Source organism: Enterobacter sp. BWH52 (assembly GCF_001037565.1).
GTDB lineage: Bacteria > Pseudomonadota > Gammaproteobacteria > Enterobacterales > Enterobacteriaceae > Enterobacter > Enterobacter hormaechei_C.
In genome coordinates this window covers 545023-660365 of record NZ_KQ089854.1, presented here as the reverse complement: position 1 = coordinate 660365, position 115343 = coordinate 545023, and the positions used below count along the sequence as shown (strand labels likewise).

Below are 115343 nucleotides of genomic sequence, written 5' to 3'. Positions count from 1 at the left end.
TACGTTTAAACCATGCGAGATCGGCAGGCAGGTTCCACGGCATGGCGTTTTCCATGCCGATAACGCGGTCTACCGCCAGCGCTGCAATCAGACTGATCATTGAAAATTTCCCGGATGCAAAAAATTGCCGCCACTATACGGAAAGCTTAATCTTTCGTCGACTGGCGGCAGGGTAAAGAATTAGAAATTTTTTAATATTGCTGGCAACTCCACTTCACGCAGAGGGTTTACTCTCCGGTTCATCCTCAGGATCACCGGTATGCTTGCCCTCTTCCGTTCCTTGCCAGCCGTGGCGCTGAACCAGCGACAGGTGATTACGATCCTCGTTGATGATCTCCGTCAGCATGGTGCTGGTGCGTTTAAACACCGCAGCGCGTTCGGTTGCCGTACTGCTCGCCATCGCCACCATCTCTTCCACCATCTCATGGTTAAAACGGCGGAATAAATCGGCACGCTCACGCGCTTCATACGCGCCAAGTCCCAGGCTTTCCAGCGCCATGCGGCCAGATTTGAGCGCCCCTTCGAAGGTTTCACGTTCAGGGGCTGCCACACCCGCCTGACGGAGCTGGATGTAATGATCCACATCGCGCGCACGAGAGATAATGGTCAGATGCGGAAAATGCTCTTTGACCAGCTCAACCATCTGCATACTGGTCTCTGGATCGTCGATGGCGTTAATCAGCACCTCGGCCTTCGCCGCGCCGGCGGATTCCAGCAGATCAACCCGGGTCGCATCACCGTAAAATACTTTCATATCGAATTTACGCAGCGTATCCACATGGTCAGGATCGTGATCGAGGATAACCATTTTGACTCCGCTGGAGAGCAGTAAACGGCCGGTAATCTGCCCGAAGCGGCCAAATCCGGCGATGATCACCCGCGGCTGCTCCTCGTCGATCTCATCGGCTTCTCGTTCCTGTTCGCTTCCCGTTTTTTCCAGACGCGTCAGCAACACCAGCAGGATCGGCGTTGCGGCCATCGACAGCGCAACCGCCAGCGTCAGCGCTTTTGCCCATTCCGGATCGAGTACATTTGCCATCTGCGCTGCGCCAAAGACCACGAAAGCAAACTCACTCCCCTGCCCCAGCAGCACGGCAAACCAGCGGCGCTGCGGTTTTGGCACGTTTAACGGGCGGGCGATCAGCCACAGCATCGCCATTTTAATGACCAGGAAACCTACCAGCAGAATGATGATGCGCAGCGGATGGGTCACCAGCGTCCCGAAGTCGATAGACATCCCGACGCCGATGAAAAACAGCCCCAGCAGCAATCCTTTAAACGGCTCGATATCGCTTTCCAGCGCGTGACGGTATTCGGAGCTAGCCAGTAAGACCCCCGCGAGGAAGGCGCCCATTGCCATCGACAGCCCGGCCTCTTCAAGCAGCAATCCAAAACCAAACACCAGGAATAACGCAACGGCGCTGAATACTTCGCGCAGGCCAGAGCGAGCAACAAAGCGCAGCAGCGGACGCGTTACGTAGCGACCAAGCAGAACAACCAGCGCCAGCGCACCAACAACCTTCAGCGCTGATAAGGCAAATGCCCCCAGCGTCGTTGATGCGCCGCTGGTTGCCAGCAGCGGGATCATCGCCACCAGCGGGATGGCGGCAATATCCTGGAACAACAGTACGGAGAAGGTGCTGCGCCCCATTTGCGACACCGTCAGGTTACGCTCGTTCATAGCCTGCATGGCAATAGCCGTCGAGGAGAGCGCCAGCGTCATGCCGATCAACTCCGCGACTTTCCACTCCATCCCGAGCAGAATGCAGAACCCGCCCAACAGCAGACCGCAGGCCAGCATTTGCAGAGCACCTCCGCCAAACACCGAGGCGCGCAGTTTCCACAGCCGCTGCGGATCCAACTCCAGGCCAATCACGAACAGCATAAGCACCACGCCGATCTCCGCAAAATGCAGGATCGACTCGGCATCCGTCACCAGCCGAAAACCCCAGGGGCCAATTACACACCCGGCAATCAGATAGCCGAGCACCGAGCCCAGCCCCAGACGAACCGCCACGGGCACAATTAATGCCGCCGCGCCAAGATAAATCAGCGCCTGTATCAGCGTATGGCTATCCATTGTGCGTCTCCTGCCACTCAAGTAAGCGTTGTTTGTAGTGACGAGCCTGCGCCTGCAAGGTTTCATCGTCGCAGACAAAGGTACAGTGCATCGCAAAAGGCGGAAGCCAGTTTAGACCGCAGTAAAGGGCAGTAGCCTGGAGCGGCTGCGCCAGCACGTCAAATCCGGGGAAGGCGCCAATCTCAAAATGGCTTTCCCCCCCGCCGGTGGTAACAGCCCACATCAGGCTTTTGCCATGAAGCGCGTTGCCGTTGTGTCCGTATGCCCAACCGTGGGAGAAAACTTTGTCGATCCACAATTTCAGCAGCGGAGGGGTGCTGTACCACTGCATCGGATGCTGCCAGACGATCAGATCGGCACGAGAGAGCGCCTCCTGTTCGGCGGCGACATCGATATTAAAATCAGGATAGAGTTGATAGAGGGAACGTATCTCTACGTTTTCGAGCGTCCTTGCCTGCTCAAGCATCCGCTTATTCGCATGCGAATGCTGCGGATAGGGGTGCGCATAAATTATCAGAACCATGAATATGCCTGTCTTCTGCTTTTCTTGTAGCAATGAGTGTAGACAGTTCCCCCCCCAACTGAAAGAGGCTAACGACCGCTTCAAAGTAAATCGCAAGGATTGGCAACCTTTGTCGCCATACAAACGCGACTGACGCGAAAGAAGGAGCACCACGCTAGCGACGAATTAACCCTGCAAAATGATTATGCAGACTCATATTTTTAACGAATATTTTTAGATTATCTTAAGTCATATTTTAATAAATCAACCTGTACATAACTCATTGAAAAAATAATAATTTTATGCTTTTTTGTTTTGAGCTCAACCTTAAAGATAGTCAATATACGTTTTACACACGTTATCTGATGTTCCTTCTCACTCAAATGGATGTGTACATGAGCAAAAAATTCTTCAAATTAAATAATACAACCAAAACTCTAGGGAAGATATTTCCTGCTTTGTTGATATGCACCCCCGCGGTTGCATTTTCTGCAATCATTGATCAATCAACCTCAGTCCCTCAAGATTTTTCAGCCGATGCTGAATATGTTATTAATAAAGACGTGACGATATCCTCCGCGGGTAGTGAAGCGGCGGTGTCTGTCACTGGGTTTACTACCACTACTACCACTAATTATGGCAATATTTCTGGCATGGGAAATGGCCTGGATATTAATACTGGTGAACAGCGCATTTTAATTAATAACGACATCGGTGCAACCATTTCCTCCACCACCGCGAATGCTGTTAATATTCAGTCAATGCTCGGTGATTTTAATAACAGTGGAAATATTATCGGTGCGGAAAATGGCATGTTTGTCGGCGAAAACTCTTCCGCAGTAAACATTATCAATACCAGCACCGGAATGATAAAAGGAAAAACGGGTCTAAGTACTCGGTATGGTATTGGCATTAATAACAGTGGCGCAATTATCGGTACAAATGGTGATGCTATTACGGCAACTAATGGCAACACCAAGCTTACTAACAGTGCCCTTGTGCAGGGAACCGAGAACGGTATCAATGTAAAAGATACTGCAAAATTGGATATCAAGAATAGCGGAACGATTAGTGGTAATACAGCCGCTATTATTTTTGCCAGCAATAAAAATAACACGCTGGTGCTTGATACGGGTTCCGTCCTTGTCGGTGACGTTATTTCCACCAATTCCACGGGAAACACCCTCACTCTGATCGGCACCGGTACAGAAGACAGCAATTTTGTGGGTCTGAATGAAGGGGACGGTTTTGCCAGCGTCACAATGAACGGCGAAAACTGGGCGCTGTCGGGCGATATTGACATTATTGGCTCTGGCGACTCCTTGCTGATAGACAAGGGCGCGTTAACCCTGGCGGGCGAAGTATCCAACACCGGTAATACGCGGGTGGCCAAAGACGCCTCGCTGCAACTGGGCGATGGCGAAAAAACTGCGATGCTCAGCGGTGGGATCACCAACAACGGTACCGTCATTTTCAATCAGGGTAGCGATTTCACTTTCGCCACCGACATGACCGGTAGCGGTAACGTCGAAAAAGTAGACTCCAACACCCTGACCCTGACGGGCAAAAATAGCTACACAGGGGATACGGTTCTGCACGGCGGCACCACGCTGGTCTCCACCGGCGCAACGCTCGGCGTCAAGGGCAGTAACGCCACTGTTACCGTTGAAAATGGCGCGACCTTTGCCACCGCAGGCGAAGTGAACAACAACATCGCAGTTCTTAGCGGCGGTACGCTGGCGGCATGGAATGCCGTCCAGGGTAACTCCACGCTCAGCGCTTCCGACGTCGATACCATCAACGGTAACGTGACTAATGGTGGTACGCTGTTACTCAGTGCGGCTGATAATAGCGTTGGCAATAATTTTACGATTAATGGCGACTACACCGGCTCTGACGGTAGCCAGATTGTGATGAACAGCACCCTGGGTGAAGATAATTCACCAACTGACCACCTCACTATTACGGGCAGCAGCTTCGGTCAGTCCGGCGTCAGCATTACCAACATTGGCGGCGCAGGCGCGCAAACCATTAACGGTATGGAAATTGTCAGCATCGGCGGCAGTTCCGAAGCCCAACTGACGCTGGCAAAACCGGTCGTCGCAGGCGCCTGGGAATATAACCTCTACCAGCACAGTGACGGCAACTGGTATCTGGAATCAAAGGCGACGCCTTCTGATGATCCTTCTGACGACACCGATGACGGTGGCAATACCGATGATGGCGGCAACACCGATAACGGCGGCAACACCGATAACGGCGGTAACACCGATAACGGCGGTAACACCGATAACGGCGGTAACACTGACAACGGCGGCAACACCGATAACGGCGGTAACACCGACAACGGTGGTAACACCGACAACGGTGGTAACACCGACAACGGCGGTAACACTGACAACGGCGGCAACACCGACAACGGCGGTAGCACTGACAACGGCGGTAACAATGCGCCGGAAGTCATGGCGCCTGAAGTGGGTGCTTACTTAGGCAACTACCTTGCCGCACAGGGCATGTTCCTGCATAAACGTGACGATCGCGACCAGATCACCTTCCGCAATGAAGACGACCTGAACACCTGGATGTACGTTAAGGGTCGCTATCACGAGAACGATGCGGGTGGCGATAAAGTCAGCTATGACACCACCACGACCGTACTGCAAGTCGGCAGCGATTTCATGAGCAAGCCAATGGATAACGGTATCCTGCGTGCTGGCGGGATGTTCGGTGCAGGCCAGGCGAAGACCCACTCTGATGCGAAGCATAACGTGCGTGACGCTCAGGGTAAGGTTGATGGTTTCAATGTTGGGCTTTACGCCACCTGGCAGGAAGATCAGAAATTACGTCTGGGCAGCTACGTTGATACCTGGGCCGCATACAGCTGGTACAACAACAAAGTCACCAGCAACCGCAACGACGAAGACTACGATAGCGAAGGTTTCGCCGCGTCTGTTGAAGTCGGCCACGCGTGGGTTATCCAGTCAGAAAATGAACGTACCTGGAAGATCGAGCCGCAGGCGCAGGTGATCTACAGCTATCTCGATCAGGAAAATCATACCGATCGCGACGGCGTACGCGTCACTACCCTGGACAACGACAGCGTCTTTGGTCGTCTCGGCGTTAAAGCAAGCTACTTCCAGCAGAAGGACGTCAAGGCCTGGCAGCCGTACGTCGCGGTTAACTGGTTGAAAGGTGCTGGTCAAAACGATCTGGCATTCAACGACGAGACCGTCAGCAACGATACGCCGGAAGATCGTGGTCAGTTAGAGCTGGGCGTAACCGGCAACCTGAACGAAACCACGACAATCTCCCTGCGAGCCAGCGGCGAATGGGGTGAAAACAGCTATGCCGCATACGGCGGTCATATTTTGTTAAACCATCGGTGGTAATCGATCATTCTGAAGCAAAAAAGCAGTGGCATGTGCCACTGCTTTTTTTTAGTTATCCAGCTCACCCATTGATTTAACCTGGTCGCGGTTAATCTGTTCAGTTTGACCGGTTTCGGCGTTTTTGTACGATACCAGACCGGTATCGTCATCCACCTGCGGTTTCCCGTCAGTAACAATCGTTTTGCCATCGGTGGTTTTTACGGCCTGATTGGACGAACAGCCCGCCACGGTGAACATTGCGGTGGCAGCCAGAACGGAAGCGATCAGTAATTTATTTTGCATGGTGTATTCCCCTGCTCTCAGTTGAATTTTCGTTATCGACCTAACTATTTTAGGCTAACTGACTGAAAGCGGATGAAAAACCAGAAGGTTCTTAAGATGGGAAAATTGCCCGGTAACCGAACGGTACCGGGCAATGGGGGTTACTTGCTAATCTGCGCGTGCATTTCCTGCACCGAAATCACCTTCTCGGTGGCATCCGCATTCAGCGCCATCGCTGTTGCGAAACCGCCGTTCAGGGTGGTGTCGTAGTGCACTTTGTATTGCAGCGCGCTGCGGCGAATCAGCTTGGAGTCTTCAATCGCCTGGCGTCCTGCGGTGGTGTTGATGATGTAGGTATATTCGCCATTCTTGATACGATCCTGAATGTGCGGACGACCTTCATGCACTTTGTTCACCAGACGCGGGTTGATACCCGCTTCACCCAACACAATCGCCGTACCGTGAGTGGCGTCCAGCTCGAAGCCCTGTTTCAGCAGCTTGGCGGCCAGGTCAACCACGCGCTCTTTATCGCCTTCGCGAACGGAGAGCAGCGCACGGCCAGATTTTCTCATGGTGGAGCTACTGCCCAGCTGCGCTTTCGCAAACGCTTCTGCGAAGGTGCGGCCCACGCCCATTACTTCCCCGGTAGAGCGCATCTCTGGCCCTAACAGCGGGTCAACGCCCGGGAATTTGTTGAACGGCAGCACCACCTCTTTCACCGAGTAGTACGGCGGGATGATTTCTTTCGTGACGCCCTGCTGAGCCAGCGTCTGGCCAGCCATCACGCGCGCCGCCACTTTCGCCAGCGGAATACCGGTCGCTTTAGAGACAAACGGTACGGTACGCGCCGCACGCGGGTTGACTTCAATCAGATAGACTTCGTTGTCTTTTACCGCGAACTGAACGTTCATCAGGCCGCGAACCTGAAGCTCGAAGGCCAGCTTCTGCACCTGCTGGCGCATCACGTCCTGAATCTCCTGGCTCAGGGTATACGCTGGCAGAGAACAGGCGGAGTCACCCGAGTGCACGCCCGCCTGCTCGATGTGCTCCATGATGCCGCCAATCAGCACCATTTCGCCGTCGCAGATGGCATCCACGTCGACTTCAACCGCGTCGTCGAGGAAGCGGTCGAGCAGCACTGGCGCATCGTTGGAAACGCTCACCGCCGTCTGGAAGTAGCGACGCAGGTCCGCTTCGTCGTAGACGATTTCCATCGCGCGGCCGCCCAGTACGTAGGATGGACGCACCACCAGCGGGTAGCCGATCTCTTTCGCTTTCTCAACGGCCATTTCAATCGCGGTCACGGTGGCGTTCGCCGGCTGTTTCAGCTTGAGACGGTCAACCGCCTGCTGGAAACGCTCGCGGTCTTCCGCACGGTCAATCGCATCCGGGCTGGTGCCGATAACCGGTACACCTGCTGCTTCCAGCGCGCGCGCCAGCTTCAGCGGAGTCTGGCCGCCGTACTGCACGATCACGCCTTTTGGCTTCTCGATGCGCACGATTTCCAGCACGTCTTCCAGGGTAACCGGCTCGAAGTAGAGGCGGTCGGAGGTGTCATAATCGGTAGAGACCGTTTCCGGGTTACAGTTGACCATAATAGTCTCGTAACCGTCTTCGCGCAGCGCCAGAGAGGCGTGTACGCAGCAGTAGTCAAACTCGATGCCCTGGCCGATACGGTTTGGACCGCCGCCCAGCACCATAATCTTGTCGCGGTCGACGGACGGGTTCGCTTCGCACTCGTCTTCATAGGTGGAGTACATGTACGCGGTATCGGTCGAGAACTCTGCCGCACAGGTGTCCACGCGCTTGTAAACCGGATGCAGGTCATACTGGTCGCGCAGCTTGCGGATCTCCGCTTCGCGCACGCCCGCCAGTTTAGCCAGACGCGCATCGGCGAAGCCTTTACGCTTCAGCATACGCAGGAAGTCAGCGTCCAGGCCGTTGATGCCCAGCTCCGCCACTTTCTCTTCCAGACGCACCAGCTCTTCAATCTGCACCAGGAACCAGCGGTCAATGTTAGTCAGGTTAAATACACCGTCGACGGACAGGCCCGCGCGGAAGGCATCGGCGATGTACCAGATACGCTCTGCGCCCGCGTCTTTCAGCTCACGGCGGATTTTGGTCAGTGCTTCCGGGTCGTCCAGGCTGACTTTCGGGTCAAAGCCGGTCGCGCCCACTTCCAGGCCACGCAGCGCTTTTTGCAGGGATTCCTGCTGCGTGCGGCCAATCGCCATGACTTCACCAACAGATTTCATCTGGGTGGTCAGACGGTCGTTGGCGCCGGCGAATTTCTCGAAGTTAAAGCGAGGAATTTTAGTCACAACGTAGTCGATGGACGGTTCGAAGGACGCAGGGGTGCGGCCACCGGTGATGTCGTTCATCAGCTCGTCAAGGGTGTAACCCACCGCCAGTTTTGCCGCCACCTTCGCAATCGGGAAGCCGGTGGCTTTGGAGGCCAGCGCGGAAGAACGGGACACGCGCGGGTTCATTTCGATAACAATCAGACGGCCGGTTTTCGGGTTCACCGAGAACTGCACGTTAGAGCCGCCGGTTTCCACGCCGATTTCACGCAGTACCGCCATCGAGGCGTTACGCATGATTTGGTACTCTTTGTCGGTCAGCGTCTGAGCTGGCGCAACGGTGATAGAGTCGCCGGTGTGGATCCCCATCGCGTCGAAGTTTTCGATGGAGCAGACGATGATGCAGTTGTCGTTTTTATCACGCACCACTTCCATCTCGTACTCTTTCCAGCCAATCAGCGATTCATCAATCAGCAGCTCTTTGGTTGGGGAGAGATCCAGGCCGCGCTCACAAATCTCTTCAAACTCTTCGCGGTTGTAGGCAATGCCGCCGCCGGTGCCGCCCATGGTGAACGATGGACGGATGATGCACGGATAGCCCACTTCAGCCGCAACGGCCAGCGCTTCTTCCATATTGTGCGCGATACCGGAACGCGCGGTATCAAGGCCAATTTTTTTCATTGCCACGTCGAAGCGGCGACGGTCTTCTGCTTTATCAATCGCGTCGGCGGTCGCACCGATCATGGTCACGCCGAACTCTTCCAGCACGCCCTGACGCTCCAGCTCCAGCGCACAGTTCAGCGCCGTCTGGCCGCCCATGGTCGGCAGCACCGCGTCCGGACGCTCTTTCTCGATAATTTTGCGTACCACTTCCCAGTGAATTGGCTCGATGTAGGTCGCATCCGCCATTTCCGGGTCGGTCATGATGGTGGCCGGGTTAGAGTTCACCAGAATGACGCGGTAACCCTCTTCACGCAGGGCTTTACACGCCTGCGCGCCAGAGTAGTCAAATTCACAGGCCTGGCCGATGACAATCGGGCCAGCGCCAAGGATCAGGATGCTTTTTATGTCTGTACGTTTTGGCATGGTCTTCTCAGCTCCTGATTATTTAGCGATCTTACGGTATTGCTCAATAAGTTCGATGAAGTGATCGAACAGCGGTGCGGCATCGTGTGGGCCCGGGCTCGCTTCCGGGTGGCCCTGGAAGCTGAACGCTGGCTTATCGGTACGATGAATCCCCTGCAGGGTGCCATCGAACAGCGACTTATGGGTCACGCGCAGGTTAGCCGGCATTGAGGCTTCATCGACGGCGAAGCCGTGGTTTTGCGCGGTGATCATCACCGTGTTGTTATCGATATCTTTCACCGGGTGGTTACCACCGTGGTGGCCGAACTTCATCTTGACGGTGTTCGCACCGCTCGCCAGCGCCAGCAGCTGATGGCCGAGGCAGATGCCGAATACCGGGATATCGGTTTCAAGGAAGGACTTGATGGCGGCGATGGCGTAATCGCACGGCGCCGGGTCGCCAGGACCGTTGGACAGGAAAATACCGTCCGGATTCATCTTCAACACGTCTTCAGCAGACGTTTGTGCAGGCACCACCGTCAGGCGGCAGCCGCGGTCAACCAGCATACGCAGGATGTTGCGCTTGGCGCCAAAATCGTAGGCCACCACGTGGAACGGCAGCTCGCTTTCCGGTTTCGCTTCCGGCAGGTCGCCTTCCAGCGTCCAGCTACCCTGCGTCCAGCTGTAGGCTTCCGCCGTGGTCACTTCTTTCGCCAGGTCCATACCGTTCAGACCCGGGAAGGCTTTCGCTTTTTCCAGCGCCAGCGTCGCATCGAGGTTATCCCCTGCGATGATACAACCGTTTTGTGCGCCCTTCTCGCGCAGCAGACGCGTCAGCTTACGGGTATCGATATCGGCAATCGCCACAATGTTATGGCGCTTCAGGTAAGAAGAGAGGTCTTCGGTGTTGCGGAAGTTGCTGGCAATCAGCGGCAGGTCGCGAATGACCAGGCCTTGCGCATGTACCTGAGAGGATTCTTCGTCAGCCGCATTGGTGCCGACATTGCCGATATGAGGATAAGTAAGAGTAACGATTTGGCGAGAATAGGAAGGATCAGTGAGGATTTCTTGATAACCGGTCATTGAAGTATTGAAAACGACTTCCCCAACCGCCGAACCCGTTGCCCCTATGGCCCGACCGATAAACTGGGTTCCGTCTTCCAGAACCAATAGCGCTGACTTAATCAAAACACCCTCCAGAGAATATTCACTCACTTTATTTGCATATTAATTCATAACCATATCATGGATCAATGCAAATGTGTTGCCAGCGGATTTTTGGCAAACGGCGGCATTCTGGGGATTTGCCATGTAAAAGTCAACTTAAAACGGGAGTTTTGTTTATTCTTTTGCAAGCCTGGCATCTGGAATGGGATTTAATGGGCAAAAAGATCAGGTAAATCATCCCGGAAAACGCTTGCGCGGCAGGTTTGTTAGAATTTTAGGGAGGCGGGTGACAAAAAGTGGACCAGATGGTCAAAATTTACATATATTTCACAGAAAAATGGCACATCAATAAGCTTTATACCGCCTAAGCATTATTTTTTATCTAAAACTGATAAAATAAGAGGGCAATAAATTATTGCCCCATGCAATCAAGTAATTACGACTGCAATAACCACATCACGATGGGTAATATCGCTTACAAATTATTGAGATCAAGCACATCTCGCATATCAAAAAGACCCTTTTCCTTCGCGTTAAGCCACAAAGCGGCGCGAACTGCACCATTCGCAAACGTCATGCGGCTTGACGCTTTGTGGGTAATCTCAACACGTTCGCCAATATCGGCGAACATCGCCGTATGTTCACCGACGATATCGCCTGCACGAACGGTTGCGAAACCAATTGTCCCGGGCACGCGTTCGCCGGTATGTCCTTCACGGGTATAGACCGCGCACTCTTTTAAATCCCTATCAAGTGCATGAGCAATCGCTTCGCCCATCGCCAGCGCCGTACCTGATGGAGCATCAACTTTATAGCGGTGGTGTGCTTCAACAATCTCAATGTCGGTATAATTGCCCATCACCTTCGCTGCCTTTTCCAGCAGTTTCAGCATGACGTTAACGCCGACGCTAAAGTTCGCAGCGAAGACAATCGCAATGTCGGTGGCTGCGTCCTGAATGGCCTGTTTACCGGCATCATCGAAACCAGTGGTACCAATCACCATCCCTTTACCGTGCTGACGGCAAAACGCCAGATGAGCCAGCGTGCCTTCCGGACGGGTAAAGTCGATGAACACATCAAAGTCTTCTTTCACTGCCTCAAGGCTGCTCTGTACGGTTACGCCTGTCTTGCCCGCGCCCGCCAGTTCGCCTGCATCGGCTCCCAGCAGGGATGAACCCTCACGCTCCAGCGCCGCGCCGAGTGCCACGCCATCCATCTGTAGTGCCGCCTGAATCAGCTGGCGACCCATACGTCCACCCGCGCCCGCAATAGCAACGCGGATCTGTGCATCATGCATAGTTATTCTCTTACGTTAAAATGATGTAAACCGTTTTCAGATTAACCAGCCTTGGCAAAGCCTGCCAACTGAAAACACCGATAATTAGAATTTAACGTGAAACCGACTTAAATATCAGTAAAAGACATGATTTTGTCGTCACGATAAAGTTTGGGGCAAAAAAAAAGCCAGCACAGGAGGTGCTGGCCTTTCATCAGATAAAGAACTATTCCACTTCTCGCGCGTCAATACGCAACTCTTTCGGCACTTCAAAGACAATGTTCTCTTCGCGGCCTTCCAGCGGCACCGCTTCGCCACCGCCCAGCTCTTGCAAGCGGGCAATGACGTTCTGCACCAGAATATCCGGCGCTGAAGCGCCTGCGGTAACACCGACGCAGACCGCGTTTTTCACCCACGCTTCCTGAATGTCCGTTGCGTCGTCGATTAAAAACGCCGCTTTCCCCATACGCTGCGCCAGTTCGGCCAGACGGTTAGAGTTAGAGGAGTTTTTCGAGCCGACCACCAGCACCACGTCCGCCTGTTCAGCCAGCGCGCGCACGGCTTCCTGACGGTTGGTGGTTGCGTAGCAGATATCATCTTTGCGCGGCCCGACGATTTTCGGGAAGCGCTGGCGCAGGGCGTCAATCACGTCTGAGGTGTCGTCCACGGAAAGCGTCGTCTGGGTCATAAACGACAGTCGGGCTTCGTTTTTCACATTCAGCGTAAAGACGTCTTCCGGTGACTCAACCAGATACATGCCCCCTTCCGGGTTGCTGTACTGGCCCATGGTGCCTTCCACTTCCGGGTGACCGGCGTGACCAATCAGAATTGACTCTTCACCGCGACGGCTGGCGCGCGCCACTTCCATATGCACTTTGGTCACCAGCGGACAGGTGGCATCGAAAACGGTCAGATCGCGGTTTTTCGCCTCGTTGCGTACCGCCTGCGAGACGCCGTGCGCGGAGAAGATGAGAATTGCGCCGTCCGGCACTTCGCTGATCTGCTCGATAAAAATCGCACCGCGCTCGCGCAGACTGTCGACCACGTAGCGGTTGTGCACCACTTCGTGACGCACGTAAATCGGCGCGCCGTAAATCTCCAGCGCGTTTTCAACAATGCTGATAGCGCGGTCTACACCGGCGCAAAAACCGCGCGGGTTAGCCAACAGGATCTGCATTTCAGGCCTCCAGTGCCGGATCGATCTCCAGCACTTCTACATCAAAATGGACAGTGCGCCCGGCAAGCGGATGGTTGAAGTCAACGGTAATCGAGTCGCCGTTGATTTCGCGGATCACGCCAGGCATTTCGCTGCCGTCCATAGCGGTAAAGAGCATAATTGCCCCGATCTCCGGTTCACCCGCGTCCATAAACTCACGACGGGAGAAGTACTGGATCAGATCCGGGCTTGGCACGCCAAACGCGGCATCCGGCTCCAGCGAAAAGGCTTTTTTCTCACCCTCTTTCAGACCGAGAAGCTGCTGCTCAAGACCTTCAGACAGGGAGGTATCGCCAAGACGAAACAGGGCTGGTTTGCCGTTGTTGCGGGTGGATTCGGCCGTAGAGCCGTCATCCAGCTTCAGCGTAAAGTGAACGAGAACCGCGCTGTTGCTCTGTACGGATTTAGACATGCAAATTGCTCGCTTGTTTTGGGTCACCTGTTGCCCGGTGGCGCTACGCTTACCGGGCCTACGGGGGCCACAAATTCTGTAGGCCGGGATCGCTACGCGTCACCCGGCTGGTTTTGTTACGCCTGCTCTTTCGCAGCCGGTTTAGGCAAGAAGCCTTCCAGCACGATTAACGCCGCACCAACGCATATTGCGCTATCGGCGAGGTTAAAGGTCGCGAAGTGCCAGTCGCCGACGTAGAAGTCGATCATATCGACCACAAAGCCGTGCCACAGGCGGTCAAACAGGTTACCCAGCGCGCCGCCAATGATCAGCGCGTAGGCGATGTTATTCAGCTTTTGCGTGGCCTTCGAGCGGTACATCAGCACCGCCAGCACGACGCAGATACCGATAGCGATACCCGCGAAGAACCAGCGCTGCCAGCCACCGCTGTCGGCAAGGAAACTAAACGCCGCACCGTAGTTGCGGGCGTAGTGCAGGTTAAGCGACGGGAACAGCGGGACCGTATCCCCCAGAGCGAAATTCTGGAGGATCAGGAACTTGCTGCCCAAATCAATAATCAGCACCACTACCACCAGCCACAGCCAGCGCAGTCCTGTTGAACAGAGAGTTTTACTCATCAGGCAAACTTACGTTTTTCGCCGTCACCGGCGACGTTGCTTACACAGCGTCCGCAGATGTCTGCGTGTTCCGCCACCTGACCGACATCGGTAGTGTAATGCCAGCAACGCGGGCATTTCTCACCGTCGGCTTTGCTCAGTGCGACCTTCAGTCCTTTGAGCAGTTCGCTCTGCTGAGCATCAGCAGACGCCTCGGCATAATCCGCAACTTTCGCACCGGAGGTCAACAGGACAAATCGTAATTCATCGCCCAGCGCGGTCAGCTTCGCGGCCAGCTCAGGCTCCGCGTACAGGGTCACCGTCGCTTCCAGAGAGCCACCGACTTTCTTGTCAGCGCGCGCCTGCTCGATAACCTTGTTCACTTCGCCACGCACTTTCAGCAGCTCGTCCCAATAGGCATCGTTCATCGCTTCGGTGCTGGAGAGATCGAACAGACCTTCATACCACTCGCCGGTGAAGACATACTTCTCACGGTCGCCCGGCAGGTAACCCCAGATTTCATCCGCGGTGAAGGACATGATCGGCGCCATCCAGCGCACCAGCGCTTCTGCGATGTGGTACAGCGCAGACTGACAGCTGCGGCGCGCCACGCTGTCCGCTTTCGCGGTGTACTGACGGTCTTTAATGATGTCGAGGTAGAACGAGCCCATCTCGATGGAGCAGAAGCGCATCAGGCGCTGCACCACTTCGTGGAAATCGTAAGACTCATACGCTTTCAGGATATCTTCCTGCGCCGCTTTCGCGCAGCCTACCGCCCAGCGATCGAGCACGACCATCTCTTCCGGCTTCACCATATCTTTTACCGGATCGAACCCGTTCAGGTTCGCCAGCAGGAAGCGCGCGGTGTTACGGATACGACGATAGCTGTCGGCAGCACGCTTCAGGATCTCGTCAGACACCGCCATTTCGCCGGTGTAGTCGGTAGAGGCTACCCACAGACGCAGGATGTCCGCGCCCAGCTTGTTCATTACGTCCTGCGGCGAAACGGTGTTACCGATGGACTTGGACATCTTACGGCCCTGACCATCCACGGTGAAGCCGTGAGTCAGTACCTGACGGTAAGGTGCTTTGCCCTTCATGGCGGTGGAGATCATCAGGGATGACATGAACCAGCCGCGGTGTTGGTCGGAGCCTTCGAGATACATGTCGGCAGCGTGACCGGCGAACTCAGGGCGCACGTCAACCACAGAGGCATGGGTTGAACCGGAGTCGAACCACACGTCCAGGGTATCCGGCACTTTCTCGTAGTTGTCCGCGTCCGCGCCCAGGATGTCGCGGGCGTCGAGATCCCACCACGCCTGAATGCCGTCAACTTCAACGCGTTTCGCCACTTCTTCCATCAGTTCCAGGGTGTTCGGATGCAGTTCCTGCGTCTCTTTGTGCACGAACAGCGACATCGGCACGCCCCAGGTTCGCTGACGGGAGATACACCAGTCAGGACGGTTAGCCACCATGGATTCGATACGCGCCTGGCCCCAGTCCGGGATCCACTGCACGCCTTTGATCTCTTTCAGAGACTGCTCGCGCAGGCCCTTCTGATCCATGCTGACGAACCACTGCGGGGTCGCACGGAAGATGATTGGCGTCTTGTGACGCCAGCAGCACGGATAGCTGTGCTGCATTTTTTCAACGTGCAGCAGCGCGCCGCTGGTGCGCAGCATGTCGACAATAATGTCGTTCGCTTTGAAGACGTTGATGCCGTCCAGCGCCGGGTAGGTGCCAGGCAGGTAAGAGCCGTCCGGCCCAACCGGGTTGGCGATTTCCAGACCGTACTTCAGGCTGATGTTGTAGTCGTCAGGGCCGTGGCCACCGGCGGTATGTACCGCACCGGTACCCGCGTCCAGCGTTACGTGGTCGCCCAGAATCGCCGGAACGTCGAAGTCCAGGAACGGGTGTTTGAAGCGCATCAGTTCCAGCGCGTCGCCTTTTACGGTGCCCAGCACGGTGTAATCGGTGATGTTCGCGCGTTTCAGTACGCTTTCGACCAGGTCTTTCGCCAGGATAACCGCACGGCCATCAATCTGCACCAGCGCATACTCAAACTCGCCAGAGAGGGAGATCGCGCGGTTAGCAGGCAGCGTCCACGGGGTGGTTGTCCAGATAACCAGCGAGACTGGACCGCTTACCCCAGGCAGACCAAATTTAGCTTTGATCGCATCCTGATCGACCGCTTCGAACGCCACGTCGATAGAAGGCGAGGTTTTGTCGTAATACTCTACTTCCGCTTCTGCCAGCGCAGAACGGCAGTCCACGCACCAGTGCACCGGCTTCGCGCCTTTGTGCAGGTGGCCGTTACCGATGATTTTGCCCAGCGCACGGATGATGTTGGCTTCGGTTTTGAAGTCCATGGTCAGGTACGGATGCGACCAGTCGCCCAGCACGCCCAGACGGATAAAGTCAGCGCGCTGACCGTCAACCTGGGTGGCTGCGTATTCGCGGCACTTCGCGCGGAATTCTGCGGCGGTGAACTTCTCACCCGGCTTACCGTACTCTTGCTCCACTTTCAGCTCGATTGGCAGACCATGGCAGTCCCAGCCCGGAACGTAAGGCGAGTCATATCCCGCGAGTCCTTTGGACTTCACGATAATGTCTTTCAGAATCTTGTTTACAGAGTGACCAATATGAATGCTGCCATTCGCATATGGAGGGCCATCATGCAGAATGAAGGTTTTTTTGCCTTTTTTGGCTGCACGAATGATGCCGTACAGGTCATCATCGGTCCAACGCGCCAGCATTCCCGGTTCACGCTTGGCGAGATCGCCGCGCATCGGGAACCCTGTTTCCGGCAAATTCAGGGTTGATTTATAGTCACTCATCAGATTCTCGGTTCCGTATTTATCACGTAGGCAGTTAAGCCGGTTCTAAAGCCCAAAAAACTCGCGGGCCGTTAATTCATCTCGCGCGATTTGCGCCTTAAGTTCATCCAGCGAAGCGAATCGCTGTTCATTGCGTATTTTTTTACGCAGTATCACATCTATATGGCGACCATACAGGTCCATTACAACGTCCAGCAGGTGTACTTCTAACTGTTGACGCACACCGGCAACCGTTGGACGTGTGCCAATGTTGGCGACGCCGTAGAAAGGCTTCTCGCCCAGTCCTGCCACTTCCACCGCATAGACCCCTTTAACCGGGGAGACCTGACGACGCAGCGGTATATTCGCCGTCGGGAAACCTATCGTGCGGCCCAGCGCATCGCCATGGACCACGCGACCTGAAATCGTGAACGGGTGACCCAGCAGCGTTTCTGCCGTGTCCAGTTCATCGTTCGCCAGCGCCTGACGTACCGCCGTGCTGCTGACGCGCACGCCGCCCTCGCAGAAGGTCATTGTACTGGTGACGTCAAACCCGTACTCCAGGCCAGCCTTCTGTAATAACAAGAAATCGCCCTGACGACCAGCGCCAAAGCGGAAATCATCGCCCACGGCGAGAAACTGCACGCCAAGCTGCCTGACCAACAGGTCGCTGACAAAATTTTGTGCGGTCAGCGCGGCAAAACGACGGTCGAACCGTACACACAGGACGTAGTCCACCCCTGACTCCGCCAGGTAGCGTAACTTCTCACGCAGACGCGTCAGCCGCGCGGGGGATTTCTCGCCTGCAAACAGCTCCAGCGGCTGAGGCTCGAAAATCATCACCACGACGGGCAGGCCTCGCGCCTCGCCTTCTTTACGCAATCCCTGCAACAGCGCCTGATGCCCACGATGCACGCCGTCGAAATTACCAATGGTCAGCACGCACCCGTGCGGGGCTTGACTGAGATTATGTATGCCGCGTATCAGCTTCATGACTGGCTCAAAACAGTGAAAATCGCCAAAGTATACCTTGTACAGCGGTTAAGGTTAACCGGCGATTGTTCACGCTAAACAGAAAGCCGTATGATTTCATCACGCTGACCTTTCACAGCAAAAAAATCTGCCCGCCAACTGCGATTTTTACGCCGAAAAGCTGTATTCACGAACGACAAGCTGGTAGAATCCTGCGCCATCACTACGTAACGTAGCGTCGCCACATTAACGGCGCTTATTTGCACAAATCCATTGACAAAAGAAGGTATAGAGGGCATATTCCTCGGCCTTTGAATTGTCCACATAGATCATATTTGGGAGTTGGACCTTGGCTAATATCAAATCAGCTAAGAAACGTGCCGTTCAGTCTGAAAAGGCTCGTAAGCACAATGCAAGCCGTCGCTCTATGATGCGTACTTTCATCAAGAAAGTATACGCAGCAATCGAAGCTGGCGACAAAGCTGCAGCGCAGAACGCATTTAACGAAATGCAACCAATCGTGGATCGTCAGGCTGCTAAAGGTCTGATCCACAAAAACAAAGCAGCGCGTCATAAAGCAAACCTGACCGCGCAGATCAACAAACTGGCTTAATCGCCACTTGTTGTTGCTTGTTTGAAAGAACCCGCTTAACGCGGGTTTTTTTATGCCTTCAGATTGCCGGCGGCGTAAACAGCGCCGAGTAGTCCCGGTTGCAGATTCGCTGCACCGCCGGATGCTGAATCATCCTTTCGGCGAATATGGCGTGATACTCTTCCATCACGTTATCCACCCTGCCAATCTCGGTAATCTTGTCGTCTGAATAGAGATCGTGCGCATACAGCGTCGGGGCAACGAAGATAGCGTTGTGCGCCTCGCCAAAGGCTTTCATCAGCGCCGCATCGTCGAACTCACCGAGAATTTCTACGTTTAGCCCCTGCGAGTTAAACCAGTTCAGCAGCTTACGTCCGAGCATGGACCGCCTCCCCGGAACCAGCAAGCGGCGCTCTTCCAGGCAAGCCGGAAACGGTTTTTCCGGCGGTGGATTGATGCACCAGAAACTGACACCGCATTCGCCAATTTTCACCGAGAACAAGCCTTCCTGCTGCGTGGAATCGATAGGACAATCCGAAATAATCATATCCAGCTTATGCTGGCTCAGCTGTTCCAGCAGCATCTCGTGAGTGGACTCAAAGCAGCGTAAATGTATCTGTTCATCTTCCACCACCGCCGCATCCAGCACACCGCTTACCAGCCGTTTGGACAACGCATCCGCCACGCCCACGTCAAAGAGCAGGTTCGACTCTTTGCGATAGTTAACGATATCCAGCATCTCCTGGCTCAGGGTGAACATCTTGTCCGCATAGCGGAATACCAGTTCACCCAGCTCGCTCGGCTCAATGCCACGCCCTTTCCGCTTAAAAAGCTTTCCCTGCAAGCGCTCTTCCAGGGCTTTGATTTGCCCGGTGATAGTCTGTGGCGTCAGGTAGAGCGCCTCTGCGGCACCCACGACCGAGCCCTGCTTGTAGACATGCCAGAAGTAATAGAGATGGTTATAGTTCAAATGAGACATCACGTTTTCACTCCCTGATAGTTTATCGGGAGAAGGCTTCCCTTCTCCCGGTTTCCTGTTATGCCTGGACAGCCTGTCCGGACAACTTCACCTTCAACAAGGTGTAACCCATAACCGCAGCCAGGAACGACCCGATAAGAATGCCGAGTTTCGCCCAGACGATAAGCTCAGGCGCGCTTGCGCCAAACGCCAGCGTCGAGATAAAGATCGACATGGTGAATCCAATACCGCACAGCACGCCAACGGCCATAATCTGGCTAAAGGTGGTTCCGTTTGGCAATGACGCCAGCTTCAGCTTCAGCGCCAGCCAGCAGAACAGGCTGATGCCCAGCGGCTTACCAATAAACAGACCGGCGATGATACCCAGCGGCAGCACAGAGGTGAGTCCGTCCAGGGTAACCCCGGCCAGGGAAACACCCGCGTTGGCAAACGCAAACAGCGGCAGGATCATAAAACCCACCCACGGATGAAGCACATGCTCCAGCTGTCTGGCAGGCGATTTGCCGTCCTGTTCCTTCAGCGGAATAAAGAAGCCAACGATGACGCCCGCCAGCGTGGCATGCACGCCAGACTTCAGCACCGCCGTCCACAGCACCATCCCCACCAGAATATAAATCCCCGTGCGTCGAACGTTGAAGACGTTCAGCAACGCCAGCACCGCAATAGCCACGGCCGCCACGCTCAGCGACAGAACGGACAGATCGCTGGTGTAGAACAGCGCGATAATCACAATAGCGCCAAGATCATCGATAATCGCCAGCGCCATCAGGAAAATTTTCAGTGCTACCGGGACGCGGCTACCGAGCAAGGCTAAGACCCCGAGCGCAAACGCGATATCCGTTGCGGCCGGGATCGCCCAGCCGTCACGAGCAACCGGATCCTGCCACGCAAATGCGAGAAAGAGCAACGCCGGAACGATCATCCCGCCAATAGCCGCGATCACCGGAAACGCCGCACGCTGACGGCTGGCAAGCGAACCGCTCACCAGCTCACGTTTAACTTCCAGGCCCACCAGCAGGAAGAACACCGCCATCAGCGCATCGTTGATCCACAGCAGCATGTTCTTATTAATTTCCAGCGCCCCGACCTTCAGCTCGACGGGCGTTTCCAGAAATGCGTGATAGAGATCGCGTGTCATGCCCATATTGGCGAGCAGCATGGCAGCCGCAGCAGCAATAATCAGGATGACGCCGCCGGATGCCTCACTGCTAAAGAAACGGTGTAGTAATTTCACGTTTAAACTCTCTTTTACAACAATACCTCGGTAAAACCATAATATCAGCGCAAACAGATCGGTAAAAACAGATTAATATTGGTTATAGATTCAGTTTAACCGAGGTATAACGCTATAAAGCAAAAAGCCCGGAATCGCTTCCGGGCTTTAAATGATAGTAACCAGCTGGCGGGTTAGCGGGTTAAATCGTCGAAGAATTTTTTGACGCCATCGAAGAAGCTTTTGGAGCGCGGGCTGTTTTTCTCACCTGTCGGGCCACCAAAGCTTTCCTGAAGCTCTTTCAGCAGCTGTTTCTGCTTATCGTTCAGGCCGACCGGCGTTTCCACGACCACGCGGCATAACAGGTCACCCTGCGCGCCACCGCGAACGGATTTAACGCCTTTGCCGCGCATGCGGAACAGTTTCCCGGTCTGGGTTTCGCCAGGGATTTTCAGGTTAACGCGACCGTCCAGCGTCGGCACTTCGATTTCGCCGCCCAGCGCCGCCATCGCAAAGTTGATCGGCACTTCACAGTACAGGTTGTTACCTTCACGCTCGAAGATGGCGTGCTGCTTCACCTGAACCTGAACGTACAGATCGCCTGCCGGTGCGCCGTGCTCGCCGGCTTCACCCTCACCTGCCAGACGGATGCGGTCGCCCGTATCGACGCCTGCCGGGATCTTAACGGACAGCGTTTTGGTTTTCTCCACGCGACCGTGACCATGACATTTGGTGCACGGATCTTTAATCAGCGTACCGCGACCATGACAGTGCGGACAGGCCTGCTGCACCGCGAAGAAGCCCTGGCGCATCTGCACCTGACCGGAACCGTGACAGGTTGGGCAGGTCTGTGGCTGAGTCCCCGCTTTCGCACCGCTGCCGTGGCAAACGTCACACTCTTCCAGCGTCGGAATACGGATCTCTTTGGTGACGCCGCGAACCGCTTCTTCCAGCGTCAGGTCCATGTTGTAGCGCAGGTCTGCGCCGCGCGCCGCGCGCTGACGGCCACGCCCGCCACCGAAGATATCGCCAAATACATCACCAAAGATATCGCTGAAATCAGCGCCGCCGCCGAAGCCGCCGCCACCAAATCCACCGCCGCCCATGCCGCCCTGTTCAAAGGCCGCGTGTCCGTACTGATCATAGGCCGCACGTTTTTGTGCATCGGTCAGGACTTCGTAGGCTTCTTTAATCTCTTTAAATTTGGCTTCAGCCTCTTTGTCACCCTGATTACGGTCAGGGTGGAATTTCATGGCCAGGCGCTTATACGCCTTTTTGATTTCACGCTCTTCCGCAGTTTTCGGAACGCCTAAAATCTCGTAATAGTCTTGCTTTGCCATTGGTTTTTTTAAGCCCCTTAACATGCGAGCACGGGCGTGGAGAATTCTCCTACGCCCGTGCCGATTACTTACCCTGCATCAGGGCGATTATTTTTTGTCTTTCACTTCTTCGAACTCAGCGTCGACAACATCGTCGTCTTTCGCGTTGTTCGCCGAAGCATCAGCGCCCGCCTGCTGCTGTGCGTGCTGCTGCTGAGCGATTTCCATCAGCTTCTGAGAAACCTGTGCCAGCTCCTGCATCTTCGCTTCGATGTCCGCTTTGTCTTCGCCTTTCAGAGACGTTTCCAGCGCGCTCAGTGCAGTTTCGATTGCAGTTTTGTCTTCCGCTGGCAGTTTATCGCCCGCTTCTTCAACCTGCTTACGGGTGCTGTGCAGCAGATGGTCACCCTGGTTACGGGTCTGAACCAGCTCTTCAAACTTACGGTCGGATTCCGCGTTAGCTTCGGCATCACGAACCATTTTTTCGATTTCCGCTTCGTTCAGGCCAGAAGATGCCTTGATGGTAATCTTCTGCTCTTTACCGCTGTTTTTGTCTTTCGCAGACACGTGCAGGATACCGTCAGCATCGATGTCGAAGGTGACTTCGATCTGTGGCATGCCGCGTGGTGCCGGGTTAATACCGTCCAGGTTGAACTGACCCAGAGATTTGTTATCCGCTGCGCGCTTACGCTCACCCTGAATCACATGGATGGTTACCGCAGACTGGTTGTCTTCAGCAGTAGAGAACACCTGGCTGTGTTTCGTCGGGATAGTGGTGTTTTTGTTGATGAGCGGAGTCATCACGCCACCCATGGTTTCGATACCCAGAGACAGCGGGGTAACGTCCAGCAGCAGTACGTCTTTCACTTCACCGGTCAGTACACCACCCTGAACCGCAGCACCGATAGCAACCGCTTCGTCCGGGTTCACGTCTTTACGTGGCTCTTTACCAAAGAATTCAGCCACTTTCTTCTGAACCATTGGCATACGAGTCTGACCACCTACCAGGATAACGTCCTGAATGTCAGACACGGACAGGCCAGCGTCCTGCAATGCAACTTTCAGTGGCTCGATAGAACGGTTCACGAGGTCTTCTACCAGGCTTTCCAGTTTCGCACGGGTCACTTTGATGTTCATGTGTTTTGGACCGGTCGCGTCTGCGGTGATGTACGGCAGGTTCACGTCGGTCTGCTGAGCGGAAGACAGCTCGATCTTCGCTTTCTCAGCGGCTTCTTTCAGGCGCTGCATAGCCAGCGGGTCGTTACGCAGGTCAATGCCCTGATCTTTCTTGAACTCGTCAACGAGGTAGTTGATCAGACGGGTATCGAAGTCTTCACCACCCAGGTGGGTATCACCGTTGGTTGCCAGAACTTCGAAGGTTTTTTCGCCGTCAACATCGTCGATTTCGATAATAGAAATATCGAAGGTACCACCACCCAGGTCGTAAACCGCGATAGTACGGTTGCCAACTTCTTTATCCAGCCCGTAAGCCAGTGCTGCTGCGGTTGGTTCGTTGATGATACGTTTTACTTCCAGGCCTGCGATACGGCCAGCATCTTTGGTTGCCTGACGCTGAGCATCGTTGAAGTAAGCAGGTACGGTGATAACAGCTTCAGTTACCGGTTCACCCAGGTAATCTTCCGCAGTTTTCTTCATTTTCTTCAGCACTTCAGCAGAGATCTGCGGAGGTGCAGTTTTGGTGCCTTTCACATCAAGCCATGCATCGCCGTTATCGGCTGCGATGATTTTGTAAGGCATGATGGAAACGTCACGCTGAACTTCTTCGTCCTGGAAGCGGCGGCCAATCAGGCGTTTGATCGCAAACAGGGTGTTTTGCGGGTTTGTCACTGCCTGACGTTTAGCCGGCTGACCAACCAGAGTTTCACCATCCTGGGTATAAGCAATGATAGAAGGCGTGGTGCGATCGCCCTCGGCGTTCTCCAGCACACGTGCAGTAGTGCCATCCATAATCGCTACACAAGAGTTGGTAGTACCCAGGTCGATACCAATAATTTTACCCATCTAAACGTCTCCACTAAAAATTCAGTCAACATGTGGTTGTGTACCTGTAATAAGGGCAGAACGTGCTTTTTCAACTGCCCAGATTTGATTTTTTTCAGGTCCACACACTGCGGTTGCTTACAAGATGGGGTCACAACGGCATCCATCAAGGGGGAAGGATAAAAAATTTTTTAATTTCACCCCGGTGAGATCATAGACGGCGTCGATGCCGCCCATTATGATGCCGCGCCCCGTCAGGGAGAACTGGCGCGGGTTTAACCATTTCACCATATTAATGATGATTTTTTGAGGACTTATGGGCAACACTAAGTTGGCTAATCCGGCTCCGCTGGGCCTGATGGGTTTTGGCATGACCACCATTCTGCTGAACCTGCACAATATCGGGATGTTCCCGATGGACGGCATTATCCTGGCGATGGGCATTTTTTACGGCGGTATCGCACAGATCTTTGCGGGCCTGCTGGAATATAAGAAAGGCAACACCTTCGGCTTAACCGCCTTTACCTCTTACGGTTCCTTCTGGCTGACTCTGGTCGCAATTCTGCTGATGCCTAAAATGGGCCTGGCAGAGGCGGCAAACGCCCATTTCCTGGGCGTGTACCTGGGACTGTGGGGCGTGTTCACCCTGTTCATGTTCTTCGGTACCCTTAAGGCGAACCGCGCACTGCAATTCGTCTTCCTGAGCCTGACCGTACTGTTCGCTCTGCTGGCCATCGGTCACCTGGCGGATAACGAAGGCATCGTTCACGTTGCCGGCTGGGTCGGTCTGGTTTGCGGCGCAAGCGCAATCTACCTGGCCATGGGTGAAGTGCTGAACGAGCAATTCAACCGCACCATTCTACCGATTGGTGAAAAACACTGATCCCTCTGTCGTGCCCGCGTCGCGGGCACGACGTCCCTCTGACTGGCGAAGCCACACCCCCAATACCAGCCCCATCAGCGATAACGCCAGCACGTACCACGCAGGTGCAAGGGGCGACAGCCCCATCAACACCGTCACCACAATCGGGGTCAGCCCGCCGAAAATGGCATACGAGACGTTATAAGAGAAAGAGATTCCGGTGAAGCGTACCTCCGGCGGGAAGGCGCGGACCATCACGTACGGTACGGCGCCAACGACGCCCACACACAGCCCGACGACACCGTACAGCAGGAACAGCTGTTCAGGATGGGTGCCCGCAAGATGATAAAATGCCCAGCTCGACGCGGCCAGCAGCAGGCTGCCGACAATAAAGGTCGCGCTGGCGCCGAAACGATCCGCCGCCAGCCCGGCGGCCAGACAGCCAAAGCAGAGCATAATTGTCGCGATACTGTTCGCCTGTAACGTCACGGCAGGCGCAAAACCGTACTGTTTTTGCAGCCAGACCGGCGACATCAAAATGACCACCACGATACCCGCAGACAGCAGCCAGGTCAGAAGCATCGACACGACTACCGCTTTTTTATGCCGCACCACCACGGTTTTCACCGGCAGTTCTTGCGCCAGCGCCTTCCGCTGCTGCATTTCCAGAAATATTGGCGTCTCCTGCAACCAGCGTCGCAGGTACATTGCCACCAGCCCGAACGCCCCGCCCAGCAGGAACGGGATACGCCAGCCCCAGTCATGAACGGCCTGTTGCGTCATGCTGGTATTGATGATGGTTGCAACCACGGAGCCAAGCAGGATCCCGATCGTCAGCCCTGCGGTCAGCGTTCCGCACGCAATGCCGATGCGGCGCACCGGGATGTGCTCAGCGACAAACACCCACGCGCCAGGCACTTCCCCGCCGATGGCCGCGCCCTGGAGAATACGCATCAGCAGCAGCAATAACGGGGCGATAATGCCCATCGACTCATAGGTAGGCAAAAGGCCAATCGCCAGCGTCGGCACGGCCATAAGCAGGATGCTGAGGGTAAACATCTTCTTGCGCCCAACCAGATCGCCAAAGTGCGCCATGACAATGCCGCCCAGCGGACGCGCCAGATAGCCGGCAGCGAAAATGCCGAAGGTTTGTACCTGACGCAGCCATTCAGGAATATCCGCCGGGAAAAACAGCGCCCCCACAACGGCGGCGAAGAAGACAAAGATGATGAAATCGTAAAACTCCAGCGCGCCGCCCAGGGCAGCGAGCGTGAGGGTTTTGTAGTCCTGTCGATTCAGAGGTCGGGTATTATGTGACATAGCGAACCATTGTGCATGTGTTGTGGATTATTTTTTACAGCAATCGTAAAGAAAAAATTACTATATCGTAAATCCATTTACACGCTACTGCGGCTGGCGCTTATGTCACATTTTAATCATTTTCAGGAGATTGTTTCGCGGCGAGCGCTTTTAGGGCGAAATGCTGCTACCACGTTGCCGTCAGTTTCCACGTACGGACCGTCAAGCAGTTGTATACAATACGGTACACTTGCAAAGATACCGTGGACGATAACGCTGCCGTCCTCGGCTTTTACCCCTTCCAGCGTCTCTTTTATCGACTTCGGCTGCCCCGGCAGGTTCAGGATCAGCGCCTGTTTGCGGATCACCCCGACCTGACGGGAAAGAATGGCCGTCGGGACAAAGTGTAGACTGATCTGGCGCATCTGTTCACCGAAGCCCGGCATTTCACGATCGGCGATAGCCAGCGTCGCGTCCGGTGTCACATCGCGGCGCGCGGGGCCGGTGCCGCCCGTCGTCAGCACAAGGTGGCAGCTCATCTCATCCACCAGCTCACACAGGGTTTGCTCGATGATCGGCTGCTCGTCCGGAATCAGGCGAGTCTGGATCTCAAACGGGGTAGTGAGCGCGCTGCCCAGCCACGCTTCCAGAGCAGGGATGCCTTTATCCTGATAAACACCGCTGGAGGCGCGGTCAGAAATCGACACTAAGCCGATGCGTAAGGTATTCATATCCATTCCATTCAAAAAGTACTGATTAAAGGGAATGATACACGCAGAGAGAAAATTCAGACAGAGGCGGGGGAAAGACGCGTGACCGGGAGCCCGGTCACGCAGAATGATTACAGCAGGTCGCCGATCATTTTTTCCAGTTTTTCCTGGTCAATAGCAAACTTACGGATACCGTCCGCCAGTTTATCTACGGCCATTGGATCCTGGTTGTGCTGCCACAGGAACTCGGACTCGGTGATGCGCTCAGGGCGCGCTTTCACTTCGCCAGTGTAAGACAGTTTACGCTCGATAGCACCTTCGCTTTCTGCCAGCTCTTTCAGCAGCGCAGGGGCGATGGTCAGGCGGTCACAGCCAGCCAGCTCGATGATTTCGCCGACGTTACGGAAGCTTGCGCCCATAACAACGGTCTCATAGCCGTGCTGTTTGTAGTATTCGTAGATTTCAGTCACAGAAATCACGCCTGGATCTTCAGACGCCGCGTACTCTTTCTTGTCGGTGTTGGCTTTGTACCAGTCCAGAATACGGCCCACGAACGGAGAAATCAGGTATACGCCAGCTTCGGCACATGCACGCGCCTGCGCGAAGGAGAACAGCAGAGTCAGGTTACAGTTGATCCCTTCTTTTTCCAGCTGCTCAGCAGCGCGGATGCCCTGCCAGGTAGAGGCCAGTTTGATCAGGATACGGTCGTTGCTGATGCCCGCATCGTTGTACAGTTTGATCAGGCGTTTTGCTTTGGCGATAGAGGCTTCGGTGTCGTAGGACAGGCGAGCATCAACTTCGGTAGAGATACGGCCAGGAACGAGCTTCAGGATTTCCAGACCGATGTTCACTGCCAGTTTGTCAGTGGCATCCACAACCTGCTGCGCGCGGTCATTGCTCTGTGCTTTTGCCCAGGTCACCGCCTCGTCGATCAGTTTGCGATACTCAGGGATCTGCGCGGCGTTAAGGATCAGAGAAGGGTTGGTTGTGGCATCCTGCGGCTGGTACAGCTTCATTGCCGCAATATCTCCGGTGTCAGCGACGACAGTGGTGAACTGACGAAGGGAGGTCAATTTATCCGTCATGATAGTGTTTCTCTTTTAACGTGCCCTGGATAATTCACACTACCGACAGCTTGCCAGCAGCGGAAAAATGACAGGTTTACTTGTTAGGGGGATGTAACCGGTCTGCCCTGATGATAACACGAGTGAGAGGCAGCGCAACCGCAGACAGTGCGCTTAGGCAGAGTATGATAAACTCAGAATATTAACAGGCTGCTAAGTAACAGCATGCACACTCAGTGGTAGCGCTTACATATTCACTTTGGCATCAACAAGAGGGACGTTAGTGCCTGATTTCTTTTTCTTTATTAACGAAGTCCTCTGGGGTTCGATCATGATATACCTGCTTTCTGGAGCAGGTATCTGGTTTACGTGGCGCAGCGGGCTGATTCAGTTTCGCTATATCCGCAAATTTGGCAGAAGTCTGAAAAACAGCGTCACCCCACAGCCGGGCGGCCTGACATCGTTTCAGGCGCTCTGTACTAGCCTTGCCGCGCGCGTCGGCAGCGGTAACCTGGCCGGTGTCGCGCTGGCGATCGGCGCGGGCGGTCCGGGCGCGGTATTCTGGATGTGGGTGACGGCGATTATCGGTATGGCCACCTCCTTTGCTGAATGCTCGCTTGCGCAACTCTACAAAGAAAAAGACGGCAAAGGTCAGTTTCGCGGCGGTCCCGCCTGGTATATGGCTCGCGGGTTGGGAATGCGCTGGATGGGCGTTCTGTTCTCGATCTTTTTGCTGATTGCCTATGGCCTTATTTTCAATACCGTTCAGGCAAATTCCGTCGCCCACGCGCTGCGCTTTGCCTTTAATTGTCCGGAGTGGCTGACGGGCGGCGCGCTTGCCCTTCTCACCCTGCTGACCATTGTGACCGGGCTCAAAGGGGTTGCCCGCCTGATGCAGTGGCTGGTTCCGCTGATGGCGCTGCTGTGGGTGTCCACCAGCGTGATGGTATGCGCGATACATATTGACGAGGTGCCGAACGTCATCGTCACCATTTTCCAAAGCGCGTTCGGCTGGCGCGAAGCGGCTTCAGGCGCGTTGGGTTACACCCTTAGCCAGGCTCTCACTGCGGGTTTTCAGCGAGGCATGTTCTCCAACGAAGCGGGAATGGGCTCCACGCCGAATGCCGCCGCAGCGGCCGCATCCTGGCCCCCGCATCCCGCCGCGCAGGGCATTGTACAGATGATTGGCGTCTTCACAGACACCATTATTATCTGCTCCGCCAGCGCGATGATCATGCTGCTGGCCGGTGCCGCTGAGCAACCGTCCGGTAGTACGGCAGGCATTCATTGGGTACAACAGGCGCTGGTCTCCCTCGTCGGCGGCTGGGGCGCCGGCCTTGTCGCACTTGTCGTGGGACTTTTTGCCTTTAGTTCCATTGCGGTGAACTATATCTATGCCGAAAACAACCTTATCTTCCTGAAAGTCAATTCGCGTCTGACCCGCAACGTCCTTCGCGCGGGTGTGCTGGGAATGGTTTTCGTCGGCTCCCTGCTCAGTATGCCGTTGGTCTGGCAAATAGCGGACGTCATTATGGCGCTGATGGCCATCACTAACCTGACGGCCATTTTGCTGCTTTCACCGGTTGTGGCGCTGATCGCGCGCGATTATCTGCGTCAGCGCAAGCTCGGCGTACAGCCCGTCTTTGACGCCTCACGCTATCCCGAAATCGAGTCACAAATTGCCCCTGGCACCTGGGATGATTTGCCGCGGCAATAACAGCTATCGATCAATTCAGGGCGATTTTTTGTTAAAGTCGCTCTAAATTTCCTGCAAGGACTGGATATGCTGATTCTGATTTCACCTGCCAAAACGCTCGACTACCAGAGCCCGCTCGCCACTGAGCGTTATACCCAGCCGGAATTGCTGGACTACTCGCAACAGTTGATCCACGAGGCGCGTAAGCTTTCGGCTCCGCAAATCGCTTCGCTGATGAGCATCAGAGATAAACTCGCCGACCTGAACGCCACCCGTTTTCATGAGTGGCAGCCTGACTTCACGCCCGCCAACGCCCGCCAGGCGCTGTTGGCCTTCAAAGGTGACGTCTACACTGGCCTGCAAGCAGAAACGTTTAGCGAAGCCGATTTCGATTTTGCCCAGCAGCATCTGCGCATGTTATCCGGCCTGTACGGGGTGCTGCGCCCGCTGGATCTGATGCAGCCGTATCGTCTGGAGATGGGTATCCGCCTGGAAAACGCTAAAGGTAAAGATCTGTACCAGTTCTGGGGCGATGTCATTACCGACAAGCTTAACGCGGCGCTGCAAGCCCAGGGGGACAACGTGGTGATCAACCTGGCCTCCGATGAGTACTTCAAATCGGTGAAACCGAAAAAGCTGGATGCGGACATTATCAAGCCGGTATTCCTCGACGAGAAAAACGGCAAATTTAAAGTGATCAGCTTCTACGCCAAAAAAGCGCGCGGTCTGATGAGCCGCTTCATCATTCAAAACCGCCTGACGAAGCCAGAGCAGCTCACCGGCTTTAACAGTGAAGGGTATTTCTTCGACGAGGCATCGTCAGGAAAAAACGAGCTGGTGTTTAAGCGTCACGAGCAATAAAAGACAACCCCGCCAGCTGGCGGGGTTTATGTTAATGGTGCTTCCGGTCCGGGCCCGGGCGGCGCTCGTCATGACGGTGGTGATCGTCACGATCGCGATGTTCATCGTGCGGACGCCAGTGGTTATCGCGCCAGTCATAGTGTGCTTTCCACCAGTCATGGTCGCGCCAGCGGCCGCCATCCCAGTAGTGCCCGTTATTATCCCGATCGCCAATTTGCAGTTTTACCGCGGGCACGAGGGTGATCTCAGCTGCCTGCACCGCCATGGGAGCGACCAGCATCAGTGAAAGCGCGATAAGTGCAGGTTTCAGGGTAGACATAGGTGACTCCTTATTCTTCTTGCCCAACGTGGGCCGATGTAAGGAGAGTACGTGATGGGAACGGGGGATGTTATTCTCTGCAATCCTAAACGCTAAGTGACCGCATTTATTGGGAATTTCTGCTTTTTTCCTGCTGTTTTTCTCCTTAATTTCTCCATAAAAAAGCCGGGTGGCGCTGCGCTTACCCGGCCTACGTTCTGAGCCGTTGTAGGCCCGGTAAGGCGTAGCCGCCACCGGGCAACAAACTTACGCTCGGGTCATCATCAGCTTACGCAGCGCGGCAAAGTCTGCGGGCAGCTCATGAGACAGCAGCGGCAGGTCGGCACGCTCGGCCAGCTCTTTTGGCAGCGGCAGCGTTTCCCCCAGGATCGCTTCCACGCTCTCTTTGAACTTGGCCGGATGGGCGGTGCCGAGGAACAGGCCATACTCACCCGGTTGAAGCTGATCGCGCAGGGCACGATAGGCAATCGCCGCGTGCGGCTCAGAGGTATAGCCCACCGCTTTCAGCTCGCGCATGGTGGCTTTCGTGGTTTCGTCCGTCACCGCTGCGTAACCCAGATCGCCCAGACGCCAGACCTTACGGCGGAACAGCTCTTCCACACGCGGCCAGTTGTTAGGCTGTGACACATCCATCGCATTGGAGAGCGTGGCCTGAGTCGCGTTCGGCGCCCATTTTCCGTCCTTCAGGAAACGCGGCACGGTGTCGTTGGCGTTGGTGGCGGCGATAAAGCGCTTCACCGGCAGGCCGAGTGATTTCGCCAGCAGGCCTGCCGTCAGGTCGCCGAAGTTCCCGCTTGGCACGGAAACCACCAGCTGATTGCGCGCGTCCTGCGGCAACTGCGCCACCGCTTCGAAGTAGTAGCAGATCTGCGCCAGCAGACGGCTGATGTTGATGGAGTTGGCAGAGTTCAGCCCCAGCGCCGCCTTCAGCTCTTCGTCATCGAAGGCTTGCTTCACCAGCGCCTGACAGGCATCGAAATCGCCGTCGATCGCCACGGTTTCAATGTTGCCCCCAAGGGTGCAGAACAGTTTTTCCTGAAGCGGGCTGATTTTGCCTTTCGGATAGAGGATCACCACGCGGACGTTTTTCAGGCCGTAGAACGCATGGGCCACCGCCGCACCGGTATCGCCTGAAGTCGCGGTCAGAATGGTCACCGGTTTGTCGCCGCTGATGTGGGTCAGCATCTGCGCCATAAAACGACCGCCGAAATCTTTGAACGCCAGCGTCGGGCCGTGGAACAGCTCCAGACAGCCAACGTCAGGCTCCACCTGCTTCACCGGCGCCGGGAAAGCAAACGCCGCACGCACGCGCTCTTCCAGCAGCTCCTGTGGGATTTCGTCGCCGATAAACGCAGACAGAATTTTGGTGCTGCGGGTGACAAAGTCCTGCTTCAGCAGTTCATCGATTTCGGTCAGCTGAAATTCCGGCAGGTCGTGGGGGAAGAACAGCCCCTGATTTTTGCCCAGCCCCTGCGTTACCGCCTGCGCAAAGCTGACCTGCTCGTTATGATCTTTAAGGTTGTAGAGTTTCATTCGTTATCCCAGTACTCGTGCGCCAGCCGTGTCCAGACGGCAAATATGAACAAAGCCTTCCTGATTTTGCAGGTAGTGTTTAGAGAGCCAGTCCGCCACGCGCTGCGCGGTGTCTGGCTTGTCGCATAAGGCGAACAGCGTCGGGCCGGAGCCGGAGATGCCGCACGCCTGTGCGCCGATATCCATGGATGCCTGTCGCGCTTCGTTAAAGCCCGGCAGCAGCTTCGTGCGATACGGCTCGGCAATAACGTCTTTCATCAGTTTCGCCGCCAGCTGCGGCTGTCGGGTGTAGCAGGCATGAATAAAGCCCGCCAGATGACGCCCGTGGGCGATACAGTCCTGACGACGATACTGCGCCGGCAGGATCGCACGCGCTTCGGCGGTAGACACTTTAATGCCCGGATAGGCCAGCACCCACAGCCACTCATCAAACCCTGGCACCTGCTGGCTGATGATGCCATTTTCTTCAATCATCAGCTGCATGCCGCCAAGGAAGCACGGCGCCACGTTATCATAATGAATGCTGCCGGAGATGCGCCCTTCCAGCTCGCCCATCAGCGCCAGCAGACGGCTGTTGTTCAGCGGCTTGCCGCAGTGCTCATTCATCGCCGCCAGTGCGGCGACCACCGAGCAGGCGCTCGAGCCCAGCCCCGAACCAATCGGCATGCTCTTTTCCAGCGTCATGGCGACCGGCACGTTTTTGCCAATCTCCTGACAGAAGCGTTCCCAGCACTGATAAACAATATTCTCGCGCGGTTCAGACGGCAGCTTACTGGCGAAACGGCCGATGTTATTCAGGCTGAAGCGCTCTGCCGCCTCAACCGTAACCGTATCGCCCAGCAGCGAACCGTCCACCGGCGTTACCGCCGCGCCCAGCACGTCAAATCCGACACTCATATTAGCGCTGGAAGCCGGGGCATATACTTTAACCATCTTAAACTCCTAACTTCCATGACAGGGTACGCAGCAGATCGGCAAACACGCCTGCCGCCGTCACATCATTCCCTGCGCCATAGCCGCGAAGCACCAGCGGCAGTGGCTGATAATAATGGCTGTAGAACGCCAGAGCGTTCTCGCCGTTTTTCACCTTGTACAGCGGATCGTTGCCATCCACTTCGGCAATCTTCACCCGGCAGACGCCGTCTTCTTCAATGTTGCCAACATAGCGCAATACCTTACCTTCATCACGGGCTTTCGCAACGCGTGCGGCAAAGGCATCGTCAAGCTGAGGTAAATTCGCCATAAAGGCGCTGACGTCACCGCTGTCATCAAATTCTGCTGGCAGCACTGGCTCAATCACGATATCAGAAAGCTCCAGCTCGCGGCCGGTCTCGCGCACCAGGATCAGCAGCTTACGCGCCACGTCCATACCGGAGAGGTCGTCCCGCGGATCCGGCTCGGTGTAACCCAGCTCGCGCGCGGCGCGGGTGGCTTCCGACAGGCTCATCCCTTCGTCCAGCTTGCCGAAGATAAACGACAGGGAGCCGGAGAGGATGCCGGAGAAACGCTGTAGTTCGTCGCCCGCGTTCAGCAGGTTTTGCAGGTTCTCGATGACCGGCAGGCCCGCGCCCACGTTGGTGTCATACAGAAACTTGCGGCGCGACTTACTCGCCGCCAGACGCAGCTGGTGATAGTAATCCATTGACGAGGTGTTGGCCTTTTTGTTCGGCGTCACCACGTGGAAACCTTCGCGCAGGAAATCCGCGTACTGATCGGCCACCGCCTGGCTGGAGGTACAGTCAACGATCACCGGGTTAAGCAGGTGATATTCTTTCACCAGGCGGATCAGGCGGCCCAGGTTAAACGGCTCTTTCGCCTCTTCCAGCTCCGCCTGCCAGTTTTCCAGGTTCAGACCGTGGACGTTAGTCAGCAACGCTTTCGAGTTCGCAATGCCGCAGACGCGCAGATCGATATGTTTCTTCTTAAGCCACTCCTGCTGACGCTTTACCTGCTCCAGCAGCGCGCCGCCGACGCCGCCGACGCCCACCAGGAACAGCTCAATCACCTGGTCGGTGTTGAACAGCATCTGATGCACCACGCGCACGCCGGTAGTGGCGTCATCGTTATCCACGACAACGGAAATGGAACGCTCGGATGAGCCCTGGGCAATCGCCACGATATTGATATTGGCCCGCGCCAGCGCGGCAAAGAATTTGGCGGAGATACCGCGCAGGGTGCGCATACCGTCGCCGACCACCGAGATAATCGCCAGACGCTCCTGAATCGAGAGCGGCTCCAGCAGCTCTTCTTTCAGCTCCAGATAGAACTCTTCTTCCAGCGCGCGACGGGCGCGCAGGCAATCGCCCTGCGGAACGCAGAAGCTGATGCTGTATTCGGAAGAAGACTGTGTGATCAGCACCACGGAGATCCCGTTGCGGGACATAGCGGCAAAGACGCGTGCCGCCATGCCGACCATGCCCTTCATCCCCGGGCCGGAGACGCTGAACATCGCCATGTTATTGAGGTTAGAAATGCCTTTCACCGGCAGGTCATCTTCATCCGCGCTGGCGCCAATCAGCGTACCCGGCGCCTGCGGATTACCGGTATTCTTAATCAGGCAAGGGATCTGGAACTGGGCAATCGGGGAGATGGTACGCGGGTGAAGAACTTTAGCGCCGAAGTAGGAAAGCTCCATCGCTTCCTGGTACGACATCGACTTCAGCAGCCTGGCGTCCGGCACCTGGCGCGGATCGCAGGTATAAACGCCGTCGACATCAGTCCAGATCTCACAGCAGTCTGCGCGTAAACAGGCGGCCAGCACGGCGGCAGAGTAATCGGATCCGTTACGCCCCAGCACCACCAGTTCGCCCTTCTCGTTACCGGCGGTAAAGCCTGCCATCAGGATCATATGGTCAGACGGGATTTTGCTCGCCGCAATACGGCGTGTCGACTCGGCAATGTCGACGGTGGATTCGAGGTAGTGGCCCACAGCCAGCAGTTTTTCAACCGGATCGATGACCGTCACGTGGTGACCGCGCGCTTCCAGCACGCCTGCCATGATGGCGATGGAGAGTTTTTCACCCCGGCAAATCAGCGCCGCGTTGATGCTGTCCGGGCACTGGCCAAGCAGGCTGATACCGTGAAGAACGTGTTTAATCTGGGCAAATTCAAGTTCAACGGTGCTTTTCAGCTGCGCCAGCGGGAAACCAGGCTGGGCGTCGGCCAGCCCCTGAAGCAGATCGGCGAAGATACGCTCGGCGTCGCTGATGTTCGGTAGTGCATCCTGACCACCGATGGTTTTTTCAATCATCGCCACCAGGTGGTTCGTGATTTTGGCCGGGGCAGAGAGCACGGTGGCAACCTGCCCCTGCCTGGCGTTGCTTTCCAGGATATCGGCAACACGCAGAAAACGTTCTGCATTTGCCACTGACGTACCGCCGAACTTCAACACTCGCATGGTTCTACCTCATTTCCTTTAGCCGAAAAAAAAGCCCGCACTGTTCAGGTGCGGGCTTTTTTCTATTTTTCCTGTACGCGTCAGCCCGCATCGTTACCTGTGGTAATGATGATGGTTGTAGTAATGGTGGTGATGCTGATGCGTTTCATGGATGTTGTGTACTCTGTCATTATTATCTGTCTGTGCTCTATTCTTTTAGGGTTAAAGGATCGAGCCCCTTAAGTCAATGAATTTTTAATTCGATCACAATTCGGGACATTCTCACGTCCCGCTGCGGGCAGATTTATTTTCATCGGAATACCCCAGTTGCAACCCCAGACATCAGCAGGATCGGCCATAATAAAAACCTATGGCACTATTTTACTCCGCTAATTTTTTTTCAATATCATGAAGCAATCGGTGCAACATTACCGTGTCACGCTGTTCAAGACGCCCCAGGCGCTGCTGTAACCAGTCCACCATTTTTTGATCGTCAGCGACGCCCAACTGCGCAAGAAGCTTATCTGCACGAACACGCAGTGCCGCCAGCTGGTTTTCATCCGAAACTGTCACCGGTGGCTGAGAAATTTGTATTAAGGATGCTAATTGATAGCAATAGACCATCACCGCCTGCCCCAGATTGAGTGACGGGTAATCCGCCACCATCGGCGCGCCCGTCAGCACGTCAGCCAGCGCCAGCTCTTCGTTAGTCAGCCCGGAATCTTCTCGCCCAAACACCAGCGCGGCTTTCTCCAGCCACTGGCTTTTCTCTTCCAGCATCGGCACCAGTTCAGCAGGCGTGGCGTAATAGTGAAACTTCGCCCGGCTGCGCGCGGTCGTCGCGACGGTAAATGAAATATCGTGGAGTGCGTCGGCGAGCGTAGCGTAAGTGGTTATATTATCGAGAATATCACCCGAACCGTGCGCCACCCAGCGCGCAGCAGGCTCCAGATGCGCCGTGCTGTCCACAATACGCAAATCGGTAAAACCCATAGTCTTCATGGCACGCGCCGCAGCGCCAATATTTTCAGCTCTTGCTGGTGCCACCAGCACAATCGACAGATGCATTTACGCTCTCTTTTTAATCAGTTAGCAGGTAAAAATGTGATTCAGTTCAACATATTACGCAGCACGAATTTACATTTTTGCAACACAAATCACCGAAATAGCGTTTCATAACAATTAAAAAAAGCTAAACTATTTTGTGGCTGAACAATCAGTTAGAATGTTAACAGAAGACCATTATCCTTATGTTTTGTAATGATAATGACCATATGAATACTCTTTTCTGATTGGATTCGTACCGTTTATCAATCAATGTCCGCAACTAGTTGGTTTATTGAAAAATTGTGACAAAGGCTAGCATTCAGCTACGATGATTTCATCAAACTGTTAACGTGCTACAATTGAACTTGATATATGTCAACGAAGCGTAGTTTTATTGGGTGTCCGGTGTCACTTAGCCTGTTATGTTGCTGTTAAAATGGTTAGGATGACAGCCGTTTTTGACACTGTCGGGTCCAAAGGGAAAGTACCCACGACCAAGCTAATGATGTTGTTGACGTTGATGGAAAGTGCATCAAGAACGCAATTACGTACTTTAGTCACGTTAAGCCGATCATGTTAATTTGCGACATGCATCAGGCAGGTCAGGGACTTTTGTACTTCCTGTTTCGATTTAGTTGGCAATTTAGGTAGCAAACATGCAGACCCCGCACATTCTTATCGTTGAAGACGAGTTGGTAACACGCAACACGTTAAAGAGCATTTTCGAAGCAGAAGGCTACGATGTCTTTGAAGCGACCGATGGCGCAGAGATGCATCAGATCCTTTCTGAAAATGATATCAACCTGGTGATTATGGATATCAACCTGCCGGGCAAAAACGGGCTTCTTCTGGCGCGCGAACTGCGTGAACAGGCGAACGTCGCGTTGATGTTCCTGACAGGCCGTGACAACGAGGTTGATAAAATTCTTGGTCTGGAAATCGGCGCGGATGACTACATCACCAAGCCGTTCAACCCTCGCGAGTTAACCATTCGTGCACGCAACCTGCTGTCCCGCACCATGAATCTGGGTACGGTCAGTGAAGAGCGTCGTAGCGTCGACAGCTACAAATTCAACGGCTGGGAACTTGATATCAATAGCCGTTCGCTGATTAGCCCGAACGGTGAGCAGTACAAACTGCCGCGCAGTGAATTCCGCGCGATGCTGCACTTCTGCGAAAACCCGGGCAAGATTCAGTCTCGTGCAGAACTGCTGAAGAAAATGACCGGTCGTGAGTTGAAGCCACACGATCGTACCGTTGACGTAACCATCCGTCGTATTCGTAAACATTTCGAATCTACGCCTGATACGCCGGAAATCATCGCCACGATCCATGGTGAAGGCTATCGTTTCTGCGGTGACCTCCAGGAGTAATCCTCACGTCACGCAGTAAAAAACGGCGCATTTGCGCCGTTTTTTTTATCAATGCCACGGCATAATCGGCACCGCGCTAATCGCGTTTTTCGGTGAGCCTTCCACGACTTTGTCCGAGTAGGCCAGATAAGCCAGGGTGTTACGCTTCGCGTCATAAAAACGGACCACCTGTAGCTTTTTGAACACCAGCGAGGTCCGTTTCTGGAATACGACATCGCCCTGTGCTTTGCCGTTTTTAATTTTGTCACTCAATTCCACCGGACCCACCTGCTGGCAGGAGATGGCCGCGTCAGACGTGTCTTCAGCCAGCCCCAGGCCGCCTTTAATCCCGCCGGTCTTCGCCCGGCTGACATAGCAGGTGACGTTTTTAACGTCCGGATCGTCAAACGCTTCCACCACAATTTTGTGGTCCGGCCCAAACATTTTAAACACGGTATCCACGGAGCCAATTTGCTCCGCCTGCGCCACGCGCCCTGCCATCAGCGCCAGTGCTGCAAAGACTAAAACCTTGTATTTCATATTGTTACCATTCATAAAAAATTACGCTGAGCGATTATTCAACAGGTTAGATAAAAATGTAGCAAGATCACAGGATTAGAATATATCCGCACATAAATCACCACAAAAAGCATTTATGCGCAAAAAAAACACTGAATGCTAAAACGTCAAAAAATGCTATTATCCGCTAACCTGTAAACAGGCACCTGCGGCAGTTTTAAGGATGAGGATAGTATATGGATCAGGCTGGAATTATTCGCGACCTGCTCACCTGGCTGGAAGGTCATCTCGACCAGCCATTGTCACTGGATAATGTGGCGGCAAAAGCAGGCTATTCCAAGTGGCATCTGCAAAGGATGTTCAAGGATGTCACCGGTCATGCTATCGGTGCCTATATTCGCGCACGTCGTTTATCAAAGTCTGCTGTTGCGTTGCGCCTGACCGCGCGACCAATCCTTGATATTGCCCTGCAATATCGTTTCGATTCACAGCAAACTTTCACCCGCGCCTTTAAAAAGCAGTTCTCGTTAACGCCAGCGCTTTATCGCCGCTCGCCGGACTGGAGCTCCTTTGGTATGCGTCCGCCGCTGCGTCTGGGCGAGTTTGCGATGCCAAAATATGAAATCATCACCCTGCCAGAAACGCACCTGGTCGGCACCACGCAGAGCTACTCCTGTTCCCTTGAGCAGATCTCCGAGTTCCGCCATCAGATGCGCGTTCAGTTCTGGCGCGAATTTTTAAGCCACGCTCCGGCGATCCCGCCGATTCTGTATGGTTTGAACGAAACGCATCCAAGCCAGGAAAAAGATGACGAGCAGGAGGTGTTCTATACCACGGCGCTGACGCCTGACATGGCGAACGGTTACATTCATGGCTCGAAACCTGTCGTGCTGGAAGGCGGCGAGTATGTGATGTTCTCATACGAAGGTTTAGGAACGGGCGTTCAGGAGTTCATCCTGACCGTTTACGGGACCTGCATGCCGATGCTGAATCTGAATCGCCGTAAAGGTCAGGACATTGAGCGCTACTATCCGGCGCAAGATGCTAAACCGGAAGAAGGCCCTATCAATCTGCGTATGGAATTCCTGATTCCGGTACGTCGTTAACGCTGCAATTCGTCCAGTGCAGGGGCATCAAGATGCGAAATGTCCCCTGCCATCTCAACCACCCACCCCGATGCCAGCCAGGCACTTTCCTGATAGTCGATACGGGAAATGGAGCAGTTGCGCAGACGCAAACGGCGTTCGGCGTAAGCCGGCAGTCCCAGAATGGTGCTCACCAGACAACCCAGCGCGATACCGTGGCTCACCAGCAGCGGTCGGCTACCTGCCGGGAGTTTCAGGCACTCGGCCAGCGCGGCATGCATGCGCACGCTCAGCTCCTGCATGGATTCACCCTCAGGGATGCGACCATCTTCAGTGCCGTTCACCAGCGTGCGGCGCCAGCCTTCTTCGGTTTCCGTCAGCGTATCGATAGGACGTTTTTCCAGCACGCCCATATCCAGCTCGCGCAGACGCGGTTCGAGGGTCACGTCGCAGCCACAGGCATCGGCGATGATGCGTGCCGTCTGCTGTGTGCGGCCTAAATCACTGGAGATGACGTGAGTGATGCCCAGCGTTCTGGCGCGCTCCGCCACCTGCCACGCTTGCTGCACACCTTTGTCGGTGAGAGGACTGTCTGACTGGCCTTGAATACGTCGCTCGGCGTTCCACTGCGTTTCACCGTGGCGAACAAGGTATACCTGTAACATGCTTTTTTTCCGTTATACTGCGATGAATTTTTTAAATCGAGCTTAATTATGCACCATGTTGTCTCTGCTACCACCAATCCTGCCAAAATTCAGGCAATTCTAAGGGCATTTGAAGAGATCTTTGGCGAAGGATCCTGCCATATTGACGCCGTCGGCGTCGAGAGCGGTGTGCCGGAACAGCCGTTTGGCAGCGAGGAAACACGCGCTGGCGCACGAAATCGCGTGGCGAATGCAAAAGCCGCCGCGCCAGACGCTGACTTCTGGGTCGCGATTGAAGCTGGTATCGACGAAGGAGCGACCTTCAGCTGGGTTGTCATCGAAAGCCGCGAGCAGCGCGGCGAAGCGCGTTCTGCCACGCTGCCGCTGCCGGAGGTCATACTGGAGAAAGTCCGCGCGGGTGAGGCGCTGGGTCCGGTAATGTCGCACTACACCGGCATTGATGAGATTGGTCGTAAAGAGGGGGCGATTGGCGTCTTTACCGCAGGCAAGCTCACCCGTTCGAGCGTTTACCACCAGGCCGTTATTCTGGCGTTAAGTCCGTTCCATAACGCGATTTATCGTTAAGTCTGTAGGCCGGATAAGGCGAAGCCGTCATCCGGCGTTTTTCAGCAATACCGCTTCCAGCCACTGACGCAGTTCAACCGGCGCCGACTTCAGGCTGTTTGAACCACGGGTAATGGTCGCGATGCCCGCGCCCAGCTCGTTTTTCAGCTCGCGCTGGCTCATTTCGCCGCGCAGCAGTTCCTCAATAATGCGTACCCGCGTGCCCAGCGCTTCGCGTTCATCGGGCGTCAGCATCAGCTGTAGCAACGGTAAGTGCAGATCTTTGTCGTAAGACTGGCGGAGCAACTCCACAAAACGAAGCCACTCCTGATGACGCTGTTCGGCCATGGCCGAGGAATACGGGGAATGCTGGGTCATGTTATGCTGCCTCTTGTACTCTTTAGCGAGTACAGCATAACACAACCCACGCCGATCAGTAACGTCTCTGCCACTCGGCATCGCTCATCAGGGTATCTTTCTGCCCCATGAAGTAGCGATAGTAGGCGTCATAGGCCAGCACGTTCTTCACATAGCCGCGCGTTTCCGAGAACGGAATGCTCTCGACAAACGCCACGGCGTCGATACGCCCTGCGCTGTTACCAAGCCATGTCCGCACGCGGCCTGGCCCGGCGTTGTACGCCGCTGACGCGAAGATACGGTTATTACCGAACTGCTGATAGACGTACTGCAAGTAGCTGGTACCGATGTTGATGTTGGTCTCCGGATCCAGCAGCTGGGACGGGCTGCTGTAGCCTGGAATATTAAACATCTTCACCGTGTGCGTCGCGGTGCCCGGCATAATCTGCATCAGGCCGCTGGCACCCACTGGTGAACGCACTTTCGGGTTCCAGGCGCTCTCCTGACGGGCAATGGCCATCGCGTAGCTTTGCGGAATATCTTTGCCGCTGGTGTAGCGATCGAACAGATCCTTATAAGCCAGCGGGAAACGCTCTTCGAGATGATCCCAGAGTTTGCCGGCGATCGTCGCCTGCACGCTCAGATCCCACCAGCGATTATCAAACGCATAGCGGGCAAGCTGCGCTTTCTCTTCAGTGGTACGGCTGGTGACCAGATTCGCCCATTCGCTGCGCGCGGTATTATCCAGATTCCAGTACATCAGCTCGCGCACGCGCGCCATTTCCGGCCCCTGCGTCAGCGCCGGGTTCGCGTTGGCTGGCGCTTTGTCGATCTTCAGGGTGTACTCCTCGCCCAGACGCTGCGCCGCCGCCATCGGGTAGAATCCGCGCTGCTGCATCAGGGAGTGGAGGATCTCTTTGGCTTCATCGTCACGACCACGTTCCAGCAGCAGGTCTGCCTGCCAGTAACGCCATTCATCTTTCTCTTTGGCATCCATCGGCAGACGCGCCAGCCAGGTATTGAGGCCACGACGATCGCCCGTTCCCAGCGCCATGCGCACGCGACGCTCCACCAGCGAGACAGAGTTTGAACGCATCACCGCATCATCACGCCAGCGCGCCTGTTCGTCGGTGACATCTGTTCCCATCAGTCGCCATGCCACGATATCGCGCAGCTCCTGAGTTTGATCGTCATTAAGCTGCTGGGCCTGCACCAGCTGCGGGATCATCAGCCTGGCGTTTTCCACATCATCACGCGCCACGCTGGCAAAGGCCACCGCCGCCATCTGGCGGGTAAAATCGGTCGCGCCGGTGGTACGCGCAAACGTCAGGACGGTGTTCGGATCGTTTGCCAGGCCGATAACGGCAGACGCAATGGTCTGATAATCCGCCGGCATTTGCCCCGCCAGCACGGTGACCAGCCGCGTGTTCCCGGCCTTCATAGCCAGGCGGATGCGTTCGAGGTAGGAGAGCGGATCCTGCTGCCCCGACGCGCGCCAGGCGCTGAAAAGCGGATCGCAGGCGTTGGGCTGACTTTTGCCCGTCAGCCACAGCTCTTTTGCGCCGGCCCACGCTTCTTCCTGCTGGCCGGTAGCCCATTTCGCGTAATAGTAATTACACTGCGCTTCCGTCGCGCCCGGCTTGTCCGGGCTGAAGGCCAGCAGGCCGCGCCAGTCTTCGCGACGGGCAAGCTCGTTCACGAACCGGGACTTCAGGGTGCGCGCAGGCGGCAGGGTCGGGTTCGCCTGAATGAAGTTGTTCACGGTGACGGTTGGTTGATTCATCAGATCGTCAGTAATCTGGCGATACTCCAGATACGGATACAGCGGATAATCCTTCAGCGTCGGCATCAGCGCCTGCACGGTATCCATCTGCCTGTTGTCCCATGCCTGCTTAATCTGGGCATAGCGGCTACGTTGTTCGTCCAGTGAATCGGCATGCACCGCCTGGCTTACCGCCATTACGCATACGCTGGCAGCCAGCAGACGCCAGACCACCCGTTTGGCTTTTTCCACAAGCTCTTCCTCATTGTTTTTCGTCAGTTGCAGCGTCTTGCCACGTCAAAGTTACATCAACTTATGCTAACCAGGCATCCCACAACGCGCCACGTCATGGACACTTTTTTACCTTTCATGCGCGTTTTAACACTCCCGACGTTCCTGGCTGGGATTAGGGCGTGAAAAAGGCTACACTTCGAGGCTGAAATTCATTCTCATCACGATAAAAGAGGCGAAGTCCAACGTGGCTCAATTCGTTTATACCATGCATCGTGTCGGCAAAGTTGTCCCGCCGAAACGTCATATTCTTAAAAATATCTCGCTGAGCTTCTTCCCGGGCGCAAAAATCGGTGTTCTGGGTCTCAACGGTGCCGGTAAGTCCACCCTGCTGCGCATCATGGCCGGCATCGATACAGACATCGAAGGTGAAGCCCGTCCGCAGCCTGGCATTAAGATCGGCTACCTGCCGCAGGAACCTCAGCTGAACCCGGAGCACACCGTGCGTGAATCCGTTGAAGAAGCGGTATCCGAGGTGGTTAACGCCCTGAAAGGTCTGGATGAAGTGTATGCCAAATACGCCGAGCCGGATGCGGACTTCGACAAACTGGCCGCTCAGCAGGGCAAATATGAGGAAATTATCCAGGCGCACGATGGTCACAACCTGAACGTGCAGCTGGAGCGCGCGGCTGATGCCCTGCGTCTGCCAGACTGGGATGCGAAAATCGCAAACCTGTCCGGTGGTGAACGCCGCCGCGTGGCGCTGTGCCGCCTGCTGCTGGAAAAACCAGACATGCTGCTGCTCGACGAACCGACCAACCACCTGGATGCCGAATCCGTGGCGTGGCTGGAGCGCTTCCTGCATGACTTCGAAGGCACCGTGGTAGCGATTACCCACGACCGTTACTTCCTCGACAACGTTGCGGGCTGGATCCTGGAGCTGGACCGCGGCGAAGGTATTCCGTGGGAAGGCAACTACTCCTCCTGGCTGGAGCAGAAAGACCAGCGTCTGGCGCAGGAAGCGTCTCAGGAAGCCGCCCGCCGTAAGTCTATTGAGAAAGAGCTGGAGTGGGTGCGTCAGGGCGCGAAAGGCCGTCAGTCTAAGGGCAAAGCCCGTCTGGCACGCTTCGAAGAGCTGAACAACACCGAATACCAGAAACGTAACGAAACCAACGAACTGTTTATTCCACCTGGAGCTCGTCTGGGGGATAAAGTGGTTGAAGTGACTAACCTGCGTAAGTCCTACGGCGACCGCGTGCTGATCGACGATCTGACCTTCTCCGTTCCGAAAGGCGCTATCGTCGGCATCATCGGTCCGAACGGCGCGGGTAAATCCACCCTGTTCCGCATGATGTCTGGTCAGGAACAGCCTGACAGCGGCTCTATCACCCTGGGTGAGACCGTGAAGCTGGCCTCCGTTGACCAGTTCCGTGACGCGATGGACAACAGCAAAACCGTGTGGGAAGAAGTCTCCGGCGGTCTGGATATCATGCGTATCGGCAACACCGAGATGCCAAGCCGCGCCTATGTTGGCCGCTTTAACTTCAAGGGCACCGACCAGGGCAAACGCGTGGGCGAACTGTCCGGCGGCGAACGCGGTCGTCTGCACCTGGCGAAACTGCTCCAGGTTGGCGGCAACGTTCTGCTGCTCGATGAACCCACCAACGACCTGGACATCGAAACCCTGCGCGCGCTGGAAAACGCCCTGCTGGAGTTCCCGGGCTGCGCGATGGTTATCTCGCACGACCGCTGGTTCCTGGACCGTATCGCGACCCACATCCTGGACTACCAGGACGAAGGTAAGGTGGAGTTCTTCGAAGGTAACTTCACCGAATACGAAGAGTACAAGAAACGCACGCTGGGCGCAGACGCGCTGGAGCCGAAGCGTATTAAGTACAAGCGTATTGCGAAATAAAAGCAAAACGGCAACTTCGGTTGCCGTTTTTTATGTTTGTTCCCTCTCCCCGTGGGAGAGGGTGAGGGCATCAGGCCGCACAAAATCACCCGCCCACGTAATACCGCTTCACCTCATCAAACTGCATCGCAAAGTCGATATAGCTCATCAGCGCAGGCGAATTGAGCTTACGACTCGGGTAGGCCAGCCAGAGATCGTTTCCCTCAACGCTCCACGCCGACAACACCTTCACCAGCGCGCCCTTTTCGATCTTATCTTCCAGCAGGAATGCGGGTAACAGCGTGATCCCCGCCCCGGCAATGGCGCATTCCCTGGCGTACACCAGGTTATCCGTCATGTGAGCGTTATCCGGCAGGTAGCGGTAATCCTCATTCTCGCTTCGCAGAAGCCACTCCGACCATGCCCGGTGCGTAATGCAGCGATGATCCACCAGCTGTCGGGGATGAATTAACGGTTCCCGGCGTGCCAGGTAGTCGGGCGAGGCCAGCATGTAGCGCGGACAGTGCCCAATCATGCGGCCAATCAGGGAAGAATCCTGCGGTTTGCCGGTGCGCAGCGCCACGTCAAAGCCAGACTCGACCAGATCCACCACGTCGTCTGAGATCGACACATCCAGTGACACGTCCGGATAGCGAAGCTGGAACTCGGCATTCATATGCGCCAGCAGCGTCGCGCCAATTCCCGCCGGACAGGTGATCCGCAGCCGCCCGCTGGGGTTTTCTCGCAGCCGCTGAATGGCATACTCCGCGCGCTCGCTGGCCGCCAGCATCTCGCGACAGTGCACCAGATAGTGCTCGCCCGCAAACGTCAGGCTTATTCTGCGCGTCGTGCGATTCAACAGACGGATCCCCACCTGCTGCTCCAGCTGGCTAATACGCTGGCTGACGCTGGATTTTGGCAGTTCCGCCTTCTGCGCCGCCGCGGTAAAGCTGCCCATCTCGGCCACCAGCGCAAACAGTGCCATATCCTGAAGCTGTTTAAACATGATTGTTCACTCTGTACGAACGCTGAGTTCTGGATTGTCCATCTTATCATGCGGCTGACCACTTAATAGACTAGCCTCAACAAAACGAATGCCATTGAGGAGCACACCATGTCAGTGAAAGCCATTGCCGTTAACCCAGAAAATCCCTCCACCTTCGTTGAAATCACCCCGCCGATGCCGCAGCCCGGCGAACACGATCTGCTGGTGGAGGTGAAAGCCGTCTCCGTAAACCCGGTGGACACCAAGGTACATGCAGGCATTGCTAAAAGCGGGCTGAAGGAGCCGCGCATTCTCGGGTGGGATGCCAGCGGGATCGTAAAAGCCGTTGGGGCTGGCGTCACCGGATTCAAACCGGGTGACGAAGTGTGGTACGCGGGGGATATCACCCGACCGGGCAGCAATACCACACATCAGCTGATCGATGCGCGCATTGTCGGGCACAAGCCTGCAAGCCTTGACTGGGCCGCCGCGGCTGCACTGCCGCTGACGGCGCTCACCGCGTGGGAAGGCCTGTTTGAACGGCTGAAGATTCAGGATGCCGACGCAGATAAAACGCTGCTGATTATTGGCGGCGCGGGCGGGGTGGGATCGCTGGCGATCCCGTTTGCGAAGCACAACAGCAAGGTAAAGGTGATCGCAACGGCGTCCCGTGAAGATTCCGCCCGGTGGTGCCGCGATCGCGGTGCAGATGTGGTGGTGAACTACCGCGATCTGAAAGGCGAACTGGCGAAGCACGGGCTGACCTTTGTGGATTACATTTTCATCCTCAACGACACCGACGGGCACTGGGATGCGGTCAGCGACCTGATTGCACCGCAGGGGCATATCTGTTCCATCGTTGAGAATGAACATCCGCTGAACCAGGACAAGCTGAAGTCCAAATCCGCCGCGCTGCACTGGGAATTCATGTACACCCGCAGCATGTATCAGACGGCGGATATGGCGCGTCAGGGAGAGATCCTGGACGAAGTCGCGAAGCTGGTGGATAACGGCGTAGTGGAAAGTTCGCTCAGCGAAACGCTGCACGGGCTAAGCGTGGAAAGCATTACCGAAGCGCACCGCAAGGTGCTGGAGGGGCATATGCGTGGGAAGGTGGTGGTTGAGTATTGATTGGACTGATTCCCTTACCCTGGCCCTCTCCTAAAGGGAGAGGGTGATTAAAGTCCCCTCTCCCTTTGGGAGAGGGTTAGGGTGAGGGGTAAATCTTTTACCCCTGCTCCCCCATCATCTCCTTCACCAGCTCGACGCAGCGCAGGAAACGGGTGTCGTAGTCCGACTCTTCCACATGGACAAACTCAACGTTGTTCTCGTTAAGCATCTCTACCAGCATGGTCTGGAACTCACGCCTGTCCACGGAGCTGCCCAGGCTGCGCATGCCGTCGGCCACCCATGGGGTGTTGTTTTCCAGCAGGATCACCAGGTCAAAGCGGTATTCGTCAATCAGCGCCTGCACAAACGGGTGCTCGCGCCCCTCGTACTTTTTGCAGAACGCCTGCGTGGTGACGAAATCGGTATCAATAAAGGCGACTTTATTGGCGTATTTCACCGCGAAATCAATGTACTGGGCATGACCGAGCGCGATTTTATCGTAGTCGGAATACTGCAACGCCATCTCGTCGCCGCCAAGGTGTGAAAAGACATAATCGCGGCCATACTCCCACGCGCTGGTGGTGTTGAAGATGTTCGCCAGCTTATTGACCAGCGTCGATTTCCCGCTCGACTCGCCGCCGAGGATCGCCACCGTACGCACGAAGAACGGCTTCACCTCGGTCGGGATGTAGTCCCAGTAACGGAACGGGTTCTCGCGAATCTGCGCCCCGCTGATGTTCATGAAGGTGCGTTTAGGATCGATCAGCACCGTCTCGATACCCAGATGCTCGCGGAACTGCGGCGCGTCGGACTCTTCAGAGGTGTAGATCCAGTTAGGCGCAATGCCCTTCTCTTCCATAAACGCTTTGATGCCGTTGCTCCACACGTCCCAGCCGTGCGGATACGGCTCCATGCCCTCTTCGTTAAAGGCATGAATACGAATATTTTTCTGATATTTAAAGGTCTGAAGCAGCCAGCGCAGGCGGTCCGGCACGGTGGGCTGCTGCGACATGGCGCTGTCTTCAAACAGCTGGCGATCGCGGGTTTCATCATAACCCATGATGATATGCAGCTCGTCGACCTGGCTACAGGCGCGCTGGATCAGATAGATATGCCCGGTATGCAGCGGGTAGAACTTACCGAACACCACGCCAATGTTCTTTTGCATCCGCGGAAATTCAAGCCCCAGAAAACGGTGCAGCGCTTCCAGCTTCTGCGCGCTGGGGCTTTTGATTTTGGCGTTCAGCAGTTGGCTCAGGTAGCCCTTGGTCATGCCGCTGGCGTCCGCCACCTGCTGCAACGTGCAGCCCTTCTGGCGGATAGCGGTCTTGATGTAGTCAAATGATGACATAAATTACGGTGCCTCCTGCAAAATCGAATACGTAATTATAAGTCGTCAAAGACATTTAACGCATCTGCGAGTTTTTTAACGCCGAAAACCTGCATCCCTTCCGGAATTTTTTTCGGCACGTTGGCGGCCGGAACAATCGCGCGGCGGAAGCCATGTTTTGCCGCTTCGGAGATACGCTCCTGACCGCTCGGCACCGGGCGGATCTCGCCGGCCAGCCCTACCTCACCAAATACCACCAGATCCTGCGGCAACGGTCTGTCGCGCAGGCTGGAGACCATTGCCAGCAGCAGCGCCAGGTCCGCGCTGGTTTCCGTAACCTTCACCCCACCAACCACGTTGACGAACACATCCTGATCCGCCATTTGCAGACCGCCGTGACGGTGCAGCACCGCCAGCAGGATCGCCAGGCGGTTCTGTTCCAGACCGACCGCCACGCGCCGCGGATTGCCCATCATCGAGTGATCCACCAGCGCCTGAATTTCAACCAGCAGCGGACGCGTTCCTTCCCACAGCACCATCACCGAACTCCCGGACGTGATCTCGTCGCCACGGCTCAGGAAGATGGCCGACGGGTTGCTGACTTCGCGAAGCCCCTGCTCGGTCATGGCAAACACGCCCAGCTCATTCACCGCGCCAAAGCGGTTTTTATGGCTGCGCAGGGTACGAAAACGGGAATCCGCATCGCCATCGAGCATCACCGAGCAGTCGATACAGTGTTCAAGCACTTTCGGTCCCGCCAGCGAGCCGTCTTTGGTCACATGACCAACCATCACAATCGCCACGCCGCGCGTTTTGGCAAAGCGCGTCAGGTAGGCCGCGGTTTCACGCACCTGCGCCACGCTTCCCGGTGACGACTGAATGTCAGCCATATGCATCACCTGAATGGAGTCGATCACCATCAGCTTCGGCTGCTCTTCTTCGGCGATCATGCAGATCTGCTCGATGCTGGTTTCCGACAGCATATTCAGATTGCCGGTCGGCAGGCCGAGGCGGTGCGCGCGCATCGCCACCTGCTGGAGTGATTCTTCCCCCGTGACGTACAGGGTTTTCATCTGTTCGGCGAGCTTGCAGAGCGTTTGCAGCAGCAGGGTCGATTTACCCGCGCCCGGGTTACCGCCGATCAGAATGGCGCTGCCCGGCACTACGCCACCGCCGAGCACGCGGTCAAATTCTTTGAATCCGGTTGAGAAGCGCGGCAGCGCCTCAAGGCTGATATCCGAAAGTTTTTGTACCTTCGACACGCCTGCATTGCCCGCATAGCCGCTCAGCCGTTCATTGCGGGCCACGCTCGGCGAAGCCGCCACACCACGCACTTCGGTGATGGTGTTCCAGGCATGACAGGCGCTGCATTGCCCCTGCCAGCGCGGATAATCCGCACCACATTCATTACAGACAAATGCGCGTTTTGGAGCTTTCGCCACGGTTTACCTCGTTATTTTTGATTAATGCTGCCGGAGAGAATACAGAACACCCCCATCAGATCAGCATGACGGATAGTGACTTCCGTCTTTTCATTCACTTTCGGTTTGGCATGGTAGGCAATACCCAGCCCGGCAACTTTGATCATCGGCAGATCGTTCGCGCCATCGCCGATGGCGACGGTCTGCTCGACCGGGATGGCATATTTCTCTGCCAGACGCGTCAGCGTATTGGCTTTGTACTGCGCATCCACGATGTCGCCGATGACCTGTCCGGTGAGTTTGCCGTCCATGATCTCCAGCTCGTTTGCCACCACGGTGGTCAGACGCAGCTTGTCACGCAGGTAGTCGGCAAAGAAGGTGAACCCGCCGGAGGCAATCGCCACTTTCCAGCCGAGCGTCTCCAGCTTGAGTACCAGCTGCGTAAGCCCAGGCATCAGGGGCAGTTCATCGCGCACCTGACGCAAAATGTTAGCATCGGCCCCCTTCAGGGTCGCCACGCGCTGTCTCAGGCTGGCGGTGAAATCCAGCTCGCCGCGCATCGCGCGCTCGGTGACTTCCGCCACCAGCTCTCCGCTGCCCGCCAGTTTAGCAATCTCGTCAATACACTCGATCTGAATGGCGGTGGAGTCCATGTCCATTACCAGCAGGCCGGGCGTTTTCAGGTGCGGAATTTTGCCGAGGGGAGCAACGTCCAGCCCGGCGTCGTGCGCCAGACGCGTGGCGCGCTGCGTCAGGGAACCCGCCAGGCGAATGACCTGATAATCTTCCACACACCAGGCCGCAACGATGACCATCGCTGCGCCCAGTTTGGTTTGATACTGGGTGAGGCGTTGCTTATCCAGGCCGCGTCCGTACAGCAGCCAGCCGCTACGGCCAGCGTGGTAATCGAGAGGCATCACCTCATCGCCACTTAAAGAGAGCGGCAATCCTGGCCATAAAGAGACATCCGTTGGCAGGTCGCACCAGGTAATGTTCGGCATTGAAGCTCCTGTAATTTCGTTCGCGCCGGAAGGTTCCAGAGGGAAAATAACGCATGAGGCTACCCTGTAACCATCACTTCTGGCAACATTAAGCCGTAAATTTTAAGCAGGTGGAATATGGCTCGCGCAAAACTGAAATTCCGGCTTCATCGCGCCGTGATTGTCCTGATCTGTCTCGCACTATTAGTGGCGCTGATGCAGGGGGCATCCTGGTTTAGCCAGAATCACCAACGACAGCGTAACCCGCAGTTTGAGGAGCTGGCCCGGACGCTGGCGCACCAGGTGACGCTCAACGTTGCGCCGTCTATGCGCACCGAAACGCCGGATGATAAGCGAATAGCCCAGGTATTGCGCCAGCTTACGGAAAACAGCCGCATTCTGGATGCGGGCGTGTACGATGAACAGGGCGACCTGATTGCCCGCGCGGGTGAGCATGTCGACGTGCGCGACAGGCTGGCGCTGGACGGCAAAAAAGCCGGTGGTTATTTCAACCAACAAATCGTCGAACCCATTCAGGGCAAGAATGGTCCGCTCGGCTATTTACGTCTGACACTCGACACCCACACCCTGCCAACCGAAGCCAAACAGGTGGATAACACCACCAATATTTTGCGCCTGATGCTGCTGCTCTCACTGGCGATTGGCGTGGTACTGGCACGTACGTTGCTCCAGGGCAAGCGCACCCGCTGGCAGCAGTCGCCGTTCCTGTTAACCGCCAGCAAGTCGGTTCCCGAAGAGGAAGAGAGCGAGAAGAAAGAATAGTGATAAAGTAGGCGGATGATTCGGAAAAGGAACTCTGCCATGTCGACGTTACGCCTGCTAATCTCTGACTCTTACGATCCCTGGTTTAACCTGGCGGTAGAAGAGTGCATCTTCCGCCAGATGCCTGCCACCCAGCGCGTCCTGTTTCTCTGGCGCAACGCTGATACGGTCGTTATTGGCCGCGCGCAAAATCCGTGGAAAGAGTGTAACACCCGCCGTATGGAAGAGGACAACGTCCGCCTGGCGCGCCGCAGCAGCGGCGGCGGTGCGGTATTCCACGATCTGGGCAATACCTGCTTTACCTTTATGGCGGGCAAGCCGGAATACGACAAAACCATCTCGACCTCCATTGTGCTTAATGCGCTCAATTCGCTCGGCGTGACGGCTGAAGCCTCGGGACGTAACGATCTGGTGGTCAAAACGCCCGATGGCGACCGCAAGGTATCCGGCTCTGCCTATCGCGAAACGATGGATCGGGGATTCCACCACGGCACATTATTGCTGAATGCCGATCTGAGCCGTCTGGCTAACTACCTTAATCCAGATAAGAAAAAGCTACAGGCTAAGGGTATTACCTCCGTGCGCGGGCGCGTGGCGAATCTGGTGGAACTGCTGCCCGGGATTACTCATGAGCAGATTTGCGATGCGATCCGTGAAGCCTTCTTCGAACATTACGGTGAGCGGGTAGAAGCTGAAGTGATCTCCCCTGACAAAACACCGGACCTGCCCAACTTCGCGGAAACCTTTGCGCGCCAGAGCAGCTGGGAGTGGAACTTCGGCCAGGCACCGGCCTTTTCACACCTGCTGGACGAACGGTTTACCTGGGGCGGCGTGGAACTGCACTTTGACGTGGAGAAGGGCCATATTACCCGCACGCAGGTCTTTACGGATAGTCTCAATCCTGCACCGCTGGAGGCGCTGGCCGCACGTTTACAGGGCTGTCTGTACCATGCAGACAGTCTGCAACAGGCGTGCGAAGCGCTGTGGGTGGATTTCCCGGACCACGAGCGGGAGCTACGGGATCTCTCCCAATGGATCGCTGGCGCGGTGCGTTAATAAAAACAAATAAGGGAAGTGAATACGCTTCCCTTATTCCTGAAAATTAACACACGTATATAAATAAACAGGGAACATACACAAAATATATATTTATAGCTTATATATTAAGGGGAATTACATTCAAAAATTAACACTCCTTAATGTAAAGTTAACTTTTCCTCTAGAATAATAGACAGCAAGAAATAGTTTTTCTATTTCTTCTCCACACGTCTGTTTCGAACGTTAAGGATTAACGATGAAAAAAATCATTATTGCAACCGCTGTTGCAATGACCCTCTCTGCGACTGCACATGCCGACTCTACTGCGGTATTAAAATTAAAAGGCGTATTAACCAACAACGCCTGTACCCCAACGCTGAGCGATGGCGCTGTCGTTGATTTCGGCACTAAATATATCAGCTCGCTCTCCGCAACGGCAGATAACCAGCTGGGTTATAAAGATATTTCTCTGACTATCAACTGCTCTGCCGCAACGAAAGTAGCGTGGTCCATTACCGATGATCACGCAGATTCAATGAAGAAAATGACCATCGATAACGCCACTTTCGCGGGCGATCAGGCATGGAGTTCAACTAACCAGTACGGCGTAGGTAAAACGGCTGGCGGCGTCAATATCGGCGCTTACTCCGTGGGTATGAATTCGAATGTAACCGTAGATGGAAACGTCAAAGCATTAGGTTATTCTGCGATAGCAGATGATCCAATGTGGTTACTTGCGAATACGGGTTCGCAGCTCGTCACTCATAGTGACGGTTCTATCCAGTATAGCGCACTAAATAGCAGTGATCGGACGTTGGTTCCCTTTATGAATGCCGTATTCCCGCTGCGCGTTGCGCTGGCGGTGCAGAAAACTGACACCCTGGCAATTACCGACGATACCCCGATCGACGGCCAGGCCACCATCACTTTGCATTATCTGTAACTGGCTCATTTCGCTTGTGAACTGAGCGTGATGGCCTGCATTTGTTAAGGAACAACAATGAAAAAGATTTTAGTTGCCACTGCCGTTGCGCTGGCCCTCTCCGCGACTGCCGCTAACGCCGCCTCTACCGCCGTACTGAAAGTGACCGGTTTACTCTCCGTTGCCGCCTGCACCCCGCAGTTAAGCGGCGGCGGCGAGGTGGATTATGGTCTTATCCACCTGGCGGATCTCTCCGCGACCAGCGTTAACCAGTTGGGTCAGAAAGATATCTCCCTGACCATCACCTGCCCGGTAGCCACTAAAGCTGGCTGGACCATCAGCGATGACCGCGCAGACACCCATCCGGGTGCTTCTGTGATCACCATTAACACCGCAGACGCGGCGGGCGGCAACGTTTCCGACACCACCCAGTCCTACGGCGTGGGCAAAACCGCGGGCGGCGTGAAAATTGGCGCTTACTCCATCTTTGCTGATGTGGCGAACGTCACCGCCGACGGCGTGAAATCAGACGTTATCTCCGGTACCGTGGACAGCCCGTCCTGGCAGAAAACCGCTACCGGTATCATCAAAAACGCCAACATGGAAATGATGACCGTGGCCGCTTCCGGCACCACTGCGCCGCTGCCTTTCACGACCGCAGTATTTCCGCTGAAAACCTCCCTGGCGATTCAGAATACCGCGGCCCTCGCGATTACCGATGATACCAACCTGGATGGTCAGGCCACGATTACCGTTAAATATCTCTGATTATCAACCCGATAAAGTGTGAACTATGCCTCCTCTTAACAGAGGAGGCATTTTGTCAGGTTAAAGGATTAATCTTGATGTCAGTTGAAACCACGATCGCTCAGTGCGCCATTGCCGCACCGTTATTATTCTCTGCTCTCTTTGCTCAGGCGTATGCCGCCGGAATGGTGCCAGAAACCACGCTGCTGGTTATTGAAGAGTCGACTCACAGCGGCACCATGAACGTAAAAAATACCGACACCTTCCCGGCCCTGATCTATACCATCATTGTCGATCTTCCTGACGATACAGGCGTGACGTTAAACGCGTGACCCTTGAGGCTATCCCGCCGAAAAACACCGATAAACATATGTGGATCGGCTTTAACCTGAGTCAGGATCTGCCCAACGGCATCAAGAACATTTCTGTCGCCCATACAGCCTTCAGGGAGCTGGATTTCAAAGTACTGAATACCCGTCGCGTAATGCTCGAAGTGAAACGTGCAGACGGCTCGTGACTGTCAAAAGGGACCAGTATCGTGGATGAGAAAAACAACTACCTGGTCAGCGCGGTGGACAGCGGGCGTGTTTTTGTCACTGATATGTCCAATAGCCCGGCACTTTATGCCGTTGACGATAATATGCAGCGCATCTGCCGCATCGATTAATCCCTGAGTGAGACTCAGGACAAAGAATCGTTTTATGAAACTGCTAAAGGAGTCTGTAAATGAAACACCTGGGTAAACATTTACTGATGACTTTTTCGCTAATGGCTACGCTTTTTACGCCTGCCTCGTGGTCCGCCGATGAGTGCCAGCTCACCCTCACCCCGGTGCTGAATGACCGCCAGTTTAATCACATAGGTGATACGGTGACGCTGGAAAGCAATTTGATGTGGGAAGTGTTGACGAAGTAAGCACCATAGGGGGCAAACCTGCCCCCCTGAAGAAAACGAAATTACTCTTGATCGCCCAGCAGAACGGATTCCAGCGCGATTTTGATCATGTCGTTGAAGGTGGTCTGACGCTCGGCAGCGGTGGTCTGCTCGTGAGTACGGATATGGTCAGACACGGTGCAAATGGTCAGCGCTTTCGCACCGAATTCAGCCGCCACGCCGTAGATACCGGCCGCTTCCATTTCCACACCCAGAATGCCGTATTTTTCCATCACGTCGAACATGTCGCCTTCTGGCGAGTAGAACAGATCGGCAGAGAACAGGTTGCCCACGCGCGCGTCAACGCCCAGCGCTTTTGCCGCGTCAACCGCGTTACGCACCATGTCAAAGTCAGCAATGGCCGCAAAGTCATGATCTTTAAAGCGAATGCGGTTGACTTTAGAGTCGGTGCACGCGCCCATGCCGATCACCACGTCACGCAGCTTAACGTCCATGCGAACCGCGCCGCAGGAGCCGACACGGATGATTTTCTTCACGCCGAAATCGGTGATCAGCTCTTTGGTGTAGATGGAGCAGGATGGGATACCCATGCCGTGACCCATCACGGAGATTTTGCGGCCTTTATAGGTACCGGTGAAGCCCAGCATGCCGCGCACGTTGTTCACTTCACGCACGTCTTCGAGGAAGGTTTCTGCAATGTGCTTCGCGCGCAGCGGGTCGCCCGGCATCAATACGACGTCAGCGAAATCACCCATTTCTGCATTAATGTGAGGAGTTGCCATCTTCAGTTCCTTTTACATTGTTGTTTTTTCCGGGTGGCGGCTGCGCCTTACCCGGCCTACATTCTGTTTTCCCTCTCCCTGTGGGAGAGGGTCGGGGTGAGGGCATCAGGCCTCACCCAATCCGTTTAGAACATAGCCTTGCCATATTCCATGTCAGACGTACCAAAGTATTTCGCAATCGTCTGGCCGATGTCCGCGAAGGTTTCACGGTGACCCAGCGAGCCCGGTTTGACTTTCGGGCCGTACACCAGCACCGGAATGTGCTCACGGGTGTGGTCGGTACCGGTCCAGGTCGGGTCACAGCCATGGTCAGCGGTCAGGATCAGAATGTCATCTTCTCCCACCAGCTCCATCAGCTCTGGCAGACGGCGGTCAAACAGCTCCAGACCCGCAGCATAACCGGCGACGTCGCGACGGTGGCCCCAGGAGGAGTCGAAGTCCACGAAGTTGGTGAAGACAATGGTCTTATCGCCCGCTTCTTTCATCTCTTTGATGGTGGCGTCGAACAGCGCATCCAGACCGGTCGCTTTGACCTTTTTGGTAATGCCGCAGTTGGCGTAAATGTCCGCGATTTTACCCACGGAAACCACGTGACCGTCTTTCTCGTCGACGAGTTTTTGCAGCACGGTCGGCGCCGGTGGCTCCACAGCCAGATCGTGACGGTTGCCGGTACGCTGGAAGTTACCCGCTTTGTCGCCGATAAACGGACGCGCGATAACGCGGCCAATGTTGTAGCCGCCTTCGGTCAGCTCTTCACGGGCGATTTCGCACAACTCGTACAGTTTATCCAGGCCAAACGTCTCTTCATGGCAGGCGATCTGGAACACGGAGTCAGCAGAGGTATAGAAAATCGGCTTGCCGGTTTTCATGTGCTCTTCGCCGAGCTGGTCCAGAATCACGGTACCGGAAGAGTGGCAGTTACCGAGGTAGCCCGGCAGGTTGGCGCGCTTCACCAGCTTATCAAGCAGCTCTTGCGGAAAGCTGTTCTCGTGATCGGAGAAGTAACCCCAGTCGAACAGCACCGGCACGCCGGCGATTTCCCAGTGGCCGGACGGAGTATCTTTACCGGAAGAGAGCTCGTGCGCCCACGCGTAGGCGCCCACCACTTCCGCGTTACCGTCCATACCGGCTGCGATCTTACCGGTAGAGCCTTCATGCGCTTTTACCAGCCCCAGACGGGTCAGGTTTGGCAGGTTCAGAGGGCCTTTACGACCGTTGTCCGCTTCGCCTTTTGCACAGGCTTCCGCGATGTGACCCAGGGTATCGGAACCCACGTCACCAAATCGTTCTGCATCTTCGGTTGCGCCGATGCCGAATGAGTCCAGCACCATAATAAATGCACGTTTCATAATTGTTCTCCGTACTTAGTGCTTCATAAAAATGCGATCAGATCAGTATACCGCTATTCAGTGATACGACGATAGACCGTCGGTGTGGTTTCCGGTGCTTTATCGTCAAGAGATATTGCCGCCTTCACCGCTTTCGCCGCGTCCTGCCAGCTGGCTTCATCTTTCGCGTGGATCACCGCCAGCGGACGTTGGCCGTCAACGCTGTCGCCCAGACGGGCCATATCGGTAAAGCCGACGCTGTAATCAATGGTGTCCGATGCCTGACGACGACCGCCGCCCATAGACACGACAGCCATGCCGAGCGCGCGGGTATCCATAGCCGAGACAAAGCCTTCGCTATCCGCATAGACCGCTTTGCTGAGCATCGCGGTGGGCAGGTATTTCGCGTAGTTTTCCACGAAGTCGGTCGGGCCTTTCTGCGCCGCCACCATCCGACCAAAGATCTCCGCCGCTTTGCCGTTGTCCAGCACCGCCTGAAGCTTCGCGCGCGCGTCAGCGTCGTCTTTGGCCAGCTTGCCGGAGATTAACATCTCAACGCACAGCGCCATGGTGACATCGAACAGGCGCGGGTTACGGTATTCGCCTGTGAGGAACTGCACAGCCTCGCGGACTTCAACCGCGTTACCGGCGCTGGAGGCCAGCACCTGGTTCATGTCCGTCAGCAGTGCGGTGGTGCGCACGCCCGCGCCGTTGGAAACGCCAACGATCGCTTCGGCCAGCGCCTCAGAGAGTTCATAGGTTGGCATAAACGCGCCGCTGCCCACTTTCACATCCATCACCAGCGCATCCAGACCTTCCGCCAGTTTTTTGGCAAGGATAGAGGCGGTGATCAGCGGGATGGAGTCTACAGTCGCGGTAATGTCACGCGTCGCGTAGAAACGCTTGTCAGCCGGAGCAAGAGAGCTGGTCTGGCCGATAATCGCCACGCCAACGTCTTTAATAATGTCGCGGAAGCGGTTGTCATCCGGGAAGATATCGAAGCCCGGAATGGCTTCCAGTTTGTCGAGCGTACCGCCGGTGTGGCCCAGGCCGCGCCCGGAAATCATCGGGATGTAACCGCCGCAGGCTGCCACCATCGGGCCAAGCATCAGGGAGGTCACGTCGCCCACGCCGCCGGTGGAGTGTTTGTCCACAATCGGGCCGTTGAGGTTGAGGCTTTTCCAGTCCAGAACGGTTCCTGAATCTCGCATCGCCATGGTCAGCGACACGCGCTCAGGCATCGACATATCGTGGAAGAAAATGGTCATCGCCAGAGCCGCAATCTGCCCTTCAGAGATGGTGTTATCACGAATGCCATTGATAAAGAAGCGGATTTCTTCGTCGCTTAATGCATGACCATCACGTTTTTTACGAATAATTTCTTGTGCGAGAAACACGGTAACCTCCATGCGGAATCGGGTGAATGGCGGCGGGTATGTTGACCCGCCCCACGATCCTGTAGGCCGGGTTAGCGTAGCGCCACCCGGCAATTCAACTTAGTAGCTGCTTGCGCTCTTACCGTCGCCGTGACCCAGCGCTTTCAGCAGGCTGGCCAGCAGGCTGGACGCGCCGAAGCGGTAGTGGCGGGAGTCCGCCCAGTCGGCGCCGAACAGCTCGTCGGCAATCGCCAGGAACTGCTGCGCGTCTTCTGCGGTACGCACGCCGCCTGCCGGTTTGAAGCCAACGGTTTTGGACACGCCCATATCACGGATGACTTCCATCATGATGCGTGCGCTTTCCGGGGTAGCGTTGACCGGCACTTTACCGGTAGAGGTTTTAATGAAATCCGCGCCCGCTTTGATGGAGATTTCAGACGCCTTACGAATCAGCGCCTCTTCTTTCAGCTCGCCGGTTTCGATGATCACTTTAAGCAGCACGTTTGCCGCCGCACACGCGTCTTTACAGGCTTTCACCAGGTCAAAACCGACCTGCTCGTTGCCGGCGATCAGCGCGCGGTACGGGAATACCACGTCAACTTCGTCTGCGCCGTACGCAATCGCTGCGCGGGTTTCTGCCAGAGCGATCTCGATATCGTCATTGCCGTGCGGGAAGTTAGTTACGGTGGCAATGCGCACTTCCGGCGTGCCCTGCTCTTTCAGCGTTTTGCGGGCAATCGGGATGAAGCGCGGATAGATACAGACGGCGGCGGTGTTACCCACTGGCGTTTTCGCCTGATGGCACAGGGCGATGACTTTTTCATTGGTGTCGTCATCGTTCAGGGTGGTCAGGTCCATCAGTTTCAACGCGCGCAGGCTGCTTGCAGTTAAATCGGTCATAACATTCTCCAACGGCAGTGCCGTATAAATTTTACCTTGCGGGTCTGTGAGTATTCTAACATTCACCCGCATCCACACTTCGACATTCATCACAGTTAATGAAAACTGTGTGCAAATTTGCATTACTGTAATGAGATCTTCTTCAAATTTTAGTGCGTTAATTGCTGACTAAATCGGCGATATCCCCTTTCTGATCAAAGCGCCACCAGGCTGGCTTCCTACAATTCGTTCACTATCCGCAGAACAACCAAGGAAGTGAACATGCCCGACGCCCTGCAACAACGTTGCCAGCACATTGTGACCAGCCCGGTGTTAACCCCGGAACAAAAACGTCATTTTCTGGCGCTGGAAGCGGAGAACAATCTGCCCTATCCCGCTCTGCCAGAGGCGGCCCGCGCCGCACTGGACGAGGGATTCATCTGCGACATGTTCGAAGGCCATGCGCCTTACAAACCGCGCTACGTGCTGCCGGACTACGCTAAATTTCTGGCTAACGGCTCAGAATGGCTGGAGCTGGAAGGGGCGAAAGATCTGGATGATGCCCTCTCGCTGCTCACTATCCTTTATCACCATGTTCCGTCCGTCACATCGATGCCGGTCTATCTGGGCCAGCTCGATGAAATACTCAGCCCCTATGTTAAAATTCTAACACAGGATGAAATCGATAGCCGAATAAAACGTTTCTGGCGTTACCTGGACAGAACGCTGCCCGATGCGTTTATGCATGCCAATATCGGCCCGGCGGATACGCCTGTCACCCGAGCCATCCTTCGCGCGGATGCAGAACTAAAGCAGGTTGCGCCGAACCTGACCTTTATCTACGACCCGGATGTAACCCCCAGCGATCTGCTGCTGAGCGTGGCGAAAAACATTTGTGAATGTAGTAAGCCGCATATTTCTAATGGCCCGGTGAATGATAAAATTTTCACAAAAGGTCGCTATGGCGTGGTGAGCTGTTACAACTCCCTGCCGCTGGCGGGCGGCGGCAGCACGCTGGTGCGCCTAAACCTGAAAGCGATTGCGGAACACAGCCGCTCACCGGAAGACTTTTTCACCCGTACCCTTCCCCACTACTGCCAGCAACAAATCGCGATCATTAATGCGCGCTGCGATTTTTTATATGAACAATCCGGCTTCTTTGAGAATAGCTTCCTGGTAAAAGAGGGGCTGATTGATGCCGATCGCTTTGTGCCGATGTTTGGCATGTACGGTCTGGCCGAAGCGGTGAACGTGCTGTGCCAGAAAGCAGGCATTACGGGACGTTACGGTAAGAACGAACAGGCCAATGCGCTGGGCTACCGCATCAGTGAACAGCTTGCGGCGTTTGTCGAAAACACGCCGGTGAAACACGGCTGGAAGCAGCGCGCGATGCTTCATGCGCAGTCGGGGATCAGCTCTGACTCGGGCACCACGCCGGGCGCGCGCCTGCCCTACGGCGACGAGCCGGATCCCATCAGCCACCTGCTGGCCGTTGCGCCGCACCACAAGCACTACGCTTCCGGGATCAGCGACATTCTGACGCTGGATGAAACGGTAAAACGTAACCCGCAGGCAGTGGTCCAGCTCTGTCTCGGCGCGTTCAGGGCGGGGATGCGCGAGTTTACCGCCAACGTTGCGGGTAACGATCTCGTGCGCGTTACCGGCTATATGGTGCGGTTATCGGATCTGGAGAAGTACCGGGAAGCCGGATCGCGCACCAACACCACCTGGCTCGGCGAGGAGGCCGCGCGCAATACCCGTATTCTGGAACGTCAGCCGCGCGTGATAAGCCATGAACAGCAGATGCGCTTTAGTTAGTCAGGTCATACCCTTCTCCTGCGTGGACGGGCCGGGCAGCCGCCTGGCGTTGTTCCTCCAGGGCTGTAACCTGCGCTGCAAAACCTGCCACAACCCGTGGACGATAGGGCGCTGCAACGACTGCGGCGACTGTGTTCCCCACTGTCCGCATGATGCGCTGACGATTCAGGCCGGGCGCGTCTGGTGGCAGGAGAGTCACTGTCAGCAGTGCGACACCTGTCTGCACCTGTGTCAGCAGCAGGCGACGCCGATGGCGCAGCGCTATAGCGTCGAGGAGATCCTCTCCCGGGTGCTCACGTCCGCGCCGTTTATTGAGGGCGTGACCGTCAGCGGGGGTGAGGCCACCACGCAGCTGCCGTTTTTGGTTGCGCTGTTCACCGCGATCAAAGCCGATCCGTCCCTGCGCCATCTGACGTGCCTGGTGGACAGCAACGGCCTGTTAAGCGAAACCGGCTGGCAAAAGCTGTTTCCGGTGTTTGACGGCGCGATGGTGGATCTGAAAGCCTGGGGCAATGAACATCACCGTTTTCTGACCGGGCGCGAAAACACGCTGATCAAGCAGAGCATCCGCTGGCTGGCCGATCGTCATCGCCTGACGGAGCTGCGCCTGCTGGTGATCCCCGATCGGTGTGATTATCTGCAACATCTGCCATCGCTGACCGCTTTTATCCACACGTTGGGGAACGTTCCGGTGCGGATCAACGCGTTTCATGCCCATGGGGTTTACGGGGAGGCGGCGAGATGGCGGAGCGCCACGCCGGAGGACATCGAGCCGCTGGCGCAGGCCCTGGAACGGCAGCAGATCACGGTGATCCGCCCGGCCCTTTATCTATAGCGTGATGCCGAAGACCGCTCGGGTATTTTCCAGCAGCGCGCTGGCAATCACATCTTCAGGCTCCTGACGCAACTCACACAGCACATCAAAAACGCGCGCCGCCTGCTCCGGGCGGTTAGGCTGGCCCTGAAAACCATTCAGCGGCATGTCAGGCGCATCCGTTTCCAGCAGGAGCGAGGTCAGCGGGAGCTGTGCCATCACATCACGGGTTTTGCTGGCACGCGGATAGGTAATGGTGCCACCGACGCCAATTTTATAGCCCAGCTCGATAAAACGCTGCGCCTGCTGAAGGCTTCCAGCGAAACCATGGACCACGCCCCTGCGCGGCACGTCGATGCGCTTCAGGTGCATCGCCAGTTTGTCATGGGTACGTCTGGAGTGGAGGATCACCGGCAGATCGTGGCGCTTTGCCAACCGGAGCTGCGCGTCCAGAATCGTCTGCTGGCGTTCAAACTGCGGATCTTCACGATAGAGATCGAGGCCGATCTCACCGATGGCAACCAGCTTCGTATCCGCGTTTTGCAGCGTGGCATCCAGCCTGTCGAGATGGTCATCAAGATGGTGCTCAATAACGATCGGATGCAGACCCAACGCGGCATACAGCGCATCGTGCCCCCGGGCAAGCGCCAGAACTTTCTCGAATCTCGCCGCTTCAATAGCGGGCACAATAATGGCTCTCACACCGGCCTCAGCCGCACGCGCAAGACTGGATGTTTCCTCCCCGCTAAACGGCGGGAAATCAAAGTGGCAATGGGTATCGATAAAGCAGTGCGTCATGCCAGATCCTCGTTATCGAGTAAGCCATCGTTGGCCTGCGGCGCGTCCACCAGCGGCATCGCCACCGCGTCATTGGCCACAACGGCAGGCGGCAAAATGATGCTTTTATGCCGATGAAGAGGCGGTTGCTCGGCCAGCATTTTCCCGACGGTCGCCAGGAAGTAACGCCCGCACAGCCGCCCCGTTTTGTAATCCATACGCAACGCAGGCAGCCGACTGCCCAGCGCCATGCTCAACAGCGGCTTCGGCGGATAAATTTCAAAGATGCGCAGCTTGCCCGGTGGTTTTTCAATAAAACGCTGCATCGCGCCGTAGGTGGTTTCATGCTGCTTCGCGATATTCACCAGCGGTTGCAGGCTGCTGTCGCCCAGCCAGCGTTCCATCCGCTTAAACCACTGTGGGGTGTAATACATCTGCGAAGGCACCGTGCGGATCACCACAATGGTTTTTGCCCCGCGCCGCGCCGCCTCCTGTACCGGCACCGCGTCGCTGATACCACCGTCAAGATAGCTTATCCCCTCCAGCAACGCGCCGGTGCGGTAGAATCCCGGGATCGCGCTGGATGCGCGGATGATATCCAGCCAGTTCTCTTTCTGCGGCGAAAAGTAACCCGGCGAATAGTCATCGCCACGGCTGGCGCACATCCAGAACTCTTTGCCGGTATCGAACAGTCGTGACGCGGTATCCATGGCCAGCGGCATCTGGCTGGAGGTGGCATCCAGTAACCAGTCGAGATCGATCAGGTTCCCGCCGCGCACGAAGCGTACCGGATTGAAGAATTCTTTCGAGGTGGTATAGCGCATAATCACTTTGCGCGCATAGCCGGGCTGGTTGCAGACATAGGCGGAGAGGTTCTGCGCCCCGGCAGAGGTGCCGAAATAGAGATCGAACGGGTTGAATTGCGCGCGCATAAATTCGTCGAGCACGCCGGCAGTGAAAATACCGCGCTGCCCGCCCCCTTCACAGACCAGCGCAAGCTGGCCTGCATGAAACGGTTTTAACGTCAGCGGCGCAATATTGCCGAGCGTAACGGGAATTCGTTGCCCCACCTCTGCCTTCCTGTTTTCATTATTGTGATGAGACACAGTAACGCACTTCCCCGGTGGTTCTCAAACGAGAAAAAGCCAGTCACGAGGACTGGCTTGAGTTTGTTTAGTAAATATTGCGTTTGCTACGGGCGACGTCGACCCGTAAACAGGCTGACCAGGAACAGAATAATACCGACGACGAAGACAATTTTCGCTGCCCATGCCGCGGTACCCGCCAGTCCACCAAAGCCCAATGCGGCGGCAATTAACGCGATAACCAGAAATATAATGCCCCAACGAAACATAAGCCTCTCCTTTACCATAGTTAATGTCGGCCGCTAAACGTGAGCGCTCAGGTCACTCACCGGCTTTTCCAGAATCGTTTTTATTTCGCCCGCGGTTTTAAGCCTTACGGGCGAATGGTACTGCTTTACTTCGTTTTCAGATCGTTTTTGACGCTTTTCACACCATCAATAGCTTTCGCAATTGACTCGGCACGATCGCTCTGTGCCTGATTCTCAACCGTACCGGACAGCTGGACCACACCATCGGTGGTTTCAACTTTCACCATACGGGATGGCACGATGTCGTCAGCTAACAGTTTAGCTTTGATTTCGCTGGTAGTTGCTGCATCTCCGGCATAGCCCTTCACGGACGATTCTTTGCTGTCACGTACGTGCAGTTTGTCGCTGACGGAGCTTACGCCCTCAACACCTTTCGCCACTTTAACGGCTTCTTCAGCCTGGGTCTGGCTTTCAACGAAACCGCTCAGGGTGACAACCTTGTTGTCGGTTTTAACAGAAATATCGGTGCTCTTAATGGAGTCGTGATCCACCAGTGCGGCTTTCACTTTTGCTGTGATTGAGCTGTCATCCATGAAATTACCGACTTTATTCATAGAGCTATCGATTTTTTCCCCTGCGGTATTGGCGGAACTTTGCGCTTTATCCATGGTGCTGGATTCCGCCAGAGCAGAACCGCTTACCAGGACACTACCCAACGTTACAGCCAGCAGAGTTTTAGAAATCTTCAGTCTTGTCATATTCATCGATTTATTCCTGTGTTTTGCCCGTTATTTGGGCGACATACTTCCCTAAATCTTGGTTTTATATATTGCGAATTAACACCGGGGCAAAATGGAGAACCAATGGACATGCATTGAACAGTTAATTCATCCACGCCCGGTGCTAAACACTGAGTTAAATATAGATCACAATCAGAGGGGTGCATTCAGAATTGGGGAAAAAACGAACGAATAGCGAAAAAATGCGGTGAATTAAGAACATTCCGCAAGGGATTAATAACACAGGAATTAAAGAAGAGCACGGCGGCTGCCGTGCTCTGAGAGGGAATTAATGCTCGCGCGTTTTGCGGAACTGAACATCAGGATAACGTTCCTGCGTCAGGTTCAGGTTAACCATGGTCGGGGCGATATAGGTCAGGTTATCGCCACCGTCCAGCGCCAGCTGAACTTCGTTCTTACGTTTAAATTCTTCGAATTTCTTCACGTCTGAACATTCAACCCAGCGGGCGGTCGCCACGTTCACCGATTCGTAAATCGCTTCCACGTTGTACTCGCTCTTAAGACGGGCAACCACCACGTCAAACTGGAGCACACCCACCGCGCCCACGATCAGATCGTTGTTAGCAATAGGGCGGAACACCTGTACAGCCCCCTCTTCGGAAAGCTGGACCAGGCCTTTCAGCAGTTGCTTCTGCTTCAGCGGATCGCGCAGGCGAATGCGGCGGAACAGTTCTGGCGCGAAGTTCGGGATACCGGTGAACTTCATCATCTCGCCCTGCGTGAAGGTATCGCCAATCTGAATGGTACCGTGGTTGTGTAAACCAATGATGTCACCCGGATAGGCTTCTTCTACATGCGAACGGTCGCCTGCCATGAAGGTCAGCGCGTCGGAGATCACCACGTCTTTACCGATACGGACCTGACGCAGCTTCATGCCCTTCTCGTACTTACCGGAGACCACGCGCATAAAGGCAACGCGGTCGCGGTGTTTCGGGTCCATGTTGGCCTGAATTTTAAAGACGAAGCCGGAGAACTTCTCTTCCTTTGCTTCTACTTCGCGGGTGTCGGTTTTACGCGGCATTGGCTGCGGGGCCCACTCCACCAGACCGTCGAGCATATGGTCAACGCCAAAGTTGCCGAGGGCGGTACCGAAGAAGACCGGGGTAATTTCACCGCTCAGGAACAGCTCTCGGTCGAACTCGTGCGACGCGCCTTTAACCAGCTCCAGCTCATCGCGCAGCTGCGCGGCCAGCTCTTCACCGACCGCTGCGTCCAGATCCGGGTTGTCCAGACCTTTCACGATGCGCACTTCCTGAATGGTGTGACCCTTACCGGTCTGGTACAGGTAGGTTTCGTCTTTATAGAGGTGGTAAACCCCTTTGAACAGCTTGCCGCAGCCAATCGGCCAGGTGATTGGCGCGCAGGCAATCTTCAGCTCGTTTTCCACTTCATCCATCAGCTCCATCGGATCACGGATGTCACGGTCGAGTTTGTTCATAAAGGTGAGGATCGGCGTATCGCGCAGACGGGTGACTTCCATCAGCTTGCGGGTACGATCTTCAACACCTTTCGCGGCGTCGATCACCATCAGGCAGCAGTCCACCGCCGTCAGGGTACGGTAGGTATCTTCGGAGAAGTCTTCGTGCCCCGGGGTGTCCAGCAGGTTCACCAGACAGTCGTGATACGGGAACTGCATCACGGAGGTGGTAATCGAAATACCACGCTGCTTTTCCATCTCCATCCAGTCGGATTTAGCATGCTGGCTGGAGCCACGGCCTTTAACGGTACCCGCGGTCTGGATCGCCTGTCCGAACAGCAACACCTTCTCGGTGATGGTCGTTTTACCGGCATCCGGGTGCGAGATAATGGCAAAAGTGCGGCGTTTGGCCACCTCTTGCAGATAAGGAGACAACGTCATAATCAATTCTTCTTAGGTAAGCGCGGCAGCAGGCCGCGCATCATGGAATACGAAAAATGCGGCTATTTTACCCATCAACAGGGGGCAGGCAATCATTGTTTACACAGGAGCTGCTCCAGTTCGTTCAATGACGTAACGGTCCAGGTCGGCTCGATGCCTTCCGGCAGCATGCGGCCATGCGCATTCAGCCAGACGGTCGACAGGCCCGATCTCATACCTCCCAGAATATCAGATTCTGCCGTATCCCCCACCATCAGCACGCGATCGCGGTCAGGATTGCCCGCTTGCGCCAACGCATAATCGAAAATACGCGGATCCGGCTTCGGTACGCCCACCTCTTCGGAGATCACCAGCGCGTCGAAATGATCGCGCAGGCCGGTGCGTTCAAGGCGAATCTGCTGAAGCGCGGTAAAGCCGTTGGTAATGATCCCAAGCTTCACCTTCCCTTTCAGCGAATCCAGCAAAGAAACGGCGCCGGGCAGCGGCGCGCAGATATCCGCCATCGCATTCAGGAAGGCCTCGTTCAGCACCCCAGGACTCACGTTTAACCGTTCAGCCCACACGTCAAAACGCTGATGCTGAAGCTGTAACGCGGTGATGGCTCCGTTCTGGTAATCCACCCACAGCGGTTTGTTCACCGCCTGATAGTCCTGAAAATCTTCCGCGGTGAACGTCACGCTATAGTCGAGAAACATCCGCTGTAGGCCGCCGAACGAGTCAAACGTAAACAGCGTTTCGTCGGCATCAAAGAAAATCCAGTCCCATTTCATCGTTACAACCTTATTTTCGTTATCCAATCGGCAGAGCCATGATAATGGCGTCTTCACGTCCCTCTGCGGTGGGGTAGTAGTTACGGCGGATAGTCGCCTCGTTGAAGCCTAAGCTTTCATAGAGCGCGATGGCGGCGACATTGGACGCGCGCACCTCCAGCCACAGGGTGAAAACGTCACGGGTTTCCAGCTCACGAATGAGGTGCTCAAGCAGTTCCCTGCCCAGCCCGCGGCGCTGGTATGCGGGATCGACCGCGATATTAAACAGCGTCGCCTCGTCCAGAACGACCTGCGTGATGGCGAACGCAGCCATCGCACCGTCAACGTCCAGGCGGAGATTTAAATAGCGTTCGCCCTGATTGCTGGCAAACGTCTTTTCGCTCCACGGAAAGGCATGGGCGCGGGTTTCAATCGCGAACGCGGTGGTCAGGTCAGCCGTCGTGAGGGAAGAAATCGTGTTCATATTCGCAAATTTGTTGCCATAGCGCGCTACGCGCTTTTGGGTTGGCTTTCAGTTCGTCCAGCGCTGGAGAACTGATCTGGCTTCCTTCAAGGGGTAGCTCATCCACCGCCCCGATTCGCCAGCTGTTACAGCGGCTGTCAGAGGGAAGCATCGCGACGCTTTCGGGCGCCAGCTGTAATACCTGATCGTGGGTCACCTTCAGGCTGCGAAGGACATCCTCAATCAGGGGCTCGTTCAGGGCAGGCGGCGCTTCTGCCACCATCACCAGGCGGACATGCGCAGGGATGGAGATGGCTATTTCGCCCCGCAACGCCGTCGGGCGACGCAAAGCCCACTGGGTGATGCCCAGTTGCTGCAACTGCCAGTCTCGTCGGGATGTCATAGCGAAAACTCCTGTCTCTCAGGCGCGCAAATATAGCAAATGTGTCGAAACTGCGCCATCTACCTACTATAATCCCCGCCTGAGTTTATTGAGGAACAATTCATGTCTGCATTTACCCCGGCAAGTGAAGTCTTGCTGCGTCACAGTGATGATTTCGAAGAGAGCCGTATTCTGTTTGCCGGAGATATGCAGGATGACCTGCCCGCACGTTTCGACTGTGCTGAAAGCCGTGCCCACACCCAGTACTATCACCACTGGCAGGTGCTGAGCCGCCAGATGGGCGAGCGCGCGCGCTTTAGCCTGGCGGCGGAGCAGAGCGATATTGCTGACTGCGATACGCTCATTTACTACTGGCCGAAAAACAAACCGGAAGCCCAGTTCCAGCTGATGAACCTGCTTTCTCTGCTGCCGGTCGGCTGCGATATTTTTGTTGTCGGTGAAAACCGCAGCGGGGTGCGTAGCGCAGAGCAGATGCTCGAAGCCTGGGCGCCGCTGACGAAAATCGACAGCGCCCGTCGCTGCGGCCTGTACCATGGTCGTCTGGAAAAACAGACCACCTTCGATGCCGACGCCTTCTGGGACGAGTACCAGCTTGACGGCCTGACCATTAAAACCCTGCCGGGCGTGTTCAGCCGTGATGCGCTCGATACGGGCAGTAAGCTGCTGCTGTCCACCCTGACGCCTCATACCAAGGGCAAAGTGCTGGACGTCGGCTGTGGCGCGGGCGTGCTGTCAACGGTTCTCGCCAGTCACTCACCAAAAGTGCGTTTAACCCTGTGTGACGTGAGCGCTCCGGCGGTAGAAGCCAGCCGCGCCACGCTTGCTGCGAATGGCATTGAAGGCGACGTGATTGCCAGCAACGTCTTCTCCGACGTGACCGGTCGCTTTGACATGATCATCTCTAACCCGCCGTTCCACGACGGAATGGAGACCAGCCTTGAAGCGGCGCAAACGCTGATCCGTGGCGCAACCCGTCACCTCAACAGCGGCGGTGAGCTGCGTATTGTGGCGAACGCCTTCCTCGCATACCCGAAAGTACTGGATGAAACCTTTGGCTTCCACGAAGTGATCGCCCAGACGGGCCGCTTTAAGGTCTATCGCACCGTGATGACGCGCCAGGCGAAAAAGTAACCCCCCCGGTCCGGCGATGGCTGACGCTGCCATCGCCCAATTTTGCAGCAATCAAAACAACGTGCGCAATTTTCTGTTGACGTAAAGCTGAAAACATCTAGAATGCGCCTCCGTGGTTACGATACTTTTACAGTGTCGATGGTATGCGAAGGTGGCGGAATTGGTAGACGCGCTAGCTTCAGGTGTTAGTGTCCTTACGGACGTGGGGGTTCAAGTCCCCCCCCTCGCACCATAAATCACGTTGATATTGCTCGCACTGGGCGAAGGTGGCGGAATTGGTAGACGCGCTAGCTTCAGGTGTTAGTGTCCTTAGGATGTGGGGGTTCGAGTCCCCCCCCTCGCACCAACGAGGCGATATCAAACCAGTAAGATGACTGTGCGAAGGTGGCGGAATTGGTAGACGCGCTAGCTTCAGGTGTTAGTGTCCTTACGGACGTGGGGGTTCAAGTCCCCCCCCTCGCACCAATTATCTTACATCCTCTCAGCAGTCCCTCTTATTTTTCTCTTTTATTTCAAACTCATCAGAATCACCAGCAGTCCACTGATTAGCGCCACGCATGAAGGCAGCAGGACATAATGCCGTAACTGTTTGTGCCAGATCATCGCGGATGTCACCAGCAAGCCTGAAACAATCATTGCTTTCCAGACATCAATGGGGAGATCGGTAAACATCAGCCCACCGATAATGGAACCAGGCAGTAATATTCCCCACCCACTTCCCAGCGCTTTGCTCAACATGGTTTCACCTCTCGCACTGATAATGATAACCAGTATCATATGATAGTAATTATCACTTGTCAGCAGGCGACGTAAGAAATTGCGCCAGCAATTGCTTTCCCATAATGACAGAGAATGTGTAAGGTGATAAATTGCCCACCTGTTAACTTCCGATAAAGTTTTTCTGATAATAAAAATTCAATTTTGTAGCGACCAATATTACACAACAACACCTTGCTCATTGTTTTAATTGAGTTTTAATAAAAACGCACGCATATGACATCACAATCCTGGCTGTCTTTAGTCAACAAGAAATATCAGCTATCTTTACGTTTGTTTTTATTTCTGAACGCCGCATCAGCATTGTTCTCGGTAACAAATCCTCTCTATTCCGTGCGTGTGTTATCAGTCCCGCTCTTTGCCGTACTGACTATCAGCACAGGCTTACTTATCTGGCACTGGAAAAACAGCACGCGAAAAATAAATATCCCTATTGTTTCAGCTATTTTTGGTCTTTTATGGGCCTGGCAGATCGTCTCTAAATTTCTGTTAATCACGCACGATCACGCGACCTATTTAATGATGGCGCTATTAACAGTGCTTTTTATAGGGTCTCTGGCGTTCGCGAGTAATATTAAAGCCTTTACGTTACATTCATTTCCCGCATTTATATCCTGCCTGTGGCTTAGCCCGTCCGAAAACTGGCTGAGAATGGCCTATTTTTTCGCGCTGCCGGTGGTCGCCATTGGTATCCACCATGTTCTTCAGCGGCGCAATGACCGTTTCGCCCAGGAGCTGCTTTCCGAACTGCTGGAGGAGCGCGAAACCCTGACCGATCTTAGCATGATGGACCCGCTCACCGGCCTGTATAACCGTCGCGGGCTGCAAAGCCGGCTGGAGAACCTTCCCAGGCCTGACGCTGGCGAGCACTTCGTGCTGCTGATGGATATCGACCACTTCAAAGCCTACAACGACCATTACGGCCATATGATGGGCGATCAGGCCTTGATCAGGGTCTCGGCTGCGATACGCGACGCCGTGCGCTCACGCGATGTTGTCGCCCGGTTTGGCGGGGAAGAATTTATGGTGCTGTTGAGTAACATCCCGCTGGAGCAAGCGCGCCAGACGGCTGAACGCATACGTCAGAAGGTTTACGATCTTAAAATCCCCCATATGTTTAACGAAAGCGTCGCCACTAACGTGACCATCAGCATCGGCATCGCCATGTTCGAAGGTGAAGACGTTGAGGGCGCGCTGGCGAAAGCCGATAAAGCTCTCTATGAAGCCAAGCATATGGGACGTAACAGCATTCTGCTGAGCGAAGAGCTTCATACTGCCTGAAACTGCCTTCACAGCGCCAGGATAAAACGCTTGCGCTCGGTTTTATCTATAGTTAGGATTGGCAATCATTATCATTTAGATTTGTAATCCACACTATGGCGACTCGTACCGCACACATCGTTGAGCCCCTGCTCTGGCGAGCTCCACTCTCCGCCGGGGAAACGACGCTTGCGGATGCCATTCGGGAAAAAATTGCCGTAACGCGCGCCCATCTGCTGGATTTCATCAAACTGGATGAAGCACCGCCGCATCATGCGCTGACGCTGACTGAGTGGCAACGTCCTGCCGAGCTGCGGTCGCTGCTGGCAACCTATTCCGACCATATTTATCGTAACCAACCTACCCTGACGCGGGAAAATAAACCGCTGTTATCCCTCTGGGCACAGTGGTATATCGGGCTGATGGTGCCGCCTGTCATGCTAGCCCTGCTGACCCAGGAAACGATGCTCGATCTCTCGTCGGAACATTTCCATGTTGAATTTCATGAAACCGGGCGCGCTGCCTGTTTCTGGATTGATGTACATGAAGATCCGAGCGCGAGACACCTGTCAGCGCAGGCGCGTATGGAACGGCTGATTACAAGAGCGCTGGTTCCGGTCATTGATGCGCTGGAAGCGACGGGAGAGATTAACGGCAAACTGATCTGGAGTAATACCGGGTATCTTATCCACTGGTATTTAACGGAAATGAAGCCGCTGCTCGGCGACGAGAAAGTGGATGCACTGCGTCAGAGCTGTTTCTTTGCCAGACAGCTATCGGATGGACGGGATAACCCTCTTTACCGCACCGTGGTTCCGCGTGAGGGACTTCTGGTACGTCGTACCTGCTGTCAGCGCTACCGTCTGCCGGACGTCCAGCAGTGCGGCGATTGCACGCTTAAGTAGTCTGGCCCGGCCTGATACCCGCAGTGAGAGAGAACAAACACTAAAAACGGCAACCTGCGTTGCCGTTTTGCTTTTACCTAAGCGACCTGCTCATTTTCCTCTTCTCCATTACGCTGTGCTTCTTCCGCTTCCTGCTGAAGCAACTGTTTCTCGTACACCTTGAAGAACGGGAAATAGATAATCGCGGAAACGCAGGCCAAAACCAGCACCAGAATGGCTGCACGGAAATCCCAGCCCAGCGCCCAGGCGGCACCAACCGGAGCCGGTGCCGTCCACGGCACGACGGAAATCACGCGGCCAATCAGATCAAACTTCATCGCTGCCCATGCCAGCACGGCATTAACCATCGGCGCCAGCAGGAAAGGAATAAAGAACACCGGGTTCATCACAATCGGCGTACCGAAAATCACCGGCTCATTGATATTGAAAATGCTTGGCACCACGCTCAGACGTCCAATAGAGCGCAGGTGCGCGGAGCGGCTACGCAGATAGCAGAACACCAGACCCATCGTCGCCCCCGATCCGCCGATAACGATAAAGAACGTCCAGAAGGCTTCCATAAAGATGTGTGGCAAAGGCTGGCTTGCCGCCAGCGCGGTCTGGTTCGCCCCCAGGTTCGTCAGCCAGAACATTTGCAGCATCCCGGAGACAATCGCCGCGCCGTGGATCCCGGCAAACCACAGCAGGTGGCCAATCAGCACCGCCAGCAGGATCGCAGGCAGCGAGTCAGCCGCAGAGACCAGCGGTTTGAATATCGACATGATGGCCTGTGGGATCAGCATACCGAACTGCGACTGGATCAGCAGACTCAGCGGATAGAGCGTCAGCACCACCACCAGCACCGGGATCAGCAGATCAAACGAGTTTTTGATCATCGGCGGAACCTGGTCTGGCAGGCGGATCCCGATATTGTGTGCTTTCAGGAAACGCATCATCTCAACGCAATAGATCGCCACCAGAATCGCGGTGAAAATACCGGTCCCTCCCAGGCTATCGACCGGCAAAGCGCCTTTGGTTTTAGGGGCGGCGACCAGCAGGAACGCCATCAGCGACAGCATCGCGCACATGAACGGATCCAGCTGATGGGTTTTAACGTAATGTTTGCCCAGGTTGTAGGCAATAGCCGCACAGATATAAAGGGACATCACCCCCATTGTCATATCAAACGGCGTCAGAATTTGGCCTTCAAACTGCTTCGCCATATCCAGCCAGGCGCGAGCAAAACCCCAGGTGGTATCAGGCGAAAAAGGTGGGTAAGCGAACACTAACAGAAACGAGCCCACAATCATAAACGGCATCGCTGAGATAAACCCGTCACGAATAGCCATAACGTGACGCTGGGAAGAGATGCGCCCGGCAATAGGGCTAACATAATTTTCAACGAAGCGGAAAATCAGATTAAATGCAGCATGGTTGGCAGACATAGCAGATCTCCTGTCATACGTTCGTTTCGGACGTTCTCACGTCACACGTTGTTCCATACATCAGCGTCACAACCTTGCCGGATCGTGTACCTGCGGTACTGCTCAAACGGAATGGTTTCATAATTAGCTCTTATTATTAGATACAGGGGAAGTTACACACTCAGTATTAATCTCTGCATCACGCTCTGCAACCGGTTACTGTAACCGGTTTCTGTGAATGTGAAGGCGATCCAGAAATCGCCCCAGACGGATATTTGTTACTTAAGGGATATTTACAGCGACTAAATTCTTATGACAGATTACGCAGGATATTTGTCAGGAGGAATCAATGAGTTTGCAGTCTGTACAACAGTTTTTTGCCGAACACGCTCCGGATATAGAGATCATTGAGCTTAACCAAAGCACAGCGACTGTTGCCCTTGCTGCTGCCGCGCACAACGTTGAACCCGGCCAAATTGCCAAAACGCTGTCACTAAAAATTAAAAATGACGTGATTCTGGTGGTTGCAAAAGGCGATGCGCGTCTGGATAACAAAAAGCTTAAAGAGACATTCGGCGCAAAAGCCCGCATGCTCAGCAGCGATGAGGTAGTCACCCTGACAGGTCATCCTGTTGGCGGCGTCTGCCCTTTCGGACTGGAAAACCCGCTTTCTGTTTACTGTGACATCACATTAAAACAATACGCGGAAGTGTTACCCGCAGCGGGCGCCATCCACAGTGCGGTGCGTATATCGCCCGACAGAATGGCGGAACTGACCGCAGCAAAATGGGTGGATGTGTGCATTTGAACGATGCGCCAGAAGCACTCTGGCGCATCATTTAACGCTAAGAGAATGAAGGAACGGTGAGAGCGGAACGACGAACTTCCCGGGCAGGGAGATGCGCCAGGATATCCGCCGCATCCAGTAATCCCACGTCAGAATTGACGCCCAGCTTTACCATGGCGTTAAACTTATGCGCCCGGATAGTTTTAATATTGCGTTCAAGCTGTGCTGCAATTTCAGGGATCGAAAAACCCGATGACATATAACGCAGAATCGCCCTCTCGGTTGGGCTTAACATACGATTGCTAACACACCAGTGATTGTACATGTTGTCGTTCACCTGATGCGTTTCGCTGAGTAATGTCTTCAGGCCCTCCATTAGCTGCTTTAGCGGAACCGATTTACTGATGATTCCATGCAAGCGAGAAGGCGAAAGATGGCTGACCAGCCTCGCCTCCATTTCGTCAGAGGCCAGCACAATACGCTGGACGTCGCTGTGGGTGAAGGTGAGATCCCGTAAACAGGCAAGACAGTTTCTCCGCTCCTCACGCTCATCAGACAGTGAATAGATAACCGCATAGAATGAGATATCCGAGAGCGCCGCTTTAAAGCTGGCGAATCTGCTAAACAGGTGCACCTGGTAATGGCTCAGGCTGGGCATCGCAAAGAGATGCTTCAACCCCACAGCGCTCATTGAGCAGCTTTCGATGACGGCGATATGTCTTGTTGCAGTGGTCTTTTCCATTCCTCAAACTCTCCATAAGCCGACATTAAACTGAGTTCTCGCATTCCCTGGGTACTGCTTATCCACGCGTACATATCGGCATTACTGCGAAGTGATAAGCGACGCATTGCACTGTTTTTCTGTGCGCTGATCGTTTTATTACTTTTATTCAGTAGTGTGGCAATTTGGTTGATTCCCCAACCTTTACCGAGTAAACGCAACACCTTGCGTTCAGAGTGAGTGAGTGCAATCATTTGCTCACTCTCCTCTTCAATATCGGGCGTTTCCGGTATTAATAACGTCTGGCTTATTCGCTCGGCACGTTCACTGCCCGCGCGAATAGCGTTAATGACGCCTTCAATAGGCTCCATATCTGAAAGCAGCGTGCTTTCCGGACGCATAAGAAGCTCTACTGCAAGCGGATAAAGAGGACGCGAGACAAGGAATATCCAGTGAATATCCCGATACTGATTCATTAATCCATAATACTGCTCAAGCGTGCCGCGAGGATTACGATACTCACCCGAAATATCGGCAATAACGACCCCGGCGCGACGCAACTGAAGTAGCGTCAACTCCTGCATCGAACGGCAGTACGTTATCTCAAAATCGGGAAAATGACGCGACATGACGCCACCTAACCCATTTTGCATAACCGGCACTCTGCTAATCACAACTCCGTGTTTACCATTCAATGGCAACATAGACCCTCCATGTCATGAATTCATTATTTAAGAACGAACTAACCCTACGAGGTTAAACACGTTTGTATTCCTTAGTACAAAACGGCTTAATATTCGTAAATCAGAAGAAATGTCACATGGGTTATGAAACGCCCAATACAGTCTTAATATCGCATAAAGACTACAAGAATTTAATTGTGGTTGTGTGAAAAGATCGAAAATATGAAATTAGAAATACTTAATATATTTTTTTTATAAATTCTCGTCACATATTCATTAAATAAATAAAGATACGGCCTCTTCGCCATGCTGGACACGCAACTGATCGCACAAATGTTGATCTGGCCCAGCGCAAAGGGCCCTGCCCTTTGTGTTAAAAGTAAGCAATCTCTCTTCTCTTCAGGGCGTTTCATGCAGGCAAATCGGTCTACGCAACGTGCTACCACGCGGCTATGTATTCAGTGCGGACTTTTTCTTTTACAACACGGGGCAGAAAGCGCCCTCGTCGAAGAACTTTCCACACGCCTTGGTCTGGCGCTGGGGATGGACAGCGTTGAGAGCTCCATCTCGTCAAATGCCATTGTACTGACCACCATTAAAGACGGACAGTGCCTCACCTCCACTCGTAAAAATCATGACCGCGGCATTAACATGCACGTCGTGACGGAAGTGCAGCACATTGTGATCCTTGCTGAACACAGGCTGCTCGATCTGCGGGAAATAGAGAAACGCTTCAACCAGATCAAACCTCTCCGGTATCCACGCTGGCTGGTTGTGCTGATGGTGGGACTCTCCTGCGCCTGCTTCTGCAAGCTCAACGCGGGCGGCTGGGACGGCGCTGTCGTGACCTTCTTTGCCAGCAGCATCGCGATGTATGTCCGCCAGTTGTTGACGCACAGGCAACTGCATCCGCAAATTAACTTCTGCATCACGGCATTTGTGGCGACAACCGTATCCGGCCTGCTTTTGCGCCAGCCTTACTTCGCCAGCACGCCTACTGTTGCGATGGCCGCCAGCGTATTGCTGCTGGTGCCGGGTTTTCCCTTAATCAATGCCGTCGCTGATATGTTCAAAGGCCACATCAACACCGGTCTGGCGCGCTGGGCGATAGCCAGCCTGCTGACGCTGGCGACCTGTATCGGGGTGGTAATGGCCATGACACTCTGGGGGTTACGCGGATGGGCGTGATCGATTTTCTGCTCGCACTGGCGCAGGACATGCTCCTGGCAGCCCTTCCCGCCGTTGGCTTTGCGATGGTGTTTAACGTCCCGCAACGTGCATTACCCTGGTGTGCGCTGCTGGGTGCCATTGGCCACGGGTCACGTATGATCATGATGACCGCGGGCTTTAATATCGAATGGTCGACGTTTATCGCCTCCATGCTGGTCGGCAGCATCGGTATTCAGTGGTCCCGCTGGTATCTGGCGCATCCGAAGGTGTTCACCGTGGCGGCAGTCATTCCTATGTTCCCGGGTATTTCAGCCTATACGGCGATGATTTCCGCCGTCAAAATCAGCCACTTTGGCTACAGCGAACCGCAGATGATCCTGCTTCTGAGCAACTTCCTTAAAGCCTCGTCGATTGTGGGCGCGCTCTCCATCGGCCTGTCGATCCCCGGCTTATGGCTTTACCGCAAACGTCCACGCGTATAATAAAATAGCTTGCAATTGTATCGCGCACTATCTATATTCATTTCATGGACGCAAAAATGAACGACACCACTAACGCGCTTCTGCTGGATAACCAGCTCTGTTTTGCCCTCTATTCGGCAAATCTGGCGCTTAACAAGCTCTACCGGCAACTGCTGGCGCCGCTTAACCTGACCTACCCGCAATACCTGGTGATGCTGGTACTGTGGGAGCAGGATGATATTACGGTATCAGACATTGGCGAGCGGCTGTTCCTGGATTCCGCCACGCTGACGCCCCTGCTGAAACGCCTGGAAAGTGCAGGATTAATCTTCCGCCAGCGTTCCCGTCAGGATGAGCGTCAGGTCGCCGTCACCCTGAGCGACGCGGGTCGGGCGCTGCAACAGCAGGCCGTGACGATACCCCACGCCGTGGGCTGTGCAGCGCAGTGTGATACCGACACCATGCTGGCGCTCAAGCACCAGCTCGAACTTTTGCGCCAACAGCTTCATCGCGCGTAAGGCTATACTTTACGCGCCTGATTTTAACTTAATACATCGCGCGCTATTTAATAGTGCATATAAACGTAAGATGAGGAACCTGCCATGTCTTTAGAAAAAGTTGTTTACACTGCCAAAGCCAAAGCAACCGGAGGCCGTGATGGCCGCGCAACGTCTTCCGATGGCGTTCTGGATGTCAAACTGGGTGTCCCTAAAGAGATGGGTGGCATGGGGGGTGAAGTAACCAACCCTGAACAGCTGTTCGCTGCGGGCTACTCCGCCTGCTTCCTGGGCGCAATGAAGTTCGTTGCGGCACGCGACAAATTCGCTCTGCCAAAAGATGCCTTTATTGAAGGCGAAGTGGGGATTGGCCCGCTGCCAACCGGTTTTGGTATCGAAGCGAAGCTGAACATCCACGTTGAAGGGATGGACGCAGCGGAAGCCAAAAAACTGGTGGATGCGGCGCATATCGTCTGTCCGTACTCTAACGCGACGCGCGGCAATATCGACGTGACGCTGAACATCATCGCGTAATCAGCTCCTGTGATTTTAGCCCCGGTAAGCGTAACGCCGCCGGGGAAATCCTCTCCTTTCCTCTCCTCTCTCTGTGCTACCATAACCCTCAATCACGCCCGTAGTAATCAGTTGAGAAAGTGTTATGTCCTCCAGAATCCTGACCACCAGCATTGCTGGCATTGATGCCTTTATGCGCGATCCTCGCGGTGTGTTGACGCACGCCGAAGGCGGCACGCTCGCGGTATTTGCCGACAACGCCCCGGCGTTTTATGCGGTCACGCCGGAACGTCTGGCGCAGCTTCTGGAAATTGAAGCGAAGCTGTCGCGCCCGGCGAGCGATGTCATGCTGGATAATCAGTTTTTTGACGAACCCGCCAGCGCTCCGGTGGCCGTTCCAATGGGGAAATTTCCCATGTACGCCGGTTGGCAGCCGGACGCCGATTTTCAGCGGCAGGCGGCCTTATGGGGAATAGCCCTCGCGCAGCCCGCGACGCCAGAAGAGCTGGCGGCCTTTACCGCTTACTGGCAGGCTGAAGGAAAAGTCTTCCACCATGTTCAGTGGCAGCAAAAGTTCGCGCGCAGTCTGCAAATCAACCGCGCCAGCAACAATGGCCAGCCAAAACGTGATATCAATGCCTTTTCAGAACCGGACAAAAAAATCCCTGATGGATTCCGAGGTGCGAAATGAAAAACGTCGGCGACCTGATGAAACGTTTGCAGAAGATGATGCCCGCCAACGTGAAGCCCGCCTTCACCACGGGTGAAGAGCTGCTGGCGTGGCAAAAAGAGCAGGGTAAAATTCGCGCGGCTGCCCTCGCCCGCGAAAACCGCGCGATGAAAATGCAGCGCACCTTTAACCGCTCTGGCATTCGCCCTCTGCACCAGAACTGCTCCTTCGAGAATTATAAGGTCGAGTCGCAGGGGCAGATGAACGCCCTCAACCAGGCGCGCCAGTATGTGGATGAATTTGACGGCAACATTGCCAGCTTCATCTTTAGCGGAAAACCCGGCACGGGGAAAAATCACCTTGCGGCCGCTATCTGCAACGAGCTGCTGCTGCGCGGGAAGTCAGTGCTGATTATCACCGTGGCCGATATTATGTCCGCCATGAAGGACACCTTCAGCAACCGCGAAACCAGCGAAGAACAGCTGCTGAATGATTTAAGTAACGTGGATTTGCTGGTCATCGACGAGATCGGCGTCCAGACGGAGTCCCGCTACGAAAAAGTGATCATCAACCAGATTGTCGATCGCCGTTCGTCGTCAAAACGCCCAACCGGTATGCTGACGAACCACAATATCGACGAGATGACCCGACTTCTTGGCGAGCGGGTGATGGATCGCATGAAGCTGGGTAACAGCCTGTACGTCATCTTCGACTGGGACAGCTACCGCAGCCGCGTCACCGGCAAAGAGTATTAAGATATTTCCAGGGAGCGCCGGAAGAGCAGAGGTATATACTGAACCCACTTCTGGCCCAAAACGGACCTTGTTGAGTAAATCATTATGAAAAAACAGTTTCTTATCAGCATCCTTACTGGCGCCCTGCTGGTGACTGGCGCAGCGCAGGCCGCATCATGGCAGGAGTCGCTCTCCAGCGCAGCAAGTGAGTTAACCAAAGAGAGCGGCACGTCCCAGGGCGGGCTGTCAGCCTCGTCCCTCACCGGCCTGCTGAGTAACAGCTCCCAAAGCCTGAGCGCCGGCACGATGAACAATGCGGCGGGCATTCTGGAATACTGCGCGAAGCAGAAACTGGCTTCCGTCACCGATACCGAAAACATCAAAAACCAGGTGCTGGGTAAACTGGGTCTGGACACCCAGGAGCAGAAAGCGGACACCAACTATATGGACGGTATTCAGGGCCTGCTGAACGCGCAAAATGGCCAGCAGCTGAACCTCAGCACCCTTGGAAATTCATCTCTGGCGAAACAGGTGAAAACGAAAGCCTGCGATCTGGTGCTGAAACAAGGCGTTAATTTCCTCTCCTGATCGTCTCCCATTTTCTGCCACAACACGCCGGGTTTATTACGTTAGTCTTACACCGCGGCGTGAAGTGCGTTTTTTTATCCCCTGCCACCACCTCAGCCTCCGTATACCACGATGCGACTGTATTCAAAAATCCGATTTTATAAACCAAATCCTAACAACAGCACACTTTCGTGACACTAAAATTGCAGCTAAGCGACATCGCAATTACATTGTATTACCCAAAAAATAAGCAATTAGCCGGCTAAGCGTCCGGCATGATGAGGATCTGCTGTTGTCAGAGTTAATGTCCCTTGTCCTTTTCCTGGCTTCCATCGGCGTTTATGCCTGGAAAGCTGGTCGTCACACCTGGTGGTTTGTGGCCACCCTGGTGGTGCTCGGCATTTTTATTGTTTTAAACATTACGTTATATGCCAGCGATTATTTTACCGGCGACGGTATTAACGACGCGGTGCTCTACACGTTGACCAACAGCCTGACCGGCGCTGGTGTAGGTAAGTATATCCTTCCGGGTCTGGGGCTGGTGGTCGCCCTGGTGGGCATCTTCGCCGCGCTGGCCTGGGTTCTGCGCCGTCGCCGTCACCGTCCGCATCATCATGGCTACAGCCTGCTGGCGCTGTGCCTGGCGCTGGCCTCCGTGGATGCCAGCCCCGCATTCCATCAAATTACCGAGCTGGTAAAATCCCAGTCGCGCGATGGCGACCCGGACTTTGCGGCCTATTACAAAGAACCCTCGAAGAAGATCGACAATCCAAGACTCAACCTGGTCTATATCTACGGCGAAAGTCTGGAGCGCACCTATTTTGATAACGATGCTTTCCCGAACCTGACGCCAGAGCTTGGCGCGCTGAAAAACCAGGGCCTCGACTTCAGCCACACCATGCAGCTCCCTGGCACGGATTACACCATCGCCGGGATGGTGGCCTCCCAGTGCGGCATTCCGCTGTTCGCTCCGTTTGAAGGCAACGCCTCCGCCTCGATGTCGAGCTTCTTCCCGCAGAACATTTGCCTCGGCGATATCCTGAAAAACTCGGGCTATGAAAACTACTTTATGCAGGGCGCTAACCTGCGCTTTGCCGGGAAAGATGTGTTCCTGAAATCCCACGGTTTCGATCACTTGTATGGTTCCGAAGAGCTGAAAACCACAGTGGCCGATCCGGCCTACCGCAACGACTGGGGCTTTTACGACGATACCGTTCTGGATGAAACCTGGAAGAAATTCGAGGAGCTTTCCCGCGCCGGTAAACGCTTCTCGCTGTTTGCGTTGACCGTCGACACGCATCATCCGGATGGTTTTGTCTCACGCACCTGTAAACGTCAGGGCTACGACATTGACGGTAAAAACAACAAGTCGTTCAGCGCCGTGACCTGTAGCCAGGAGCATATCGCGGCGTTAATCGAGAAAATCAAAGCGTCGCCGTATTTCAAAAATACGGTCATCGTCGTCTCATCTGACCATCTGGCGATGAAAAACAGCGCCTGGGATGAGCTGAATAAGCTGGATCGCAGCAACCTGTTCTTTGTGCTGCGCGGCGATAAACCGCAGCAGGAGATCATTGCCGCTAAACGTAACTCGATGGATAACGGCGCTACCGTGCTGGATATTCTGGGTGGCGATAACTTCATTGGACTGGGCCGCAGTACGCTGTCGGGCCAGTCCCTGTCGGAAATCTTCCTCAACATGAAGGAAAAAATCCTCGCCTGGAAGCCGGATATCATTCGTCTGTGGAACTTCCCGAAAGAGATAAAAGACTTCACCATCGATCAGGATAAAAAAATGATCGCGTTCTCCGGCAGCCATTTCCGCCTGCCACTGCTGCTGCGCGTGTCGGATAACCGCGTCGAGCCGCTGCCGGAAAGCGAATACTCCGCGCCACTGCGCTTCCAGCTGGCGGAATTCGCCCCGCGCGATAATTTCGTCTGGGTCGACAAATGCTACAAAATGGGCCAGCTCTGGTCGCAACAGCTGTCGCTGTCCACCGACTGGTGCGTCTCTCAGGGGCAACTCGGCGGCGAGCAGACCGTGCAACACGTTGACAAACCGCAGTGGCAGGGAAAAACCGCGTTTAAAGATACGGTTATTGATACCGCACGCTATCAGCGCAACGTTGACCTGCTGAAAATCGTCGACAACGACATTCGTTATAAAGCAGACAGCTTCATCTTTAATGTTGCCGGCGCGCCGGAAGAGGTGAAGCAGTTCAGCGGTATTTCGCGGCCGGAATCATGGGGGCGCTGGTCTAACGCCCAGTTAGGCGATGAGGTGAAAATTGAATATACCCATCCGCTGCCGGAGAAATTCGATCTGGTGATCACCGCTAGGGCATTTGGTCCCAACGCGAATCGCCCTATACCGGTGCGCGTCGGCGATAAAGAACAGACGCTGACGCTGAGCAATGATGTCACCACCAGCACGCTGCACTTCGATAACCCAACGCGCAGCAATACGCTGGTCATTGTGCCGCCCGATCCGCAGTCCACTAACGAAGGGAATATTCTCGGTCACGCTCCGCGCAAGCTGGGGATCGGCATGGTGGAGATTAAAATTGTGAGCAGCGCTGGCTGATGACGGCGTTCACCCTTCGCCCGACGCGCATCGACGACGTCGCTGCCCTGCCCGCCATCGAACGTGCGGCGGGGCAGCGGTTTCGCGACGTTCCTGAGCTGGCCTGGCTGGCAGACAATGAGGTTATTTGTGTTGAAGATCACCTCGGTTACGCCGGACGCGGATTAAGCTGGCTGGCGCTGGCTGACGACAGGCCTGTGGGCTTTATTCTCGCCGAAGCTCATCCATCGTCGCTGTTTATTGTGGAACTGTCGGTTCACCTGGACTGGCAGGGACGAGGTCTCGGACGCCAGTTAATCGCCCGTGCCGTCGCGCATGCCCGCAGTCTGGGGCTGAACTCGCTGACGTTAACGACGTTTCGTGATGTCCCGTGGAATGCGCCCTTCTACAGGCGATTAGGGTTTGAAATGCTGACGACGCTGACGCCGGAACTGCGCCAGAAACGCGAGGAAGAGACGGCGCACGGTTTAGCGTATGGTTCCCGCTGCGCCATGCGCCTGCCTCTGTAAGATCGCCCGGTGGCGTTGCGCTTACCGGGCCTACAAAACCCATTTCCGCAGGCCGGGTAAGGCGCAGCCGCCACCCGGCAAAACGCACAGCGTCAGAACGTTTCCCAGTTATCGCCCGCATCTGCGGTCGCCGGTTTACGCGCCACTACCGGAGCGGCAACGCTTTTCGCGGAGGCGAACTCGCGCGCCTTCATCTGTTCCTGCTGAATACGGAACACCGCAACAGCCTGCGTCAGACGGCTCGCCTGCTCTTCCAGTGCCGCGGCCGCCGCCGCAGACTCTTCCACCAGCGAGGCGTTCTGCTGGGTCACGCGATCCATCTCAGCCACCGCCAGCCCAACCTGGTCGATACCGCGGCTCTGCTCGTCAGACGCAGACGCGATTTCGCCCATGATGTCCGTCACGCGCGTTACCGCATTCACGATCTCACCCATGGTTTCACCCGCGCTTTCCACCAGCGTTGAACCAATTTCCACGCGCCCCACGGAGTCTTCAATCAGGCTCTTGATCTCACGGGCCGCCTGGGCGCTGCGCTGCGCCAGGTTTCGGACTTCACCTGCAACCACCGCAAAGCCGCGGCCCTGCTCGCCCGCACGCGCCGCTTCTACCGCCGCGTTCAGCGCCAGAATATTGGTCTGGAAGGCAATCCCGTCGATCACGCTGATGATATCGGCGATTTTCTGCGAACTGCCGGCGATATCGCGCATGGTCTGCACCACGTTATCCACCACCTTGCCGCCTTTCTGCGCGGTTTCAGACGCGCTCAGGGCCAGGTTGCTCGCCTGACGGGCGTTCTCGGCGTTCTGCTTCACGGTGGCAGTCAGCTGTTCCATGCTGGCGGCGGTCTCTTCCAGAGAGGCAGCCTGCTGTTCGGTACGGGATGAGAGATCGTTATTGCCCATCGAGATTTCGCTCGCACCGCTGTAAATGGCGTTTGCGCCGTTACGCACGTCACCCACGGTACGCACCAGCTCGCCCTGCATGTGGCGCAGGGAGTCAGCCAGTTCCCCCATCTCGTTGGAGCCTTCCACGTCGATGCGCTTCACCAGGTCGCCGCTGGCGATATGACGAATGCTGTCAATCAGACGGTTCAGCGGCGAAATCAGCGCCTGACGAATACCCAGCCAGACGGCAACAATCACCACCAGCACCGCAGCCAGCACGCTAATCAGCACCCAGATAGCCTGGCGGTAAGAACTGTTGCTGTCTTCAACCGCGGTCTGATACAGCGCGTCGTTCTGTTGCAGATAGGTGACGTACTGCTTCTCAAAGCCATCCTGATAGCTCTGGGTCGGCTGGTCGAAGAACTCATTGATCTTGCCCGCCCCCAGCAGCTGGATCAGCTCGGCCAGCGCGCCGTGGTAGATATCGTAATTACGTTTGATTTCCAGTGCCGCAGCGTCGCTCTGACGCGGGTCGCGCGGCAGCGCTTCGTAATCCGCCCAGTTTTTTTCCGCCTGTTTCAGAGACGCAGAGGCAATTTGCATCAGCTCGGCGACGGTTGAGCCGCTACCGATATTGTTCTGATCCATCATATAGCGGATACCCGCGCGGTTCAGAGTGTTACGGGTTTGCAGCAGCGCCACCCAGCTACCGTTCAGGGTGGATTGTTGCTGGCGAATGGTTTGCAGGATGGTGAAATTCTCTTTGTCATGCTTCAGGGCATTGAAGAAAAGACCACCGGATGTGAGTTGTAAAAGGCCAAATATCGCTAAAACCAGCAGTAAGCTGGTGACAATCTTGATACGATTTAACATGTTTTCTCTTTCCTCAGACAGATACAGAATTTTCGGCCTGGAAAGGGAAAACTTTACGAAAATCATCCTGGATTTTAGGGTTTTTACTCTTCGTCCCGCGCGGCAATATGTCGGTTTCCAAGTTCAATAAATTCTTCCAGCAGCGCCGTGAGCTGCGTCATCTTCTCCGCGGTATATTCCGCCTCAATCTGCTGGTACGCCTCTTCCACCTGAGCCTGAGCACGCTGGTACAGCGCGTTGCCTTCTTTCGTCAGCGATACGTACAGCTTGCGCTGGTCATTCACCGGCTTTAAGCGCAGCACCAGACCGTCGCGCTCCATCCGCGTCAGAATGCCGGTCAGGCTTGGGCGCAAAATGCAGGTGCGGAACGCCAGATCGTGAAAATCCATGGAGGGATGCTCGGCCAGCACGCGGACGATACGCCACTGCTGCTCGGTCAGATTATGCCGCTTCACTATCGGGCGGAAGTAGCCCATCGCCGCTTCACGCGCCTGCAACAGCGCGATGGTTAATGAGTCATGCATCACCTTCCCCTTACATCATTAACAAGTAAACAATTTAAAACAGATGCTGTTATAGACAACACGTTGTAACCCAAAAAGTCTAACAGAAACAACGCAATTTTTTTAATCCATTGAATTAAAAGATAATTAACTCATTTATGTAAATTTATTGTTATTCATATCACAAATTATTCACTTCTGATTGCGAAACGAACAGCAAAAGCATAAAACCAGATCATTAACATATTAATGAAATCAAAACCGGACAGCCGGTTTGAGGAGTATGGGAATGAAAGGTACTGTTTTTGCCGTAGCGCTAAACCACCAAAGCCAGCGTGCAGCCTGGGCTGAGGCGTTTGAAAAAGCCCCCTATAACGCGCCGCCAAAAACGGCGGTGTGGTTTATCAAGCCACATAACACCGTTATTCGCGCAGGCGAGCCGATTCCCTTCCCACAGGGAGAAACCGTGTTAAGCGGCGCAACGGTGGCGCTGGTGGTGGGCAAAACCGCCAGCAAAGTCCGCGTTGAAGAGGCGGCGGCGTACATCGCTGGCTACGCGCTGGCCAACGAAATCAGCCTGCCGGAAGAGAGCTTCTACCGTCCGGCGATCAAGGCCAAATGTCGGGATGGATTTTGCCCGCTCGGCGAACCTGTCGCCGTTGATAACGTGGACAACCTGACCATCATCACCGAGATCAACGGTCGCGAAGCGGACCACTGGAACACGGCCGATCTGCACCGCAACGCCGCCGAACTGCTGAGCGCGCTGAGCGAATTTGCCACCCTGAACCCCGGCGATGCGATATTGCTCGGTACCCCACAAAGCCGTGTCGAAATTCGCCCGGGCGATCGGGTACGCATTCTGGCAGAGGGATTTCCGCCGCTGGAAAACCCGGTGGTAGTGGAACGCGACGTTACCATTGCTTCGCGCACGCCGCCGCACGCCACGCTGTTTGCCCTCGGCCTGAACTATGCCGATCACGCCAGCGAGCTGGACTTCAAATCGCCTACCGAGCCGCTGGTGTTTATCAAAGCGCCGAACACCTTTAATGGCGATAACCAGACCTCGGTGCGCCCAAACAACATTGAATACATGCATTACGAAGCCGAGCTGGTGGTGGTCATCGGTAAAACCGCGCGTAAGGTCAGCGAAGCCGAGGCGATGGACTATGTTGCGGGCTACACGGTGTGCAACGACTACGCCATCCGCGATTATCTCGAAAACTACTATCGCCCAAACCTGCGGGTGAAAAGCCGCGACGGGCTGACCCCCATCAGCCCGAACGTGGTGCCAAAAGAAGCCATCCCTGACCCGCACAACCTTCGTCTTCGCACCTACGTTAACGGTGAACTGCGTCAGGAAGGCACCACCGCCGATCTCATTTTCAGCATCCCATTCCTGATTGCGTATCTGAGCGATTTCATGACCCTGCAACCGGGCGACATGATTGCCACCGGCACGCCGAAGGGGCTGTCCGACGTGGTACCGGGCGATGAAGTGGTGGTGGAAGTGGAGGGCGTAGGCCGTCTGGTAAACCGAATTGTCAGTGAGGAGACTGCAAAATGAAAAAGATTAACCACTGGATCAACGGGAAAAACGTCGCCGGAAGTGAGTACTTCCAAACCACTAACCCGGCCTCCGGCGAGGTGCTGGCTGAAGTAGCCTCCGGGGGCGAAGCCGAAATCCATCAGGCCGTTGCCGCCGCCAAAGAGGCGTTCCCGAAATGGGCCAACCTGCCGATGAAGGAGCGTGCGCGCCTGATGCGTCGCCTGGGGGATCTGATTGACCAGAACGTGCCGGACATTGCCGCGATGGAGACCGCCGACACCGGCCTGCCGATCCACCAGACCAAAAACGTGCTCATTCCGCGCGCCTCGCACAACTTCGAGTTCTTCGCCGAGGTGTGCCAGCAGATGAACGGCAAAACCTACCCGGTCGACGACAAGATGCTCAACTACACCCTGGTGCAGCCGGTGGGTGTCTGCGCGCTGGTGTCGCCGTGGAACGTGCCGTTTATGACCGCCACCTGGAAGGTCGCGCCCTGTCTCGCGCTGGGTAACACCGCGGTGCTGAAGATGTCTGAACTCTCCCCGCTGACCGCCGACCGTCTGGGCGAGCTGGCCCTCGAAGCGGGCATTCCGGCGGGCGTGCTCAACGTGGTGCAGGGCTATGGCGCCACGGCGGGCGACGCGCTGGTGCGTCATCATGACGTGCGCGCCGTCTCCTTCACCGGCGGCACCGCCACCGGGCGTAACATCATGAAAAACGCCGGGCTGAAGAAGTATTCTATGGAGCTGGGCGGCAAATCTCCGGTGCTGATTTTTGAAGACGCGGACATCGAGCGCGCGCTGGACGCCGCCCTGTTCACCATTTTCTCCATCAACGGCGAACGCTGCACCGCCGGCTCGCGCATCTTCATCCAGCAGAGCATCTACCCGGAGTTCGTCAAACGCTTTGCCGAGCGCGCCAACCGCCTGCGCGTGGGCGACCCGACCGATCCGAACACCCAGATTGGCGCGCTCATCAGCCAGCAGCACTGGGAAAAAGTCTCCGGCTATATCCGCCTCGGCATTGAAGAGGGGGCAACCCTGCTGGCGGGCGGCCCGGACAAACCGACCGATCTGCCTGCGCACCTGAAAGGCGGCAACTTCCTGCGCCCGACCGTGCTGGCGGATGTCGATAACCGCATGCGCGTGGCGCAGGAAGAGATCTTCGGGCCGGTGGCCTGCCTGCTGCCGTTTAAGGACGAAGCGGAAGGCCTGCGCCTGGCGAACGACGTGGAGTATGGCCTGGCGTCGTACATCTGGACCCAGGACGTCAGCAAAGTGCTGCGTCTGGCGCGCAACATCGAAGCGGGCATGGTGTTCGTCAACACCCAGAACGTGCGCGACCTGCGCCAGCCGTTTGGCGGCGTGAAGGCCTCCGGCACCGGGCGCGAAGGCGGCGAGTACAGCTTCGAGGTATTCGCGGAGATGAAGAACGTGTGCATCTCCATGGGCGACCATCCGATTCCAAAGTGGGGGATCTGATCATGGGAAAATTAGCGTTAGCGGCAAAAATCACCCACGTGCCGTCAATGTATCTCTCTGAACTGCCGGGCAAAAACCACGGCTGCCGCCAGTCGGCCATCAACGGGCATAAAGAGATCAGCAAGCGCTGCCGCGAGCTGGGCGTGGATACCATTATCGTCTTCGACACCCACTGGCTGGTGAACAGCGCGTATCACATCAACTGCGCGGACCATTTCTCAGGCGTCTACACCAGCAACGAGCTGCCGCATTTTATTCGCGACATGACCTACGACTACGACGGCAACCCGGAACTCGGCCAGCTGATTGCCGACGAAGCGGTGAAGCTTGGCGTTCGCGCCAGGGCGCACAACATCCCGAGCCTCAAGCTGGAGTACGGCACGCTGGTGCCGATGCGCTACATGAACGCGGATAAGCACTTCAAAGTGGTCTCCATCTCGGCGTTCTGCACGGTTCACGACTTCGCCGACAGCCGCAGGCTGGGCGAGGCCATCATCAGCGCCATCGAAAAATACGACGGCACCGTGGCGGTGCTCGCCAGCGGCTCGCTGTCGCACCGCTTTATCGACGACCAGCGCGCGGAGGAAGGGATGAACAGCTACACCCGCGAGTTTGATCGCCAGATGGACGAGCGCGTGGTGAAGCTGTGGCGCGAGGGGCAGTTCAAGGAGTTTTGCAGCATGCTGCCGGAGTACGCCGACTACTGCTACGGCGAGGGCAACATGCACGACACGGTGATGCTGCTGGGGATGCTCGGCTGGGACAAATACGACGGTAAGGTGGAGTTTCTCACCGAGCTGTTCGCCAGCTCCGGCACCGGCCAGGTCAACGCCGTTTTCCCGCTGCCCGCCTAAGGAGTCGTTATGCCGCACTTTATTGCTGAATGTACCAACAACATCCGCGAGCAAGCCGACCTGCCGGGTCTGTTCGCCAAAGTGAACGAGGCGCTCGCCGCCACGGGGATCTTCCCGCTCGGCGGTATCCGCAGCCGCGCCCACTGGCTGGATACCTGGCAGATGGCCGACGGTAAGCACGATTACGCCTTTGTGCATATGACGCTGAAGATCGGCGCGGGGCGCAGCCTGGAAAGCCGGGAAGAGGTCGGTGAAATGCTGTTTGCGCTGATCAAAACGCACTTCGCAGAGCTAATGGCGGGCCGATATCTGGCGCTCTCGTTCGAGCTGGACGAGCTGCACCCGACGCTTAATTACAAGCAAAACAACGTGCACGCGTTGTTTAAATAACACCGCACGGTCTGTCCCCTCTCCCACAGGGAGAGGGAGAAAACAAATAAAAACAGGATATCGCCATGCTCGACAAACACACCCATACCCTGATCGCCCACCGTCTGCATCAGGCGGAACAATCCCGGGAGCAGATCCGCGCGATCTCGCTGGAGTACCCGGAGATCACCATTGAAGACGCCTACGCCGTCCAGCGCGAATGGGTGAGCCTGAAAATTGCCGAAGGCCGCGTGCTGAAAGGCCACAAGATCGGCCTTACCTCCAAAGCGATGCAGGCCAGCTCGCAGATCAGCGAGCCGGACTACGGTGCGCTGCTGGACGATATGTTCTTCCACGACGGCAGCGACATCCCCGTGGATCGCTTTATCGTCCCGCGCATCGAAGTGGAGCTGGCCTTCGTGCTGGCAAAACCGCTGCGCGGCCCGAACTGCACGATCTTCGACGTCTACAACGCCACGGATTACGTCATCCCCGCCCTGGAGCTGATCGACGCCCGCTGCCATAACGTTGACCCGGAAACCCAGCGCCCGCGCAAGGTGTTCGACACCATCTCCGATAACGCCGCCAACGCGGGCGTGATCCTCGGCGGCCGCCCGATTAAACCCGACGAGCTGGATCTGCGCTGGATCTCCGCCCTGCTTTACCGCAACGGCGTGATCGAAGAGACCGGGGTCGCCGCAGGCGTGCTTAACCACCCGGCGAACGGCGTGGCATGGCTGGCGAACAAACTGGCGCCATACGACGTGCAGCTTGAGCAAGGGCAAATCATCCTCGGCGGCTCGTTTACCCGCCCGGTTGCCGCCAGCAGAGGCGACACCTTCCACGTCGACTACGGCAACATGGGCTCCATCAGTTGCCGCTTTGTGTAGGAGTGCACCATGGAAAACGCATTTAAGACCGCGCTGAAAGCCGGAAAGCCGCAAATCGGCCTGTGGCTGGGGCTGACCAGCAGCTACAGCGCTGAGCTACTGGCCGGGGCCGGTTTTGACTGGCTGCTGATCGACGGGGAGCACGCGCCGAACAGCGTGCAGACCGTCCTGACTCAGCTCCAGGCCATCGCCCCTTATCCCAGCCAGCCGGTGGTGCGCCCGTCGTGGAACGATCCGGTGCAGATCAAGCAGCTGCTGGACGTGGGGGCGCAAACCCTGCTGGTGCCGATGGTGCAAAACGCCGACGAAGCCCGTCTGGCGGTCAGCGCCACCCGCTACCCGCCTGCCGGCATTCGCGGCGTCGGCAGCGCGCTGGCGCGGGCGTCGCGCTGGAACCGCATCCCGGAGTATCTGCATCAGGCTAACGACGCCATGTGCGTGCTGGTGCAAATCGAAACTCGCGAGGCGCTGAAAAACCTGCCGCAGATCCTGGACGTGGAAGGGGTGGACGGCGTGTTTATCGGCCCTGCGGATCTGAGCGCCGACATGGGCTTCGCCGGTAATCCGCAGCACCCGGAGGTGCAGGCCGCCATAGAGCAGGCGATCGCCCAAATCCTCAGCGCGGGCAAAGCGCCCGGCATCCTGATGGCGAACGAGCAACTGGCAAAACGTTATCTTGAACTCGGCGCGCTGTTTGTCGCGGTCGGCGTGGATACCACCCTGCTCGCCCGCAGCGCCGAAGCGCTGGCGGCCCGCTTTACCGACGTCACCACAGCAGTTGATAACAATAAATCCGTCTACTAAACGTACGATGTGGAGCGCAACATGACGACCTCAACCCTGCATAATAAAGCTGTTGAACATCGCGTTATTAATAAGCTGTTCCGTCGTTTGATCGTGTTTCTTTTTATCCTGTTTGTCTTCTCGTTTCTCGATCGCATCAACATCGGCTTTGCCGGGCTGACGATGGGCAAAGATCTGGGCCTCACGTCGACCATGTTTGGCCTGGCCGCGACCCTGTTTTATGTGACCTACGTGCTGTGCGGGATCCCCAGCAACATCATGCTGGCGAAGATCGGCGCCCGCCGCTGGATCGCCGGGATCATGGTGGTGTGGGGCATCGCCTCTACCTGCACCATGTTCGCCACCAGCCCCGAAACGCTCTACGTCCTGCGCATGCTGGTGGGCATTGCCGAAGCCGGTTTCCTGCCGGGCATTCTGGTCTATCTCACCTGGTGGTTCCCGGCGTATCACCGCGCCCGCGCCAACGCGTTGTTTATGATCGCCATGCCGGTGACCATGATGCTCGGTTCGATCCTCTCCGGGTACATTCTGGCGATGGACGGACTGTGGAACCTTCAGGGCTGGCAGTGGCTGTTCCTGCTGGAGGGGCTGCCGTCGGTGGTGCTCGGCGTGGTGACCTGGTTCTACCTTAACGACACCCCGGATCAGGCCACCTGGCTGGATGATGACGAAAAGCAGGCACTCAAAACGATGATCGCCCGCGAGCAGGAGCTGGCCATTGCGCATGCCGCCACGCCGCGATCGACGCTGCGCGAGGTGCTGACGCCCGCCGTGCTGCTCTACACGCTGGCCTACTTCTGCCTGACGAATACGCTGAGCGCGATCAACATCTGGACGCCGCAGATCCTGCAAAGCTTCAACACCGGCAGCAGCAATATCGTGATTGGCCTGCTGGCGGCGATCCCGCAGTTTTGCACCATCCTCGGGATGATCTGGTGGAGCCGCCGCTCCGACAGGCTGAAAGAGCGAAAAAAGCACACTATCCTGCCGTATCTTTTTGCAGCGGCGGGATGGATGCTGGCCTCGGCGACCGATCACAGTCTGATCCAGCTGCTTGGCATCATCATGGCCTCAACCGGATCGTTTACCGCCATGGCGATATTCTGGACCACGCCGGATCAGGTTATTAGCCTGCAATCCCGCGCGGTGGCGCTGGCGGTAATCAACGCCATCGGCAACGTCGGGTCTGCCGTCAGCCCATTGCTGATAGGTATTTTGCGCGACGCGACCGGCAGCTTCAGCTCGGGACTGTGGTTCGTGGCAGGTCTGCTGGTGGTGGGCGCGCTGGTGCTGACGCGCATTCCGATGACGCGCCGTGAAAGCCTTGAGCGTGAGCCGGACATCGCGGCGCAAAAGATCCACTGAGGAGCCGCTATGTGTCAGAGCCCCATCACCAACATCGATATCAGCAAGGAGTACGACGAAAGTCTGGGCACCGACGATGTGCACTACCAGTCGTTTGCCCGCATGGCGGCCTTTTTTGGCCGCGACATGCAGGCGCACCGCCACGACCAGTATTTTCAGATGCATTTTCTCGACACCGGGCAGATTGAGCTCCAGCTCGACGACCACCGTTACTCGGTGCAGGCGCCGCTGTTCGTGCTGACGCCGCCGTCGGTGCCGCACGCGTTTATCACCGAATCCGACAGCGACGGCCACGTGCTGACGGTGCGCGAGGATCTCATCTGGCCGCTGTTAGAAGTGCTCTACCCGGGCACGCGGGAAGCGTTCGGCCTGCCGGGGATCTGCCTGTCGCTTGCCGACAAGCCTGATGAGCTGACGGCGCTGAAGCACTACTGGCAGCTGATTGCCCGGGAATCCACGGAACAGCTGCCCGGTCGCGAGCATACGCTGGTCCTGCTGGCGCAGGCCGTTTTTACCCTGCTGCTGCGCAACGCGAAGCTCGACGACCACGCGTCAGGCGGCATGCGCGGTGAGCTGAAGCTGTTTCAGCGCTTTAACCAGCTGACAGATGCTCATTACCACGAGCACTGGACGGTGCCGGAATACGCCAGCGAACTGCATCTCACCGAATCCCGCCTGACCGATATCTGTCGCCGCTTCGCCAACCGCTCGCCGAAACGGCTGATCTTCGACCGCCAGCTGCGGGAAGCCAGACGCCTGCTGCTGTTTTCCGACAGCACAGTGAGCGAAATTGCCTGGCAGCTGGGTTTTAAAGATCCGGCCTATTTCGCCCGTTTTTTTAACCGACTGACGGGGTGCTCACCCAGCGCATATCGGGCGCAGAAAGTACCGGTGTCGCCTGTTCCCCTCACCCCTGCCCTCTCCCAGAGGGAGAGAGAGTAACCGTCCCCTCTCCCTCTGGGAGAGGGTTAGGGTGAGGGAAATCACACTCTGTGATCTCTCGCGAAAAGTACCTGCCGTTGTCCCAATCGTCCCTTCACGTTCCGCCCCTATCACGCTTCAATTAAACAACAAAAACAAAACATAAATTTAACAACCATCTTCCGATACGAGGTCCCTATGAAGCCTGAAGATTTCCGCGCTGATGCCAAACGTCCGTTAACCGGTGAAGAGTATTTAAAAAGCCTGCAAGATGGCCGTGAGATTTATATCTACGGCGAGCGCGTTAAGGACGTCACTACCCACCCGGCATTTCGCAATGCGGCGGCGTCCATCGCCCAGATGTACGATGCCCTGCACAAGCCAGACATGCAGGATACCCTCTGCTGGGGCACGGACACCGGCAGCGGCGGCTACACCCATAAATTCTTCCGCGTGGCAAAAAGCGCCGACGATCTGCGCCAGCAGCGTGACGCCATCGCCGAGTGGTCGCGCCTGAGCTACGGCTGGATGGGGCGTACGCCGGACTACAAAGCCGCGTTCGGCTGCGCGCTGGGGGCGAACCCTGCCTTCTACGGTCAGTTCGAGCAGAACGCCCGCAACTGGTACACACGTATTCAGGAAACCGGCATGTACTTTAACCACGCCATCGTCAACCCGCCGATCGACCGCCATAAACCGGCAGACGAGGTGAAAGACGTTTACATCAAGCTGGAGAAAGAGACCGACGCCGGGATCATCGTCAGCGGCGCGAAAGTGGTGGCCACCAACTCCGCCCTGACCCATTACAACATGATCGGCTTCGGCTCTGCGCAGGTGATGGGCGAAAACCCGGACTTCGCGCTGATGTTCGTCGCGCCGATGGATGCCGAAGGGGTGAAGCTGATCTCCCGCGCCTCTTACGAGATGGTGGCAGGGGCGACCGGTTCCCCGTACGACTACCCGCTCTCCAGCCGTTTTGACGAGAACGACGCCATTCTGGTGATGGATCATGTGTTGATCCCGTGGGAAAACGTGCTGATCTACCGCGATTTCGACCGCTGCCGTCGCTGGACGATGGAAGGTGGCTTCGCCCGCATGTACCCGCTTCAGGCCTGCGTGCGTCTGGCAGTGAAGCTCGACTTCATCACCGCTCTGCTGAAGAAGTCGCTGGAGTGTACCGGCACCCTCGAGTTCCGCGGCGTGCAGGCGGATCTCGGCGAAGTGGTGGCGTGGCGCAACATGTTCTGGGCGCTGAGCGACTCCATGTGCTCCGAAGCCACGCCGTGGGTAAACGGCGCGTATCTGCCTGACCACGCGGCGTTACAGACCTACCGCGTGATGGCGCCAATGGCCTATGCGAAGATCAAGAACATCATCGAACGTAACGTGACCTCCGGGCTGATCTACCTGCCGTCCAGCGCGCGGGACCTGAACAACCCGCAGATCGACCAGTATCTGGCGAAGTACGTGCGCGGCTCCAACGGGATGGATCATGTCGAACGCATCAAGATTCTGAAACTGATGTGGGATGCCATCGGCAGCGAGTTTGGCGGACGTCACGAGCTGTACGAAATCAACTACTCCGGTAGCCAGGATGAGATCCGCCTGCAATGCCTGCGTCAGGCGCAAAGCTCCGGCAACATGGACAAGATGATGGCGATGGTTGACCGCTGCATGTCCGAGTACGACCAGCACGGCTGGACCGTACCGCACCTGCACAACAACACTGATATCAACATGCTGGATAAGCTGCTGAAATAACGCAGCGGGAGGTTTCAATGCAATCTGAAGAACGCCTGCGTTTTCGCGACGCGATGGCCAGCCTGTCGGCGGCGGTGAATGTGGTCACCACCGAGGGCGATGCGGGTCGCTGCGGCATTACCGCCACCGCCGTCTGTTCGGTCACGGACACCCCGCCTTCGGTCATGGTCTGCATCAACGCCAACAGCGCCATGAACCCGGTCTTCCAGGGCAACGGCAAACTGTGTGTCAACGTGCTGAACCACGAGCAGGAGATCATGGCCCGCCACTTTGCCGGGATGACCGGCATGGCAATGGAGGAGCGCTTTGCTCTCTCCTGCTGGCAGAAAGGACCGCTGGCGCAGCCGGTGCTGAAAGGCGCTCTGGCAAGCCTGGAAGGCGAGATAACCCAGGTGCAAACCATCGGTACCCATCTGGTCTACCTTGTGGAGATTAAGAACATCATCCTCAGCAGCGAGGGGCACGGCCTGATCTACTTCAAACGCCGTTTCCACCCGGTCATGATGGAGATGGAAGCCGCGGTTTGATCCCGTTGCACAAAAAAACGCTAAGGTTTCCGCAAAGGTGCGCCGTTAACTATCCATAAGATAAATTTTCCGGGGCGGCTGGCGACGTCGTCAGGCGCCCCCTTAACGCTGGAAAGTCTTATGGCCCCTTCACCCCGAAGCCGCTCGGCTGAACGTCTGGTTGACATCATTATTGCCCTGCACCGCAACGGAAGCGTTAATCGCCGCGATCTGATGCAAAAATTTGGCATTACCGAACGTACGGTGTACCGCGATTTGCAGGCGCTTTCCCCGATTATTGAACACGACGGCAAAGGGCGCTATCAGCTGCTGCCTGCGTATCAGACCTGCCGCTGCGTGCACTGCCCTGAAGCGAACGACGAAACCCCGCAGGGGTAGATTATTCTCAGTGATCTCAATCACATATTTTCTTCCACCGTGGGTGAGCCTTAACCACTCACCCTCGCTTTTGACCGCTCACGCATCGCTTTCAACCACTCACCTATTTACCGTGCTTTATACGCGCGAGGATCTGGCACGATCGCTCCAGCATTAATCAATACCTCCTCACAACGAACCCTGACCCTTTTTTCTTTACATAAAAAACCAGGTCTTACTATGGATACTAAAAAACTACTTAAGCACGTGCCCTGGGCCATCCTCGGGATCATCGGTGCTTTCTGTCTGGCGGTTGTCGCATTACGCCGGGGCGAACACGTCAGCGCCCTGTGGATCGTGGTCGCGTCGGTTTCCGTCTATCTTGTGGCTTATCGCTACTACAGCTTGTACATCGCGCAGAAGGTCATGAAGCTCGACCCGACGCGCGCCACCCCGGCGGTCATTAACAATGACGGCCTGAACTACGTGCCAACCAACCGTTACGTGCTGTTTGGTCACCACTTTGCCGCCATTGCAGGCGCGGGTCCGCTGGTCGGTCCGGTGCTGGCTGCGCAGATGGGCTACCTGCCGGGTACGCTCTGGCTGCTGGCGGGCGTGGTGCTGGCGGGAGCGGTGCAGGACTTTATGGTGCTGTTTATCTCCTCGCGCCGTAACGGTTCGTCGCTGGGTGAGATGATCAAAGAAGAGATGGGCCGCGTGCCGGGCACCATCGCCCTCTTTGGCTGCTTCCTGATCATGATCATCATCCTCGCGGTGCTGGCGCTGATCGTGGTGAAAGCGCTGGCCGAAAGTCCGTGGGGCGTCTTCACCGTCTGCTCTACCGTACCGATTGCGCTGTTCATGGGCATCTACATGCGCTTCCTGCGCCCTGGCCGCGTTGGCGAGGTGTCGGTCATCGGTATCGTGCTGCTGGTCGCCTCCATCTACTTCGGCGGCGTGATTGCGCACGACCCGTACTGGGGCCCGGCGCTGACCTTTAAAGACACCACCATCACCTTCGCGCTGATCGGTTACGCGTTCATCTCAGCGCTGTTGCCGGTGTGGCTGATTCTGGCTCCGCGCGACTACCTGGCGACCTTCCTGAAAATCGGCGTGATCGTCGGGCTGGCAATCGGGATTGTGATCATCAATCCTGAGCTGAAAATGCCAGCGGTGACACAGTACATTGACGGTACCGGTCCGCTGTGGAAAGGCGCTCTGTTCCCGTTCCTGTTTATCACCATCGCCTGCGGTGCCGTGTCTGGCTTCCACGCGCTGATCGCCTCGGGCACCACGCCGAAGCTGATGGCCAACGAAACCGACGCGCGCTTCATCGGTTACGGCGCGATGCTGATGGAGTCCTTCGTGGCGATCATGGCGCTGGTTGCAGCGTCGATTATCGAGCCAGGTCTGTACTTTGCGATGAACACCCCACCAGCGGGTCTCGGCATCACCATGCCAAACCTGCATGAGATGGGCGGCGAAAATACCGCGCTGATCCTGGCGCAGCTGAAAGACGCCAGCGCACACGCGGCGGCGACCGTCAGCTCCTGGGGCTTCGTAATTTCGCCTGAGCAGATCATGCAGACCGCGAAAGACATCGGCGAACCGTCCGTGCTGAACCGCGCAGGTGGCGCGCCAACGCTGGCGGTGGGTATCGCACACGTGTTCCACAAAGTGCTGCCGTGGGCGGACATGGGCTTCTGGTACCACTTCGGTATTCTGTTTGAAGCGCTATTCATCCTCACCGCGCTGGATGCCGGTACGCGTGCAGGCCGCTTCATGTTGCAGGATCTGCTGGGTAACTTCGTGCCATTCCTGAAGAAAACCGACTCTCTGGTGGCCGGTGTTCTGGGTACCGCGGGCTGCGTAGGCCTGTGGGGTTATCTGCTGTATCAGGGCGTTGTTGACCCGCTGGGCGGCGTTAAGAGCCTGTGGCCGCTGTTCGGCATCTCTAACCAGATGCTGGCGGCTGTGGCCCTGGTGCTGGGTACCGTTGTCCTGGTGAAGATGAAACGCACCAAATACATCTGGGTCACCGTGGTGCCTGCGCTGTGGCTGCTGCTCTGCACTACCTGGGCGCTGGGTCTGAAACTGTTCAGCACCAACCCGCAGCTGGAAGGCTTCTTCTTCATGGCTAACCAGTACAAAGAGAAGATTGCCGCAGGCGGCGCGGATCTGACCGCGCAGCAGATTGCCAACATGAACCATATCGTGGTGAACAACTACACCAACGCGGGTCTGAGCATTCTGTTCCTGGTGGTGGTGTACAGCATCATCTTCTACGGCATCAAAACCTGGATGAAAGTGCGTAACGTTGAGGGCCGTACGGACAAAGAAACCCCGTACGTGCCGGTGCCGGAAGGCGGCGTGAAGACCTCCTCACACCATTAATTAAGCATGTTACTGTAGGCCCGGATCGCTGCGCGCCTCCGGGCTTCTTCTATCTGGAACCCTCAATGTTTGGTAACTTAGGCGAAGCAAAAAAATACCTCGGTCAGGCGGCGAAAATGCTGATTGGCATTCCGGACTATGACAACTACGTTGAGCATATGAAGACCAACCATCCGGATAAGCCGTACATGACTTACACTGAATTCTTCCGCGAGCGTCAGGAAGCGCGCTACGGCGGAAGTGGAGAAGGCGGCGTCCGCTGCTGCTAAAGGAGAAACCATGACCCCGATTGCCGTTACCCTGCTGACCGGTTTCCTCGGCGCCGGTAAAACCACCCTGCTGCGCCACATTCTGAACGAGCAGCACGGCTTCAAAATCGCCGTCATCGAAAACGAATTTGGCGAAGTCTCCGTTGACGATCAGCTGATTGGCGACCGCGCCACCCAGATCAAAACCCTGACCAACGGCTGCATCTGCTGCACCCGCTCTAACGAATTAGAAGACGCCCTGCTGGACCTGCTCGACAGCCGCGATCGCGGTGACATCGTCTTCGACCGTCTGGTGATCGAGTGCACCGGCATGGCCGACCCCGGCCCGATTATTCAGACCTTTTTCTCCCACGAGATCATCTGCCAGCGCTACCTGCTGGACGGTGTCATCGCTCTGGTGGATGCGGTACACGCCGACGAGCAGATGAACCAGTTCACCATCGCCCAGTCTCAGGTGGGCTACGCCGACCGCATCCTGCTGACCAAAACCGACGTGGCAGGTGAAAGCGAAAAACTGCGCGAGCGCCTGACGCGCATCAACTCGCGTGCGCCCATTTATACGGTGACGCACGGCGATATCGATCTCGCTCAGCTGTTCAACACCAACGGCTTTATGCTGGAAGAGAACGTTACCGCGAAACCGCGCTTTCACTTTATGTCCGACAAGCAAAACGACGTGGCGTCGATTGTGGTGGAGCTGGACTACCCGGTAGACATCAGCGAGGTCTCCCGCGTGATGGAAAACCTGCTGCTGTCGTTTGCCGACAAGCTGCTGCGCTATAAAGGGATGCTGTGGATCGACGGCGAGCCGAACCGCCTGCTGTTCCAGGGGGTGCAGCGCCTGTACAGCGCCGACTGGGATCGCCCGTGGGGCGATGAAACGCCGCACAGCGTGATGGTGTTTATTGGAATACAGCTGCCGGAAGAAGAAATTCGGGCAGCGTTTGCGGGGCTGAAAAAGTAAATCGCACCGATCATCCCCTCTCCCCCGCGGGGAGAGGGTTAGGGTGAGGGGGAAACTTATTTCAACGCCTCCGGCAGCGTCACAATCCACAGCTCGCTGTCGGACTCCGGCTTCTTCAGCGGCTTCACGCTGAGCGTGGTTTCCACCGGTTTATCATCCAGCGTCAGCTTGCCTTCCGCGTTCACCCGGTAATCCTTAAGCTTCTTGCCCTCGACCGGGTTTTGCATCGCTACCTTCACGCCAAAATCGTTATCGTTCGCTACCGCCAGCGTTTTGCTGTCAATCAGCGCCAGTCCTTCGGCCTTTTCCTGCTGCCAGCCCAGCGCACGCAGATCGACCACCTGCGTTTTTTCAGCAAGTGTAATGCCGCGCTGCGCCAGCGTTTTCTCATCGTCAAACTCCGGGTATTCGCCCGGCTTGTCGAAGGCGGCCAGATCGCTCGCCTTGCTCAGATCCACCCTGTAGATGAGGTTACGCATTGCGTCATTTTTATCCTCACCCTGTTCAATCAGCAGGATGGTGTGGTTATCCAGCGCCACTATGTCGCCGATTTTGGCGTCGCTGTTTTTGCTGTAGGCCGTGCTGTCGACAGGGTAGCCGTACATCGCGGTTTTCCCGGTCGCCGGATCGAAGCTCACCAGACGGGTAAACAGCGCCTGTTTTTTGCTCTTCCCGTCGATATCCAGTGTGCTTTGCACGGCGGCAATAATCCGTCCGTCCGGCATGCGGGTCAGGCCTTCAAAGCCCCGGTTTGCCTGACGCCATTTGATAACGTTTGGCAGACCGCCCGCGATGGACTTCTCCCCTTGCGTCGCCTGCGGACCGTGGATCGCGAGGATTTTCCCTTTACTGTCGACGTTAATCAGGAACGGGCCATACTCATCGCACAGCCAGTAGCCGCCCTTCCCGTCCGGCGTGATGCCTTCCGTATCCAGCCCGCGGTTATCGCCTTTCAGTACTTTTAAGGTGTCGCTGAACGCGACTTCATTGGTGGAACCAATCACACCGCTTTGCAGTGGCAGGCCGTTGATCTCGCCTTTATCGTCATGCAGCGGTCGCGCGTCCACGGCCTCCGCTTTACCGTTTTGCACGCGGATCGTCATCAGCAGCGGGGCGAAATCCGGGGTAACAAAGATTTTGGCATCGTTTTTCCCCATTTTTGGCGAATCCGCGTTAGGACCGCGATCGGTCACGGTCGCAAACGTCAGCGCATCGCCCTGCTTGCCCGTAAACAGCAGGCCAGAACCCATCCCCACCGGGAGCCCGTTCGGGAACGCATCGGCAAACGCGCCGCTGTATTTCACATGGGAGCCGTCAGGGAAGCTGACGATATAGCGCTCAGCGGTAGGCTGCGCAGCCAGTCCAGAGAAAGAGAGCGCACAACCGATAAGCACAGGAATAATTTTTCTTTTCATATTGTTAGCATCCAGTAAGTGAAGCCAACAACGTAATGAAGAAACGTGTCAGAAAAATGACATGAAAAGACAGCGGATCGGCAAAGAAATACGTATAGCAATCACCAGAAATGTAAACCTCTGTCTTGATCTGTGACAGCCGAAATACTTTTGGAAATTATTAGAAACTTAATTAATTCACCTCAAACGGCTTTCTTCGCCTCGTTCATTAAACGTTTAGCCAAAAATATAAACTTTCCCTAAACACGAATGGATTGAGGATTGACGATCTGCCATAAAAACATCTCATCAACATTTAAGATTAAAAAACCCAACAAAAACAGCATAAAACTGCGACACACATCACATTTGCAGTCATAAACATCCCTTGTTAAGGTGCCCTCAGATTAATTTGATGAAGAGGAAACACGCATGAAAAAGCTTAACGTTCTCATCCTTTCTGCTCTCACCGCCGTATCGGGCTCCGCACTGGCAATGGGCGGCAGCATTGAGCAGGGTAAAAACTTTACCAATCTGAATGTGGAAATGGGCAAATCAACTTCCGGTCTGTACACCGAAGGTAATTGGCTGAAAAACACCGACGACGGCACCACGACCGGTGGCGTGGGCGCAGGCTACAATTTCGAAGTCGGCCCGGTAATGCTGAACGCAGGCGCTAAGGCCCTCTACGTTGGCCCGAAGAAAGGCGATAACGGCGTGGCGTTCCCGGTCGGCGGCGGTGTGAACGTTGCCCTGACCGACAGCATCAGGGTATTCGGTGAAGGCTACGTTGCGCCAGACGGACTGAACAACAGCGTGAAGAACTACGTTGAAGCTAACGGCGGCGTAAGCTGGACCCCGGTCAAACCGGTTACGCTGAAAGTGGGCTACCGCCACGTGAGCGTTGATGGCAAAGACGGTCGTCCAAACCACACGCTGGTAGACGGCGCTTACTTCGGCGGCGGCGTGAGCTTCTAAGCCACCTGATAGATAAAAAAACCTGCCCTTCGGCAGGTTTTTTATTACTACGTCACTTACGCACCACCACCAGCTTCTGGTTCACAAACTCTTTGATCCCCAGATCCGACAGCTCGCGTCCGTAACCCGAACGTTTTACGCCGCCGAACGGCAGTTCTGCCGCCGTATCGGTGAGCCAGTTGATGTACACCATCCCGGTCTCAATGCGCGACGCCATTTTCTTCGCGCGCTCGATGTTCTGGCTGAACACCGCTCCGCCCAGACCGTAGTGGGAGTCGTTCGCCAGGGCAACCGCCTCGTCGTCGTCTTTCACCACATAAATCTGCGCTACCGGACCAAAGAACTCTTCGAAATACGCCGGGTTATCGCGCGAGATATTGGTCAGGATGGTCGGCTCAAAGAAGCTCCCGTCACGCTGAACCGGCTTGCCGCCATGGTGCAGCTTCGCGCCGTTTTTCACCGCCTCGTTAACCTGTTTAGTTAGCGTCTCCAGCGCGTCTTTGGATGACAAAGGCCCCAGCGTGGTACTTTCGTCCAGCGGATCGCCAATCTTCACCTGCTTAAACGCCTCGGTGAATTTGTTCAGGAAGGCGTCTGCAATCTTTTCATGCAGGATAAAGCGCTTCGCCGCGGTACAGACCTGCCCGGCGTTATTAAGCCGCGCGTTAACGCCGATCTTCACGGCTTTCTCCAGATCCGCATCGTCCAGCACCACGAAGACGTCGTTCCCGCCCAGTTCAAGGGTCGATTTTTTGATGTGTTTCGCAGCCTGTGCCGCAACCACGCTACCCGCTTTTTCTGAACCGGTCAGCGCCGCCCCCTGTACGCGATCGTCGGCGATGATGTTCGCCACCTGTTCGGACGAGATAAACAGGTTGGTCCACGCCCCTTCCGGCGCGCCCGCTTCACGTACCAGCTGTGCAAAGGTTTCTGCACAGTGCGGCACGATACTGGCATGCTTGGCGATCACCGGGTTGCCCGCTGCCAGGTTTGGCGCCAGAACGCGCATCAGCTGATAGTATGGGAAGTTCCATGGTTCGACGGCCATCAGCACGCCGATGGGGTGATGTTCAACCCATGCTTCCCCGAGTTCAGAGTCATACTTCACCGGGGCCAGGAACTGCTTCGCGTTGTCAGCATAGTAGCGGGCGATTTGCGCGCATAGCTTCACTTCACCGCGGCTTTGTTCGATGAGCTTACCCATCTCCTGACTGGCGATTTTCGCCAGATCCTCCACGCGTTCGTCGATCAGGTCCGCCAGCTTATGCAGCACCGGCAGGCGCTGGCTTATGTCACCTTTCGCCCAGTCGGAGTGATAGAGCGCATCGGCTGCCTTCAGCGCCGCTTCAACGTCTGCGTCAGTGTGAGAGGGATATTCTTTGATGAGCTGGTTCGTGGCAGGATTTACTGTCTGGTAAGCCATATCGAATCTCCTTGTTTTACCGCTTAGGGTATTAAGGGTAGTCAATCTGTCTGACTATGAAGGTAAAGTTGGGTATATACGGAGGGTTCTTATACGTTTTCCCCCTTTCGTTTACCGACAGGGGGAACTGTGATTTTAATTATTTCACCCAATGAGGGATATTTTCTGTCGATACATTTTTTACAGTATATCCTTTCCCCTCTTGCGAGTTTTTAACACAAGTTATCTCATCGAACCCCCACTTTCCGTTACGATTGAAAAAGTAAGCTGTGTACTTATCGGTATTATAACCGAAATATCTCTCGTTAGGGCGTGATATTTTTTCATTCTCACATGTAAAATCACTCCGCCATTCACTGCCAGTAGAATATTTTAAAACATAATATGCTACTACATCCGGCCTGCTTGAGACAAATAATACGATTAAACTCGTTAGAATCAAAGCACCAAAAATAGTAAAAAGTCTATATCCTTTTGCATGATCAGCAGTCACGATGAATATTACGTAAGTAGTCAACTGCAATATAAAAAATATCAATACAAAAAATGAACTGAGCTTCCATGTAAACTCCAACCATGGACTGGATGATAAATCCATATTACTCAACTGAAGAAATAAACTTGCCGAGAACGCACTAGATAAAACATAACAGATTGATATAAATGAAAATAACATAACCCGTATATTTTTTACTTTCTCATGGCCATCTTTCTCGAGAACAAAGATTGTTAAAACGCTGCTAATAACAATAAAAATGGAGAACATCACCAACAGTACTTTTGCAAGAAAACCAAACTGTATATTTATTGCAAAAGGAAAAAGAAGAAACGCACCCCAGGCAAGGAGCGACGCCCATCCGGCCAACTTATTTACAACACCGCCACTTTCGAACCGAATAAAATGAATAATAATTTCCCGGGCACGCTGCCTTTTTAAATACAGCATGACTAAAAGGCCAATAAATAATGCATATGACAAATAAACCCGAACTGGATCTTTTATTTTCAACAAAACAAAACAACCTACAAAGAAAAGGAACAAATATAAATCCAAGGATTTATTTTTTATTCCATTTATAAAACGATACAGTAAATTCATTTTATATACCCCAGAAAATAGATTATTATTAGCTATGAGAAACGAATACTCCGAACCAGAAAGAGAATGCAACAAATCTTCTGATCTGTCAGTTAAAAGAGGAATTTTAATTCTTCACCAGATAGCACATTTTGCATTTTACCTCCATCACCCTCTATCCTTAACCCATGGAAAAGCATACCGAACTCAAACGCGCCAAGCTTCTCGCGCTGTCGCTGCTGCTGATTGCCGTCGCAGCGTTTATCACCACCCTGTTCCTGCCGCAAACCTTCTGGGTGCGCGGCGTAAAGGCCATTGCCGAGGCGGCGATGGTTGGCGCGCTGGCGGACTGGTTTGCCGTTGTCGCGCTGTTCCGCCGGGTGCCCATTCCCTTTGTCTCGCGCCACACGGCGATTATCCCGCGCAATAAAGACCGCATCGGCGACAATCTCGGCCAGTTCGTGCAGGAAAAGTTTCTCGATACGCAATCCCTTGTCGATCTTATCCGTCGCTACGAGCCCGCACAGATGATTGGGACCTGGTTCAGCCAGCCCGATAACGCCCGGCGCGTGGGGCAGCATCTGGTGCAGGTGATGGGCGGTTTTCTGGAACTTACCGACGATGGGCGCATCCAGCGTCTGCTCAAACGCGCGGTGCATAAGGCTATCGACAAGGTCGATTTAACCGAGACCAGCGCCGTCATGCTGGAAAGCATGACCAAAAACAACCGTCACCAGGTGCTGCTGGACGCCATCATAAACCGCCTGATTACCCTGATTCAGCGGGAAAGCACGCGGGAATTTATTGCTGACCAGATCGTTCACTGGCTTAAGACCGAGCATCCGCGCAAGGCGATGGTGCTGCCCACCGAGTGGCTGGGCGATCAAAGCGCGGAGATGGTGTCGAACGCGGTGAACACGCTGCTGGACGATATCAGCCACGACCGTACGCACCAGATCCGTCAGGCGTTTGACCGCGCCACGATCAAGTTCATCGACAATCTGAAAAACGATCCGGAGATGACGGCGAAAGCCGAGAATATCAAACACTACCTCAAGAATGATGAGGCCTTTAACCGCTATCTGGGGGAAATGTGGGCTGACCTGCGCCAGTGGCTGAAAAATGACATGCAGAGCGATGATTCCCGCGTGAAGCAGCGTATCGCCAACGCCGGGCTGTGGTTTGGCGAAACGCTGACCAACGACGCCAGCCTGCGGGCGTCGCTGAATGAGCATCTGGAGCAGGCCGCGCACCGCGTGGCGCCGGATTTCGCCGCGTTCCTGACGCGCCATATCAGCGACACGGTGAAAAGCTGGGATGCCAAAGACATGTCACGCCAGATAGAACTCAATATCGGTAAAGATCTTCAGTTCATTCGCGTTAACGGTACCCTGGTGGGCGGTACGATTGGCCTGATCCTGTTTCTGCTCTCGCAGCTACCCGCCGTGCTGGGGCATTAATCCGCTTTTGGCGGCGCGATAACGTAGCGCGTCGCCTCGAAGCGATTCAGGATCAGGTGCACCAGAAAGACCATCGTCAGCGTGACCACCAGCGCGAAGGTAACGGAGGTGATGCGGTATAGATCGCTGAACACCAGGTCGCTGTCCGGGTGCATGTTCTGCCCGAACATAATGCCGATGGTGGTGATACTGGCGAAGCCTACCCCGGCGCCGACCTTCTCCATTACGTGCAGACGCGCGCCAAACGCCAGGCCAAGGCCAATCAGCGGCATCATCAGCAGCATATGGCTGCTGTGATCGTAGAGGATAAGCTGGACGACAAGGATATAGAGGCACCCCAGCACCACGCCAACCACGCGCCAGATGGAGCTGATAACCGAGCCGCGATAGTGCATCGGGAACAGGATCAAAATCCCCGCCATCAGCGCCGAAAGCGAATCGCTTAAGTCGCTAATCTGAAACACCACGAAAATCAGCGTCGCCACGGTGCCGGATAGCAGCGACTCGTGGCGCACGCGGGCGTCGTCTTTCTCAATCAGCGGCGGCGGCTTGCGCGGCTCCACGTCCGGCAGCAGGTAGTTCATCAGCGCGCTCAGGCACACCGCCATCACGCTCGCTTCGATGTTAGAGAATAAAAGCGTGTGCCAGTTGGTGGTGGGGTAGCTCATAAAGTTGAGCATCACGCTCTGGCAAACCACGCCCATCGAGCCGAACAGGAACAGCGGCCCCTTACTCATAAAGCGAAAACGCATCACGTACAAGGCAAACACCACCAGCGTCATGATGACCGGCCACTGCGACAGATAGCCGATAATCAACACCATTTCGACGCAGTTCAGCGAGGCGCTGAAGATAAACTGCTTCGCCACGTGGCGATTAAACACCGGTACCAGCGAGAGAAGCATGATCGGGTAGACCACAAAAAACACGCCGTAGCTGGTGTTGTAGAAACTCGAAATACTGAGCGCAATCATCCCGGCAAAGACGATACGCAGGGTCTGGCGAAAGTCGTTTGCCGTATAGACGATGTTGCCGTGCGGGGTAAATACCCGCGCCAGGGTGCTAATAGACATAGTGAAGCAGGCTCACCAGATGGATTTGCATCCCGGAGAAGAATCGCGCAAACGGCCCTTCGCTGTTGTAGAGCTGCACAGTGGCGCGCGCGCCGGTCGGCAGCGGCTTCGGTAAGGCTTCGTCCAGCGCCACGTGAATGCGCATACGCTGGGCATCACGCACCCAGCGGTTGGAGGTTTCCGGTTCAGAAAGTTGACCGTTTACGGCCTCCTGTCCGGCGAGGATCCCCGCGTCGCTGCTGGTAACGTGGGCACGGAAAACGTGCCCCGGGAAGGCGTCAAACACCACGGCAGCGTCGGTCCCCTGATGGGTATGACGCAGGCTCTTCTCGCGGAAATCCGCCACGATATCGATCCGGGTGTTCACCAGCGCCAGCGCAGCCGAACCGGATGAGGCGTAAAAACCGGGGCTTAATTGCAGGTTACTGACCGTGCCGTCCGCCTCGGCGTAGACCTTCGTCCAGCCAAGATTCAGCTCCGCTTCATCCAGCGCGTTACGGTATTTTTGCAGCGTCACGTTACGGTGCTCATCCCGCTCGCCGCGCTGAATGCGCAGGTTATGAATATTCGCCTGGATCGAGCTGACGGACTGCTCGCTGCTCTGCCAGGTGGTACGGACCTTATCCAGATCCGCCTGCGATACGTTCTGCAAGGTGCTCAGTTTCTGGTAGCGGTCGAATGTCACTTTGTCGTTACGCGCGGTCAGCACGGCGGTTTTCAGGCTGGCCTGCGCTGCGGCAATCTGCGCATCCAGCTGATCGTTAGACAGACGCGCCTGTTCCAGCGCGATCTGCGCCGCCTCGACCTTATTGCGAAACGGCGTGGCGTCGAGCTCAAACAGCAGATCGCCTTTCTTAACCTGGCTATTGTTATGGACATGTACCGCCGCCACATACCCGGAGACGCGGGCAGACACCGGGGTCACCACGCGCATCACGGTGGAGTCCGGCGTCAGCGGGATCCAGATATCCGCGACGATAAAGTAAACAAACATCAGCAGGAAAGAGGCAATACTCACCCTTACCCAGCGGGCAAACTTTTGTTCAGGAGTCATTATTTTTCGGTCTTATTATCTTCTTCGCGGATTGTCCGCAAATTGCAGGCGATTTGATTGAGAGTAGCGCTGAAAATATCGATATGTTCCGGCGCGATGTTTTGCGATACGCGCGCCTGGAACGTCTCAATCACCTGAGAGAGCCTTTCAAGAATGGCTTTTCCCTCAGGCGTCAGCGTCAGCAGCCGGATACGCTTGTCATACGGCGAGACGGTGCGCAGCAGGTAGCCCTGCTTTTCCAGCTGTGTCAGCGTGCGCATTAGGGGAGGCAGTTCAATGCCCTGCACTTCCGCCAGCTCGCTGACCGAGACGTTATCCCCGAGTTGATGAAGCTGCATCATCACCGTCCAGCTCGACTGGGTTAACCCGGTGTCGAGAATGGCGTCGTCGATGACTGCGCGCCACTGACGCACGATCATCGCCATCCGCATGCCCATCGGCCTGCGGCTAAACAGATCTTCTTCACTCATGGGGAGCCCTCTCGTAGTACGCCATCACGATAATAGTTATCAGGATAAGTATCAAGAAACGAGAAGTTAAAGCGCAGGAATTGCGAAACGATGTTCTCCCTCTCCCTGTGGGAGAGGGTCGGGGTGAGGGCATCAGCCCGCAGCGGCGTTTAGCGGCTAAAATGCTTCCTGACGGCACTTTTCCCCGAAGCCGTCACCACCACCTCCCGATAACCCGCCACCCGCTGGATCCAGCCTTTGCTTTCCATGTGGATAAGCAGCGCAGCGCCCGCCTCACCGCCAAGATGAAACCGCCGCTCGCTCCAGTCCAGGCAGGCGCAGCAGGCCTTCCGACGCGGATGAGCGCTTAACGGAATACCGAGCGCCAGGAACTGCTCCCGACCATACAGGGTCAATGCGGAACCGTCAGCCTCCAGCCAGCCTTCCGCCTGCATGAAATCATAGATCTGCACCGCCACCGCGCCTGCGAGATGGTCGTAGCAGGTCCGGGCTTCACGCATGGCTTTCGGCGCGCTGGTTTCCGGCGGGGTAATGCGGCTCCACGAAAGCCCCATCATCTGTTCCACCAGCGCCGCCACGTCGTGCCCGGCAAGACGATAATAACGATGCCGCCCTTGCGACAGGCAGGTAATTAGCTGCCCTTCAACCAGCCGGGTGAGATGCCCGCTGGCGGTCGACGGGGCGACGTCTGCCGCGGTGCTCAGTTCAGTGGCGGTCCACGCCCGCCCGTCCATCAGCGCACAAAGCATCTTCACGCGCGACGGATCTGCCATTGCAGCCGCCACCGCGGCAATCGCCTTTTCCAGCATCGCGCTGTTGTCAGGGGGTAAACTCGTCTTAAGCATGGGCCGCCCAGGGTTCGGTGATCTCTGCGGCCAGCTTATCATCATCCGTCAGCAGAATAAGGTGATTCGCATGGTCGCTGTACTGAGTCAGGATAGACACGCCGCGTGCCCTCCGGTTTCGGAACTGTATTCCCGCACCAGCTGCGCCACCCGAATACGGTAGAAAGAAAAAATCGACGCCCGCCCTTCGGCCTGCGCCGCCTGATGAAAGACGTTCTGCTTCCAGCGGCGGACGGCCTCTTCATCCCGCCACCAGGAAAGGGAGAGGATTTTGCCGTCGGTCGTCAGGCTCTGGAACCGTTCGATATCGATAAAGCCGTCGATGTCGGCCAGCAAAGGCTTAAGCTCTGCGGCAAGTTGGAGGTAGCGCGCCTGATGGGCAGGCGCGGCTTTGGCTTCGAAAAGGACTGCGATCATGATGGTCTCTCCGCTGTGATGTTGAGGAGAGAATGCAGGATGGAAAAGCACAATGCTTCGGTAAAGAGCGAAGCTTTAGCCCAGAACCGACCTCGGCTCCATAAACGCGCGGATCCCCCACTCGCCCATCTCGCGCCCCACGCCGGAGTGCTTAAACCCGCCAAACGGCGCTTTCGGTTCATGAGCCAGGGTGTTCACCAGCACGCGACCGGAAACAATCTGCTGTGCCACGCGTCGCGCGCGGTCCACATCGCCGCCCAGCACCATCGCGCTCAGGCCGTACTCGGTATCGTTGGCAATGGCAATCGCCTCCGCCTCGTCCTGATAAGGGATTACGCACAGCACCGGGCCGAAAATCTCGTCGCGGGCAATGGTCATCCGATTGTTCACGCCTGCAAACAGCGTCGGACGCACGAACCAGCCGTCCCGCGTGCCGTCCGGTCGCCCTTCGCCGCCCGCCAGCAGGCGCGCCCCTTCTTCGATTCCTTTGCGGATATAGCCCTGCACCCGCAGCCACTGCTTTTCGCTGACCATCGGGCCGACGTCTGTCGCACTGTTGCGCGGGTCGCCGGATTTCACCGCCGCCACGGCCTGCGCCAGCGCGGTTTCGATCTCCGCCTTGCGCGAGTAAGGCACCAGAATGCGCGTCCCGGCCACGCACGCCTGCCCGCTGTTCATAAACCCGGCCTGGATCACCAGCGGGATCGCCTGCTCGAGATCCACATCATCCAGCAGGATCGTCGGCGATTTACCGCCCAACTCCAGCGTTACGCGCTTAAAGCTTTCCGCCGCGTTGCGCAGGATCGCCTTGCCGGTATTCGTGGAACCGGTGAACGAGATTTTCGCGACGTCCGGATGGCGGCTGAGGGTTTCGCCCACCGTCTCGCCGCGTCCGGTGACGATGTTAAACACGCCCGGCGGCAGCGCAGCGTCGCGCAGCGCTTCGGTGACAATCTGCGTTTGCAGGGCGCTCATTTCACTCGGCTTGATGACCGCCGTGCAGCCCGCCGCTAGCGCGGCCGCCAGTTTGCCGCAGATAAACCCCGCATCGCTGTTCCACGGCGTAATCAGCCCGGCCACGCCGAGCGGCGTCATCTGCACCGTTGCGGCACCTGCGGAGGTGACAAACTCAAATGCCTCCAGCGCCTCGATGGCCTGAGCAATCACCTCTGCCGGATAGCTTGCCATCCACGCCGAGCGCGAGGCGGGCGCGCCGTACTCTTCAATGACCGCTTCCAGCAGAGCGTCGTGACGAGCGGCCACGGCGGCGTGCATGCGCTTCAGCGCGGCGATGCGTTCCTGCTTTGTGGTCTGCGACCACGCCGGAAACGCCGCTTTCGCCGCCGCGATAGCGCGTTCAGCGTCAACCTCATCCGCCAGGCGAACCTGGCCGATGACCTGCGCCGTCGCCGGATTGTACAAATCAAACCGTTCGGTACCGTGCGGGGTAACAAACTCGCCGTTAATAAAGATCTGTTCGATGGTGTGCATATAAACCTCCTCAGGCTGTGTGAGCCCAGTCTGTCACGCCTTCTCCGTTGCGATAATCCACGCTATGCTGCAAGGGTTGTTTCGATTTTCAGGATAATCTATGCATCGTTCAGGTCTGACAGAGCTGGAAGTGGTGATGGCGGTGGTGCGGCGCGGCAGCTTTCGCGGCGCGGCGCAGGAACTGGGGATGTCCGCCACGGCGGTCAGCAACGCCATCGCCGGGCTGGAGAGCCGCCTTGAGACGCGGCTTTTCAACCGCACCACCCGCAGCGTGGCGCTCACCGACGCCGGACAGCGCTACGTGGCGCGTATCGGCCCGGCGCTACAGGAGATCCGCCTCGCCGGGGAAGAGATCCACAGCGACACCGGGGAACCCGCCGGAACGCTGCGCCTCAACGTGCCGAACCATATCGGCACCCTGTTTCTGGACCAGCTGCTGATCGACTTCATGATCCGCTACCCGAAAATGCGCGTGGAAACGGTGAGCGAAGCGAGGATGATCGACATCGTAGCGGAAGGCTATGACGCGGGGATCCGCCTCGAAGAGTCCGTTCCGCAGGACATGATCGCTGTGCCGCTGACCGGTGAGATCCGCCAGCTCGTCACCGCCACGCCGGACTATTTCGCCCGTCACGGCATACCCGAGACGCCGGACGATCTGCTTTCACATCAGGGGATCGGCATGCGTATGGCCCACGGCGGGATCTACCGCTGGGAGCTGGCCCGTCGGGGGGAAACGTACGCCCTTGCCGTGCCGCCGCGCTTTGCGACGTCCGATCTTTTTGCCTCGATCCGCGCCGTAAAAGCGGGGTTAGGGGTGGGATTTTTACCGGAAATCTATATTCAGGACGAGCTGAAAAGCGGGGAGCTGGTGAGCGTCTTAAACGACTGGGCGCAGCCGTTTGCCGGGCTGCGCCTGTACTACCCCGGCCATCGCCACGTCCCGCCGGGGTTGCGGGCGCTGGTGGCGATGATCCGCGAGCGCGGGATTATTCCAGGTTAGCCTTGTTCAGCCCGTACGCCGCATCCAGCGAGCCCGGCTCCATGCGGGAGGTAATGCCCAGGCGGTTCCAGGCGTTGATCGCCACGATGGCGAAGTTCAGCTCTGAAATCTCCACGTCCGAGAAGTGCTCCGCCACGCTGCGGTACAGCGCATCGCTCACGCCGTGAACGCCGATTTGGGTCAGCGCTTCGGTGAAGGCCAGCGCCGCTTTTTCACGGGCGCTGAACAGCGGGGACTCGCGCCAGGCCGCCAGATGGTACAGGCGCAGCTCGCGCTCGCCGGCAATTTTCGCCTCTTTTGAGTGCATATCGAGACAGAACGTACAGCCGTTCAGCTGCGACACGCGAATGTCGATCAGGTGCTTCAGCGCCGGATCAATAGAGGTTTTCGCCACTTCCATGCTCAGGGCGGAAAGCGCGTTGGTGAGTGCAGGTGTGGCTTTGTGGTGGTTTACGCGAGTGCTCATTGTCTTTCCTCTTTTTTGTGCGGCATGTGTCATGCGATGAAGCAAATCTACGCCGTTCATGACATAGTAAAAAGATACAAAAATCATGAAATGAGGTAGGACATGAAGCCGGGCTATCACGAGATTTATTCCCGCTATCGCGACAACATCATGCGCGGCGTGCTGAAGCCGGGCGACAGGGTACCTGCCATCCGCGTGCTGGCGGAAGAGCTGAAGGTGGCGCGCAAAACCGTCGAGACGGCGTATGCCATTCTGACGGGCGAAGGGTATCTGGTGAGCCAGGGCGCGCGCGGGACGCGGGTGAATCCGGATCTTCTGCTGCCCGCGCAAAACGCCCCCACAGAACAAGCGACCGGCACGCTGCCGGCGTCGTTGATTAGCCAGCGCGAACGGGCCGGTTTTCTGCGCCCCGGCATTCCCGCGCTCGACAGCTTCCCCTATAAAAAATGGCTGCTGCTGGCGGGCCAGGCGACGCGCGCCATGCGTCAGGATGAAATGCTCAATCCGCCGGTGCTGGGCTGGTATCCGCTGCGCGAGGCGATAGCCCGCTATCTCAATATCTCGCGCGGGTTATCCTGCACCGCGGAACAGGTAATGATCACCAGCGGCTACAGCGGCAGCCTGCGCCTGATCCTCGACACGCTCGCCAGCCGCAGCGATAAGGTGGTATTTGAGGATCCAGGCTACTTTATGGGGCAGCAGTTGCTCAAGCGCATTGTGCCCCGCCTGCACACCGTGCCGGTCGATCGCGCAGGGATGGATACGGACTACCTGCTGCGTAATCACCACGATGCCCGCTTCGCCATCGTTACTCCGTCGCACCAGAGCCCGCTGGCGGTGACGCTCTCCCTGCCGCGCAAGCAGCAGTTGCTCGACTGGGCGTCACAAAACGAGGCGTGGATTATCGAAGATGATTATGACGGCGAATTTCACTACACCCGCAAAGTGCTGCCGTCGCTGAAAAGCCTCGACCAGCACGACAGGGTGATCTTTATGGGCACCTTCAGCAAAACCATCATGCCATCGCTGCGCATGGGCTACGTGGTGATGCCCGCCAGCACCGTCGGCGTGTTTACCGACAGCGCGGACATCCTCACCAGCGGCCAGCCGGTGCTGACGCAAAAGATCCTCAC

Annotated in this window: 110 protein-coding genes, 3 tRNA genes, 4 pseudogenes and 1 other annotated feature (2 of these 118 only partly in view); of the genes and pseudogenes, 53 read left to right on the top strand and 64 right to left on the bottom strand. The window is 55.9% G+C overall.

Annotated features, from left to right (window positions below; all coding sequences use genetic code 11):
• From folA to kefF, 3 genes are all read right to left on the bottom strand, one after another.
• A protein-coding gene (folA, locus tag SK47_RS03145; protein WP_003856431.1) for a type 3 dihydrofolate reductase crosses the window boundary here: on the bottom strand, positions 1–100 show its 5' portion. Its footprint begins 380 nt before the window's first position; 100 of the gene's 480 nt are visible here — the first part of the coding sequence; it begins with the start codon at positions 98–100; the stop codon falls past the left edge of the window.
• A 114-nt stretch (positions 101–214) separates the two neighbouring features.
• Positions 215–2080 (bottom strand): glutathione-regulated potassium-efflux system protein KefC, encoded by a 1866-nt coding sequence (gene kefC, locus SK47_RS03140; protein WP_003856433.1) that lies wholly within the window; start codon positions 2078–2080, stop codon positions 215–217.
• Complete coding sequence (kefF, locus tag SK47_RS03135) at positions 2073–2603, bottom strand: glutathione-regulated potassium-efflux system oxidoreductase KefF (protein ID WP_003856435.1); 531 nt, start codon at positions 2601–2603, stop codon at positions 2073–2075. Before kefF ends, kefC begins: the two co-directional genes overlap by 8 nt.
• A gap of 374 nt (positions 2604–2977) precedes the next feature.
• Between kefF and SK47_RS03130 the strand changes: the two genes are divergently transcribed.
• The gene (locus SK47_RS03130) at positions 2978–5971 is read left to right on the top strand and encodes an autotransporter family protein (protein ID WP_082139079.1); all 2994 of its coding nucleotides are present in this window, start codon (positions 2978–2980) and stop codon (positions 5969–5971) included.
• A gap of 48 nt (positions 5972–6019) precedes the next feature.
• Here the strand turns inward: SK47_RS03130 and SK47_RS03125 are convergent, their stop codons facing one another.
• The 10 genes and pseudogenes from SK47_RS03125 to SK47_RS24425 all read right to left on the bottom strand — a co-directional run.
• Entirely contained in the window at positions 6020–6253 is a 234-nt protein-coding gene (locus SK47_RS03125; protein ID WP_003856439.1) for a YgdI/YgdR family lipoprotein, read from the bottom strand.
• Between the two features lie 140 nt (positions 6254–6393).
• Positions 6394–9618 carry a carbamoyl-phosphate synthase large subunit gene (gene carB, locus SK47_RS03120; protein WP_023315370.1) on the bottom strand — a complete coding sequence of 1075 codons (3225 nt, stop codon included), beginning with the start codon at positions 9616–9618 and terminating at the stop codon, positions 6394–6396.
• 18 nt (positions 9619–9636) lie between these two features.
• Positions 9637–10785, bottom strand: a complete 1149-nt coding sequence (gene carA / locus SK47_RS03115; protein WP_045346579.1) for a glutamine-hydrolyzing carbamoyl-phosphate synthase small subunit — start codon at positions 10783–10785, stop codon at positions 9637–9639.
• 454 nt (positions 10786–11239) lie between these two features.
• Positions 11240–12061, bottom strand: a complete 822-nt coding sequence (gene dapB, locus SK47_RS03110) for a 4-hydroxy-tetrahydrodipicolinate reductase (protein ID WP_022650385.1) — start codon at positions 12059–12061, stop codon at positions 11240–11242.
• Positions 12062–12266: 205 nt separating this feature from the next.
• Entirely contained in the window at positions 12267–13217 is a 951-nt protein-coding gene (gene ispH, locus SK47_RS03105; protein ID WP_003856448.1) for a 4-hydroxy-3-methylbut-2-enyl diphosphate reductase, read from the bottom strand.
• Between the two features lies 1 nt (position 13218).
• On the bottom strand, positions 13219–13668 hold the full coding sequence (gene fkpB, locus SK47_RS03100; RefSeq protein WP_003856450.1) for an FKBP-type peptidyl-prolyl cis-trans isomerase: 450 nt from the start codon (positions 13666–13668) through the stop codon (positions 13219–13221).
• A 116-nt stretch (positions 13669–13784) separates the two neighbouring features.
• The gene (gene lspA / locus SK47_RS03095) at positions 13785–14285 is read right to left on the bottom strand and encodes a signal peptidase II (RefSeq protein ID WP_003856452.1); all 501 of its coding nucleotides are present in this window, start codon (positions 14283–14285) and stop codon (positions 13785–13787) included.
• A complete protein-coding gene (gene ileS / locus SK47_RS03090) occupies positions 14285–17101 on the bottom strand; it encodes an isoleucine--tRNA ligase (protein WP_039268722.1) in 2817 nt (938 codons plus the stop codon). The genes lspA and ileS overlap by 1 nt, the downstream gene beginning before the upstream one ends.
• Positions 17102–17146: 45 nt before the next feature.
• Positions 17147–18073 (bottom strand): bifunctional riboflavin kinase/FAD synthetase, encoded by a 927-nt coding sequence (gene ribF / locus SK47_RS03085; protein WP_003856456.1) that lies wholly within the window; start codon positions 18071–18073, stop codon positions 17147–17149.
• Between the two features lie 7 nt (positions 18074–18080).
• Positions 18081–18286 (bottom strand): annotated as a pseudogene (locus SK47_RS24425) (DUF2575 domain-containing protein); the annotation flags it as partial.
• Positions 18287–18401: 115 nt separating this feature from the next.
• Here SK47_RS24425 and rpsT point away from each other — a divergent pair.
• Positions 18402–18665, top strand: a complete 264-nt coding sequence (rpsT, locus tag SK47_RS03080; RefSeq protein ID WP_003856458.1) for a 30S ribosomal protein S20 — start codon at positions 18402–18404, stop codon at positions 18663–18665.
• A gap of 58 nt (positions 18666–18723) precedes the next feature.
• Here rpsT and nhaR read toward each other — a convergent pair whose 3' ends face one another.
• The 4 genes from nhaR to dnaK form a co-directional block, all read right to left on the bottom strand.
• Positions 18724–19623: a transcriptional activator NhaR gene (gene nhaR / locus SK47_RS03075; RefSeq protein WP_003856462.1), complete on the bottom strand. Its 900-nt coding sequence runs from the start codon at positions 19621–19623 to the stop codon at positions 18724–18726.
• A gap of 58 nt (positions 19624–19681) precedes the next feature.
• Positions 19682–20857: a Na+/H+ antiporter NhaA gene (gene nhaA / locus SK47_RS03070; RefSeq protein WP_022650383.1), complete on the bottom strand. Its 1176-nt coding sequence runs from the start codon at positions 20855–20857 to the stop codon at positions 19682–19684.
• Positions 20858–21030: 173 nt separating this feature from the next.
• The gene (gene dnaJ, locus SK47_RS03065; RefSeq protein ID WP_008502040.1) at positions 21031–22176 is read right to left on the bottom strand and encodes a molecular chaperone DnaJ; all 1146 of its coding nucleotides are present in this window, start codon (positions 22174–22176) and stop codon (positions 21031–21033) included.
• An 87-nt stretch (positions 22177–22263) separates the two neighbouring features.
• Positions 22264–24177 (bottom strand): molecular chaperone DnaK, encoded by a 1914-nt coding sequence (gene dnaK / locus SK47_RS03060; RefSeq protein WP_003856470.1) that lies wholly within the window; start codon positions 24175–24177, stop codon positions 22264–22266.
• Between the two features lie 295 nt (positions 24178–24472).
• On the opposite strand from dnaK, the gene satP reads away from it, so the two are divergent.
• On the top strand, positions 24473–25039 hold the full coding sequence (gene satP, locus SK47_RS03050) for an acetate uptake transporter (protein ID WP_023324131.1): 567 nt from the start codon (positions 24473–24475) through the stop codon (positions 25037–25039).
• On the opposite strand, the gene SK47_RS03045 is transcribed toward satP, so the two are convergent.
• The 3 genes from SK47_RS03045 to tal all read right to left on the bottom strand — a co-directional run bounded on the left by SK47_RS03045 (position 25016) and on the right by tal (position 28112).
• Positions 25016–26338, bottom strand: coding sequence for an MFS transporter (locus tag SK47_RS03045; RefSeq protein WP_048243495.1), 1323 nt, complete (start codon positions 26336–26338; stop codon positions 25016–25018). The genes satP and SK47_RS03045 overlap by 24 nt on opposite strands.
• A gap of 122 nt (positions 26339–26460) precedes the next feature.
• The gene (gene mog, locus SK47_RS03040) at positions 26461–27048 is read right to left on the bottom strand and encodes a molybdopterin adenylyltransferase (protein ID WP_003856479.1); all 588 of its coding nucleotides are present in this window, start codon (positions 27046–27048) and stop codon (positions 26461–26463) included.
• Between the two features lie 110 nt (positions 27049–27158).
• Positions 27159–28112 (bottom strand): transaldolase, encoded by a 954-nt coding sequence (tal, locus tag SK47_RS03035; RefSeq protein WP_003856481.1) that lies wholly within the window; start codon positions 28110–28112, stop codon positions 27159–27161.
• A gap of 262 nt (positions 28113–28374) precedes the next feature.
• Between tal and SK47_RS03030 the strand changes: the two genes are divergently transcribed.
• A complete protein-coding gene (locus SK47_RS03030) occupies positions 28375–29808 on the top strand; it encodes an alanine/glycine:cation symporter family protein (RefSeq protein ID WP_045335550.1) in 1434 nt (477 codons plus the stop codon).
• Positions 29809–29874: 66 nt separating this feature from the next.
• Entirely contained in the window at positions 29875–30648 is a 774-nt protein-coding gene (gene yaaA / locus SK47_RS03025; protein ID WP_048243494.1) for a peroxide stress protein YaaA, read from the top strand.
• Between the two features lie 31 nt (positions 30649–30679).
• Here the strand turns inward: yaaA and SK47_RS03020 are convergent, their stop codons facing one another.
• From SK47_RS03020 to yjjY, 7 genes are all read right to left on the bottom strand, one after another.
• On the bottom strand, positions 30680–30967 hold the full coding sequence (locus SK47_RS03020) for a DUF2502 domain-containing protein (RefSeq protein ID WP_003856489.1): 288 nt from the start codon (positions 30965–30967) through the stop codon (positions 30680–30682).
• A gap of 246 nt (positions 30968–31213) precedes the next feature.
• A complete protein-coding gene (gene thrC, locus SK47_RS03015; RefSeq protein ID WP_003856490.1) occupies positions 31214–32500 on the bottom strand; it encodes a threonine synthase in 1287 nt (428 codons plus the stop codon).
• Positions 32501–32503: 3 nt separating this feature from the next.
• Positions 32504–33433, bottom strand: coding sequence for a homoserine kinase (thrB, locus tag SK47_RS03010; RefSeq protein WP_048243493.1), 930 nt, complete (start codon positions 33431–33433; stop codon positions 32504–32506).
• Between the two features lies 1 nt (position 33434).
• Complete coding sequence (gene thrA / locus SK47_RS03005; protein WP_003856494.1) at positions 33435–35897, bottom strand: bifunctional aspartate kinase/homoserine dehydrogenase I; 2463 nt, start codon at positions 35895–35897, stop codon at positions 33435–33437.
• 24 nt (positions 35898–35921) lie between these two features.
• Positions 35922–36039 (bottom strand) — a sequence feature (Thr leader region).
• Positions 35978–36046, bottom strand: coding sequence for a thr operon leader peptide (gene thrL / locus SK47_RS22865; protein WP_015572623.1), 69 nt, complete (start codon positions 36044–36046; stop codon positions 35978–35980). It overlaps the preceding feature by 62 nt.
• Before the next feature lie 211 nt (positions 36047–36257).
• Positions 36258–36944 carry a tRNA/rRNA methyltransferase gene (locus SK47_RS03000; protein ID WP_045347320.1) on the bottom strand — a complete coding sequence of 229 codons (687 nt, stop codon included), beginning with the start codon at positions 36942–36944 and terminating at the stop codon, positions 36258–36260.
• Between the two features lie 399 nt (positions 36945–37343).
• Positions 37344–37484 carry a YjjY family protein gene (gene yjjY / locus SK47_RS23820; RefSeq protein ID WP_001541509.1) on the bottom strand — a complete coding sequence of 47 codons (141 nt, stop codon included), beginning with the start codon at positions 37482–37484 and terminating at the stop codon, positions 37344–37346.
• Between the two features lie 95 nt (positions 37485–37579).
• Between yjjY and arcA the strand changes: the two genes are divergently transcribed.
• Positions 37580–38296 (top strand): two-component system response regulator ArcA, encoded by a 717-nt coding sequence (gene arcA / locus SK47_RS02995; protein WP_003856501.1) that lies wholly within the window; start codon positions 37580–37582, stop codon positions 38294–38296.
• 48 nt (positions 38297–38344) lie between these two features.
• Here arcA and creA read toward each other — a convergent pair whose 3' ends face one another.
• Complete coding sequence (gene creA / locus SK47_RS02990) at positions 38345–38815, bottom strand: protein CreA (protein ID WP_003856503.1); 471 nt, start codon at positions 38813–38815, stop codon at positions 38345–38347.
• Between the two features lie 215 nt (positions 38816–39030).
• On the opposite strand from creA, the gene robA reads away from it, so the two are divergent.
• The gene (robA, locus tag SK47_RS02985; RefSeq protein ID WP_003856504.1) at positions 39031–39900 is read left to right on the top strand and encodes an MDR efflux pump AcrAB transcriptional activator RobA; all 870 of its coding nucleotides are present in this window, start codon (positions 39031–39033) and stop codon (positions 39898–39900) included.
• On the opposite strand, the gene gpmB is transcribed toward robA, so the two are convergent.
• A complete protein-coding gene (gene gpmB / locus SK47_RS02980; RefSeq protein WP_006810187.1) occupies positions 39897–40544 on the bottom strand; it encodes a 2,3-diphosphoglycerate-dependent phosphoglycerate mutase GpmB in 648 nt (215 codons plus the stop codon). The genes robA and gpmB overlap by 4 nt on opposite strands.
• 48 nt (positions 40545–40592) lie before the next feature.
• On the opposite strand from gpmB, the gene yjjX reads away from it, so the two are divergent.
• The gene (gene yjjX, locus SK47_RS02975) at positions 40593–41108 is read left to right on the top strand and encodes an inosine/xanthosine triphosphatase (RefSeq protein WP_022646994.1); all 516 of its coding nucleotides are present in this window, start codon (positions 40593–40595) and stop codon (positions 41106–41108) included.
• Between the two features lie 27 nt (positions 41109–41135).
• Here the strand turns inward: yjjX and trpR are convergent, their stop codons facing one another.
• Positions 41136–41465: a trp operon repressor gene (gene trpR, locus SK47_RS02970; RefSeq protein ID WP_003856511.1), complete on the bottom strand. Its 330-nt coding sequence runs from the start codon at positions 41463–41465 to the stop codon at positions 41136–41138.
• A gap of 55 nt (positions 41466–41520) precedes the next feature.
• Positions 41521–43458 carry a murein transglycosylase gene (gene sltY, locus SK47_RS02965; protein ID WP_003856513.1) on the bottom strand — a complete coding sequence of 646 codons (1938 nt, stop codon included), beginning with the start codon at positions 43456–43458 and terminating at the stop codon, positions 41521–41523.
• Between the two features lie 226 nt (positions 43459–43684).
• Here sltY and ettA point away from each other — a divergent pair, with 226 nt between their 5' ends.
• Complete coding sequence (ettA, locus tag SK47_RS02960) at positions 43685–45352, top strand: energy-dependent translational throttle protein EttA (protein WP_003856515.1); 1668 nt, start codon at positions 43685–43687, stop codon at positions 45350–45352.
• An 85-nt stretch (positions 45353–45437) separates the two neighbouring features.
• On the opposite strand, the gene SK47_RS02955 is transcribed toward ettA, so the two are convergent.
• Positions 45438–46337, bottom strand: a complete 900-nt coding sequence (locus SK47_RS02955) for a LysR family transcriptional regulator (RefSeq protein WP_045344269.1) — start codon at positions 46335–46337, stop codon at positions 45438–45440.
• A gap of 108 nt (positions 46338–46445) precedes the next feature.
• Here SK47_RS02955 and SK47_RS02950 point away from each other — a divergent pair, with 108 nt between their 5' ends.
• On the top strand, positions 46446–47447 hold the full coding sequence (locus SK47_RS02950; RefSeq protein WP_022650375.1) for a zinc-binding alcohol dehydrogenase family protein: 1002 nt from the start codon (positions 46446–46448) through the stop codon (positions 47445–47447).
• A 97-nt stretch (positions 47448–47544) separates the two neighbouring features.
• Here the strand turns inward: SK47_RS02950 and nadR are convergent, their stop codons facing one another.
• Genes nadR through serB form a run of 3 tightly spaced genes read right to left on the bottom strand, consistent with a single transcriptional unit; the run spans position 47545 to position 51178 of the window.
• Positions 47545–48777 carry a multifunctional transcriptional regulator/nicotinamide-nucleotide adenylyltransferase/ribosylnicotinamide kinase NadR gene (nadR, locus tag SK47_RS02945; protein ID WP_003856522.1) on the bottom strand — a complete coding sequence of 411 codons (1233 nt, stop codon included), beginning with the start codon at positions 48775–48777 and terminating at the stop codon, positions 47545–47547.
• A 35-nt stretch (positions 48778–48812) separates the two neighbouring features.
• Positions 48813–50198: a DNA repair protein RadA gene (gene radA / locus SK47_RS02940; RefSeq protein WP_003856523.1), complete on the bottom strand. Its 1386-nt coding sequence runs from the start codon at positions 50196–50198 to the stop codon at positions 48813–48815.
• A gap of 11 nt (positions 50199–50209) precedes the next feature.
• Positions 50210–51178 carry a phosphoserine phosphatase gene (gene serB / locus SK47_RS02935; protein WP_003856524.1) on the bottom strand — a complete coding sequence of 323 codons (969 nt, stop codon included), beginning with the start codon at positions 51176–51178 and terminating at the stop codon, positions 50210–50212.
• Positions 51179–51295: 117 nt separating this feature from the next.
• Between serB and SK47_RS02930 the strand changes: the two genes are divergently transcribed.
• From SK47_RS02930 to SK47_RS24240, 7 genes and pseudogenes are all read left to right on the top strand, one after another.
• On the top strand, positions 51296–51940 hold the full coding sequence (locus SK47_RS02930; RefSeq protein ID WP_022650374.1) for a YtjB family periplasmic protein: 645 nt from the start codon (positions 51296–51298) through the stop codon (positions 51938–51940).
• A gap of 39 nt (positions 51941–51979) precedes the next feature.
• A complete protein-coding gene (gene lplA, locus SK47_RS02925) occupies positions 51980–52996 on the top strand; it encodes a lipoate--protein ligase LplA (RefSeq protein WP_023324128.1) in 1017 nt (338 codons plus the stop codon).
• Positions 52997–53234: 238 nt separating this feature from the next.
• Entirely contained in the window at positions 53235–53921 is a 687-nt protein-coding gene (locus SK47_RS02920; protein ID WP_022650372.1) for a DUF1120 domain-containing protein, read from the top strand.
• Positions 53922–53978: 57 nt separating this feature from the next.
• Positions 53979–54668, top strand: coding sequence for a DUF1120 domain-containing protein (locus SK47_RS02915; protein WP_003856531.1), 690 nt, complete (start codon positions 53979–53981; stop codon positions 54666–54668).
• A 77-nt stretch (positions 54669–54745) separates the two neighbouring features.
• The gene (locus tag SK47_RS22740; protein ID WP_053071082.1) at positions 54746–54979 is read left to right on the top strand and encodes a hypothetical protein; all 234 of its coding nucleotides are present in this window, start codon (positions 54746–54748) and stop codon (positions 54977–54979) included.
• A gap of 59 nt (positions 54980–55038) precedes the next feature.
• Positions 55039–55377: pseudogene (locus tag SK47_RS24050) on the top strand (FimD/PapC C-terminal domain-containing protein); the annotation flags it as partial.
• Positions 55378–55463: 86 nt separating this feature from the next.
• Positions 55464–55562, top strand: a pseudogene (locus tag SK47_RS24240) (hypothetical protein); the annotation flags it as partial.
• A gap of 41 nt (positions 55563–55603) precedes the next feature.
• On the opposite strand, the gene deoD reads toward SK47_RS24240, so the two are convergent.
• From deoD to deoC, 4 genes are all read right to left on the bottom strand, one after another.
• On the bottom strand, positions 55604–56323 hold the full coding sequence (gene deoD, locus SK47_RS02900; protein WP_022650368.1) for a purine-nucleoside phosphorylase: 720 nt from the start codon (positions 56321–56323) through the stop codon (positions 55604–55606).
• 125 nt (positions 56324–56448) lie between these two features.
• Complete coding sequence (gene deoB / locus SK47_RS02895) at positions 56449–57672, bottom strand: phosphopentomutase (RefSeq protein WP_003856540.1); 1224 nt, start codon at positions 57670–57672, stop codon at positions 56449–56451.
• 53 nt (positions 57673–57725) lie between these two features.
• Positions 57726–59048, bottom strand: a complete 1323-nt coding sequence (gene deoA / locus SK47_RS02890) for a thymidine phosphorylase (protein ID WP_003856542.1) — start codon at positions 59046–59048, stop codon at positions 57726–57728.
• A gap of 99 nt (positions 59049–59147) precedes the next feature.
• Entirely contained in the window at positions 59148–59927 is a 780-nt protein-coding gene (gene deoC, locus SK47_RS02885; protein ID WP_032645921.1) for a deoxyribose-phosphate aldolase, read from the bottom strand.
• A 261-nt stretch (positions 59928–60188) separates the two neighbouring features.
• Between deoC and SK47_RS02880 the strand changes: the two genes are divergently transcribed.
• Both SK47_RS02880 and SK47_RS02875 read left to right on the top strand, forming a co-directional pair.
• A complete protein-coding gene (locus SK47_RS02880) occupies positions 60189–61724 on the top strand; it encodes a YjjI family glycine radical enzyme (protein WP_022650366.1) in 1536 nt (511 codons plus the stop codon).
• Entirely contained in the window at positions 61699–62559 is an 861-nt protein-coding gene (locus tag SK47_RS02875; protein ID WP_023324124.1) for a YjjW family glycine radical enzyme activase, read from the top strand. Before SK47_RS02880 ends, SK47_RS02875 begins: the two co-directional genes overlap by 26 nt.
• Here SK47_RS02875 and SK47_RS02870 read toward each other — a convergent pair.
• The 8 genes from SK47_RS02870 to SK47_RS02835 all read right to left on the bottom strand — a co-directional run bounded on the left by SK47_RS02870 (position 62554) and on the right by SK47_RS02835 (position 68921).
• A complete protein-coding gene (locus SK47_RS02870) occupies positions 62554–63336 on the bottom strand; it encodes a TatD family hydrolase (protein WP_045342575.1) in 783 nt (260 codons plus the stop codon). The genes SK47_RS02875 and SK47_RS02870 overlap by 6 nt on opposite strands.
• A complete protein-coding gene (locus tag SK47_RS02865) occupies positions 63333–64385 on the bottom strand; it encodes a patatin-like phospholipase family protein (RefSeq protein WP_003856550.1) in 1053 nt (350 codons plus the stop codon). The genes SK47_RS02870 and SK47_RS02865 overlap by 4 nt, the downstream gene beginning before the upstream one ends.
• 122 nt (positions 64386–64507) lie before the next feature.
• Entirely contained in the window at positions 64508–64669 is a 162-nt protein-coding gene (locus tag SK47_RS02860) for a DUF1328 domain-containing protein (protein WP_003856556.1), read from the bottom strand.
• A gap of 125 nt (positions 64670–64794) precedes the next feature.
• Positions 64795–65412, bottom strand: a complete 618-nt coding sequence (gene osmY, locus SK47_RS02855; RefSeq protein ID WP_003856559.1) for a molecular chaperone OsmY — start codon at positions 65410–65412, stop codon at positions 64795–64797.
• Between the two features lie 304 nt (positions 65413–65716).
• Entirely contained in the window at positions 65717–67306 is a 1590-nt protein-coding gene (gene prfC / locus SK47_RS02850) for a peptide chain release factor 3 (RefSeq protein ID WP_003856562.1), read from the bottom strand.
• Between the two features lie 92 nt (positions 67307–67398).
• Positions 67399–68076, bottom strand: coding sequence for a pyrimidine 5'-nucleotidase (yjjG, locus tag SK47_RS02845; RefSeq protein ID WP_003856564.1), 678 nt, complete (start codon positions 68074–68076; stop codon positions 67399–67401).
• 19 nt (positions 68077–68095) lie between these two features.
• Complete coding sequence (gene rimI, locus SK47_RS02840) at positions 68096–68539, bottom strand: ribosomal protein S18-alanine N-acetyltransferase (protein ID WP_003856565.1); 444 nt, start codon at positions 68537–68539, stop codon at positions 68096–68098.
• Positions 68508–68921 (bottom strand): DNA polymerase III subunit psi, encoded by a 414-nt coding sequence (locus SK47_RS02835; protein WP_003856566.1) that lies wholly within the window; start codon positions 68919–68921, stop codon positions 68508–68510. The genes rimI and SK47_RS02835 overlap by 32 nt, the downstream gene beginning before the upstream one ends.
• A 102-nt stretch (positions 68922–69023) precedes the next feature.
• On the opposite strand from SK47_RS02835, the gene rsmC reads away from it, so the two are divergent.
• The 4 genes from rsmC to SK47_RS02815 all read left to right on the top strand — a co-directional run bounded on the left by rsmC (position 69024) and on the right by SK47_RS02815 (position 70517).
• On the top strand, positions 69024–70052 hold the full coding sequence (rsmC, locus tag SK47_RS02830; protein ID WP_045331755.1) for a 16S rRNA (guanine(1207)-N(2))-methyltransferase RsmC: 1029 nt from the start codon (positions 69024–69026) through the stop codon (positions 70050–70052).
• A 145-nt stretch (positions 70053–70197) separates the two neighbouring features.
• Positions 70198–70284, top strand: a tRNA-Leu gene (locus SK47_RS02825).
• A 28-nt stretch (positions 70285–70312) separates the two neighbouring features.
• A tRNA-Leu gene (locus tag SK47_RS02820) sits at positions 70313–70398 on the top strand.
• Positions 70399–70430: 32 nt separating this feature from the next.
• Positions 70431–70517 (top strand) — tRNA-Leu (locus SK47_RS02815).
• Between the two features lie 42 nt (positions 70518–70559).
• Here SK47_RS02815 and SK47_RS02810 read toward each other — a convergent pair.
• Entirely contained in the window at positions 70560–70829 is a 270-nt protein-coding gene (locus SK47_RS02810; protein ID WP_032628028.1) for a DUF1435 domain-containing protein, read from the bottom strand.
• A 216-nt stretch (positions 70830–71045) separates the two neighbouring features.
• On the opposite strand from SK47_RS02810, the gene SK47_RS02805 reads away from it, so the two are divergent.
• Positions 71046–72110: a GGDEF domain-containing protein gene (locus SK47_RS02805; protein WP_022650361.1), complete on the top strand. Its 1065-nt coding sequence runs from the start codon at positions 71046–71048 to the stop codon at positions 72108–72110.
• A gap of 95 nt (positions 72111–72205) precedes the next feature.
• Positions 72206–72994 carry a siderophore-iron reductase FhuF gene (fhuF, locus tag SK47_RS02800; protein WP_003856570.1) on the top strand — a complete coding sequence of 263 codons (789 nt, stop codon included), beginning with the start codon at positions 72206–72208 and terminating at the stop codon, positions 72992–72994.
• 77 nt (positions 72995–73071) lie between these two features.
• Here fhuF and SK47_RS02795 read toward each other — a convergent pair whose 3' ends face one another.
• Positions 73072–74418 carry a PTS sugar transporter subunit IIC gene (locus tag SK47_RS02795; RefSeq protein ID WP_023324119.1) on the bottom strand — a complete coding sequence of 449 codons (1347 nt, stop codon included), beginning with the start codon at positions 74416–74418 and terminating at the stop codon, positions 73072–73074.
• 328 nt (positions 74419–74746) lie between these two features.
• Between SK47_RS02795 and SK47_RS02790 the strand changes: the two genes are divergently transcribed.
• On the top strand, positions 74747–75205 hold the full coding sequence (locus SK47_RS02790) for a YbaK/EbsC family protein (RefSeq protein ID WP_003856572.1): 459 nt from the start codon (positions 74747–74749) through the stop codon (positions 75203–75205).
• A gap of 37 nt (positions 75206–75242) precedes the next feature.
• On the opposite strand, the gene bglJ is transcribed toward SK47_RS02790, so the two are convergent.
• Together bglJ and SK47_RS02780 are read right to left on the bottom strand one after the other, a co-directional pair.
• The gene (gene bglJ, locus SK47_RS02785; RefSeq protein ID WP_003856573.1) at positions 75243–75875 is read right to left on the bottom strand and encodes a DNA-binding transcriptional activator BglJ; all 633 of its coding nucleotides are present in this window, start codon (positions 75873–75875) and stop codon (positions 75243–75245) included.
• Entirely contained in the window at positions 75872–76609 is a 738-nt protein-coding gene (locus SK47_RS02780; RefSeq protein WP_003856574.1) for a helix-turn-helix transcriptional regulator, read from the bottom strand. The genes bglJ and SK47_RS02780 overlap by 4 nt, the downstream gene beginning before the upstream one ends.
• A gap of 390 nt (positions 76610–76999) precedes the next feature.
• Between SK47_RS02780 and SK47_RS02775 the strand changes: the two genes are divergently transcribed.
• From SK47_RS02775 to SK47_RS02735, 9 genes are all read left to right on the top strand, one after another.
• Complete coding sequence (locus SK47_RS02775) at positions 77000–77776, top strand: threonine/serine exporter family protein (protein ID WP_022650357.1); 777 nt, start codon at positions 77000–77002, stop codon at positions 77774–77776.
• The gene (locus SK47_RS02770) at positions 77767–78240 is read left to right on the top strand and encodes a threonine/serine exporter (protein ID WP_003856576.1); all 474 of its coding nucleotides are present in this window, start codon (positions 77767–77769) and stop codon (positions 78238–78240) included. Before SK47_RS02775 ends, SK47_RS02770 begins: the two co-directional genes overlap by 10 nt.
• 44 nt (positions 78241–78284) lie before the next feature.
• Entirely contained in the window at positions 78285–78737 is a 453-nt protein-coding gene (locus tag SK47_RS02765) for a MarR family winged helix-turn-helix transcriptional regulator (RefSeq protein ID WP_032608457.1), read from the top strand.
• An 84-nt stretch (positions 78738–78821) separates the two neighbouring features.
• Positions 78822–79250 carry an organic hydroperoxide resistance protein gene (locus SK47_RS02760; protein ID WP_003856578.1) on the top strand — a complete coding sequence of 143 codons (429 nt, stop codon included), beginning with the start codon at positions 78822–78824 and terminating at the stop codon, positions 79248–79250.
• 124 nt (positions 79251–79374) lie between these two features.
• Complete coding sequence (gene dnaT, locus SK47_RS02755) at positions 79375–79920, top strand: primosomal protein DnaT (RefSeq protein WP_003856579.1); 546 nt, start codon at positions 79375–79377, stop codon at positions 79918–79920.
• Positions 79917–80654 (top strand): DNA replication protein DnaC, encoded by a 738-nt coding sequence (gene dnaC, locus SK47_RS02750; RefSeq protein ID WP_003856580.1) that lies wholly within the window; start codon positions 79917–79919, stop codon positions 80652–80654. Before dnaT ends, dnaC begins: the two co-directional genes overlap by 4 nt.
• 84 nt (positions 80655–80738) lie before the next feature.
• Entirely contained in the window at positions 80739–81221 is a 483-nt protein-coding gene (locus tag SK47_RS02745) for a YjjA family protein (protein WP_015572603.1), read from the top strand.
• A gap of 271 nt (positions 81222–81492) precedes the next feature.
• The gene (gene opgB, locus SK47_RS02740; RefSeq protein ID WP_022650356.1) at positions 81493–83784 is read left to right on the top strand and encodes a phosphatidylglycerol--membrane-oligosaccharide glycerophosphotransferase; all 2292 of its coding nucleotides are present in this window, start codon (positions 81493–81495) and stop codon (positions 83782–83784) included.
• On the top strand, positions 83784–84293 hold the full coding sequence (locus tag SK47_RS02735; RefSeq protein ID WP_003856587.1) for a GNAT family N-acetyltransferase: 510 nt from the start codon (positions 83784–83786) through the stop codon (positions 84291–84293). The genes opgB and SK47_RS02735 overlap by 1 nt, the downstream gene beginning before the upstream one ends.
• A gap of 92 nt (positions 84294–84385) precedes the next feature.
• Here the strand turns inward: SK47_RS02735 and tsr are convergent, their stop codons facing one another.
• Both tsr and hpaR read right to left on the bottom strand, forming a co-directional pair.
• Positions 84386–86050, bottom strand: coding sequence for a methyl-accepting chemotaxis protein (gene tsr, locus SK47_RS02730; protein ID WP_003856589.1), 1665 nt, complete (start codon positions 86048–86050; stop codon positions 84386–84388).
• Between the two features lie 83 nt (positions 86051–86133).
• Positions 86134–86574: a homoprotocatechuate degradation operon regulator HpaR gene (gene hpaR / locus SK47_RS02725; protein ID WP_023315342.1), complete on the bottom strand. Its 441-nt coding sequence runs from the start codon at positions 86572–86574 to the stop codon at positions 86134–86136.
• 268 nt (positions 86575–86842) lie between these two features.
• Between hpaR and hpaG the strand changes: the two genes are divergently transcribed.
• The 14 genes from hpaG to yjiA all read left to right on the top strand — a co-directional run bounded on the left by hpaG (position 86843) and on the right by yjiA (position 101058).
• Entirely contained in the window at positions 86843–88120 is a 1278-nt protein-coding gene (hpaG, locus tag SK47_RS02720) for a 4-hydroxyphenylacetate degradation bifunctional isomerase/decarboxylase (protein WP_048243492.1), read from the top strand.
• Positions 88117–89583: a 5-carboxymethyl-2-hydroxymuconate semialdehyde dehydrogenase gene (gene hpaE / locus SK47_RS02715; protein ID WP_003856594.1), complete on the top strand. Its 1467-nt coding sequence runs from the start codon at positions 88117–88119 to the stop codon at positions 89581–89583. Before hpaG ends, hpaE begins: the two co-directional genes overlap by 4 nt.
• Positions 89584–89585: 2 nt before the next feature.
• The gene (gene hpaD, locus SK47_RS02710) at positions 89586–90437 is read left to right on the top strand and encodes a 3,4-dihydroxyphenylacetate 2,3-dioxygenase (RefSeq protein WP_048243491.1); all 852 of its coding nucleotides are present in this window, start codon (positions 89586–89588) and stop codon (positions 90435–90437) included.
• Positions 90438–90446: 9 nt separating this feature from the next.
• Positions 90447–90827, top strand: coding sequence for a 5-carboxymethyl-2-hydroxymuconate Delta-isomerase (locus tag SK47_RS02705; protein WP_003856599.1), 381 nt, complete (start codon positions 90447–90449; stop codon positions 90825–90827).
• 65 nt (positions 90828–90892) lie between these two features.
• Positions 90893–91696 carry a 2-oxo-hept-4-ene-1,7-dioate hydratase gene (gene hpaH / locus SK47_RS02700; protein WP_048243490.1) on the top strand — a complete coding sequence of 268 codons (804 nt, stop codon included), beginning with the start codon at positions 90893–90895 and terminating at the stop codon, positions 91694–91696.
• Positions 91697–91705: 9 nt separating this feature from the next.
• Positions 91706–92500, top strand: coding sequence for a 4-hydroxy-2-oxoheptanedioate aldolase (hpaI, locus tag SK47_RS02695; RefSeq protein WP_032661483.1), 795 nt, complete (start codon positions 91706–91708; stop codon positions 92498–92500).
• A 21-nt stretch (positions 92501–92521) separates the two neighbouring features.
• Positions 92522–93865 (top strand): 4-hydroxyphenylacetate permease, encoded by a 1344-nt coding sequence (hpaX, locus tag SK47_RS02690; protein WP_048243488.1) that lies wholly within the window; start codon positions 92522–92524, stop codon positions 93863–93865.
• Between the two features lie 9 nt (positions 93866–93874).
• A complete protein-coding gene (hpaA, locus tag SK47_RS02685) occupies positions 93875–94807 on the top strand; it encodes a 4-hydroxyphenylacetate catabolism regulatory protein HpaA (protein ID WP_048243487.1) in 933 nt (310 codons plus the stop codon).
• 177 nt (positions 94808–94984) lie between these two features.
• Positions 94985–96547, top strand: coding sequence for a 4-hydroxyphenylacetate 3-monooxygenase, oxygenase component (gene hpaB / locus SK47_RS02680; RefSeq protein WP_023324112.1), 1563 nt, complete (start codon positions 94985–94987; stop codon positions 96545–96547).
• A 17-nt stretch (positions 96548–96564) separates the two neighbouring features.
• Complete coding sequence (locus SK47_RS02675; protein ID WP_003856606.1) at positions 96565–97074, top strand: 4-hydroxyphenylacetate 3-monooxygenase reductase subunit; 510 nt, start codon at positions 96565–96567, stop codon at positions 97072–97074.
• 120 nt (positions 97075–97194) lie between these two features.
• A complete protein-coding gene (locus tag SK47_RS02670) occupies positions 97195–97452 on the top strand; it encodes an HTH domain-containing protein (protein ID WP_003856607.1) in 258 nt (85 codons plus the stop codon).
• A gap of 219 nt (positions 97453–97671) precedes the next feature.
• Positions 97672–99825: a carbon starvation CstA family protein gene (locus SK47_RS02665; protein ID WP_003856608.1), complete on the top strand. Its 2154-nt coding sequence runs from the start codon at positions 97672–97674 to the stop codon at positions 99823–99825.
• 65 nt (positions 99826–99890) lie between these two features.
• Positions 99891–100094: a YbdD/YjiX family protein gene (locus SK47_RS02660; protein WP_003856610.1), complete on the top strand. Its 204-nt coding sequence runs from the start codon at positions 99891–99893 to the stop codon at positions 100092–100094.
• Between the two features lie 10 nt (positions 100095–100104).
• Positions 100105–101058, top strand: coding sequence for a GTPase (gene yjiA / locus SK47_RS02655; protein WP_003856612.1), 954 nt, complete (start codon positions 100105–100107; stop codon positions 101056–101058).
• Between the two features lie 56 nt (positions 101059–101114).
• Here yjiA and SK47_RS02650 read toward each other — a convergent pair whose 3' ends face one another.
• Positions 101115–102473 (bottom strand): esterase-like activity of phytase family protein, encoded by a 1359-nt coding sequence (locus tag SK47_RS02650; protein ID WP_048243485.1) that lies wholly within the window; start codon positions 102471–102473, stop codon positions 101115–101117.
• A 411-nt stretch (positions 102474–102884) separates the two neighbouring features.
• On the opposite strand from SK47_RS02650, the gene SK47_RS02645 reads away from it, so the two are divergent.
• Positions 102885–103430, top strand: a complete 546-nt coding sequence (locus tag SK47_RS02645; protein ID WP_003856615.1) for a YfaZ family outer membrane protein — start codon at positions 102885–102887, stop codon at positions 103428–103430.
• 52 nt (positions 103431–103482) lie between these two features.
• On the opposite strand, the gene SK47_RS02640 is transcribed toward SK47_RS02645, so the two are convergent.
• Together SK47_RS02640 and SK47_RS23625 are read right to left on the bottom strand one after the other, a co-directional pair.
• Positions 103483–104853 carry an NAD-dependent succinate-semialdehyde dehydrogenase gene (locus SK47_RS02640; protein WP_032608447.1) on the bottom strand — a complete coding sequence of 457 codons (1371 nt, stop codon included), beginning with the start codon at positions 104851–104853 and terminating at the stop codon, positions 103483–103485.
• A 139-nt stretch (positions 104854–104992) separates the two neighbouring features.
• Positions 104993–105952, bottom strand: a complete 960-nt coding sequence (locus SK47_RS23625; RefSeq protein WP_022650343.1) for a hypothetical protein — start codon at positions 105950–105952, stop codon at positions 104993–104995.
• 167 nt (positions 105953–106119) lie between these two features.
• On the opposite strand from SK47_RS23625, the gene SK47_RS02630 reads away from it, so the two are divergent.
• A complete protein-coding gene (locus tag SK47_RS02630; RefSeq protein WP_048243484.1) occupies positions 106120–107391 on the top strand; it encodes a DUF445 domain-containing protein in 1272 nt (423 codons plus the stop codon).
• Here SK47_RS02630 and SK47_RS02625 read toward each other — a convergent pair.
• From SK47_RS02625 to SK47_RS02600, 7 genes and pseudogenes are all read right to left on the bottom strand, one after another.
• Positions 107388–108464 carry a DUF2955 domain-containing protein gene (locus SK47_RS02625; protein ID WP_003863094.1) on the bottom strand — a complete coding sequence of 359 codons (1077 nt, stop codon included), beginning with the start codon at positions 108462–108464 and terminating at the stop codon, positions 107388–107390. The two genes, SK47_RS02630 and SK47_RS02625, sit on opposite strands and share 4 nt — an antisense overlap.
• Positions 108454–109521, bottom strand: coding sequence for an HlyD family secretion protein (locus SK47_RS02620; RefSeq protein WP_086527941.1), 1068 nt, complete (start codon positions 109519–109521; stop codon positions 108454–108456). The genes SK47_RS02625 and SK47_RS02620 overlap by 11 nt, the downstream gene beginning before the upstream one ends.
• Positions 109518–109988, bottom strand: a complete 471-nt coding sequence (locus SK47_RS02615) for a MarR family winged helix-turn-helix transcriptional regulator (protein WP_003863089.1) — start codon at positions 109986–109988, stop codon at positions 109518–109520. The genes SK47_RS02620 and SK47_RS02615 overlap by 4 nt, the downstream gene beginning before the upstream one ends.
• A 149-nt stretch (positions 109989–110137) precedes the next feature.
• Positions 110138–110833: an ArsR/SmtB family transcription factor gene (locus tag SK47_RS02610; protein ID WP_048243483.1), complete on the bottom strand. Its 696-nt coding sequence runs from the start codon at positions 110831–110833 to the stop codon at positions 110138–110140.
• Positions 110826–110942 (bottom strand): annotated as a pseudogene (locus SK47_RS22845) (amino acid-binding protein); the annotation flags it as partial. The gene SK47_RS02610 and the pseudogene SK47_RS22845, both read right to left, overlap by 8 nt.
• The gene (locus SK47_RS02605) at positions 110921–111250 is read right to left on the bottom strand and encodes an antibiotic biosynthesis monooxygenase family protein (protein WP_008501327.1); all 330 of its coding nucleotides are present in this window, start codon (positions 111248–111250) and stop codon (positions 110921–110923) included. The gene SK47_RS02605 and the pseudogene SK47_RS22845, both read right to left, overlap by 22 nt.
• Positions 111251–111325: 75 nt before the next feature.
• Positions 111326–112741, bottom strand: a complete 1416-nt coding sequence (locus tag SK47_RS02600; protein WP_048243481.1) for an aldehyde dehydrogenase family protein — start codon at positions 112739–112741, stop codon at positions 111326–111328.
• A 100-nt stretch (positions 112742–112841) separates the two neighbouring features.
• On the opposite strand from SK47_RS02600, the gene SK47_RS02595 reads away from it, so the two are divergent.
• Positions 112842–113744, top strand: a complete 903-nt coding sequence (locus SK47_RS02595; protein ID WP_003863079.1) for a LysR family transcriptional regulator — start codon at positions 112842–112844, stop codon at positions 113742–113744.
• Here SK47_RS02595 and SK47_RS02590 read toward each other — a convergent pair.
• The gene (locus tag SK47_RS02590; RefSeq protein ID WP_003863077.1) at positions 113731–114210 is read right to left on the bottom strand and encodes a carboxymuconolactone decarboxylase family protein; all 480 of its coding nucleotides are present in this window, start codon (positions 114208–114210) and stop codon (positions 113731–113733) included. The genes SK47_RS02595 and SK47_RS02590 overlap by 14 nt on opposite strands.
• A gap of 102 nt (positions 114211–114312) precedes the next feature.
• Between SK47_RS02590 and SK47_RS02585 the strand changes: the two genes are divergently transcribed.
• Positions 114313–115343 carry the 5' portion of a MocR-like pyridoxine biosynthesis transcription factor PdxR gene (locus SK47_RS02585; protein ID WP_048243480.1) on the top strand. Its footprint extends 358 nt past the window's final position, so the window shows 1031 of its 1389 coding nt (coding positions 1–1031); it begins with the start codon at positions 114313–114315; its stop codon lies beyond the right edge, outside the window.

Coding starts and splice junctions, on each gene's coding strand:
- fkpB (WP_003856450.1), bottom strand. CDS start 13,668: ATGTCTAAATCCGTACAGAGCAACAGCGCGGTTCTCGTTCACTTTACG.
- creA (WP_003856503.1), bottom strand. CDS start 38,815: ATGAAATACAAGGTTTTAGTCTTTGCAGCACTGGCGCTGATGGCAGGG.
- SK47_RS03020 (WP_003856489.1), bottom strand. CDS start 30,967: ATGTCTACCCTGAAACCTGCACTTATCGCGCTTTCACTGATGCTGGTC.
- SK47_RS02590 (WP_003863077.1), bottom strand. CDS start 114,210: ATGAGCACTCGCGTAAACCACCACAAAGCCACACCTGCACTCACCAAC.
- carB (WP_023315370.1), bottom strand. CDS start 9,618: ATGCCAAAACGTACAGACATAAAAAGCATCCTGATCCTTGGCGCTGGC.
- SK47_RS02705 (WP_003856599.1), top strand. CDS start 90,447: ATGCCGCACTTTATTGCTGAATGTACCAACAACATCCGCGAGCAAGCC.
- hpaG (WP_048243492.1), top strand. CDS start 86,843: ATGAAAGGTACTGTTTTTGCCGTAGCGCTAAACCACCAAAGCCAGCGT.
- SK47_RS03125 (WP_003856439.1), bottom strand. CDS start 6,253: ATGCAAAATAAATTACTGATCGCTTCCGTTCTGGCTGCCACCGCAATG.
- hpaA (WP_048243487.1), top strand. CDS start 93,875: ATGTGTCAGAGCCCCATCACCAACATCGATATCAGCAAGGAGTACGAC.
- SK47_RS02670 (WP_003856607.1), top strand. CDS start 97,195: ATGGCCCCTTCACCCCGAAGCCGCTCGGCTGAACGTCTGGTTGACATC.
- dapB (WP_022650385.1), bottom strand. CDS start 12,061: ATGCATGATGCACAGATCCGCGTTGCTATTGCGGGCGCGGGTGGACGT.
- SK47_RS02950 (WP_022650375.1), top strand. CDS start 46,446: ATGTCAGTGAAAGCCATTGCCGTTAACCCAGAAAATCCCTCCACCTTC.
- deoB (WP_003856540.1), bottom strand. CDS start 57,672: ATGAAACGTGCATTTATTATGGTGCTGGACTCATTCGGCATCGGCGCA.
- SK47_RS02790 (WP_003856572.1), top strand. CDS start 74,747: ATGAGTTTGCAGTCTGTACAACAGTTTTTTGCCGAACACGCTCCGGAT.
- dnaK (WP_003856470.1), bottom strand. CDS start 24,177: ATGGGTAAAATTATTGGTATCGACCTGGGTACTACCAACTCTTGTGTA.
- SK47_RS22740 (WP_053071082.1), top strand. CDS start 54,746: ATGTCAGTTGAAACCACGATCGCTCAGTGCGCCATTGCCGCACCGTTA.
- rimI (WP_003856565.1), bottom strand. CDS start 68,539: ATGAACACGATTTCTTCCCTCACGACGGCTGACCTGACCACCGCGTTC.
- arcA (WP_003856501.1), top strand. CDS start 37,580: ATGCAGACCCCGCACATTCTTATCGTTGAAGACGAGTTGGTAACACGC.
- SK47_RS03000 (WP_045347320.1), bottom strand. CDS start 36,944: ATGCATCTGTCGATTGTGCTGGTGGCACCAGCAAGAGCTGAAAATATT.
- dnaJ (WP_008502040.1), bottom strand. CDS start 22,176: ATGGCAAAGCAAGACTATTACGAGATTTTAGGCGTTCCGAAAACTGCG.
- SK47_RS02805 (WP_022650361.1), top strand. CDS start 71,046: ATGACATCACAATCCTGGCTGTCTTTAGTCAACAAGAAATATCAGCTA.
- SK47_RS02610 (WP_048243483.1), bottom strand. CDS start 110,833: ATGCTTAAGACGAGTTTACCCCCTGACAACAGCGCGATGCTGGAAAAG.
- rsmC (WP_045331755.1), top strand. CDS start 69,024: ATGTCTGCATTTACCCCGGCAAGTGAAGTCTTGCTGCGTCACAGTGAT.
- osmY (WP_003856559.1), bottom strand. CDS start 65,412: ATGAATATGACAAGACTGAAGATTTCTAAAACTCTGCTGGCTGTAACG.
- SK47_RS02795 (WP_023324119.1), bottom strand. CDS start 74,418: ATGTCTGCCAACCATGCTGCATTTAATCTGATTTTCCGCTTCGTTGAA.
- SK47_RS02780 (WP_003856574.1), bottom strand. CDS start 76,609: ATGTTGCCATTGAATGGTAAACACGGAGTTGTGATTAGCAGAGTGCCG.
- SK47_RS02835 (WP_003856566.1), bottom strand. CDS start 68,921: ATGACATCCCGACGAGACTGGCAGTTGCAGCAACTGGGCATCACCCAG.
- SK47_RS02930 (WP_022650374.1), top strand. CDS start 51,296: ATGGCTCGCGCAAAACTGAAATTCCGGCTTCATCGCGCCGTGATTGTC.
- deoD (WP_022650368.1), bottom strand. CDS start 56,323: ATGGCAACTCCTCACATTAATGCAGAAATGGGTGATTTCGCTGACGTC.
- SK47_RS02875 (WP_023324124.1), top strand. CDS start 61,699: ATGAACAGCAGATGCGCTTTAGTTAGTCAGGTCATACCCTTCTCCTGC.
- fhuF (WP_003856570.1), top strand. CDS start 72,206: ATGGCGACTCGTACCGCACACATCGTTGAGCCCCTGCTCTGGCGAGCT.
- nadR (WP_003856522.1), bottom strand. CDS start 48,777: ATGTCATCATTTGACTACATCAAGACCGCTATCCGCCAGAAGGGCTGC.
- yjjG (WP_003856564.1), bottom strand. CDS start 68,076: ATGAAATGGGACTGGATTTTCTTTGATGCCGACGAAACGCTGTTTACG.
- hpaE (WP_003856594.1), top strand. CDS start 88,117: ATGAAAAAGATTAACCACTGGATCAACGGGAAAAACGTCGCCGGAAGT.
- SK47_RS02665 (WP_003856608.1), top strand. CDS start 97,672: ATGGATACTAAAAAACTACTTAAGCACGTGCCCTGGGCCATCCTCGGG.
- dnaT (WP_003856579.1), top strand. CDS start 79,375: ATGTCCTCCAGAATCCTGACCACCAGCATTGCTGGCATTGATGCCTTT.
- SK47_RS02615 (WP_003863089.1), bottom strand. CDS start 109,988: ATGAGTGAAGAAGATCTGTTTAGCCGCAGGCCGATGGGCATGCGGATG.
- nhaR (WP_003856462.1), bottom strand. CDS start 19,623: ATGTCTCATTTGAACTATAACCATCTCTATTACTTCTGGCATGTCTAC.
- yjjX (WP_022646994.1), top strand. CDS start 40,593: ATGCACCATGTTGTCTCTGCTACCACCAATCCTGCCAAAATTCAGGCA.
- yaaA (WP_048243494.1), top strand. CDS start 29,875: ATGCTGATTCTGATTTCACCTGCCAAAACGCTCGACTACCAGAGCCCG.
- SK47_RS03045 (WP_048243495.1), bottom strand. CDS start 26,338: ATGTCACATAATACCCGACCTCTGAATCGACAGGACTACAAAACCCTC.
- SK47_RS02625 (WP_003863094.1), bottom strand. CDS start 108,464: ATGTCTATTAGCACCCTGGCGCGGGTATTTACCCCGCACGGCAACATC.
- thrC (WP_003856490.1), bottom strand. CDS start 32,500: ATGAAACTCTACAACCTTAAAGATCATAACGAGCAGGTCAGCTTTGCG.
- SK47_RS02600 (WP_048243481.1), bottom strand. CDS start 112,741: ATGCACACCATCGAACAGATCTTTATTAACGGCGAGTTTGTTACCCCG.
- SK47_RS02630 (WP_048243484.1), top strand. CDS start 106,120: ATGGAAAAGCATACCGAACTCAAACGCGCCAAGCTTCTCGCGCTGTCG.
- SK47_RS02870 (WP_045342575.1), bottom strand. CDS start 63,336: ATGACGCACTGCTTTATCGATACCCATTGCCACTTTGATTTCCCGCCG.
- SK47_RS02915 (WP_003856531.1), top strand. CDS start 53,979: ATGAAAAAGATTTTAGTTGCCACTGCCGTTGCGCTGGCCCTCTCCGCG.
- serB (WP_003856524.1), bottom strand. CDS start 51,178: ATGCCGAACATTACCTGGTGCGACCTGCCAACGGATGTCTCTTTATGG.
- hpaD (WP_048243491.1), top strand. CDS start 89,586: ATGGGAAAATTAGCGTTAGCGGCAAAAATCACCCACGTGCCGTCAATG.
- SK47_RS02760 (WP_003856578.1), top strand. CDS start 78,822: ATGTCTTTAGAAAAAGTTGTTTACACTGCCAAAGCCAAAGCAACCGGA.
- SK47_RS02770 (WP_003856576.1), top strand. CDS start 77,767: ATGGGCGTGATCGATTTTCTGCTCGCACTGGCGCAGGACATGCTCCTG.
- SK47_RS02640 (WP_032608447.1), bottom strand. CDS start 104,853: ATGGCTTACCAGACAGTAAATCCTGCCACGAACCAGCTCATCAAAGAA.
- SK47_RS02675 (WP_003856606.1), top strand. CDS start 96,565: ATGCAATCTGAAGAACGCCTGCGTTTTCGCGACGCGATGGCCAGCCTG.
- tsr (WP_003856589.1), bottom strand. CDS start 86,050: ATGTTAAATCGTATCAAGATTGTCACCAGCTTACTGCTGGTTTTAGCG.
- mog (WP_003856479.1), bottom strand. CDS start 27,048: ATGAATACCTTACGCATCGGCTTAGTGTCGATTTCTGACCGCGCCTCC.
- yjiA (WP_003856612.1), top strand. CDS start 100,105: ATGACCCCGATTGCCGTTACCCTGCTGACCGGTTTCCTCGGCGCCGGT.
- SK47_RS02810 (WP_032628028.1), bottom strand. CDS start 70,829: ATGATACTGGTTATCATTATCAGTGCGAGAGGTGAAACCATGTTGAGC.
- SK47_RS02645 (WP_003856615.1), top strand. CDS start 102,885: ATGAAAAAGCTTAACGTTCTCATCCTTTCTGCTCTCACCGCCGTATCG.
- ileS (WP_039268722.1), bottom strand. CDS start 17,101: ATGAGTGACTATAAATCAACCCTGAATTTGCCGGAAACAGGGTTCCCG.
- SK47_RS02595 (WP_003863079.1), top strand. CDS start 112,842: ATGCATCGTTCAGGTCTGACAGAGCTGGAAGTGGTGATGGCGGTGGTG.
- kefC (WP_003856433.1), bottom strand. CDS start 2,080: ATGGATAGCCATACGCTGATACAGGCGCTGATTTATCTTGGCGCGGCG.
- trpR (WP_003856511.1), bottom strand. CDS start 41,465: ATGACCCAGCATTCCCCGTATTCCTCGGCCATGGCCGAACAGCGTCAT.
- hpaR (WP_023315342.1), bottom strand. CDS start 86,574: ATGCATGACTCATTAACCATCGCGCTGTTGCAGGCGCGTGAAGCGGCG.
- bglJ (WP_003856573.1), bottom strand. CDS start 75,875: ATGAGCGCTGTGGGGTTGAAGCATCTCTTTGCGATGCCCAGCCTGAGC.
- gpmB (WP_006810187.1), bottom strand. CDS start 40,544: ATGTTACAGGTATACCTTGTTCGCCACGGTGAAACGCAGTGGAACGCC.
- lspA (WP_003856452.1), bottom strand. CDS start 14,285: ATGAGTAAAACTCTCTGTTCAACAGGACTGCGCTGGCTGTGGCTGGTG.
- SK47_RS02860 (WP_003856556.1), bottom strand. CDS start 64,669: ATGTTTCGTTGGGGCATTATATTTCTGGTTATCGCGTTAATTGCCGCC.
- SK47_RS02955 (WP_045344269.1), bottom strand. CDS start 46,337: ATGTTTAAACAGCTTCAGGATATGGCACTGTTTGCGCTGGTGGCCGAG.
- hpaX (WP_048243488.1), top strand. CDS start 92,522: ATGACGACCTCAACCCTGCATAATAAAGCTGTTGAACATCGCGTTATT.
- dnaC (WP_003856580.1), top strand. CDS start 79,917: ATGAAAAACGTCGGCGACCTGATGAAACGTTTGCAGAAGATGATGCCC.
- SK47_RS03130 (WP_082139079.1), top strand. CDS start 2,978: ATGAGCAAAAAATTCTTCAAATTAAATAATACAACCAAAACTCTAGGG.
- kefF (WP_003856435.1), bottom strand. CDS start 2,603: ATGGTTCTGATAATTTATGCGCACCCCTATCCGCAGCATTCGCATGCG.
- SK47_RS02605 (WP_008501327.1), bottom strand. CDS start 111,250: ATGATCGCAGTCCTTTTCGAAGCCAAAGCCGCGCCTGCCCATCAGGCG.
- hpaB (WP_023324112.1), top strand. CDS start 94,985: ATGAAGCCTGAAGATTTCCGCGCTGATGCCAAACGTCCGTTAACCGGT.
- prfC (WP_003856562.1), bottom strand. CDS start 67,306: ATGACGTTGTCTCCTTATCTGCAAGAGGTGGCCAAACGCCGCACTTTT.
- hpaI (WP_032661483.1), top strand. CDS start 91,706: ATGGAAAACGCATTTAAGACCGCGCTGAAAGCCGGAAAGCCGCAAATC.
- deoC (WP_032645921.1), bottom strand. CDS start 59,927: ATGACCGATTTAACTGCAAGCAGCCTGCGCGCGTTGAAACTGATGGAC.
- satP (WP_023324131.1), top strand. CDS start 24,473: ATGGGCAACACTAAGTTGGCTAATCCGGCTCCGCTGGGCCTGATGGGT.
- SK47_RS02765 (WP_032608457.1), top strand. CDS start 78,285: ATGGACGCAAAAATGAACGACACCACTAACGCGCTTCTGCTGGATAAC.
- lplA (WP_023324128.1), top strand. CDS start 51,980: ATGTCGACGTTACGCCTGCTAATCTCTGACTCTTACGATCCCTGGTTT.
- SK47_RS02745 (WP_015572603.1), top strand. CDS start 80,739: ATGAAAAAACAGTTTCTTATCAGCATCCTTACTGGCGCCCTGCTGGTG.
- ribF (WP_003856456.1), bottom strand. CDS start 18,073: ATGAAGCTGATACGCGGCATACATAATCTCAGTCAAGCCCCGCACGGG.
- tal (WP_003856481.1), bottom strand. CDS start 28,112: ATGACGGATAAATTGACCTCCCTTCGTCAGTTCACCACTGTCGTCGCT.
- hpaH (WP_048243490.1), top strand. CDS start 90,893: ATGCTCGACAAACACACCCATACCCTGATCGCCCACCGTCTGCATCAG.
- SK47_RS02880 (WP_022650366.1), top strand. CDS start 60,189: ATGCCCGACGCCCTGCAACAACGTTGCCAGCACATTGTGACCAGCCCG.
- thrA (WP_003856494.1), bottom strand. CDS start 35,897: ATGCGAGTGTTGAAGTTCGGCGGTACGTCAGTGGCAAATGCAGAACGT.
- ispH (WP_003856448.1), bottom strand. CDS start 13,217: ATGCAGATCCTGTTGGCTAACCCGCGCGGTTTTTGCGCCGGTGTAGAC.
- SK47_RS02920 (WP_022650372.1), top strand. CDS start 53,235: ATGAAAAAAATCATTATTGCAACCGCTGTTGCAATGACCCTCTCTGCG.
- robA (WP_003856504.1), top strand. CDS start 39,031: ATGGATCAGGCTGGAATTATTCGCGACCTGCTCACCTGGCTGGAAGGT.
- thrB (WP_048243493.1), bottom strand. CDS start 33,433: ATGGTTAAAGTATATGCCCCGGCTTCCAGCGCTAATATGAGTGTCGGA.
- SK47_RS02660 (WP_003856610.1), top strand. CDS start 99,891: ATGTTTGGTAACTTAGGCGAAGCAAAAAAATACCTCGGTCAGGCGGCG.
- SK47_RS02735 (WP_003856587.1), top strand. CDS start 83,784: ATGACGGCGTTCACCCTTCGCCCGACGCGCATCGACGACGTCGCTGCC.
- SK47_RS02775 (WP_022650357.1), top strand. CDS start 77,000: ATGCAGGCAAATCGGTCTACGCAACGTGCTACCACGCGGCTATGTATT.
- SK47_RS02650 (WP_048243485.1), bottom strand. CDS start 102,473: ATGAAAAGAAAAATTATTCCTGTGCTTATCGGTTGTGCGCTCTCTTTC.
- SK47_RS23625 (WP_022650343.1), bottom strand. CDS start 105,952: ATGAATTTACTGTATCGTTTTATAAATGGAATAAAAAATAAATCCTTG.